The sequence below is a fragment of the Micromonospora sp. CPCC 205561 genome, from assembly GCF_036906775.1.
GTDB lineage: Bacteria > Actinomycetota > Actinomycetes > Mycobacteriales > Micromonosporaceae > Micromonospora.
Genome location: NZ_JBAKHV010000001.1, coordinates 56,783 through 172,125 on the forward strand (window position 1 = coordinate 56,783; position 115,343 = coordinate 172,125).

The 115,343-nt window shown below is 74.1% G+C and carries 100 protein-coding genes, 1 tRNA gene and 1 pseudogene (2 of these 102 running past the window's edge); 65 read left to right on the top strand and 37 right to left on the bottom strand.

The window, feature by feature from the left end:
• The 4 genes from V6V16_RS00260 to V6V16_RS00275 all read left to right on the top strand — a co-directional run.
• A protein-coding gene (locus V6V16_RS00260) for a M50 family metallopeptidase (RefSeq protein WP_334558353.1) crosses the window boundary here: on the top strand, positions 1-70 show its end. It extends 674 nt beyond the left edge of the window; 70 of the gene's 744 nt are visible here — the last part of the coding sequence; the start codon falls outside the window, past its left edge; it ends in the stop codon at positions 68-70.
• Between the two features lie 17 nt (positions 71-87).
• On the top strand, positions 88-1,071 hold the full coding sequence (locus V6V16_RS00265; protein WP_334558354.1) for a ketopantoate reductase family protein: 984 nt from the start codon (positions 88-90) through the stop codon (positions 1,069-1,071).
• Between the two features lie 61 nt (positions 1,072-1,132).
• Positions 1,133-1,633, top strand: coding sequence for a SigE family RNA polymerase sigma factor (locus tag V6V16_RS00270; protein WP_334558356.1), 501 nt, complete (start codon positions 1,133-1,135; stop codon positions 1,631-1,633).
• Entirely contained in the window at positions 1,626-2,528 is a 903-nt protein-coding gene (locus V6V16_RS00275) for a hypothetical protein (RefSeq protein WP_334558357.1), read from the top strand. The genes V6V16_RS00270 and V6V16_RS00275 overlap by 8 nt, the downstream gene beginning before the upstream one ends.
• A 117-nt stretch (positions 2,529-2,645) precedes the next feature.
• On the opposite strand, the gene V6V16_RS00280 is transcribed toward V6V16_RS00275, so the two are convergent.
• Positions 2,646-4,229, bottom strand: coding sequence for an acyl-CoA carboxylase subunit beta (locus V6V16_RS00280; RefSeq protein WP_334558359.1), 1,584 nt, complete (start codon positions 4,227-4,229; stop codon positions 2,646-2,648).
• 103 nt (positions 4,230-4,332) lie between these two features.
• Here V6V16_RS00280 and V6V16_RS00285 point away from each other — a divergent pair, with 103 nt between their 5' ends.
• Positions 4,333-5,208 (top strand): biotin--[acetyl-CoA-carboxylase] ligase, encoded by an 876-nt coding sequence (locus tag V6V16_RS00285; RefSeq protein WP_334558361.1) that lies wholly within the window; start codon positions 4,333-4,335, stop codon positions 5,206-5,208.
• 251 nt (positions 5,209-5,459) lie between these two features.
• Complete coding sequence (locus tag V6V16_RS00290) at positions 5,460-6,032, top strand: PH domain-containing protein (protein WP_334558364.1); 573 nt, start codon at positions 5,460-5,462, stop codon at positions 6,030-6,032.
• Between the two features lie 218 nt (positions 6,033-6,250).
• On the opposite strand, the gene V6V16_RS00295 is transcribed toward V6V16_RS00290, so the two are convergent.
• Positions 6,251-6,991 carry a GtrA family protein gene (locus V6V16_RS00295; protein WP_334558367.1) on the bottom strand — a complete coding sequence of 247 codons (741 nt, stop codon included), beginning with the start codon at positions 6,989-6,991 and terminating at the stop codon, positions 6,251-6,253.
• Between the two features lie 62 nt (positions 6,992-7,053).
• Positions 7,054-7,599, bottom strand: a complete 546-nt coding sequence (locus tag V6V16_RS00300) for a GtrA family protein (protein ID WP_334558369.1) — start codon at positions 7,597-7,599, stop codon at positions 7,054-7,056.
• Between the two features lie 380 nt (positions 7,600-7,979).
• Here V6V16_RS00300 and V6V16_RS00305 point away from each other — a divergent pair, with 380 nt between their 5' ends.
• From V6V16_RS00305 to V6V16_RS00320, 4 genes are all read left to right on the top strand, one after another.
• The gene (locus V6V16_RS00305; protein WP_334558371.1) at positions 7,980-9,821 is read left to right on the top strand and encodes a phosphoenolpyruvate carboxykinase (GTP); all 1,842 of its coding nucleotides are present in this window, start codon (positions 7,980-7,982) and stop codon (positions 9,819-9,821) included.
• 43 nt (positions 9,822-9,864) lie between these two features.
• Positions 9,865-10,740, top strand: coding sequence for a hypothetical protein (locus V6V16_RS00310; RefSeq protein WP_334558373.1), 876 nt, complete (start codon positions 9,865-9,867; stop codon positions 10,738-10,740).
• Between the two features lie 61 nt (positions 10,741-10,801).
• Positions 10,802-11,965, top strand: a complete 1,164-nt coding sequence (locus V6V16_RS00315; protein WP_442934010.1) for a geranylgeranyl reductase family protein — start codon at positions 10,802-10,804, stop codon at positions 11,963-11,965.
• Between the two features lie 31 nt (positions 11,966-11,996).
• Complete coding sequence (locus tag V6V16_RS00320) at positions 11,997-12,767, top strand: isoprenyl transferase (RefSeq protein ID WP_334558377.1); 771 nt, start codon at positions 11,997-11,999, stop codon at positions 12,765-12,767.
• A gap of 152 nt (positions 12,768-12,919) precedes the next feature.
• Here the strand turns inward: V6V16_RS00320 and otsB are convergent, their stop codons facing one another.
• The 3 genes from otsB to V6V16_RS00335 all read right to left on the bottom strand — a co-directional run bounded on the left by otsB (position 12,920) and on the right by V6V16_RS00335 (position 14,802).
• Complete coding sequence (gene otsB, locus V6V16_RS00325; RefSeq protein WP_334558379.1) at positions 12,920-13,744, bottom strand: trehalose-phosphatase; 825 nt, start codon at positions 13,742-13,744, stop codon at positions 12,920-12,922.
• Between the two features lie 101 nt (positions 13,745-13,845).
• The gene (locus V6V16_RS00330) at positions 13,846-14,199 is read right to left on the bottom strand and encodes a hypothetical protein (RefSeq protein WP_334558381.1); all 354 of its coding nucleotides are present in this window, start codon (positions 14,197-14,199) and stop codon (positions 13,846-13,848) included.
• Positions 14,200-14,361: 162 nt separating this feature from the next.
• Positions 14,362-14,802 (bottom strand): XRE family transcriptional regulator, encoded by a 441-nt coding sequence (locus tag V6V16_RS00335; RefSeq protein ID WP_334558382.1) that lies wholly within the window; start codon positions 14,800-14,802, stop codon positions 14,362-14,364.
• A gap of 264 nt (positions 14,803-15,066) precedes the next feature.
• Here V6V16_RS00335 and V6V16_RS00340 point away from each other — a divergent pair, with 264 nt between their 5' ends.
• From V6V16_RS00340 to V6V16_RS00365, 6 genes are all read left to right on the top strand, one after another.
• Complete coding sequence (locus tag V6V16_RS00340) at positions 15,067-15,411, top strand: hypothetical protein (protein WP_334558383.1); 345 nt, start codon at positions 15,067-15,069, stop codon at positions 15,409-15,411.
• Between the two features lie 28 nt (positions 15,412-15,439).
• A complete protein-coding gene (locus tag V6V16_RS00345; protein ID WP_334558384.1) occupies positions 15,440-15,778 on the top strand; it encodes a hypothetical protein in 339 nt (112 codons plus the stop codon).
• 394 nt (positions 15,779-16,172) lie between these two features.
• Positions 16,173-17,588: a PhoH family protein gene (locus V6V16_RS00350; RefSeq protein WP_334558385.1), complete on the top strand. Its 1,416-nt coding sequence runs from the start codon at positions 16,173-16,175 to the stop codon at positions 17,586-17,588.
• Positions 17,589-17,864: 276 nt separating this feature from the next.
• Positions 17,865-18,563, top strand: a complete 699-nt coding sequence (locus tag V6V16_RS00355) for a lytic transglycosylase domain-containing protein (protein ID WP_334558386.1) — start codon at positions 17,865-17,867, stop codon at positions 18,561-18,563.
• Between the two features lie 111 nt (positions 18,564-18,674).
• Positions 18,675-19,328, top strand: coding sequence for a rhomboid family intramembrane serine protease (locus V6V16_RS00360; RefSeq protein WP_334558388.1), 654 nt, complete (start codon positions 18,675-18,677; stop codon positions 19,326-19,328).
• Positions 19,329-19,466: 138 nt separating this feature from the next.
• Complete coding sequence (locus tag V6V16_RS00365; protein WP_334558390.1) at positions 19,467-20,435, top strand: NAD(P)/FAD-dependent oxidoreductase; 969 nt, start codon at positions 19,467-19,469, stop codon at positions 20,433-20,435.
• A gap of 101 nt (positions 20,436-20,536) precedes the next feature.
• On the opposite strand, the gene V6V16_RS00370 is transcribed toward V6V16_RS00365, so the two are convergent.
• Positions 20,537-21,496, bottom strand: coding sequence for a DMT family transporter (locus tag V6V16_RS00370; protein ID WP_334558987.1), 960 nt, complete (start codon positions 21,494-21,496; stop codon positions 20,537-20,539).
• 14 nt (positions 21,497-21,510) lie between these two features.
• Positions 21,511-22,542, bottom strand: a complete 1,032-nt coding sequence (glpX, locus tag V6V16_RS00375) for a class II fructose-bisphosphatase (RefSeq protein ID WP_334558393.1) — start codon at positions 22,540-22,542, stop codon at positions 21,511-21,513.
• Positions 22,543-22,694: 152 nt separating this feature from the next.
• Between glpX and V6V16_RS00380 the strand changes: the two genes are divergently transcribed.
• Together V6V16_RS00380 and V6V16_RS00385 are read left to right on the top strand one after the other, a co-directional pair.
• Positions 22,695-23,402, top strand: coding sequence for a DUF4245 domain-containing protein (locus V6V16_RS00380; RefSeq protein WP_334558394.1), 708 nt, complete (start codon positions 22,695-22,697; stop codon positions 23,400-23,402).
• Between the two features lie 285 nt (positions 23,403-23,687).
• Positions 23,688-24,542: a hypothetical protein gene (locus V6V16_RS00385; RefSeq protein ID WP_334558395.1), complete on the top strand. Its 855-nt coding sequence runs from the start codon at positions 23,688-23,690 to the stop codon at positions 24,540-24,542.
• Positions 24,543-24,899: 357 nt separating this feature from the next.
• Here the strand turns inward: V6V16_RS00385 and V6V16_RS00390 are convergent, their stop codons facing one another.
• On the bottom strand, positions 24,900-25,112 hold the full coding sequence (locus V6V16_RS00390; protein WP_334558989.1) for an exodeoxyribonuclease VII small subunit: 213 nt from the start codon (positions 25,110-25,112) through the stop codon (positions 24,900-24,902).
• A gap of 37 nt (positions 25,113-25,149) precedes the next feature.
• Entirely contained in the window at positions 25,150-26,370 is a 1,221-nt protein-coding gene (gene xseA / locus V6V16_RS00395) for an exodeoxyribonuclease VII large subunit (RefSeq protein WP_334558397.1), read from the bottom strand.
• Positions 26,371-26,653: 283 nt separating this feature from the next.
• Here xseA and V6V16_RS00400 point away from each other — a divergent pair, with 283 nt between their 5' ends.
• Together V6V16_RS00400 and V6V16_RS00405 are read left to right on the top strand one after the other, a co-directional pair.
• On the top strand, positions 26,654-27,643 hold the full coding sequence (locus V6V16_RS00400) for a 4-hydroxy-3-methylbut-2-enyl diphosphate reductase (protein WP_334558398.1): 990 nt from the start codon (positions 26,654-26,656) through the stop codon (positions 27,641-27,643).
• Between the two features lie 41 nt (positions 27,644-27,684).
• On the top strand, positions 27,685-28,134 hold the full coding sequence (locus V6V16_RS00405; RefSeq protein ID WP_334558399.1) for a hypothetical protein: 450 nt from the start codon (positions 27,685-27,687) through the stop codon (positions 28,132-28,134).
• 80 nt (positions 28,135-28,214) lie between these two features.
• On the opposite strand, the gene V6V16_RS00410 is transcribed toward V6V16_RS00405, so the two are convergent.
• Complete coding sequence (locus tag V6V16_RS00410) at positions 28,215-31,484, bottom strand: S8 family serine peptidase (protein ID WP_334558401.1); 3,270 nt, start codon at positions 31,482-31,484, stop codon at positions 28,215-28,217.
• 161 nt (positions 31,485-31,645) lie between these two features.
• On the bottom strand, positions 31,646-32,824 hold the full coding sequence (locus V6V16_RS00415; protein ID WP_334558403.1) for a DNA recombination protein RmuC: 1,179 nt from the start codon (positions 32,822-32,824) through the stop codon (positions 31,646-31,648).
• A gap of 192 nt (positions 32,825-33,016) precedes the next feature.
• Between V6V16_RS00415 and V6V16_RS00420 the strand changes: the two genes are divergently transcribed.
• The gene (locus tag V6V16_RS00420; RefSeq protein WP_334558404.1) at positions 33,017-34,180 is read left to right on the top strand and encodes a hypothetical protein; all 1,164 of its coding nucleotides are present in this window, start codon (positions 33,017-33,019) and stop codon (positions 34,178-34,180) included.
• A 151-nt stretch (positions 34,181-34,331) separates the two neighbouring features.
• On the top strand, positions 34,332-35,102 hold the full coding sequence (locus V6V16_RS00425) for a hypothetical protein (protein ID WP_334558406.1): 771 nt from the start codon (positions 34,332-34,334) through the stop codon (positions 35,100-35,102).
• A 66-nt stretch (positions 35,103-35,168) separates the two neighbouring features.
• Here V6V16_RS00425 and ppc read toward each other — a convergent pair whose 3' ends face one another.
• Together ppc and V6V16_RS00435 are read right to left on the bottom strand one after the other, a co-directional pair.
• Positions 35,169-37,955 (bottom strand): phosphoenolpyruvate carboxylase, encoded by a 2,787-nt coding sequence (gene ppc / locus V6V16_RS00430; protein ID WP_334558408.1) that lies wholly within the window; start codon positions 37,953-37,955, stop codon positions 35,169-35,171.
• Positions 37,956-38,084: 129 nt separating this feature from the next.
• On the bottom strand, positions 38,085-39,140 hold the full coding sequence (locus tag V6V16_RS00435) for a hypothetical protein (RefSeq protein ID WP_334558409.1): 1,056 nt from the start codon (positions 39,138-39,140) through the stop codon (positions 38,085-38,087).
• Between the two features lie 219 nt (positions 39,141-39,359).
• Between V6V16_RS00435 and V6V16_RS00440 the strand changes: the two genes are divergently transcribed.
• The gene (locus V6V16_RS00440; RefSeq protein WP_334558410.1) at positions 39,360-40,397 is read left to right on the top strand and encodes a S66 family peptidase; all 1,038 of its coding nucleotides are present in this window, start codon (positions 39,360-39,362) and stop codon (positions 40,395-40,397) included.
• A 154-nt stretch (positions 40,398-40,551) separates the two neighbouring features.
• Here the strand turns inward: V6V16_RS00440 and V6V16_RS00445 are convergent, their stop codons facing one another.
• The 3 genes from V6V16_RS00445 to V6V16_RS00455 all read right to left on the bottom strand — a co-directional run bounded on the left by V6V16_RS00445 (position 40,552) and on the right by V6V16_RS00455 (position 44,205).
• A complete protein-coding gene (locus tag V6V16_RS00445) occupies positions 40,552-41,373 on the bottom strand; it encodes an endonuclease domain-containing protein (RefSeq protein WP_334558411.1) in 822 nt (273 codons plus the stop codon).
• 378 nt (positions 41,374-41,751) lie between these two features.
• Entirely contained in the window at positions 41,752-42,672 is a 921-nt protein-coding gene (locus V6V16_RS00450) for a cyclase family protein (RefSeq protein WP_334558412.1), read from the bottom strand.
• A 633-nt stretch (positions 42,673-43,305) separates the two neighbouring features.
• On the bottom strand, positions 43,306-44,205 hold the full coding sequence (locus tag V6V16_RS00455; RefSeq protein ID WP_334558413.1) for a helix-turn-helix domain-containing protein: 900 nt from the start codon (positions 44,203-44,205) through the stop codon (positions 43,306-43,308).
• A 149-nt stretch (positions 44,206-44,354) separates the two neighbouring features.
• Between V6V16_RS00455 and mfd the strand changes: the two genes are divergently transcribed.
• The 4 genes from mfd to V6V16_RS00475 all read left to right on the top strand — a co-directional run bounded on the left by mfd (position 44,355) and on the right by V6V16_RS00475 (position 51,487).
• On the top strand, positions 44,355-47,996 hold the full coding sequence (mfd, locus tag V6V16_RS00460) for a transcription-repair coupling factor (RefSeq protein WP_334558414.1): 3,642 nt from the start codon (positions 44,355-44,357) through the stop codon (positions 47,994-47,996).
• Between the two features lie 104 nt (positions 47,997-48,100).
• On the top strand, positions 48,101-48,871 hold the full coding sequence (locus V6V16_RS00465; protein WP_334558417.1) for a hypothetical protein: 771 nt from the start codon (positions 48,101-48,103) through the stop codon (positions 48,869-48,871).
• A gap of 2 nt (positions 48,872-48,873) precedes the next feature.
• Positions 48,874-49,845, top strand: a complete 972-nt coding sequence (locus tag V6V16_RS00470) for a nucleoside triphosphate pyrophosphohydrolase (RefSeq protein WP_334558418.1) — start codon at positions 48,874-48,876, stop codon at positions 49,843-49,845.
• A gap of 22 nt (positions 49,846-49,867) precedes the next feature.
• Complete coding sequence (locus tag V6V16_RS00475; RefSeq protein ID WP_334558419.1) at positions 49,868-51,487, top strand: DUF885 domain-containing protein; 1,620 nt, start codon at positions 49,868-49,870, stop codon at positions 51,485-51,487.
• Between the two features lie 92 nt (positions 51,488-51,579).
• Here V6V16_RS00475 and V6V16_RS00480 read toward each other — a convergent pair whose 3' ends face one another.
• Positions 51,580-52,272 (bottom strand): hypothetical protein, encoded by a 693-nt coding sequence (locus tag V6V16_RS00480; RefSeq protein ID WP_334558421.1) that lies wholly within the window; start codon positions 52,270-52,272, stop codon positions 51,580-51,582.
• A 233-nt stretch (positions 52,273-52,505) separates the two neighbouring features.
• Between V6V16_RS00480 and eno the strand changes: the two genes are divergently transcribed.
• The 4 genes from eno to V6V16_RS00500 are packed head-to-tail and all read left to right on the top strand — an operon-like array spanning position 52,506 to position 55,591.
• Entirely contained in the window at positions 52,506-53,789 is a 1,284-nt protein-coding gene (gene eno / locus V6V16_RS00485) for a phosphopyruvate hydratase (protein ID WP_334558423.1), read from the top strand.
• Positions 53,790-53,824: 35 nt separating this feature from the next.
• On the top strand, positions 53,825-54,463 hold the full coding sequence (locus V6V16_RS00490; RefSeq protein ID WP_334558990.1) for an FtsB family cell division protein: 639 nt from the start codon (positions 53,825-53,827) through the stop codon (positions 54,461-54,463).
• Between the two features lie 34 nt (positions 54,464-54,497).
• The gene (locus V6V16_RS00495; protein WP_334558425.1) at positions 54,498-55,055 is read left to right on the top strand and encodes a DUF501 domain-containing protein; all 558 of its coding nucleotides are present in this window, start codon (positions 54,498-54,500) and stop codon (positions 55,053-55,055) included.
• A 2-nt stretch (positions 55,056-55,057) separates the two neighbouring features.
• Positions 55,058-55,591: an amino-acid N-acetyltransferase gene (locus tag V6V16_RS00500; RefSeq protein WP_334558427.1), complete on the top strand. Its 534-nt coding sequence runs from the start codon at positions 55,058-55,060 to the stop codon at positions 55,589-55,591.
• Positions 55,592-55,638: 47 nt separating this feature from the next.
• On the opposite strand, the gene V6V16_RS00505 is transcribed toward V6V16_RS00500, so the two are convergent.
• Entirely contained in the window at positions 55,639-56,538 is a 900-nt protein-coding gene (locus V6V16_RS00505; protein WP_334558429.1) for an alpha/beta hydrolase family esterase, read from the bottom strand.
• A gap of 94 nt (positions 56,539-56,632) precedes the next feature.
• On the opposite strand from V6V16_RS00505, the gene V6V16_RS00510 reads away from it, so the two are divergent.
• The 14 genes from V6V16_RS00510 to V6V16_RS00575 all read left to right on the top strand — a co-directional run bounded on the left by V6V16_RS00510 (position 56,633) and on the right by V6V16_RS00575 (position 68,980).
• Positions 56,633-57,631 carry an ArsR/SmtB family transcription factor gene (locus V6V16_RS00510; protein WP_334558430.1) on the top strand — a complete coding sequence of 333 codons (999 nt, stop codon included), beginning with the start codon at positions 56,633-56,635 and terminating at the stop codon, positions 57,629-57,631.
• A 27-nt stretch (positions 57,632-57,658) separates the two neighbouring features.
• On the top strand, positions 57,659-58,597 hold the full coding sequence (locus V6V16_RS00515) for a Ppx/GppA phosphatase family protein (RefSeq protein ID WP_334558991.1): 939 nt from the start codon (positions 57,659-57,661) through the stop codon (positions 58,595-58,597).
• A 94-nt stretch (positions 58,598-58,691) separates the two neighbouring features.
• Positions 58,692-59,480: a hypothetical protein gene (locus tag V6V16_RS00520; RefSeq protein WP_334558432.1), complete on the top strand. Its 789-nt coding sequence runs from the start codon at positions 58,692-58,694 to the stop codon at positions 59,478-59,480.
• Between the two features lie 69 nt (positions 59,481-59,549).
• Positions 59,550-59,882 carry a PadR family transcriptional regulator gene (locus V6V16_RS00525; RefSeq protein WP_334558434.1) on the top strand — a complete coding sequence of 111 codons (333 nt, stop codon included), beginning with the start codon at positions 59,550-59,552 and terminating at the stop codon, positions 59,880-59,882.
• A complete protein-coding gene (locus V6V16_RS00530; protein ID WP_334558436.1) occupies positions 59,879-60,886 on the top strand; it encodes an HAAS signaling domain-containing protein in 1,008 nt (335 codons plus the stop codon). Before V6V16_RS00525 ends, V6V16_RS00530 begins: the two co-directional genes overlap by 4 nt.
• A gap of 115 nt (positions 60,887-61,001) precedes the next feature.
• On the top strand, positions 61,002-61,484 hold the full coding sequence (locus tag V6V16_RS00535; RefSeq protein WP_334558437.1) for an LppU/SCO3897 family protein: 483 nt from the start codon (positions 61,002-61,004) through the stop codon (positions 61,482-61,484).
• Between the two features lie 205 nt (positions 61,485-61,689).
• The gene (locus V6V16_RS00540; protein ID WP_334558439.1) at positions 61,690-62,376 is read left to right on the top strand and encodes a dienelactone hydrolase family protein; all 687 of its coding nucleotides are present in this window, start codon (positions 61,690-61,692) and stop codon (positions 62,374-62,376) included.
• A gap of 19 nt (positions 62,377-62,395) precedes the next feature.
• On the top strand, positions 62,396-63,109 hold the full coding sequence (locus V6V16_RS00545; protein ID WP_334558992.1) for a uracil-DNA glycosylase: 714 nt from the start codon (positions 62,396-62,398) through the stop codon (positions 63,107-63,109).
• Positions 63,110-63,187: 78 nt separating this feature from the next.
• Positions 63,188-63,931 (top strand): DUF4129 domain-containing protein, encoded by a 744-nt coding sequence (locus tag V6V16_RS00550; RefSeq protein ID WP_334558441.1) that lies wholly within the window; start codon positions 63,188-63,190, stop codon positions 63,929-63,931.
• Entirely contained in the window at positions 63,928-64,512 is a 585-nt protein-coding gene (locus tag V6V16_RS00555) for a hypothetical protein (RefSeq protein ID WP_334558443.1), read from the top strand. The genes V6V16_RS00550 and V6V16_RS00555 overlap by 4 nt, the downstream gene beginning before the upstream one ends.
• Complete coding sequence (locus V6V16_RS00560) at positions 64,512-65,519, top strand: AAA family ATPase (protein WP_334558445.1); 1,008 nt, start codon at positions 64,512-64,514, stop codon at positions 65,517-65,519. Before V6V16_RS00555 ends, V6V16_RS00560 begins: the two co-directional genes overlap by 1 nt.
• A 14-nt stretch (positions 65,520-65,533) precedes the next feature.
• Positions 65,534-66,928, top strand: a complete 1,395-nt coding sequence (locus V6V16_RS00565; protein WP_442934011.1) for a DUF58 domain-containing protein — start codon at positions 65,534-65,536, stop codon at positions 66,926-66,928.
• Between the two features lie 55 nt (positions 66,929-66,983).
• A complete protein-coding gene (locus tag V6V16_RS00570; RefSeq protein ID WP_334558448.1) occupies positions 66,984-67,544 on the top strand; it encodes a hypothetical protein in 561 nt (186 codons plus the stop codon).
• 104 nt (positions 67,545-67,648) lie between these two features.
• Positions 67,649-68,980: an NAD(P)/FAD-dependent oxidoreductase gene (locus tag V6V16_RS00575; protein ID WP_334558449.1), complete on the top strand. Its 1,332-nt coding sequence runs from the start codon at positions 67,649-67,651 to the stop codon at positions 68,978-68,980.
• 150 nt (positions 68,981-69,130) lie between these two features.
• Here V6V16_RS00575 and V6V16_RS00580 read toward each other — a convergent pair whose 3' ends face one another.
• Positions 69,131-70,963 (bottom strand): hypothetical protein, encoded by a 1,833-nt coding sequence (locus V6V16_RS00580; RefSeq protein WP_334558450.1) that lies wholly within the window; start codon positions 70,961-70,963, stop codon positions 69,131-69,133.
• A 102-nt stretch (positions 70,964-71,065) separates the two neighbouring features.
• Here V6V16_RS00580 and V6V16_RS00585 point away from each other — a divergent pair.
• From V6V16_RS00585 to V6V16_RS00600, 4 genes are all read left to right on the top strand, one after another.
• Positions 71,066-71,146, top strand: a tRNA-Leu gene (locus V6V16_RS00585).
• 111 nt (positions 71,147-71,257) lie between these two features.
• On the top strand, positions 71,258-72,073 hold the full coding sequence (locus V6V16_RS00590) for a Bax inhibitor-1/YccA family protein (protein WP_334558452.1): 816 nt from the start codon (positions 71,258-71,260) through the stop codon (positions 72,071-72,073).
• Positions 72,074-72,225: 152 nt separating this feature from the next.
• The gene (locus V6V16_RS00595; RefSeq protein WP_334558453.1) at positions 72,226-72,984 is read left to right on the top strand and encodes a Bax inhibitor-1/YccA family protein; all 759 of its coding nucleotides are present in this window, start codon (positions 72,226-72,228) and stop codon (positions 72,982-72,984) included.
• A gap of 26 nt (positions 72,985-73,010) precedes the next feature.
• Entirely contained in the window at positions 73,011-73,331 is a 321-nt protein-coding gene (locus V6V16_RS00600) for a hypothetical protein (protein WP_334558454.1), read from the top strand.
• Between the two features lie 61 nt (positions 73,332-73,392).
• Here V6V16_RS00600 and V6V16_RS00605 read toward each other — a convergent pair whose 3' ends face one another.
• The 3 genes and pseudogenes from V6V16_RS00605 to V6V16_RS00615 all read right to left on the bottom strand — a co-directional run.
• A complete protein-coding gene (locus V6V16_RS00605; protein WP_334558455.1) occupies positions 73,393-74,655 on the bottom strand; it encodes an acetyl-CoA C-acetyltransferase in 1,263 nt (420 codons plus the stop codon).
• Between the two features lie 82 nt (positions 74,656-74,737).
• Positions 74,738-75,541: an SGNH/GDSL hydrolase family protein gene (locus tag V6V16_RS00610; RefSeq protein ID WP_334558456.1), complete on the bottom strand. Its 804-nt coding sequence runs from the start codon at positions 75,539-75,541 to the stop codon at positions 74,738-74,740.
• A pseudogene (locus V6V16_RS00615) lies at positions 75,530-76,590 on the bottom strand (SGNH/GDSL hydrolase family protein); the annotation flags it as partial. The gene V6V16_RS00610 and the pseudogene V6V16_RS00615, both read right to left, overlap by 12 nt.
• A gap of 147 nt (positions 76,591-76,737) precedes the next feature.
• On the opposite strand from V6V16_RS00615, the gene V6V16_RS00620 reads away from it, so the two are divergent.
• Both V6V16_RS00620 and V6V16_RS00625 read left to right on the top strand, forming a co-directional pair.
• Positions 76,738-77,094 carry a YkvA family protein gene (locus tag V6V16_RS00620; protein ID WP_334558460.1) on the top strand — a complete coding sequence of 119 codons (357 nt, stop codon included), beginning with the start codon at positions 76,738-76,740 and terminating at the stop codon, positions 77,092-77,094.
• A 77-nt stretch (positions 77,095-77,171) separates the two neighbouring features.
• The gene (locus V6V16_RS00625) at positions 77,172-78,542 is read left to right on the top strand and encodes a cystathionine beta-synthase (RefSeq protein ID WP_334558461.1); all 1,371 of its coding nucleotides are present in this window, start codon (positions 77,172-77,174) and stop codon (positions 78,540-78,542) included.
• 98 nt (positions 78,543-78,640) lie between these two features.
• Here the strand turns inward: V6V16_RS00625 and V6V16_RS00630 are convergent, their stop codons facing one another.
• From V6V16_RS00630 to V6V16_RS00660, 7 genes are all read right to left on the bottom strand, one after another.
• Positions 78,641-79,150 carry a GNAT family N-acetyltransferase gene (locus V6V16_RS00630; RefSeq protein WP_334558462.1) on the bottom strand — a complete coding sequence of 170 codons (510 nt, stop codon included), beginning with the start codon at positions 79,148-79,150 and terminating at the stop codon, positions 78,641-78,643.
• Positions 79,147-80,076, bottom strand: coding sequence for a ribonuclease Z (locus V6V16_RS00635; RefSeq protein WP_334558463.1), 930 nt, complete (start codon positions 80,074-80,076; stop codon positions 79,147-79,149). The genes V6V16_RS00630 and V6V16_RS00635 overlap by 4 nt, the downstream gene beginning before the upstream one ends.
• 345 nt (positions 80,077-80,421) lie before the next feature.
• Positions 80,422-81,606, bottom strand: coding sequence for an osmoprotectant NAGGN system M42 family peptidase (locus tag V6V16_RS00640; protein WP_334558465.1), 1,185 nt, complete (start codon positions 81,604-81,606; stop codon positions 80,422-80,424).
• Positions 81,603-83,417: an N-acetylglutaminylglutamine synthetase gene (ngg, locus tag V6V16_RS00645; RefSeq protein ID WP_334558467.1), complete on the bottom strand. Its 1,815-nt coding sequence runs from the start codon at positions 83,415-83,417 to the stop codon at positions 81,603-81,605. The genes V6V16_RS00640 and ngg overlap by 4 nt, the downstream gene beginning before the upstream one ends.
• 2 nt (positions 83,418-83,419) lie before the next feature.
• Positions 83,420-85,204, bottom strand: a complete 1,785-nt coding sequence (locus V6V16_RS00650; RefSeq protein WP_334558468.1) for an N-acetylglutaminylglutamine amidotransferase — start codon at positions 85,202-85,204, stop codon at positions 83,420-83,422.
• Positions 85,205-85,422: 218 nt separating this feature from the next.
• Entirely contained in the window at positions 85,423-86,085 is a 663-nt protein-coding gene (msrA, locus tag V6V16_RS00655) for a peptide-methionine (S)-S-oxide reductase MsrA (protein ID WP_334558469.1), read from the bottom strand.
• A gap of 541 nt (positions 86,086-86,626) precedes the next feature.
• Positions 86,627-87,037 carry an HIT family protein gene (locus tag V6V16_RS00660; protein WP_334558470.1) on the bottom strand — a complete coding sequence of 137 codons (411 nt, stop codon included), beginning with the start codon at positions 87,035-87,037 and terminating at the stop codon, positions 86,627-86,629.
• A gap of 99 nt (positions 87,038-87,136) precedes the next feature.
• Between V6V16_RS00660 and V6V16_RS00665 the strand changes: the two genes are divergently transcribed.
• From V6V16_RS00665 to ilvA, 3 genes are read left to right on the top strand one after another with little or no spacing between them, the layout of a single operon-like run.
• The gene (locus V6V16_RS00665) at positions 87,137-88,279 is read left to right on the top strand and encodes a cystathionine gamma-synthase (protein WP_334558472.1); all 1,143 of its coding nucleotides are present in this window, start codon (positions 87,137-87,139) and stop codon (positions 88,277-88,279) included.
• A 16-nt stretch (positions 88,280-88,295) separates the two neighbouring features.
• On the top strand, positions 88,296-89,693 hold the full coding sequence (locus tag V6V16_RS00670; protein WP_334558473.1) for an amidase: 1,398 nt from the start codon (positions 88,296-88,298) through the stop codon (positions 89,691-89,693).
• Positions 89,694-89,744: 51 nt separating this feature from the next.
• Positions 89,745-90,965 carry a threonine ammonia-lyase gene (ilvA, locus tag V6V16_RS00675; protein ID WP_334558474.1) on the top strand — a complete coding sequence of 407 codons (1,221 nt, stop codon included), beginning with the start codon at positions 89,745-89,747 and terminating at the stop codon, positions 90,963-90,965.
• A gap of 58 nt (positions 90,966-91,023) precedes the next feature.
• Here ilvA and greA read toward each other — a convergent pair whose 3' ends face one another.
• Positions 91,024-91,521 carry a transcription elongation factor GreA gene (greA, locus tag V6V16_RS00680; protein WP_334558475.1) on the bottom strand — a complete coding sequence of 166 codons (498 nt, stop codon included), beginning with the start codon at positions 91,519-91,521 and terminating at the stop codon, positions 91,024-91,026.
• A 216-nt stretch (positions 91,522-91,737) separates the two neighbouring features.
• The gene (locus V6V16_RS00685; RefSeq protein WP_334558476.1) at positions 91,738-92,169 is read right to left on the bottom strand and encodes a DUF4307 domain-containing protein; all 432 of its coding nucleotides are present in this window, start codon (positions 92,167-92,169) and stop codon (positions 91,738-91,740) included.
• A 190-nt stretch (positions 92,170-92,359) separates the two neighbouring features.
• On the opposite strand from V6V16_RS00685, the gene mca reads away from it, so the two are divergent.
• The 6 genes from mca to purE all read left to right on the top strand — a co-directional run bounded on the left by mca (position 92,360) and on the right by purE (position 100,167).
• A complete protein-coding gene (gene mca / locus V6V16_RS00690; protein ID WP_334558478.1) occupies positions 92,360-93,241 on the top strand; it encodes a mycothiol conjugate amidase Mca in 882 nt (293 codons plus the stop codon).
• A gap of 48 nt (positions 93,242-93,289) precedes the next feature.
• On the top strand, positions 93,290-93,583 hold the full coding sequence (locus tag V6V16_RS00695; protein WP_334558480.1) for a hypothetical protein: 294 nt from the start codon (positions 93,290-93,292) through the stop codon (positions 93,581-93,583).
• Positions 93,584-93,761: 178 nt separating this feature from the next.
• On the top strand, positions 93,762-96,293 hold the full coding sequence (locus V6V16_RS00700) for a putative bifunctional diguanylate cyclase/phosphodiesterase (RefSeq protein WP_334558482.1): 2,532 nt from the start codon (positions 93,762-93,764) through the stop codon (positions 96,291-96,293).
• A gap of 75 nt (positions 96,294-96,368) precedes the next feature.
• Positions 96,369-98,363 (top strand): thioredoxin domain-containing protein, encoded by a 1,995-nt coding sequence (locus V6V16_RS00705; RefSeq protein ID WP_334558485.1) that lies wholly within the window; start codon positions 96,369-96,371, stop codon positions 98,361-98,363.
• A 77-nt stretch (positions 98,364-98,440) separates the two neighbouring features.
• On the top strand, positions 98,441-99,622 hold the full coding sequence (locus tag V6V16_RS00710) for a 5-(carboxyamino)imidazole ribonucleotide synthase (protein ID WP_334558487.1): 1,182 nt from the start codon (positions 98,441-98,443) through the stop codon (positions 99,620-99,622).
• A gap of 53 nt (positions 99,623-99,675) precedes the next feature.
• A complete protein-coding gene (gene purE, locus V6V16_RS00715) occupies positions 99,676-100,167 on the top strand; it encodes a 5-(carboxyamino)imidazole ribonucleotide mutase (RefSeq protein ID WP_334558489.1) in 492 nt (163 codons plus the stop codon).
• 586 nt (positions 100,168-100,753) lie between these two features.
• On the opposite strand, the gene V6V16_RS00720 is transcribed toward purE, so the two are convergent.
• Both V6V16_RS00720 and V6V16_RS00725 read right to left on the bottom strand, forming a co-directional pair.
• Positions 100,754-105,658, bottom strand: a complete 4,905-nt coding sequence (locus tag V6V16_RS00720) for an SCO7613 C-terminal domain-containing membrane protein (RefSeq protein WP_334558491.1) — start codon at positions 105,656-105,658, stop codon at positions 100,754-100,756.
• A gap of 163 nt (positions 105,659-105,821) precedes the next feature.
• The gene (locus V6V16_RS00725) at positions 105,822-107,249 is read right to left on the bottom strand and encodes a UDP-glucose dehydrogenase family protein (protein WP_334558492.1); all 1,428 of its coding nucleotides are present in this window, start codon (positions 107,247-107,249) and stop codon (positions 105,822-105,824) included.
• 248 nt (positions 107,250-107,497) lie between these two features.
• On the opposite strand from V6V16_RS00725, the gene V6V16_RS00730 reads away from it, so the two are divergent.
• Positions 107,498-108,661, top strand: a complete 1,164-nt coding sequence (locus V6V16_RS00730) for an acyl-CoA dehydrogenase family protein (protein WP_334558493.1) — start codon at positions 107,498-107,500, stop codon at positions 108,659-108,661.
• Between the two features lie 73 nt (positions 108,662-108,734).
• Here V6V16_RS00730 and V6V16_RS00735 read toward each other — a convergent pair whose 3' ends face one another.
• Positions 108,735-109,391, bottom strand: a complete 657-nt coding sequence (locus tag V6V16_RS00735; protein WP_334558495.1) for a hypothetical protein — start codon at positions 109,389-109,391, stop codon at positions 108,735-108,737.
• A gap of 23 nt (positions 109,392-109,414) precedes the next feature.
• Here V6V16_RS00735 and V6V16_RS00740 point away from each other — a divergent pair, with 23 nt between their 5' ends.
• The gene (locus V6V16_RS00740; protein ID WP_334558497.1) at positions 109,415-109,933 is read left to right on the top strand and encodes an acyl-CoA thioesterase; all 519 of its coding nucleotides are present in this window, start codon (positions 109,415-109,417) and stop codon (positions 109,931-109,933) included.
• 188 nt (positions 109,934-110,121) lie between these two features.
• A complete protein-coding gene (locus V6V16_RS00745; RefSeq protein ID WP_334558499.1) occupies positions 110,122-112,095 on the top strand; it encodes an acetoacetate--CoA ligase in 1,974 nt (657 codons plus the stop codon).
• A 109-nt stretch (positions 112,096-112,204) separates the two neighbouring features.
• On the opposite strand, the gene heR is transcribed toward V6V16_RS00745, so the two are convergent.
• Positions 112,205-112,972 carry a heliorhodopsin HeR gene (gene heR, locus V6V16_RS00750; RefSeq protein ID WP_334558501.1) on the bottom strand — a complete coding sequence of 256 codons (768 nt, stop codon included), beginning with the start codon at positions 112,970-112,972 and terminating at the stop codon, positions 112,205-112,207.
• Positions 112,973-113,082: 110 nt separating this feature from the next.
• Positions 113,083-113,772: a TIGR03089 family protein gene (locus V6V16_RS00755; RefSeq protein WP_334558503.1), complete on the bottom strand. Its 690-nt coding sequence runs from the start codon at positions 113,770-113,772 to the stop codon at positions 113,083-113,085.
• Positions 113,773-113,923: 151 nt separating this feature from the next.
• On the opposite strand from V6V16_RS00755, the gene V6V16_RS00760 reads away from it, so the two are divergent.
• Positions 113,924-115,069, top strand: a complete 1,146-nt coding sequence (locus V6V16_RS00760) for a glycosyltransferase family 4 protein (RefSeq protein ID WP_334558505.1) — start codon at positions 113,924-113,926, stop codon at positions 115,067-115,069.
• 62 nt (positions 115,070-115,131) lie between these two features.
• Positions 115,132-115,343 carry the beginning of a mannose-1-phosphate guanylyltransferase gene (locus V6V16_RS00765; RefSeq protein ID WP_334558506.1) on the top strand. It continues 880 nt past the right edge of the window, so 212 of the gene's 1,092 nt are visible here — the first part of the coding sequence; it begins with the start codon at positions 115,132-115,134; its stop codon lies beyond the right edge, outside the window.

Consider the following 115,343-nt stretch of genomic DNA (forward strand, 5'->3'; position numbering starts at 1 on the left):
GGTCGCCCTCGGCGCCGGCGCGCTGCTGCTCGCCGGCCCGATCCTCACCGAGGCCGGCCTGACACCCTGAGCGGGCAGAATGGGCCCGTGCGATACGTGATCATCGGAGCCGGCGCGGTCGGCGGCACCATCGGCGTACGGCTGGGGCGGGCCGGCCGCGACGTGACGCTGGTGGCCCGCGGCGCGCACCTGGACGCGATCCGGCGGCGGGGCCTGACCCTGCGGCAGCCCGACGGCGCAACGACCTGGCGTGGGCCGGCCGTCGACGGGCCGGGCGACCGCCCGCTGCCCGAGGACACAGTCCTGGTGCTCACCGTCAAGTCGCAGGACACCGGCACGGCGCTGGCGGCGTGGGCGGACGCGCCGGTGGCCGGTGGCGGTACGGCGGCCGAGCGGCTGCCGCTCTTCACCGCGCAGAACGGGGTGGCCAACGAGCGCGCCGCCCTGCGCCTCTTCGCCGACGTGCACGGTGTCTGCGTCTGGCTGCCCGCCACCCACCTGGAGCCGGGCGTGGTGGTGGCCAACGGACACCCGCACCCCGGCATGCTGCACCTCGGCCGCCACCTGGCCGGATCGGACGCCACCGACGAGGCCGTCGCCGCCGACCTCACCGCCGCCGGTTTCGTCGCCCCGGTACGCGCCGACGTGGCGCGCTGGAAGTACGGCAAGCTGCTGGCCAACCTCGGCAACGGCCTCCAGGCGCTGCTCGGCCGGGACGTCCCCGACGACCTGCGGCAGCGGGTCCGGGCCGAGGGGGTCGCCGTGCTCGCCGCGGCCGGCATCGCGCACACCACCCCCGAGGAGGAGAAGGCCGAACGGGGCGACCTCGTCGACCACCGGCCGGTCGACGGCGAGGAGCGGGCCGGCGGCTCCACCTGGCAGAGCCTGGCGCGGGGCGCGGGCTCCGCCGAGGCCGACCACCTCAACGGCGAGATCGTGCTGCTGGGCCGGCTGCACGGCGTACCGACCCCGGCGAACGCCGCCGTCCAGGTCGCGGTGCGCCGCGCACTGCGCGGGCGGGTCCCGGCCGGCGGGTTCGACGCGACCGAGCTGGCGAAATTGGTCGGCTGAGCGGGCAACCGGCGGCACCGCCGGGCGCGTGTCCCCTGCGACCGTCACGGGGAGGTAGCAGGTGCCGGACGTCGACGGATTCGACGAGTTCTACCGGGGTAGCCGGCAACGGCTGCTCGGCTTCGTCTACGCGCTCACCGGCGACCTCGCCGAGGCGCAGGACGCCGTGCAGGAGGCGTACATCCGGGCCTGGCAGCGCTGGTCGACGGTGAGCGCGTACGAGGAACCGGAGGCGTGGGTGCGGGTGGTGGCCAGCCGGATCGCGGTCAGCCGGTGGCGCAGCCTGCGCAGCCGGGCCCGCGCCTACCTGCGGCACGGCGGCAGCGACAGCGTGCCCGGACCGGACACCGCCACCGTCGAGGTGGTCGCCGCCCTGCGCCGGCTGCCCGAGGAACAGCGGACCGCGATCGCCCTCTACTACCTGGTCGGGATGCCGGTCGCCGAGGTGGCCCGGCAGACGGCCGCCCCGGTGGGCACGGTCAAGGCCAGACTCTCCCGGGGGCGCGCCGCGCTCGCCGGGCTGCTCGCCGTCTCTGACCTCGAGGAGGCCGCCGATGCGTGACGAGACGACATTCGTCGAACAGGTGCACCGGGAGCTGCGCGACGTCCGCTGGCCGGAGCCGGCGGAGATCCGCGCCCGCGCCCGCCGGCGCAGCATGCGTACGTCGGTGCTGGCGGCCGCCGCGGTGCTCGCCGTGGCGTCGGGCTCCGCGTACGCGGTGACCGGGCGCTCGGGGCCGCCGGCACCTCCGACCGCCGCCACCGCCGGGTCACCTGGGACCGCTGGGCGGACCGAGATCCCGCAGGAGGCCCTGCTCACCCCCGCCGACGTGCCCCTGAGGAGCGGCGTGCAGCTCGGCGAGGCGGGTCTGGTGGAACCGGTCCGGGTCGACCCCGTGCTGGAGTCCTGCGGCCGCGAGCGCGGCGTGCCGTCGCAGGCGCCCACCTCCCGCTACTCGCGGTCCCAGACGCTGCTCCGCGCCCCGGTGGACCCGACGACGCGCGGCCCGGCGATCACCCAGGACGTCTACCGTCTCGACCCGGGCCAGGGCCGGCTGGTCTTCGGCATGGTCGGGCTGCTGCTCAACGCCTGTGCCGAGTGGCAGGTCAACGGGTCAACGCTGCTGGACGGTCGTCCTGCGGCGACAGTCGCCACGCACCGGTGGGAAACGCCGGCCAGCGGCTTCGCCGGCGACCAGTCCGTGATGCTGCGCCACGTGTCGCTGGCCCCCCGTGCCCGGGGCAGCGGCAGGGCGGTGGCCCCGGACCCGCCGGTCGAGGTCACCCTGGTCGTGCGGGTCGGCGACCTGGTCACGGTGGTCGCGACCGGCCCGGGCGCCCTGGAGGACAGCGTCGACGGCGCCCGTCCCGGCCGTGGCCTGAGTCACGCCGACCTGGAGGCGTTGGCCGCCACCGCGGCCCGCCGGATGTGCCCGTGGGCCAATCCGGGCTGCTGACCGGCTCGTGACCCGGGCGACTCGACGCGACGTCGGGGAAGCGGTGTTCCCCAGCGGCCGAGCGGGCGACACCTCCGCGAGGTGGCCCCGCCCGGCCCCGGGCGCCGGTGGGTGGGCTCAGAGCGGGATGTTGCCGTGCTTCTTCGGGGGCAGCGTCTCGCGCTTGGTGCGCAGCACCCGCAGCGCGCGGACGATCTGGGTGCGCGTCTCGTGCGGCGGGATGACGCTGTCCACGTAGCCCCGCTCCGCCGCGACGTACGGGTTGGCGAGGGTGTCCTCGTACTCGGCGATCTTCTCGGCCCGCACGGCGGCCGGGTCCTCGGCGGCGGCCAGCTCGGCGCGGTAGAGGATGTTCACCGCGCCCTGCGCGCCCATCACCGCGATCTGCGCGGTCGGCCAGGCGAAGTTCAGGTCCGCGCCCAGGTGCTTGGAGCCCATCACGTCGTACGCCCCGCCGTACGCCTTGCGGGTGATGACGGTGACCTTCGGGACGGTGGCCTCGGCGTACGCGTAGAGCAGCTTGGCGCCCCGGCGGATGATGCCGTCCCACTCCTGGCCGGTGCCGGGCAGGAAACCGGGAACGTCCACGAAGGTCAGCACCGGGACGTTGAACGCGTCGCAGGTGCGCACGAACCGGGCGGCCTTCTCCGACGCGGCGATGTCCAGGGTGCCGGCGAAGTGCATCGGCTGGTTGGCGACCACGCCGACCGGCCGGCCCTCGACCCGGCCGTAGCCGACCACGATGTTCTGCGCGTAGAGCGGCTGGACCTCCAGGAACTCCCCGTCGTCGAGGACATGCTCGATCACCCGGTGCATGTCGTACGGCTGGTTCGCCGAGTCGGGGATCAGCGTGTCCAGCTCCCGGTCGGACTCGGTCACGTCGAGGTCGGCCGGCGCCTCGAAGACCAACGGCTCGTCCAGGTTGTTCGACGGCAGGTACGACAGCAGCGCCTTGACGTAGTCGATCGCGTCCTGCTCGTCCGTGGCGAGGTAGTGCGCGTTGCCGCTGCGCGCGTTGTGGGTACGCGCACCGCCCAGCTCCTCCATCCCCACGTCCTCGCCGGTGACCGTCTTGATGACGTCCGGGCCGGTGATGAACATGTGCGAGGTCTGGTCGACCATCACGGTGAAGTCGGTGACGGCCGGGGAGTAGACGGCGCCGCCGGCGCACGGACCCATGATCAGGGAGATCTGCGGGATCACCCCGCTGGCCCGGACGTTGCGGAAGAAGATCTCGCCGTAGAGGCCGAGCGAGGTGACGCCCTCCTGGATGCGGGCGCCGCCGGAGTCGTTGATGCCGACGACCGGGCAGCCGATCTTCATGGCCAGCTCCATCACCTTGACGATCTTCCCGCCGAAGACCTCGCCCAGGGAGCCGCCGAAGACCGTGAAGTCCTGGGCGAAGACGCAGACCTGCCGGCCGTCGATGGTGCCGTAGCCGGTGATGACACCGTCGCCGTACGGGCGGGACCGGTCCAGGCCGAAGTTGGTGGACCGGTGCCGTGCCAGCTCGTCCAGCTCGACGAAGGAGCCCTCGTCGAGCAGCAGCTCGATCCGCTCCCGGGCGGTCTTCTTGCCCCTCGCGTGCTGCTTCTCGACCGCGCGCGCGGATCCGGCGTGCACCGCCTCGTCGACCCGTCGCTCCAGGTCGGCCAGCTTGCCCGCGGTGCTGTGGATGTTGATCCCGGTCTCGGTAGTCACCCTGGGAATATAACGATGGTTCAGGTCGCCGCCGCTGTGCAGTTCGCCTCAGCGGACCGCGAGGCCCCGGACGGGCCGGGCGGGCCCGCCGTAGGCTGACGGGATGCCGGGCTCGCCGTACACCGATCTGGACCGCCCGCCGCTGTCGGCGGCGCGGCTGCGGCGCGCGCTGGTCGCCCCGCACGGACCGTGGGCCCGCCTGGAGCTGCGCGCGCAGACCGGCTCGACCAACGCCGACGTCGCCGAGGCGGCCCGGGGCGGCGAGCCGGAGGGCCTGGTGGTGGTCGCGGAGCAGCAGACCGCCGGGCGCGGCCGGCGCGGCCGCACCTGGCAGTCGCCGGCCCGGGCCGGCATCGCCACCAGCGTGCTGCTCCGGCCGGGGGAGGCCGTCGCCGACCGCGGCTGGCCGTCGGCGCCCCAGACGGGGTACGGCTGGCTGCCGCTGCTCGCCGGCGTGGCCCTGGTCGAGGCGGTGACCCGGCTGGCCGAGCTGGACGCGGGCCTGAAGTGGCCGAACGACCTGCTCGTGGACGACGCGAAGGTTGCCGGCATCCTCGCCGAGACGGTGCCGGGGCCCGGGCCGACCGCCCCGCCCGCGGTCGTCCTCGGCATCGGCCTCAACGTGACCCTCCGGGCGGACGAGCTGCCCGAGAACCCGACAGGGCTGCCGGCCACCTCACTGCAACTGGCCGGCGCGGCGGCCACCGACCGTGATCCGCTGCTGCGGGCGCTGCTGCGCGCGCTCGCCGAGTGGTACGCCCGGTGGCGCGCGGCCGGCGGGGACGCCGTCGCCAGCGGCCTGCGCGACGCCTACCTGGCGGCCTGCGCGACGATCGGCCGCCAGGTACGCGTGCTCCTGCCCGGCGGCGACGAGCTGACCGGCACCGCGACCGGCGTCGACCCCGACGGCCGCCTCCTGCTCACCACCCCCACCGGCCCCCGCTCCCTCCCCGCCGGCGACGTCCTCCACCTCCGCTAACCCCCGCCCCCGCCCCCGCCCCCGCCCCACGGCCCCACGCGATCTTGCAGTTGTCGCCCGGGCAAAGGGGGCGGAAGCTGCGGTGCCGGGGCGGAAAGTGCAAGATCGCGGGGACGGGGACGGGCGGGGACAGGCGGGGACGGGGACGGGGACGGGCGGGGACGGGGCGGGGGCGGGGTGCCGCGCGGCTGATGTCGCGGCGACGGGCGAGCGGTTACGGTCAGCGCGTCCGTTTCTACGAGGAGGTTGCCGTGGCGTTCCCCGAGGACGTGCTCACCGAGGACGAGCACGTCGTGCTGCACCTGCACCCGCACTGGAGGGCCCTGATCCGGCCGGTCGCGGTGCTCGTGCTCGCCGTCGCGGCGGTGGTGGCCGGTGTGGTCCTGCTGCCGTCCGGCGGAGGCGGCTCGATCGCGCTCGCCGTCCTCGGCGGCCTGGCCCTGATCGCGGTGCTGTGGCTGGCGCTCTGGCCGTTCCTGGTCTGGCGGAGCACCCACTACCTCTTCACCAACGAGCGGGTGCTGCTCCAGCAGGGGGTGCTCTCGCGTGACCGGCGGGACATCCCGCTGACCCGGATCAACGACCACGCGATGAACCAGCGGGTCGTCGAGCGTCTGCTCGGCTGCGGCACGCTGACCATCGAGTCCGCCGGCGAACGCGGCCAGTCCGTCCTGCGCGACGTGCCGGGCGTCGGTCAGGTCCAGACCAGGCTCTACGAGCTGGTGGAGGCCCACCACGACAAGCACTCGCTCGGCGACACCGAGATGCGCGACATCCTGGCGGACATGCACGAGGGCAAGCCGCTGCGGGACCCGAGCGCCTGAGCCCGCCCGCCGCTCCCGGCGGCCAGCGACGCGCGGCTGCGCGACGCGGTGGCCGGCAGCGACGGACGAGGAACCACCGCACCTCTATCGGGTCCGCCGACGCGCGCTCGACCCCGTGGCGGCCCGGCAGCGACGCGGCGCTGGACGACGCGGGAGGCGGTGGCCGGCAGCCACGGGCGCGGCGCTCGACCGCGTGGTGGCCGGCAGCGACGCGGCGGTCAGCGACGCGGCGGGCGCCGGGTGCTGGCCTGTAGTTCGGCGGCCAGTTCCGCTTCGAGTTCCCGGTCGAGGGAGGCGCCGCCGAGGCCCGCGGCGTCGAGCGGGGCGGGACGCCCCTGGGCCGGGGCTCCGGGGCCGGCCGCCGGCGCGGCGGCGGTGCCGGGGGCGCGGCGTTCGGTGCCCGGCGGTGGCTCGGACTCCTCCAGCTCGGAGATCGACTCGGCCAGCTCGGCCACCGGGTCCATCTCGGCCATCGTGTCCCACTCGTCGCGCGGGATGCTGTGCCAGGTCTCGGCGGCGTGCGCGGGCGCCGGTTGAAAGACGAACGTCCGGTAGGACCAGAACCGGAAGAGCGTCGCGAGCAGCACGCCGCCTGTCTTGGCCACGTTGAGGGCCAGCAGGCTGGTCATGCCCAACCCGTACTTGGCGGCGGCCAGGACGCCCAACTCGATCAGGAGCCCGGCACCGTTGAACAGGAAGAACAGGACGTATTCGCGTCTCATCGCCGATTTTGGGCGATCGCGGTACGTCCAGTGACGATTCATCAGATAAGACGTGATCGTCGCCACAATGGTCGCGATGACCGTCGCCTTCAGTTGACCGTCGACGAAAACGGTCAGTGCGAGCGCATTGAACACGGCGTAATTGATGACTGTGTTGACGCCGCCGACGATCCCGAATTTGAGCGCCTCGTGGATGAACTTCTGCCAGCGCTCAGGCAGCAGACGGACAAGACGCATGCGGGACACCTTAAGGCAGTGGGCGGGGCCGGCGGGCCCCGGCCGGACGAGTGGGCGGTGGGTCACGCCCGGTGATCTCGGTCGGGCTTCTCTTCCGGAACGGTCGGAGTTCCCGCTTCCACGAAGACGAACCGCCGGTAGGACCAGAATCGGAACAGCGTCCCGAGCCCCGTCCCGACGACGAAGCTGGCGATGTTGTCGGCCAGCGGGGTCTGGAAGACCCCCGGCCAGACGCTGCCCAGGCCGTAGCGGCTGATCGCCAGGCAGGCCACGGCGATCCCCAGGCCGACGCCGTTGAAGAAGAAGAACAGCGCGTACTCGCGGGCCGGGTTGGAGCGCTTGCGGTGTCGCCACGTCCAGAACCGGTTGCCGACGAAGGCGACGCTCGCCGCGATCACCGTGGAGATGGTCTTCGCGGTGACCTGTTCGACGCCCCGCACGCTCGTCAGGTAGTTGAAGAGCGCGAAGTCGATCAGAAAGGCGATGCCGCCCACGGTGGCGAACTTGCTCAGCTCGCGGACGAGGTGGCCGAAACGGTCCACCAGCGAGTGGATCAGACCCGGGCGGGTCTGCCGGGAGCCTGGCTCCCCGGTCGTCGTCGCGGCCACGACGCGAGCCTACCGGCTGCGGTCACCCGGCACGGGTAGCAACGACGAGCCGCCCGGCGGGTGTGCGCCTGTGGACAGAGCGTAGCTACCCGGGGCGGCCCGCCGGGAGGATTCGCGTGATCTCCGACGGCGTCGCCGTCGGGGGCCGGTGAGCTTTCCCCACAGGATTTGCGTGAAACTGCGCGTGAAAGCGGGTATCAGCTCGTGATGCCGCAGCGTGGCCGCACCTTGTGCAGTTCTTCACAACCAGTCCCACTGACTGGCGACGTCACCCGGTTTACGCTGAGGCCAATCCCAGGTTTCCACGAAGGCGACGCATAGCGCCGTCAAGACTCGTGCATCCCATAGATCGGTCAGCGTCGACCACAAGGAGATGTGTCATGGTTGCTCCGGCTACCGTTCGGGGTATCGATCAGGCCCCGACGTCCCACCCCAAACTGCTCGCCTGGGTCCGTGAGGTCGCTGAACTGACCACCCCCGACCGTGTCGTCTGGGTGGACGGGTCCGACGAGGAGTGGCGTCGCCTCACCGACGAGCTGGTCGAGGCCGGCACCCTGATCCGCCTGAACCCGGAGAAGAAGCCCAACTCGTTCTACGCCCGCACCGACCCGACCGATGTCGCCCGGGTCGAGGAGCGCACCTTCATCTGCTCCGTCGACGAGGCGGACGCCGGCCCCACCAACAACTGGATGGCCCCGGCCGAGATGAAGCGGACGATGACGGAGCTCTACCGCGGCTGCATGCGCGGACGCACCATGTACGTCATCCCGTTCTGCATGGGGCCGGTCGAGGCCGAGAGCCCCATGTTCGGCGTCGAGATCACCGACAGCCCGTACGTGGTCGCCTCCATGCGCATCATGACGCGGATGGGCACCGACGTCCTGGCGGCCATGGGCGACGACGCGAACTTCGTCCACGCGCTGCACTCCATCGGCGCCCCGCTCGCCCCCGGCCAGCAGGACGTGGCGTGGCCCTGCAACGAGACGAAGTACATCTCGCACTTCCCCGAGACCCGGGAGATCTGGTCCTTCGGCTCGGGCTACGGCGGCAACTCCCTGCTCGGCAAGAAGTGCTACTCGCTGCGGATCGCCAGCGTGATGGGGCGGGACGAGGGCTGGCTCGCCGAGCACATGCTGATCCTCAAGATCACCTCGCCCGAGGGCAAGGTCTACCACATCGCTGGCGCCTTCCCGTCAGCCTGCGGCAAGACCAACCTCGCCATGCTGGAGCCGACCATCCCCGGCTGGAAGGTCGAGACCATCGGCGACGACATCGCCTGGATGCGCTTCGGCCCCGACGGGCGCCTCTACGCGGTCAACCCGGAGTACGGCCTCTTCGGGGTCGCGCCGGGCACCGACTGGAAGACCAACGCCAACGCGATGCGGACGCTGGACCGCGGCAACTCCGTCTTCACCAACGTGGCCCTGACCGACGACGGGGACGTCTGGTGGGAGGGCATGGGCGAGCCGCCGGCGCACCTGGTCGACTGGAAGGGCAACGACTGGACGCCGGAGAGCGACAGCCTCTCCTCGCACGCGAACAGCCGCTTCTGCACCCCGATCACGCAGTGCCCCATCCTCGCCGAGGACTACTACGACCCGAACGGCGTGCCGATCGACGCGATCCTCTTCGGCGGTCGTCGCCGCGACACCATCCCGCTGGTCACCGAGGCCCGCGACTGGGTGCACGGCGTCTACATGGGCGCGACGCTCTCCTCCGAGACGACCGCCGCCGCCTCCGGCGCGGTGGGCGTCGTCCGTCGTGACCCGATGGCGATGCTGCCGTTCATCGGCTACCACGCCGGCGACTACTTCCGGCACTGGATCGAGATGGGCAAGGGCGCCGACGGCGACGAGTCCAAGCTGCCGAAGATCTACTACGTCAACTGGTTCCGCAAGGACCCGGAGGGCAGCTTCCTCTGGCCGGGCTTCGGCGAGAACTCCCGGGTGCTCAAGTGGGTCGTCGAGCGGATCGAGGGGCGCGCCGAGGCGGTGGAGACCCCGGTCGGCATGGTCCCCGCCCAGGACGCGCTCGACGTCGAGGGCCTGGACATGACCCCGGAGGACGTCCGGATCGCGCTCAAGGTCGACCCGGAGGAGTGGCGCAAGGAGCTCCCGCTGGTCACCGAGTGGTTCGAGAAATTCGGCGACAAGCTGCCCGGCGTGCTCTGGGCCGAGCTGGACGCGCTGCGCGCCCGGCTCGACGCGACGCCGCAGCGCTGAGGACAGGTGTGAGCGACGCCCGCACCGGGCAACATCGGATCTCATGAGGACGGCCGCCGCGACCGAGGTCCGGCGGCCGTCCGCCGTCCGGGCGCTGACCACGTTGCTCGCGCTGACCGCGGCGGCCACCGTCGTGGTCGAGCTGCTCAACTGGTGGTACGCCCCGGAGCAGGGCTTCGGGCTGGCGGTGCGTACCGGTTGGGCGATGCTGCGGACGCTCGGCTTCCTGCTGCTGATCGGGCACGTGCGCCGGGGCCGGACGGTGGCCCGGCCGTTCGGGCTGATCCTCGCGGTGACCACGGTCTTCGCGGTCGGCCGGTTGATCGTGCCCCGGCAGGGGGTGCCGCCGCTGCCCGGCCTGCTGGGGTTCGCCCTGCTCACCGCGCTCTGCGCCGCCGTGGTGTGGTTGCTGTACCGCTCGCCGGCGGTCGCCGGGCACCTGGTGCGCCACCGGCCCCGCCTCGTCATCGACCGGCAGGGCGTCTCCTGGCGGGAGACCCCGCCCCGGCGGCCGGAGGTCAACGGTTGGCTGCTCACGAGCCGGGTCGCCGCGTTCACCTACAGCCCGCTGATGCTCGTCCCGGCGCTGGTCGCCGGGGGTGCCGTGCTGGACGACCGGCTGGCCGCCGTGCCCGCCGTGCTGTTCTGGTTCGCCGCCGGGATCGCGACCAGCTACGCGGTGCTCTTCTGCACCGCCTTCCTCATGCGCGGCAAGGCCTGGGCGCGCACGCTGCTGGTGGTGGTCACCGCGGTCGTACTCGCCGTCGACCTGCCGCTGTGCTGGTGGCTGCTCGGCGCGGACGGGCTGGTCCGCGACGGCGGTCCGCTGCTCGCCGCCGCCGCGTTGACGCTCTACGGACTGTGGCGCGCCGTCCGCGCCGACGCGACCGAGGTGGAGGCCCGCTCGCCGAGAAGCTGACCGACGTGCCGGTGGGGTGTCCGCGCGCCGGGCCCCCGCGGCGGCAGGATGGCCGGGAGGGCTGGCCGAGGGAGGCGACGCGGTGGGCGACGAGTTCGACGTGGTGGTGGTCGGGGCCGGTCCGGCCGGGTCGGCCGCGGCGCTGGCGGCCCGGCGGGCCGGGGCGAGCGTGCTGCTGCTGGACCGGTCCGACTTTCCCCGGGACAAGCCGTGCGGGGACGGCATCGCCGCGCACGCGTTGGACGTCCTCGACGAGCTGGGGGTGCCCGGTGCGGTGGCCGGGCACGCGCCGCTGCCGGCGCTGCGACTGGTCGCCCCGGGCGGCGGCACCGTGGCCCGGGCGCTGCCCCGCCCGGCGTACACCGTGCCCCGGTCGGTCTTCGACGCCCGGCTGGTGGCGGCGGCGGTCGCGGCCGGCGCGCGGCTGCGCCGGCACACGGTGCGCCGGCTGGAGGTCCGGACCGACCGGGTGGTGCTCGACGGCGGGCTGGCGGCGCGGGCGGTGGTCGGCGCGGACGGCGCCGGGTCCGTCGTCCGGCGGGCGCTGGGACACCGGCCGAATCCCGACCGCCACCTGGCGCTCGCCATCCGGGGGTACGCCCCCGCGCTGCCCGGCCCGCCCGAACAGCTCATCGTCACCTCGGCGCCGCGCTGGCCGGCGTACGCCTGGTCGTTCCCGATCGGTGACGGCCGGGCGAACGTCGGGTACGGGGAGGTGCTGCGGGGCGAGCCGCTGACCCGGACGCACCTGGTCGACCGGCTCGGCGCGCTGCTCCCCGGCACCGACCCGGCGTCGGTCACCGACCTACGGGCCCACCACCTGCCGCTGTCGACGCACCGTCCCGATCCCGGGCACGACCGGGTGCTGCTCGCCGGGGACGCGCTCTCCCTGATCAACCCGTTCACCGGCGAGGGCATCTTCTACGCCCTGCTCTCCGGCGCGCTCGCCGGCGCGGCGGCGGCCGGCGCACCCGAACAGGCCGCCCGGCGGTACGCGGGAGCGCTGCGCCGCCGACTCGGCACCCACCTGCGGCACAGCTCGTTCGCCGCGTGGCTGGGACGCCGACGGCGGGTGGTCGACGCGGCGGTCCGCGCGGCGGGCCGGGACGAGCGGGTCTACCGGTCGGTGGTCGAGCTGGGACTGGGCGACGGCCGGCTGGACGTCCGCACCCTGGGCATGATCGGCCTCGGTCTGTCGGCGTGGGAGCGCCCTCCGAGGCGATGAATCGCCGGCCATGTCGCTACGCTGCAGGGTGATGACTCTGCGGGACCTGATCTACTCGGTGTACGAGCGCCGCCTCACGGCGAAGCTCGCGGGCAAGCCGGTGCCCCGGCACGTCGGCGTGATGTGTGACGGCAACCGCAGGTGGGCCCGGGAGATGGGCTTCGTCGACCCGAACGACGGGCACCGGGTCGGCGCTGCCAAGATCAAGCACGTGCTGGGCTGGTGCGACCAGGCCGGCATCGGGCACGTCACGCTCTACCTCCTGGCCACGGACAACCTGCGCCGGCCGGCCAGGGAACTCGACCCGCTGCTACAGATCATCGAGGATCTGGTGGTCGAGCTGGCCGAGGAGGGCAATCCCTGGCGGCTGCGCATGGTCGGGGCGCTCGACCTGCTCCCGGCCTCGACCGCCGCCGCGCTCAAGGCCGCCGAGGAACGCACCCGGGACCGCAGCGGCGGGGCCGAGGTCAACATCGCGGTGGGCTACGGCGGCCGGCGGGAGATCACCGACGCGGTGCGCTCGCTGCTGCTGGAGCACGCGGCCTCCGGCGGCACCCTGGAGGAACTCGCCGAGGTGCTGGACGTCGAGCACATCGCCGAGCACCTCTACACCCGTGGCCAGCCCGACCCCGACCTGGTGATCCGTACCAGCGGCGAGCAGCGCCTCTCCGGCTTCATGCTGTGGCAGTCGGCGCACTCGGAGTTCTACTTCTGCGAACTCAACTGGCCGGACTTCCGGCACATCGACTTCCTGCGCGCCCTACGCTCGTACGCCAACCGCCAGCGCCGCTACGGCGCCTGACCCCCCGCCGGGCCCGCGGGGCCTTCGCGATCCTGCAGTTTGTGCCCCGGCCGTGCCCGTTCTGCCCGTTGCGTCCGGGCCGAGAGTGCAAGATCGACGGCGACGGCGACGGCGACGGCGGGCGGGCGGTGGGGGCGGGTAGCGGGGGCGGGTCAGGTCAGGTGGTGGGTGGCGTTGGTGAGGAAGTCGCCCAGGGCGGCCGGGGAGTCCAGGGTCAGGTCGGCGGCCTCCGCGACCTCGCGGCCGGTCTCGGGGTTGGCGACGGCGACGCAGAAGCCGAAGAAGTGCGGATCGGCCGCGGCCCGGGCGCGCAGCGCGGCGAACGCCTTGATGTCGGAGACGTCGTCCCCGAAGTACCAGGCGCCCTCGGCGTCGCGGACGATCTCGTCGATCACCATGCCCTTGTCGCGGTCGACCGGGGGCTTGAGTTCCAGCACCATCCGCCCGGCCTGGACCCTGAGCCCGAGCCGCTCGGCCTGGTCCCGGCCCCACCGCTCCACCGTCGCGCCCAGGGGCGGCGCGGTGCGCCAGTGCAGGGCCACGGAGAGCCGCTTGTATTCCACCAGCGTGCCCTCGGGCAGTTCGGCCCGGGCCAGTTCGGCCAGCTCGGCCATGGTGGGCACCCAGGGCAGGGCCGCCGGCTCCGTGACGGTTTCACCGCCGGAGTGGCTGTGCTCCAGGCCGTAGAGGCCGTAGAGGTCGACGCCGGAGAGGCCGCCGAGGTGGTCGCGGAGGAACTCGACCGGGCGCGCGGAGACGATCGCGACCCGCCGTACGACCGGCGCGAGCGCCTCGATCGCGGCCAGCACCTTCGGTGCGGGGCGGACGGCGGTGGGATCGTCGTCGACCGGCGCCAGGGTGCCGTCGAAGTCGAAGAAGAGCACGGTCCCGGCCGACCGCCCGGCGGTCGTCCGCCAGGCCTGGTCGGCGTCCAACGGGATCCTCGGCTGCTGGTTGCCCAGATTCAACGGCGGCACGCGCGACAGCGTACCCCGGGCGGGGCGGGTCATTCCCCGGCCGAGAGGTGGCCTCCGGCCGGCACGTCGGGAGCGCGGTCGGCGCGGAGCGGGCCCGGCGGTCAGCGTTCGGCGGCTCCCCGTCCCCGCCGGCCGAACGGCACGACGGACGCATCCTGGCCGTGGTTGAGCAGGTAGCCCTCGACGAATCCGGTGTTGCGGTCGCCGGTGCGGTCCTCGATCTCCTGGAGCCTGCCGACCAGGAAGTCGGCCAGTGCGCTGACCCGGTCGTCGAGCCGGTGGTGCAGCTCGGCGACCACGGCCAGGATCACCGCGGTGCCGGCGCAGGTGAGCGCGAGGAGGTTGACGAGCATGGGAAGCTGCCCGCCGTTGACCGCTAGGGTCACCACGTTTCCGGTCACGCCCAGTGTCAGCGACACGGTGGCGATGACGACTGCCATCCACTTCAGGGTCATGGACAGACCCCTCCTTCTGTCCCGCAGGGCTGGGTTCGGCCTTGTCCCGTCCCCCCGCCGACGACGAGCCCAAGCAGTACGAGTACGGACGCTAGCGCGCCCGTTCCGGCCCCGGAGCGAAACGAATGAGTCTGACCTGCTGTTCTTTCGCCATCTGAGGAACTACCCGGCCTGTTTCCCTCGTTTTCGGACATCAACCGGCAGGGTGGGGCGGTATGCGAGATATCTGATGGTTTCCCGGATGTGGAACTTCTCCGCGTCCGAGACATCGGGATCGACGAGTCGACGCAGCAAAGCCTCCACGTCCGGGTCCATCGGCGGGGCGGTCGGGGCGCTGCGCGGGGCGGTCGTCCGCTCCCAGCCCAGCGCGGCGAAGGCGGTCGCGGGGCTGAGGCCGAGGCCCTCGCAGAACGCCACGACGCGCTCGGCCTCCGGGTCGCTGGCCCAGTCGCCCCGCACCCAGCGGTTGATGGTCTGCCGGGAGACGCCGGTGCGGCGGGAAACCTCGGTTCCGCTCCAGGCCCGGGTGGCCCGGGCCTCGTCGAGGGCCCTGCGGACGAAGGTGGCGAAGGCGATCTTCCGTGCGTTGGCCGTCTCGGTCACCCGGTGACGGTACGACCAGCCGGCCACCGATGCGCGTCCTGGCACGCTGTTGTCACGCTGACGTGACGTGTTCGTCGAGGTGCCGGTAAACGGTCCGGCACCGCTTCTGAGGGGTGTCACCTGGGCATGATAGATGCCCGTAGAGGTCGCGGTAATCGGACGATAAGCTGATACTGTCACGTCCATGGGACAATCTACGGTGTGTCTCGTGCATGAGACGATTGGTGCTCAGGTGCGTCACGTCCCCGGCGCGAGGGGGGTGTGGTGACCGAGCTAGCCACCCGTACGCAGGCCTTCGGCCTGATCGCGGAGGGGGTGGCCGCGGGCCTGAGCGCGCCGTGGCGGCTCTACCTCGCCCGCGGCTGCCGTTACCTGTCGCTCAGCGTCGGGGACCGCGCCGAGTGGGACGCCTGGCGTACCCATCTCGGCTGTCCCGAGCTCAGCGTCCGGGTGTACGAGTCCGGCGGCGAGATCCGCCGCTCCTCGGTGGCCGAGGTCCTCCTGGACGGCTGCCGGATCAGCGTCGAGCTGGTCGAGGAGGTGAGCACGGACGACCTGGACCGGCTGCTGGTCGCCGAGCCCGCCCCGACCGAGCCGGAGGAGCGATGAGCCGGCAGCCGCGGGGCGGAGCCGCCGAATGAGCCCCTTCCTCGCCGTCTTCCTCGTGCTCGTCCTCGGCGCCACGAGCTACGCGGCCGGCCGGCTGCACGGTCAGCTCAGCTACCGGATCGGCTACCGGTTCGGCTACCGCCAGGGCTACTTCGACGGCGACCGGGGGGCCTGGAACCGGCGCCGCCGCGACGCCCAGGCGGCGATCGCCTCCGCGCTGGCCGGTCCGGCGCCCGTCGCCACCACCCGGGCCGCCGGCGCGGTGGGCCGGGCGGGCACCACCTACACCGGCTCGTCGTTCGCCGCGCCGGCCGCCCCGGTCGCCGGGCGGCACCCGACCGGGACCCTGGTCCGCCGGAGCGGTTGACCCCGGTCGACGGGGAGCCCGAGACCCCGTCGACCGGCCGCCAGACGCGGTGCGTCGTCCGCGGCGGACACGCACCGTCGGGGCCACGTCAGACCGGTGACGGTGGTCCCGCCGGCCGGGATGCGCGCAGGGGGCATGCATCCCGGCCGGTTCCGCCGCGTTCGGGCCCGGCCGCCGACCCGTTCACCGGCCGGTCACCGGTGATCCACGATCGCCCTCTAGCCCGCGGGGTCCGACGCCGCTAGCGTCTAGGCATGGCACGGGGTTCTCCCGGGCCAGCCGGTCCGCCCGGATCTGCGACCTCGCGCACGGGGTTCCGCATCCGACCCCGTGTCCCCGGGCACCGGAGGAGGCGGAACACGGGTGGCGGGTGCCCATCCGTCGGAGCAGGCCTGTGACGACTCGCCGTACGCCCGCCGGTGCCGACCAGACCCCGGCCGCGACTGCCACGACCCGCCGCGCCACCCGGAGCCGCCGCAGCGCGTCCGACGCTCCGGTCGGCACCGAGGAGCCCCGACCAGCGGGCCAGGCATTCGTCCTGGACACCTCGGTGCTCCTGTCCGACCCGGCGGCCTTCCACCGCTTCGCCGAGCACGAGGTGGTCCTGCCCCTCGTGGTCATCTCCGAGCTGGAGGGCAAGCGGCACCACCCGGAGCTGGGCTGGTTCGCCCGGCAGTCCCTGCGGATGCTGGACGAGCTGCGGGTCCGGCACGGGCGGCTGGACCGTCCGGTGCCCGCGAACGACTCCGGCGGCACGCTGCGGGTGGAGCTCAACCACTCCGACGACGGTGTGCTGCCGCCGGGCTTCCGTACCGACTCCAACGACGCCCGGATCCTCTCCGTCGCGCTGAACCTCGCGGCCGAGGGGCGGGAGGTGACGCTGGTCAGCAAGGACATGCCGCTGCGGGTCAAGGCCGCCTCGGTGGGCCTGCGGGCCGACGAGTACCGGCACGGCCAGGCCAGCGATCCCACCTGGACCGGGATGGCCGAGCTGGAGCTGGCCGAGGAGCAGATCGGGCGGCTCTACGCCGGCGAGGCGCTCGACCTGGACGCCGCCGCCGGGCTGCCCTGTCACACCGGCCTGGTGCTGCACTCGGGTCGGGGTTCGGCGCTCGGCCGGGTGCTGCCGGACAAGACGGTACGGCTGGTCCGCGGCGACCGGGAGGCGTTCGGGCTGCACGGCCGCTCGGCCGAGCAGCGGATCGCGCTCGACCTGCTGCTGGACGAGTCGGTCGGGATCGTCTCGCTGGGCGGGCGGGCCGGCACCGGCAAGTCGGCGCTGGCCCTCTGTGCCGGGCTGGAGGCGGTCATGGAGCGCCGCCGGCACAAGAAGGTCGTGGTCTTCCGCCCGCTCTACGCGGTGGGCGGCCAGGAACTGGGCTACCTGCCCGGTTCGGAGTCGGAGAAGATGTCGCCCTGGGCGCAGGCGGTCTTCGACACCCTCGGCGCGGTGGTGCACGAGAACGTGCTGGACGAGGTCACCTCGCGGGGCCTGCTGGAGGTGCTGCCGCTGACGCACATCCGGGGGCGCAGCCTGCACGACGCCTTCGTCATCGTCGACGAGGCGCAGTCGCTGGAGCGCGGGGTGCTGCTGACGGTGCTCTCCCGGATCGGGCAGGGCTCCCGGGTGGTGCTCACCCACGACGTGGCCCAGCGGGACAATCTCCGCGTCGGACGGCACGACGGGGTGACCGCGGTGATCGAGGCGCTCAAGGGCCACCCGCTCTTCGCCCACGTCACCCTCAGCCGTTCCGAGCGTTCGCCGATCGCGGCGATGGTCACGGATCTTCTGGAGGACATCCCGCATTGATGGGGGATATGTAGCCATTTGCCCGCATTCTAGATGTGGTGCAGATCACTATTTGGCGTCTTGGTTTCCCATCGGCCTCACCGTGCGCGATGGTGTCCCACGAGCGCCCACGTACCGAGAAGATCGTTGGTGATCGTTCGTCACAGGACGCGCCAGCATCCACTCGGGTGCGTCGGCTACGACCGGCACCGGGTCGGGGCGCTCGCGGCGAGGACCGCACCCCACCCGGGGTGTCGCCCCGCGCCGCGTCCTTGCACCCGACGAAGGGACCACTTCGTGAGTCGGCTGTGGAGCCGGTTCGGCGCCCGTACGGCCGCTGTCGCGCTGCTCTCCGTGGGCGTCGCTGGCGGCGTCTACCTGGGCGAAGACCGAGAGACCCAGCAGCAGGGCCTGACCGCTCAGGTCTCGGCCGCCGTCGAGCAGGCCGAGTTCGAGTACCAGCGTGAGCGGCAGGCCGCCCACCAGGTCCAGTCCGCGCAGCAGCGAGCCGCCGAGTACCAGGCGAAGCTGCGGGCCGCCGCCGCGGCCAAGGAGGCCGCCAGGCGGGCCCGCGAGGCCGAGGCCGCCGCCGCGTCGCGGAAGAAGGCCCGCGAGGCCGCCGCCAAGGCCGCCGCCGAGAAGGCCACCGAGAGCAAGCCGTACGCGGGGCCCATCCCGGCGTCCTGCTCCGAGTACGGCGGCAACCGCAAGATCGGCTGCGCGCTCATGGTGAAGGCGGGCTTCGGGATGGACCAGTTCCCGTGCCTGAACAAGCTCTGGGACAAGGAGAGCGGCTGGAACCACAAGGCGCAGAACCCGTCCTCCGGGGCGTACGGCATCCCGCAGGCGCTGCCCGGCAGCAAGATGGGCTCCGTCGCCGACGACTGGCGGACCAACCCGACGACCCAGATCAAGTGGGGCCTCGGCTACATCGAGGGCCGCTACGGCACGCCCTGCTCCGCCTGGGCGAAGTCGCAGAGCTCGGGCTGGTACTAGATCGACCTTCGACGGCGGGGTGTGTGGGCGTCCACACACCCCGCCGTCGTCGTCGGGTACGGATCGCCGCAGAAGTGGCGGCTCGGCTCCTCACCTGATAGCTCTTGACGGGTGACCCTGCTCCCGGGAAGCGGCGACCCGCACCGATTCGGCACCGAGGCGTTCTACGCCGCCCTCGGCCGGGCCTTCGTCGCCATGTGCGCGGTGGTGCCGTTCCTCTTCCTCATCGAGGCCCTCGACCAGGGGCTCGCGGTCGGTCTCGACGCCACGGCCGGGATCATCCCGAAGCGCATCGACGGGCTCGACGGTGTCTTCTTCTCGCCGTTCCTGCACCACGGCTTCGACCACCTCTACAGCAACAGCATCCCGCTGATCCTGCTCGGCACCTTCGTCCTCGCCGCCGGCGCCCGCCGCTTCCTCTGGTCGACGCTCGTCATCATCCTGGTCAGCGGGCTGGGGGTGTGGTTCACCGGCTCCTCGACCTCCGTGGTGGTGGGCGCGAGCGGCGTGATCTTCGGCTACCTCGGCATCCTGCTCACCCGGGGCATCGTCGAGCGGAGCTGGTGGAACTTCGCGGTCTTCCTGCTGGTCGGCCTCCTCTACGGCTGGCAGCTGGTCGGCATCCTCCCCACCGACGAACGGATCTCCTGGCAGGGGCACCTGTTCGGGCTGCTCGGCGGGGTCGTCGCCGCGGTCATCTTCCGGCGCCGGCGCGGTGACCTCGGCGGGCCGTACCGCTCGGAGTCCACCCTCACCATGCCCTGAGCCGGCCGGGTGGCCGGTGCGCCGCCGACGCGCCGGTGCCGTGCGGATCTGGTGGGACGTCCTTGCCCGGACGCGCCGCCGGTCCTACCGTCGAAATCAGCACGCGTTGATCCGTGAGCGGAAAGCGACGGTACGCCCATGCGCGAGGTCGATGTCGCGGTGATCGGGGCCGGCCCCACCGGGCTGTTCGCGGCGTACTACGCCGGGTTCCGCGGGCTCTCCGTCGCGGTCGTCGACGCGCTGCCCGAGCCCGGCGGCCAGATCACCGCCATGTACCCGGAGAAGTTGATCCACGACGTGGCCGGCTTTCCGGCCGTCCGCGGGCGGGACCTGGTGGCCAACCTCGTCGCCCAGGCGGCGCCCTTCGACCCGTGCTACCTCCTCGGCACCCGCGCCGAGAAGCTCTCCCACGTCGACGGCCGGCCGGTGCTCGGTCTCGCCGGGGGCGAGCAGCTCGGCTGCGGCGCGGTGATAGTCACCGGCGGGCTGGGCAGCTTCACGCCCCGGCCGCTGCCGGTGGCGGAGCAGTTCGTCGGCACCGGGATCGTCTACTTCGTACCGCAGCCGGCCGAGCTGGCCGACCGGGACGTGCTCATCGTCGGCGGCGGCGACTCCGCCTTCGACTGGGCGCTGACGCTCCAGCCGCTGGCCCGCTCGGTGACGGTGGTGCACCGGCGGGAGAAGTTCCGGGCGCACGCGGGCACCGTCGCCCGGGTGCTGGGGCTGCCCGTCCGCGTGATCGTGAACGCCGAGGTGACCGGGCTGTACGGGGAGGGCGCGGTCACCGGCGCCGAGATCACCGTACGTGGCGGCGCGGCCGAGCTGCTGCCGGTGGACACGGTGGTGGCCGCCCTCGGCTTCACCGCCGACCTCGGCCCGCTGGCCGAGTGGGGCCTGCGGCTGGACCGCCGGCACATCCTGGTCGACAGCGCGATGGCGACCAACCTGCCCCGGGTCTTCGCGGCGGGCGACATCACCGAATACCCCGGCAAGGTGCGGCTGATCGCGACCGGCTTCGGCGAGGCCGCCACGGCGGTCAACAACGCGGCCGTGGCGATCGACCCGAGCGCGCACCTCTTCCCCGGCCACTCGTCCGACGGCACCTGACGCGCCGCTAACGTGGCCCGCGCTCGCCGGGCCGGCCCGCGCGCCGCCGGTCGCGGCGCTGTGCCGTCGCGCCCCGGCCGGGGCGACCGGTGGGGCGGGGGTCAGCGCCCGGTTCGGGGCGGCGGCGCGAGGGCCGCGACGAGGACCGCGACCATGGTCAGCGCCGCACCGAGCAGGGTGACGGGGCCCGGGCGGGAGGCCGCCGTGGGCAGCAGCAGGTCCAGCAGTACGGCGCCGACGATCTGCCCGGCGATCGTGGCCAGGCCGAGCAGCAGCACGCCGGTGAACCGGACGATCGCGGCGGCGATCGCGATGAAGACGATCCCGATCGGCCCGCCCAGGTAGAGCCACGGCTCCCTCGGCGCGCCGCCAGCCGGCCAGCCTCGCGACGCGACGTCGACGGCGAAGGCGACCAGCAGGACCACCGTGCCGACGGAGAAGTTGACCAGGGTGGCGGTCAGCGCACTGCCGGAGGCCATCCGCACCCGGCCGTTGACGGCCTGCTGCCAGGCGATGGCCACCCCGGCGAACATCGGCAGCAGCGCCAGCCCGAGGGCGCCCGGATCGCCGAGCCGGTCACCGACGGCCAGCAGGACCGCGACCACGGTCAGCGCCGCGCCGGCCAGCCGCTGGCCGGTCACCGGCTGGGGGCCGCCCGGGCCGACCCCGGCCCGGTCCACGGCCAGGCTGCTGCCGGACTGGCCGGCCACCACCGCGACCGTGAAGATCGCCACGCCGAGGGTGCCGATCGTCAGCCCCTGGGCGGCGACCAGGAACGCCCCGCACACGCCGCCGAGGCACTGCCACGGCCGCAGCGTGCCGTCGGCGAGCGCGCCGCGCAGGGCGGACAGTCCCCGCCGCCCGGCCGGGGTGGCGGGGACCAGCACCAGCAGCACCAGCAGGCCCGACCCGAAGGAGACCACCGCGGCGGCGATCCCGTCGGCCAGGCGTACGCCCAGCTCGCCGTTGATCCGGGACTGCACGGCCACGGCGACGCCCGAGGCGGTCGCCAGGCCCACGCCGGTGATCCGGCGGGCCGCCGACGGGGTCGGCGGGGCCATCGTCCCGGCGGCGTTCACTCCTGCTCGGCCAGGGGACGCCCGTCGAAGTCGACCGCCGAGTAGAGGGCCAGCTTCTCCAGCCGGTGGTACGAGTCGATGACCCGGATCGTGCCACTCTTCGAGCGCATCACGATTGACTGCGTGTACGCCCCGCCGGAGCGGTAGCGGACGCCGCGCAGCAGGTCGCCCGAGGTGACGCCGGTCGCCACGAAGAAGCAGTTGTCGCCGGTGACGAGTTCGTCGGTGGTGAGCACCCGGTCCAGGTCGTGCCCGGCGGCGAGTGCCTTCTCCCGCTCCTCGGCGTCGCGCGGCCAGAGCTTGGCCTGCATCGCCCCGCCCATGCACTTCAGCGCGCAGGCGGAGATGATCCCCTCGGGGGTGCCGCCGATGCCCATCAGCACGTCGACGTCGGACTCGCCCCGGGCCGCCGCGATGGAGCCGGCGATGTCGCCGTCGGAGATGAACCGGATGCCCGCGCCGGCCCGGCGGATCTGCGTGACCAGGTCGTCGTGGCGGCTGCGGTCCAGTACGCAGACCGTCACCTCGGAGAGGTCGGTGCCCTTGACCTTGGCGATCCGGCGCAGGTTCTCGGCCACCCCGGCGTTGATGTCCACCACGTCGGCGTAGGCCGGGCCGACGGCGAGCTTCTCCATGTAGAACACGGCGCTCGGGTCGAACATCGCTCCCCGCTCGGAGACGGCGAGCACCGCCAGCGCGTTCGGCATGCCCTTGCTCATCAGCGTGGTGCCGTCGACCGGGTCGACCGCGACGTCCACCTCCGGACCGGTGCCGTCGCCGACCTCCTCCCCGTTGAAGAGCATCGGCGCGTTGTCCTTCTCGCCCTCGCCGATCACCACCACGCCCCGCATGGGGATCGAGTTGATCAGCTTGCGCATCGCGTCGACGGCGGCTCCGTCGCCGCCCTCCTTGTCGCCCCGGCCGACCCAGCGCCCGGCGGCCATCGCCGCGGCCTCGGTGACCCGGACCAGGTCGAGGGCGAGGTTGCGGTCGAGATCCTGCGGGATCCGGGTCCTGGTGTTCGTCATGACGGCTCCTCCTCGCGACGTTGCGGGGCGGCAGGGTGCGGCGTCGCCGCTGCCGGCTTTGTCGCTGATCCTCACACGATGGCTCACCCGGCGTCGGGTCGGGGCGGTGATGGCACCGATACGGCCGGTCGGGCGGCTGCGAAGATGGCGGGGTGGAACCCGCACAGCCTGCCGATCGCGTACCCGCCGACCCGACCCCGCCGGACGGCCAGCCGCCGCTGGTCTCCTCCGCCGCCGTACCGGAGGGGGAACCGGCGCTGGTCGAACCCGCCGGCGCGCCCCGCACGGCCCCGTCCGACGACGCGGCCGGGACGGGCGAGCGGCCCGCGCCCGTGCCGGCGGCCGACACCCGCAAGTCGGAGCGGTCGCCGAAGGACATGGCGATCTCGCTGCTCGTGCTGCTGATCCCGATCGCCCTCCTGTTCGCCTTCCACCGGGGATTCCTCGGCGGCGACCAGCCGGTCACCGTCGACCCCGCGCCCGCCGTCGAGTCGGCGCGGGCCGCCAACGCCTTCCCCGTCAGCGAGCCGGCGGAGCTGGGCGACGCCTGGCGTACGGTCAGCGCGAACTTCCAGACCGCAGAGGGCGGTTCGACCCTGCGCCTCGGCTATCTCACCCCGGAGGGGCGGGGCGCCCAGTTGGTGCAGAGCAGCGTGCCGCCGGAGCGGCTGCTGCCGACCGAGCTGACCGCCGAGGGGCGGCCGCAGGGGCAGACCGAACTGGGCGGGCGCACCTGGCAGCGGTACACGGCCCGGGGCAACGAACAGGCGTTGGTCCTGCTCGAACCCGACCGGACGGTGATCGTGGTCGGCGACGCCCGGGACAACGAACTGCGGCATCTGGCCGGGGCGATCCGGTAGCAGCCGCGAGGGCTCTGAGCGGGCTTACGGGCTGCTCGGCCGGGCCGCTCGACCGTGCGGCGGGGCGGCCTCGGCCGTCCCGTTCGCGCTTTCCGGGGTCACCCGGGAGGGGCAACCGGACAACACGGTGATTGTGCGACGCGGCGACAGGGAACAGGAGAGGAGCGGACCCGACCGGACGCTCCGGCAACCGGACCCCCGGGTTCGCGCGGCGCGGCCGAGGTGGCCCGCCGCCGGCTTCCGGCCGCCGCCAGGTGCGTCGGGTGACCCACGTGGGAGACACGTATGACTGTTCGACGCCTGAGCGCGGGCCTCGTGGCCGCCGCGCTGTTCACTCCCGGTCTGGCCGCCTGCAACGCCACCGGCACCCCGACGGCGGGCTCGTCCGGCACACCGAGCATCTCGGCGTCCGGTGCGCCCGCGGCCTCCGGCGCAGCCTCCCCGGGCTCCGGGGACGCCAAGCAGGCGCTGCTGGCCTCCACCCGCGAGATCAGCAACGGCAACTTCCGCTTCACCATGTCCGGCGTCGGCTCCACGGCGGAGGGACGGGTGCACGAGCCCACCCAGAGCGCCGAGATGCGGGTGACGATCGGCAAGCCGACCGACGACCTGTTCATGAAGCTCGACCTCGTGCACTACAAGCCGGACAGCTGGGTGAAGGTCGAGCTGGGCGGCACGACCGCCAAGAGCGTGCCGGGCGTGCAGAAGCTGAACCTCGGCAAGTACCAGCACCTGGACCAGACCCGCATCAAGGGCAACCGCAACCTCGGCTTCGACTTCGACAAGGTCGACCCCGCCGGCAGCGAGGTGCTGACGCAGGGCATCACGGAGGTGCGTCAGACGGGTGACGGCACGTACGCCGGCACCATTGACGTGTCGAAGGCCGCGCAGGCGGGGTCGGTGGACCCAACGGTCATCACGGCCCTCGGCGCGCAGGCCAAGTCGGTGCCGTTCACCGCGAAGCTCGACCCGCAGGGTCGGCTCAGCGAGATGCTCATCCAGATCCCGGCCGTCGGCCAGACGAAGGCCCAGGACATCAAGATCACCTACTCGGACTACGGCAGCGCCACCGCGGCGCAGAAGCCGCCGGCGGACCAGGTGGTCGAGGCGCCGGCCGAGCTCTACAACCTGTTCAACTGACCCGATCCCCGGGCACGTCGGGCACAGCGGTCGTGGTGGGTGGCGGACGGCGCGAGGCGCTCCGTGCCACCCACCACGAGCCGTGCTCGCCGAGCGGGGCCACTCCTGCGTGCCCCACGGGACGCGCCCCACCCGGCCGGTGACCGGCGGCGACGCCCCGGCGTCGTCGCCGGTTCGCGCATGCCGACCTGGCGCGGGCGGTCCAGCCGAGGGCCCGGGGGTCCCGCCGGGGCTCTACCGGCCCGGTCGGCCGGTCCCGCCGGGGCACGCCGGCCCCGTCGGCCGGTCCCGCCGGGGCACGCCGGCCCCGCCGCGGCACACCGGTGCGGCGCGGGCCGTGCCGGCGCGACGGCAGCGTCAGGAGGGCGCTTCCTGGCGGGCGGCGTCGATACGGGCGCGGGCGCCGTCGAGCCAGCGCTGGCAGATCTCGGCGAGCTTCTCGCCGCGCTCCCAGAGCGCCAGCGACTCCTCCAGGGTGGTGCCGCCGGCCTCCAGCCGCTCGACCACCGAGGCCAGCTCGGCGCGGGCCTGCTCGTAGCTGAGCCGCTCGTCCTTCTTCTCGTCAGTCATCGCTGCCATCCCACCACATCGTGATCCCCGTTCCCGCTCAGCCGTCGACCGTGGCGGCCAGCTCGCCGTCGGCGAGCCGCACGCGGAGCGGGTCGCCCCTGCCGACCTCGGACGCGGCACGTACGACGTGGCCGTCGCCGCGCTGGACGATCGCGTAGCCCCGGTCGAGGGTGGCGGCGGGGGAGAGGGCACGCAGCCGGGCCAGGGTGTGCCGCAGGTCGTCGTCGGCGGCGGTGAGCCGGTGGTCGAGGCAGCGCCCGGCCCGCTGCCGGAGCCCGGTCAGGTCGGTGACCCGCTGGTCGACCATGACCTGCGGGCGGGCCAGCACCGGCCGGGAGCGCAGCCCGTCGAGCCGGTGCGACTCGCGGTCGACCAGGTGGCGCACCGCGCGTTCGAGGCGGTGCCGGGCCTGCCGGATGAGGCGCACCTCCTCCGCGAGATCCGGTACCACGCGCTTGGCGGCGTCGGTCGGCGTCGAGGCCCGCAGGTCGGCGACGTAGTCGACCAGTGGGGTGTCGGTCTCGTGGCCGATCGCGCTGACCACCGGCGTGCGGCAGGCGAAGACGGCCCGGCAGAGCGCCTCGTCGGAGAAGGGGAGCAGGTCCTCGATGCCGCCCCCGCCCCGGGCGATGATGATCACGTCGATCGTCGGGTCGGCGTCGAGCACCTTGAGCGCGTCGACGATCTGCGGGACCGCGCCCGGGCCCTGCACCGCCACGTTGACGGTGCGGAACTCGACCGCCGGCCAGCGCCGGCGGGCGTTGGTGAGCACGTCCCGCTCGGCGGCCGAGGCGCGGCCCGTGATCAGCCCGATCCGGGTGGGCAGGAACGGTGGCCGGCGCTTGCGCGCCCGGTCGAAGAGCCCCTCGGCGGCCAGCAGCTTCTTGAGCTTCTCCAGCCGGGCCAGCAGCTCGCCCAGGCCGACCTGCCGGATCTCGTCGGCACGCAGGCTGAGCGTGCCCCGGGCGGCGTAGAACTCGGGCTTGGCGTGCAGCACCACCCGGGCGCCCTCGCGCAGCTCCGGCGCGCCCACGTCGAGGACGTCGCGGTTGGTGGTGACGGTCAGGCTCAGGTCGGCCGACGGGTCGCGCAGGGTGAGGAAGACGGTGCTGGCACCCGGCCGCCGGCTGATCTGCGCCACCTGGCCGTCCACCCAGACCCAGCCCAGCCGGGCGATCCAGGCGCCGACCTTCTGGCTGACCACGCGGACCGGCCACGGCTCGTCGGACGTGCTCCGGCCCACCTCGCCTGTGCTCACCCGCCCACCCTACGGGCCACCCCGGACAGGCCCGCGTGGCCTCGGGCCTCGCCGGGGGACGGCGGCCGGCGTACCGCAGGCGGCCCCGCGGCCGGGCCTCGGCGGCCCGGGCGAGGGCGGGTGCCCCGACGAGACGGACCTCCTGCGGGCGGGCGGCGCGGACCCGGGGCCCGTACCGGTGGCCGTGCGCGCTGCCGGTGCGCCCCTTCTGCCCGGCTGCGGTCCGCGTCGCGGTGGCGGTCGTGGCCCGTGTCGCCTTCACGGCGGCACGTACGATGGGTGGGTGACTCAGGCTGAAGCGACGTCCCGGACCGGCAAGCGCGTGCTCCTGGCCAAGCCGCGCGGCTACTGCGCGGGCGTGGACCGTGCGGTGCAGACCGTGGAGGAGGCGCTCAAGCTCTACGGCGCCCCGATCTACGTGCGCAAGCAGATCGTGCACAACAAGCACGTCGTGCAGACCCTGGAGGCACAGGGCGCGATCTTCGTGGAGGAGAACGAGGAGGTGCCGGAGGGGGCCACCGTCATCTTCTCCGCGCACGGGGTCGCCCCGGAGGTCTACGAGCAGGCCCGCGACCGCTCGCTGCGGGCGATCGACGCGACCTGCCCGCTGGTCACCAAGGTGCACCAGGAGGCGAAGCGGTTCGCCGCGGAGGACTACGACATCCTGCTGATCGGCCACGAGGGGCACGAGGAGGTCATCGGCACCTCCGGCGAGGCCCCCGAGCACATCCAGCTCGTGGACGGCCCGGAGGACGCGGACCGGATCACCGTCCGTGACCCGAACAAGGTCGTCTGGCTCTCCCAGACCACCCTCTCGGTCGACGAGACGCTGGAGACGGTGGCCCGGCTCAAGAAGCGGCTGCCGATGCTCCAGTCGCCGCCCAGCGACGACATCTGCTACGCCACCTCCAACCGGCAGCACGTGGTCAAGGAGATCGCGCCCGAGTGTGACGTGATGATCGTCGTCGGCTCGACCAACTCCTCCAACTCCGTACGCCTGGTCGAGGTCGCCCTGGACGCCGGGGCGCGCGCCGGGCACCTCGTCGACTTCGCCCACGAGATCGAGGACGCCTGGCTGGAGGGGGCGGGCACGGTCGGGCTGACCTCGGGCGCCAGCGTCCCCGACGAACTGGTCCAGGAGGTGCTCGCCCACCTCGCCGCGCGCGGCTTCACCGACGTCGACGAGGTGGTGACCGCCAACGAGCGGCTGACCTTCTCGCTGCCGCAGGAGCTGAAGCGGGACATGAAGGCCGCTGCGGCGGCCCGCGGCTGACCGACGGAACGACGCGCGCTCCGGCTGCGTCAGACCAGGGTATGAGGACCTTTCGGCTCGCCCTCTCCGCGCTGGCCGTCTGCGTGGCGCTGAGCGCCTGCGGCGGCCGGGACGGTGTCGGCGACACCCCCACCCCGACCCCGACGGGAGCCCAGCCGGTGACCAGCCCGCCCAGCCCGGATCCGAGCGTCCCGCCGACCCCCGGCGATCCCGTCGACCCGACCGGCCCCGCCCTGCCCCCGCCGACGAAGGGCTCCGGCGGACCGCCGACGAGCGCGCCACCGGCGGGCGGCACCACGCTGACCGGGACGATCACCTCCGGCGTGGAGCCCAACTGCCTGCTGCTCGACAACTACCTGCTGGTCGGCGGCCCGCGGCACCTGCTCAAGGCGGGCACCAAGGTGACGGTCACCGGTCGCGTCCAGCGGGACCTGCTCACCACCTGCCAGCAGGGCACGCCCTTCCTGGTCGAGACCGCCCGCCGCGGCTGATCCCGCCCGCGACGGGCCGAAACGGGCGGAGCCCGCCCCCGGGTGGGGGCGGGCTCCGGTGTTTCCGGTGCGGGGACGGGTCAGTTCACGGCGCCGATGGAGACGGCGCCGCGGCCGACGACCGCGCCCTCGGTGGTGACCACGGACAGCTCACCGTAGAGCGCCCGACCGGCCACCGGGGTGGACTGGGCGGTCACCGTGCCGGTGAGGGTGGCGGTGGCGCCGTGCGCCAGGTTGAGCGGGGTGGCGGGCGCCGAGAGGGTGCCCAGCGCCGCCGCGGAGAACGAGTCCTGGTAGTCGTAGGCGGTGCTGCCACCGGCCCCGTCCACCGCGTACCCCTCGACGACCACCCGGTAGGTGCCGGCCGCCGGGTTGGTGATGGTCACGGCCTCCTCCGAGTCGCCGTCAGCGGCCCGGCCGACCTCCGTGGCACCACGGAAGACGTAGAGGTCGAGGTCGGCGGCGGCGCTGGCCGGGTTGCCGATCCGGGCGGTGAAGCGGGTCGCGCCCGCCGGCACCTCCACGGTGTACTCCTGCGACGCGCCCTCGGCGATGGTGGGCCGCTCCGCGTGGACGCTGGAGAGCGGGCCGCCCTGGCCGGTCACCGCGACCGGGCCGAAGGTGTTGGTCAGCGACCAGGTCACCGGGGTCGCCGTGCCGGCGGTGACCGACGGCAGCTCGACCACGGCCGGCTCGACCGCGACACCCTGCACCCGCGCCGTGAGCTGGAACGGGTTGTTCAGCGACGGCGAGGTCCGACGGGACTCCACCTCGATCTCCCAGACCCCGGCGATCGGGTTCTGGTAGTCGCGCTCCTGCGGCTTGCAGGCGCTGGCGTCGGAGAAGTTGGTGTAGCAGGCCAGGCTGGAGGTGCTCTCCACCGGGACGCCGTACGGGTTGAAGGCGATGAACCGGGTCTGCGAACCGGTGGCGATGCCGGAGAGGTTCACCTGGAGGGCGCCCGTGCCCGGCGGCACCGTCACGAAGTACGACGTGAAGCTGTTCCGGTCGACCGAGCCCTCCGCCGAGAAGGAGAAGTTCGGCTTCTTCACGTCGTTCGAGGCGACGACGACGGTGGAGACCTCGAAGTCGATCACCGAGGTGGCCGGGTCGTCGATCGTCATGATCGCGCCGTGCGCGCCGGCGGCGGCGGGCTTGGCGGTGACCGTGACGGTGACGGTCCTGTTCAGCGGGAGCGAGACGGTCTTCGGCGCCTTGAAGGTGCCGTCGTTGCCGCGCAGACCCACGTTGTGCTTCAGGGTGCCGGCCGGCCCGCTGGTGCGGGTGAGCTTGACCTGGTAGCTCTTCGACTGGCCGATCCGCTGCCCGCCCTCGGCGGAGGCACAGCGGTTGTAGAGGCCGGTGCCCCGGTTCGGGGTGCCCAGCTGACCGGAGAGGACGGTGCAGACCGCCGCCTCGGAGGTGTAGGAACGCGTCTCCACGCCCTTGCGGAGCAGCTTCCACGCGCCCGGCACGTCGAACATGCCGTAGCCCTGGGCGTACGTCGGGACGTCCTGGATCGGCTTCGCCGACGAGTAGATCGCCCGGCGCAGCGCGGCCGGGGTGACGCCCTTGTCGGTCGCCTTGGCGGCCGACAGCAGCAGCGCGGCGGCGCCGGCGGCCTGCGGGGAGGCCATCGAGGTGCCGTTCAGCATCGCGTAGCCCGGGGGCAGCGGGTAGCCGGCCTCGGGGGCCGGGTTGCCGAGCTGCCAGGTCGGGGCGGTGGAGATGGCCGAGCCGGGCGCGGCGATGTTCGGCTTGACGCCGCCGTCCTCGCGCGGGCCGCGGGAGGAGAAGTTGAACAGCGCGTTCTTCTTCCGCACCACGGAACCGTAGTTGGCCAGCCAGGTGTCCTTGCTGATGCTCGCCGCGACGCTGACCACGTTGGCGGCCACGGACGGGTCGCCGATGGTGTTCAGGCCCGGGCCGGAGTTGCCGGCCGAGATGAACATCTGCACGCCGTAGGTGGTGATCAGGTTGTTGTAGAGCTCGGCGCGGGCGTTGTTGCCGTCGTTCAGCGCCGGCAGACCACCGATCGACATGTTGATGACGTCGACCTTGCGGTTGATCACCAGGTCGGCCATGCCGGTGGTGAGGGCGGCGTAGGTGCAGCCGCCACCCCACGAGCAGGCACGCGCGGAGACCAGCTTCGCGCCCGGCGCGGCGCCGTCGAAGGCGCCGTTGCCCAGCATGTCGTTGGCGGCGGTGATGCCGGCGACGTGGGTGCCGTGGGTGCTCTCGACGATGCCGATGTTGACGTAGTCCACCAGGCCGGGACCGCCGATGGAGGTCGTGTCCACGTCTTCGCGGTACTCGACCACGAACGGGATCCGCTCGGCGACGGGCGTCGCCGGGTTGTCGGTGCCGAAGTGGCCGACGTCGAACTTCTCCTTGTACGGCCGCATCACGGCGTCGTCGGTGAAGTTGTTGTTCTGGTTGGTGTCGACCCAGATGTTGTGGCTGGCCGGGTCGTAGAGGATGCCGAACGTGTCGGTCCGGTCCCCGTCGCGGTTGACGTCACCGGCCGGGTCGCTGGCGGCGGTGATCGACTCGGCGAACCGGTTGAACCGGTAGGTGCCGGCCGGGGCCGTCCAGGTCGCGCCGCCGGAGGTGAACGTCGGGCCGGTCACCTCGGTCAGCATCGGACGCCAGGTGGCGTCCTCGAACGGGTCCGTCGCGGTGACCCAGTCGACGATCTTGCGCTCGCCGGTGGTGGTCTTCTGGAGCGCCGGGTGACCGAGGTCCACGCCGGAGTCCATGATGCCGATGGTGACGCCGCGCCCGTCCCACTGGGGGTTCTTGGCGACGAAGTCGACCGCGCCGATCTCGTTCGTCGGCATGTAGGGGTTGTCGGCCGGGGTGTCGGCCCCGGGGCCGGGCAGGGTGGCGGCCTGCCGCGCCGCCTTCTTGCCGGAGGGGGCGACCTCGGGCGTCGGGTCGGGCAGCTGGATGGTCTCGTCCAGGTCCACGGCGGAGACGCCGGGCAGCGTGGCCGCCTTCACCACCTTGGAGGTGGGGACCTTGGCCAGGACGTAGCCGATGCTGTCGTACCGCTCGGTGACGGCGGCACCGAGCGCCTTGAGCTCGGCGGCGACGTCCTTCGCCTCGCCCTTCTCGGTGGCCACGATCAGCGTGACGGTGGGGGCCTTCTTCGCCTCCGCCTCGGCGAGCAGCTTGGCGTCGTGCGAGCCCAGGGCCTCCACGGGGGTGGCCTGGGACGCGTCGGGTGCGGCGGCGGGTGCGGCGCTCGCGGTGGCGACACCGCCCGCCACGGTCACGGCGCTGGCCGCCACGACCGACGCGAAGAGCGCGGCGGAAGTCCGCCGGCTCAGGTTTCGGGGTTTGCTCACGTTCTCTTTCCTCCAGAGAACAGGGCCCTCAGATGCAGGGCACGCGTGACCGAATCCTTCGCGCCTCCGCTGGTCACTGTCACTACCGACGAGTTCGTTGTGACCACTTCGTGATACGGGCCGATGTGGGTTGTCACATCGGCGACAGCAGGTATCGGTCGTCAGTCCAGTGTCGACCGGCCGGTCGGTGCCCCGGGGTCGGCGGTTGCGAGCAGTTCCGGTGCCTGCGGCTGACGCGGCGCCAGCTCGACCTGTGCCGGCGCGGCCAGCTCCTGGTCGGAGACGCCCAGCTCGGCGAGCTTGCGCGCGCTGACCAGCACGCGCGACTCCAGCGACCCGACGGCCCGGTTGTACGCCGTCACCGCGCCGCCGAGCGACGCGCCGAGCTTGCCGACGTGGTCGCCCAGGGTGGACAGCCGCCCGTAGAGCTCCCGGGCCAGCGAGTGCACCGCCACCGCGTTGCGCGCCAACGCCTCCTGACGCCACGAGTAGGCGACGGTACGCAGCAGCGCGACCAGGGTGGCCGGCGTCGCCAGCACCACGTCGCGGGCGAACGCGTGCTCCAGCAGCGTCGGGTCGCGCTGCAACGCGACGTCGAGGAACGGGTCGGCGGGCACGAACAGCACGACGAACTCCGGCGTGCTGTCGAACGCCGCCCAGTACGACTTCGCGGCCAACGCGTCCACGTGGGCGCGCAGGTGCTTGGCGTGCGCGTCGAGATGCGTGTCGCGGCCCCGCTCGTCGCGGGCCTCCATCGCCGTCAGGTACGCGTCGAAGGGCGCCTTCGCATCCACCACCACCGACCGGCCGCCGTGCAGCCGGACCACCAGGTCGGGACGGACTCCCTGGTGGTCGGTGGCGGCGGTGACCTGCTCGTCGAAGTCGCAGTGCTCCAGCATGCCCGCCGCCTCGACGATGCGGCGCAGCTGGTGCTCGCCCCAGCGGCCCCGCACCTGGGGCGCACGCAGCGCCGCCACCAGCTGCTTGGTCTCGGTGCGCAGCTCGCCCGAGACCGTGCTCATGGCGCGGACCTGCTCACGCAGTTCGGCGTACGCGTCGATCCGGTCGTGCTCCAGCTCGGCGACGCGCTGCTCGTAGCGGCGCAGGGCGTCGTGCAGCGGGGCGACGGCGCGGGCCACCGCCTCCTGGGACTGGGCGGTGGCCTCGTAGCTCAGCGCCCGCATGGACTGCTCAAGCCGCCCCTCTCCCTCCCGGGTGGCCCGCAGCGTCGCGTCCAGCCGCGCGATCTCGGTCGCGGAGCGGGTGCGGGCCGCGTACCAGCCCACCGCGCCCCCGGCGGCGAGGCAGACGATCACCACGGCCAGCGTCGAGAAGTCCACCCCCGGAGCTTGCCAGACGGGGGCGGAGCGCGCCCCCGCGGCGCGTCGGCCGGTCCGCGTCGCGCCGGCTATGTCGCTGATGGACGTTTCCGCCGATCGTGCCGAGCGGCGTCGTGACGCCCGGTCGTTCCGGGGCAGACAGGCCCCGGGTTCATGGCCCAGAGTGACGTCACAGCCTCGGAGGGAGACGACATGGGTGGCCGGCAGCGTTCCGCACGGATCCGGGCGGCCGTCGCGGCGGCGGCGACGGCGGTCCTCGTCGCCGGCCTCCCCGGGCCGGGCGTGGCGGCCGCCGCACCGCCGGGCGGCGTGCCCGGCTGGCGGGACCTCGGGACCCTGGGCGGCGCCTGGAGCGTCCCGGTGGGGCTCACCGACGCGGGGCTCGTGCTCGGCGACAGCCAGACCGCGGCCGGCCGGGTGCACGCGTTCGTGTGGCGAGCCGGGGTGCTGACCGACCTCGGCACGCTCGGCACGGACAGCCACGCCGCCGCCGTCAACGAGCGGGGCGTGGTGGTCGGCACCACCGTACTGGCCGACGGGCTGACCCGCCCGTTCCGCTGGCACGACGGTGTCCTGGCCGACCTCGCCTCGGTCCGCGGGCCGTCCTCCGCGGTCGGTGTCAACGAGCGGGGCGAGGTGATCGGCACCAGACACACCGACACCAGCGGCCAGTACGGCCAGGGATTCCGCTGGCGGGACGGGGTCAGCACCGACCTGCCCGGGCGGGGCGGCGACACCGTCCCGGTGGCGATCAACGACCGGGGTGACGTCGTCGGCTTCGCGAACAGCGCGGACGGGACCGTCACCGAGGCGGCGCTGTGGCGCGGCGGCACGCTGGTCCGGCTCGCCCCGCCCGGCAGCTCGGCGAGCATGGCGACCGGCGTCAACGACCGGGGCCAGGTGGTCGGCACCATGCGCGACGGCGCCGGGTGGCGCGCGTTCCTGTGGCACGACGGCGTCTTCACCGACCTCGGCACCCTCGGCGGCGCCGACAGCTACCCGGTGGGCGTCAACGGTCGTGGGCAGGTCGCCGGCAGCGCGCAGAACCCGACGGACATGCGCGCCGTGCGGTGGCACCGTGGCGTCGTCACCGACCTCGGCACCCTGGGCGGCTCGTACAGCCAGGCGACGGACATCAACGACGCGGGCACCGTGGTCGGCGAGGCGACGGCCGCCGACGGCACCAGACACGGCGTGCTCTGGGCCCGGGGCCGCAGCGTCGACCTCGGCCCGCTGGACATCGGCGTCTCCGGCGGCCGGGTGCAGCTCGTCAACGACCGGGGGCTCGTCGCCGGCCAGCTGGCGACCACCGGTGGCGACGTGCACGCGGTCGTGTGGCAGGTGGGGCGCCGGTAGCGTGCGGCAAGTGCCGGCCGTGTGACGTCCGGCACCCCGAAGGTGCCGACGGCCACCCGCTCGTCGGCGGGCAGGCGCGCGGGGTGTCCGTGCCCCGCACCGCCGGTCGGCGGCAAGCGTAGGACCCACCCGGCGTGGGTACGGTCGGAGCATGGAACTTCTGCTCGTGGCGGTCCTGGTCCTGCTGCTGGTGGGTGCCCTCGTCTGGTGGCGGCGGGAGCGCGCCGCCCGCGAGGCCCGGAGCCTGGCCGACGTGCGGGCCGACGCCCAGCGCTGGTACGAGCGCCTCGGCGGCCAGGTCATGAACCTGCACGGCGACGACCCGGCCGTGCGTCAGGCGCTGGTCGACGCCGGGGAGCGCTACAACGCCGCCGGCAGCCAGCTGGAGCAGGCACGGACCGTCGAGCAGTACCGCCTGGCGCGGGAGACCGCGCTGGAGGGGCTGACCTACGCGCGGGCGGCACGGGTGGCGCTCGGCATCGACCCCGGCCCCGAGCTGCCCCCGCTGGCGGCGGCGCAGGGCGCGGGGCAGCTCACCCGGGAGCGCCAGGTCGACGTGCAGGGGCAGACCTTCAGGGCCGGGCCGCAGCCCGGCCGGGACACCCCCTACTACTACCCGGGCGGGCGCTACCAGGGCCGGCCGGTGCCGGCGGGCTGGTACTCCACCCCGTGGTGGAAGACCGCGCTGGGCGCCGGCGCGGGCGTGCTCGGCGGTGTGCTGATCGCCGACGCGCTCTTCTCGCCCGGCTTCGCCGACCCGGGCTACGGCTACGACGCCGGCTACCAGGAGGGCTTCGGCGACGCCTCCGGCTACGGCGACCAGGGCGGCGAGGCCGGCGGAGAGCTCGGCGGCGGCGACGTCGGGGGCGGCGACTTCGGGGGCGACTTCGGGGGCGGGGATTTCGGGGGCGGGGACTGGTGACACCGCCGCCACCGGAAGGGCCCCTCGCCGGGCGGTAAGCGTCGGCGAGCGGCCCTTCCGTACTCCTCAGCCCGTGTTGCGCATGCCGGCGGCGATGCCGTTGACCGTGGTCAGCAGCGCCCGCTCCAGCGCGGTGCCGTCGCTCGGTGCCCGCCGGCCGCCCGGCGCGGTCGCCACCGCCCGGCCCGCCGCCCCGGACTCCCGGTACTGGCGCAGCAGGGCCACCTGGAGGTGGTGCAGCGGCTCCAGGTAGGTGTCGCGCACGGCCAGGGTGCGCTGGAGCACCGGGGAGTTCTCCAACAGGGCGGGGGAGGAGGTCACCGCCAGCACCTCCTGCTTGGTCAGCTCGTACTCCTGCTCGATCTGGTGGAAGATCGGGTGCAGCTTCCTGGGTACCAGCGTCTCGACGTAGCGGCGGGCGATGCTCAGGTCGGTCTTGGTGAGCATCATCTCCACGTTCGACAGGAACGTGCGGAAGAAGTGCCAGTTGCGGTGCATCTCGGCCAGCACGTCCTCCAGCCCCGCCTCCCGGGCGGCGGCCAGGCCGGAACCGACCCCGAACCAGCCGGGCACGATCTGCCGGGTCTGGGTCCAGCCGAACACCCACGGGATGGCCCGCAGCCCCGCGAGCCCGGCCCCCGTATTCGGCCGCTTCGCCGGGCGGGAGCCGATGTTCAGCGCGCCGAGTAGTTCCGTCGGCGTCGACGCCCAGAAGTACGCGGGCAGGTCCGGGTCCTCGACCAGCGACCGGTACGACCGGAAGGCCGAGTCGGAGACCAGCTCCATCGCGGCGTCCCAACGCTCCAGCAGCTCGGCGGGTTGCCGGGGCGCGGTGTGCAGCAGCGTGGCCTGGAGCACCGCGGCCAGGGTCAGCTCCAGGTTCTCCCGGGCCAGCGACGGCAGGGTGTACTTGTCGGAGATGACCTCGCCCTGCTCGGTGACCTTGATCGCGCCGTCCAGCGTGCCGTACGGCTGCGCCAGGATCGCCTCGTGCGTCGGCCCGCCGCCGCGCCCCACCGTGCCGCCGCGGCCGTGGAAGAGCCGCAGGTGTACGCCGTGCCGGGCGGCCACGTCGCGCAGGGCGCGTTGGGCCCGGTGGATCGACCACTGGCTGGTGGTGATGCCGGCCTCCTTGTTGGAGTCGGAGTAGCCCAGCATCACCTCCTGCACGTCGCCGCGCGCCGCCACCAGCGCCCGGTACGCGGGCAGCGAGAGCAGCTCGTCGAGGAGCTCCCCGCCCGAGTTCAGCTCGGCGGGGGTCTCCAGCAGCGGCACGAAGCCGATCCGGGAACGGCCGCTGTGCACGTCGACCAGGCCGGCCTCGCGCGCCAGCACCACCGCGGCGAGCACGTCGTCGACGCCGAGCGTCATCGAGACGATGTAGGACTCGATGACCTCGTTGCCGAACCGGTCCTGTGCCTCGCGGATGGTGCCGAAGACGTCGAACGTCTTGCGCGCGCCCTCGGTCAAGGGGGTGTCCAGGGTGGAGAGCGGCCGGCGGCCGGCCAGCTCGTCGGCGAGCAGCTTCGTCCGCTCCAGCCGGGTCAGCGACGGGTAGTCGGAGACCTCGCCGACGGCCGCGTAGAGCTGGGTGAGCACCACGTGGTGCGCCTCGGCGTGCTCCCGGACGTCCAGGGTCGCCAGGTGCAGCCCGAACGCGGAGACCGTACGGATGGTGGAGGCGAGCCGACCCACGGCGGTGAGTTGGCCCGAGTTGCGGGCCAGCGAGGCGCGCAGCAGCTCCAGGTCGGCGATCAGCTCGGCCGAGCCGCGGTAGTCCCGGCCGGGCACGTGCGCGGTGCCCTGGCGCAGCCGCTGCCGGGTGTTGGCCAGCTTGGCCTTCACGCAGCGGGCCTTGAGTCGGTAGGGCTCCTCGGCGTTGACCCGGCGGAACCGGGGCGCCACCTCGGGCAGCGCGTCCAGGTCGGCGGCGAGGCTGGCGGAGAGGTCGAGCGACACCCCGCGCAGCCGCCGGGAGACCGACACCTCGTTGATCAGGTGGTCCATCGCCTTCTCGGTGGCCGCGATGCCGTGCTCGTGCTGGATGGTCAGCACGTCGCGGGTCACCGTCGGGGTGACGAACGGGTTGCCGTCGCGGTCGCCGCCGATCCAGGTGCCGAAGGTGAGCGGCCGGGCGGTCGGGGAGGTCTCCACGCCGAGGGCGCGCAGCGTGTCGGCGAGGTCGTCGAGGACCTGCGGGGCGGCCTCGGCGTACAGGTCGCGCAGGTAGTAGATGGCGTTGCGCGCCTCGTCGGTCGGGTCCGGCCGGTCCAGCCGCAGCTCGTCGGTCTGCCACATCAGGTCGAGCAGCTCGGCGAGGCGGCGGTTGGCCGGGCCCTCGTCGCTGGCGCCGTAGAGGATCGCGTTGGCGGTCTCGGTGTCCAGCTCGTCGGCGATGGCGCGCAGCTTGGACAGGATCGACCGGCGGGCCGCCTCGGTCGGGTGGGCGGTGAAGACGGGCCGCACCGCCAGCCGTCGGGCCGCCGCGGCGATCTCCTCGGCCGGCACCCCGCGCTCGGCGATCATCTTGGCCGCCTGGTCTAGCCAGCCGCCCTGGACCGCCCGGCGACGGCGCAGCTCCCGGGCCCGGTGCACCTGTTCGGTGATGTTGGCCAGGTGGAAGTAGGTGGAGAAGGCGCGGGCCAGCTTGGTGCCGGTGGTGACGTCGAGGCCGGCGAGGCGCTGCGCGGCGGCGGGGGCGTCGGAACGGACCTGCGCGCGGATCTCCTCGACGAGGTCGAGCAGCGGCGGGCCCTCCTGGCGGGCGAGGGTCTGCCCCAGCAGCGTGCCGAGGCGGCGGATGTCGGCCCGTAGTGCGGCGTCGGGGCCGTCGTGGTCGTGCTGGTCGGTCACGATGCGCTCCTCACGAGAGTACGAAGGACAGCGCTGTCCGACTCCCTGGATGGTATCCGCGCGCCCCGGCGGTAAGGAGGGGGACCCTTGCGATCGCCCGCGGCAGGGACCGGCGCCCGTCCCGGCACGTCACCCGGCGGCGGGCCCGTTCGTGCTGGTGGCGGCGGGTGCGGTGCGCCGGGCGCCGCGCCTGCGGGCGTGGAACAGCGTGGCGCTGAGCACACCCGCCACGCCCAGGACCGTCCAGATGGTGAGCCCCGCCACCGGCCAGCCGGTCGACCGCCGGTCGAAGTAGACGACGGATTCGATCAGGTCGGTGACGAGCCCCGGCACGTTCCACCGGTGCATGCCGCGCAGCCAGGTGGGGAGGAACTCGGGGGCGTAGATGCCGCCGGAACTGGGGTTGCCGAGCACCACCAGCAGCAGCATCACCAGCCCGGTCCCGAACAGCCCCAGCCAGCCCTGCGCCGCCGAGGCGATCATCGCCGCCGCGAACACCGCCAGTGCCCCGGTCGCGCCGACGCCCAGCAGGTCGTGGTCCCAGACGTCCAGGGCGGGTCCCACCACGACGGCGCCGACGGCCCCGAGCACCAGGCTGTACGCGGCGAGCGCGGCGATCCGCAGGCCGGCGCGGCGGAGACCGCGCGGGGCGGTGCCGTTACCCAGGCCGAGGACGGTGGCGGCGAGGTACCCGCCCAGCACGTGCCCGACGGCCAGGTAGAACGGCACGAGCCCGCGCGGGTCGGTCGACGCCACCGGCACCTCGTCGGTGACCCGCAGCGGCATCTCCGCCTGCCGCGCGGCGGTGCCGAGCACCCGGACGACGACGTCGGTGGCGGCCGGGGCGGCGGCGCTGGCGGTGGTCAGCACGAATCCGCCCTCGGCGTTGGTGGTGAGCACCCCGTACACCTCACGGCCGAGCAGGCCGTCGTCGGCGGCGGCGGGGTCGCCGTAGTCGACCGCTTCCAGGGTGTCGGTCTGGTTCCGTACGGCATCGAGGAGGGCCTGCGCCTTCTGGTCGCCGCGCACGACCCCGACGGGGACGTCCCGGGGCGTGGGCCGGTGCAGCGCGCCGACGTAGGCGGCGATGAACGCGGTGGCGAGCACCAGGGTGCCGAGCAGCAGCGCGGCGGTGCGCGGCAGCCGGTCGCCCATCTCCCGCTCCACGCCGCTCTCCTGCTCCACGCCGCCAGCCTAGGGCGACCCTGCCCGGTACGTACCGTTTCTCGCCCGGCGTCCCCGCGTCCCTGCGTCCGCGCGGCGTCCCCGCGTCGCGGCCGTCCGGCGTCGTCGCGGCCGGGCGTTCCGGCGGTCCGACGTCGCGGTGGCCCGGCCGCCCGTCCGGCCGTCCGGCCTCCCGGCCGATGGGGTAAAACCGCTGGAGCCGGTCGGTAGCGTCCGGTCATGACGCCGAACTATCCCCCGAAACCCCGACCGGGAGACCGGGTCGCGGTCGTGTCGCCCTCCGCCGGCCTGCCCGCCCTCTTCCCCCACGTGTACGAGCTGGGACTGCGCCGGCTGCGCGAGGAGTTCGGCCTGGAGCCGGTCGAGTACCCGACCACCCGCGTCCTGGACGCCGACCCGCGGGACCGGGCACGGGACCTCACCGCCGCCTTCGCCGACCCGACGGTCACCGCCGTCCTCGCCACGGTGGGCGGGGACGACCTGATCACGGTCACCCCGCACCTGGACGACGCCGTACTGCGCGCCAACCCGAAGCCGTACTTCGGCTACTCCGACAACACCAACGTCCTGAACCACCTGTACCGGCTGGGCGTCGTGGCGTACCACGGCGGGTCGGTGCTGGTGCACCTCGGCCGGCCGGGCCGGCCGCACCCGCTGACCTTCGACTCCTTGCGCGCGGCCCTCTTCACCTCCGGCTGGTACGACCTGGCCCCCGCTCCGCAGTGGGGCGACCGCCCGGGCGACTGGCGCGACCCGGCGACGCTGGCCGACGAGCCCGAGATGCTCCCGGGCGAGGGCTGGCGTTGGCAGGGGCCGTCCCGGGTGGTCGAGGGACGCACCTGGGGCGGCAACCTGGAGATCCTGCACTGGCTGCTGGCGGCCGACCGGGTGCCCACCGCCCGGGAACTGGCCGGGTCGGTGCTGATGGTCGAGACCTCGGAGGAGCTTCCCTCGGCCACCGAGGTCTTCCGGATCCTGCGCAACATGGGGGAGCGGGGGCTGCTGGCCGGCTTCCCGGCGGTCCTCGTCGGCCGGGCGAAGGCCTGGGACTTCGAGCGGCCGCACACCCCCGTCGAGCGGCGCGACTGGGCCGACGCGCAGCGCGACGCGGTCACCCGGGCGCTCGCCGCCTACCGCCCCGACGCGGTGGTGGTCTTCGACGTCGACCTCGGCCACACCGACCCGCAGCTGATCGTCCCGTACGGCGGCGAGGTCCGGGTCGACGCCGTCGCCCGCCGCGTCTCGGTGCGCTACTGACCGCCGCCTCCCACCTCGCCTGCCTCGCTCGCGCGAGCGCCCGTGGCCTCCCGGCGGCGACACCGCGCGAGCGACCCGGTGATCAGGACGTCATGGACGTTACCCGGCCGTTTTAGCGTTCATGGCGTCCTGATCACCGGAGGTTGGGCCGTGGTCAGTTGCGGCGTTCGTCGATCGCGTCGGTGACCAGGCGGACAATCCGAGCGGGGTGTCGCAGTATGTCGTCCGCCGTGAAGCGCAGCACCAGCCAGCCCGCCGCGCGTAGTGCGTTGAGCCGGGCCACGTCGCGCTGGAAGTGGCTGCGCTCCCGGTGGTGATCTCCCTCGTACTCGATGGCGATCCGCCACCGGGGGTAGGCGAGGTCGACGCGGCCGAGGAAGACGCGTCCTCGCTGCGCGTGGGAGCCATACACGTCATGCTGCGCGGTCAGGGCTGGCAGACCGGCGTCGTGCAGGACGAGCCGGACCCGGGTCTCCATCGGGGACTCGGTCAGCGGCTCCGCCAGTGTGAGCACCTCGCGCAGTTGGGCGGTGCCGGGCCAGCCGCTGTGCGTGTCCAGGTAGCCGCCCAACGCGGCGAGCTTGAGCACCCGCCGATGCAGCAGCGCATCCACGGCGACCAGCGCGTCTGCCCGAGGCAACTGCCGTCCGAGGTCGAAGGCCGTACGGACGCCGGTGGTCACCGGCAGGCCGGCTAACCGGGTGATCTCCTGGGCGGCGAGCGACCGTTGGTCGACCGACACACGTTCGGTGGAGCGACGGCGGGCCGCACCCGGCAGCGTGACGAAGACCGGGCTCGCGCGCGGGAGGAGGTCCACGCCCCACAGAAATGCCGCGCTGAGACCGCTGATGGCGGCCCCCGCCGGCAGGGTCAGGGCAACGGCGTCGCACCACATCCGGTGGTCGTCCTCACGATAACCGTCGAGGTGGACGTAGACGTCGGGCAGCAGCCGGCGCCAGGACGGCCCACGAAGCATCCGCCACGTGACCAGGCCAGCGGCGACGGCACGACTGCCGGAGAACGGGAGGAATGCCAAACCTCTGGGAATGCGTGGCGCCCGTGGCATACAGACAGCCTGCCGCTACGGCCGGTAACGCGCTGCCCCGAAGTCGGCGCCACCTCCCCGCGGTCCCGGCGCGTGCGGGTGGCGGCTCCGGCGGTAGCGACGCCTTGCGGCAGCGGCGGGGTACGGGTCGCGGCCATGCCATCTCCGTGTCGCCAGCCGGAGCACCGGCCAGCGCCCGACGGCCAGCGCCGGTCGGTCAGCCCCGACGACCTGGCGTCTGGTACCCCTGGCGTCGGGTGGCATGGAAGCCTGCTGACCTGGCGCCCGCTGGCTTGGCGGCGGCGCCCATCAGGCGGCGTCGAGCACGGCGAACGCCCGGACGGGGAAGGTGCCCATGCCGGCCACCTTCGGCGGGGCGGCGGTGAACCGGAAGCCGGTCGGCGGCAGCGCGTCCAGCCCGGTCAGGTGCTCCACGATCGGGACGCCGGCGGCCAGCAGGGTGCTGTGCGCGGGGCGCTCGCCGGCCGCCGCCGGACTCATGTCGTCGATGTTGATCGAGTCGATGCCGACCAGGGCGGCGCCCGCGTCGACCAGTGCCCGGGCGCCGTCCCCGGTGAGGTAGGGCGCCTCCGGCGACGCGTACCGGTCGCTGTTGAAGTGCGCCGACCAACCGGTGTGCAGCAGCACCGCGCACCCGGCGACGTCGTACGGCGCCAGCAGCAGCCGGTCCACCGCGCGGGTGCCGGCCGGCACCCGGACCACGACGCCCGGCAGGTCGGCGAGGCGCTCCAGCGGGGTACCGGCGAGGTCGGCACCCTCGGCGTAGCGGTGGGCGGGCGTGTCCACGTACGTGCCGGTGTTGGCGATCATGTCGATGCGCGCCACCTGGAACTCGGTGCCCGAGGCGTAGTTGGCCCGGGACGCCTCGCGGGTCAGCCACTCGGTGATCCGCGGCGCCGGCCAGCCCGGCAGGGTGGTCATTCCGTCGACGACCACGTGGCTCAGCTCCACCAACCGGCGCCGGGTCGTGCCGTCCGGGCCGCCGGCCACGCCCCGGCCGCCCTTGTGCGGCTCCTCGACGATCGTCTTGCCGGTGATCCTGACCTCGGCCACCATCAGCAGCCCGAGGTGCCGGACGAGGAGCGCCGCCAGCTCGTCGTCGTCGATGTCGCGGCCGGGGATGTCCAGCCGGAACCCGTCCGTCCGCAACCCGCCGCCGTTGGCGAAGGTGACCTCCGCGTCGAACTGTGCCCGCCACTGGTTGCCCATGCGCGCAGCCGATCACGGCCGGCCGTCCCCGTCAAGATCCTTCCCGGCCGCCCCGACCCGTACCCGCCGCTGGCCGACCTCGTGGACCGTGCCGTGTCCGCCATCCCCCGGCCGGGCGGTGTCCGCGTCTCCGCCGGGCCGTGTCCGCCTCGCCGCGCCGCGCCGTGCCCGCGATCACGTGGCTCGGCCGTGCCCGCGACCCCTCACCGGGCCGTGCCCGCCGCCCCCGGCCGGGCGCTGCCCCCGGCCGGGCGCCGCGCCCGCCGGCGGTGCCCTACAGGGATGTACGGCGCCGCCGGCGGGTGGCGACGGCAGGTCACGTCGCCGGGGCCGCAGCCGGGACGGAGCTGCGGGCCTCCCCGAACAGGTCCGCGCACCCCGGCCGCCGCTTCGGCGGCTCGATCCCGGCTGGCAGGTTCCATCCTCGGTCGCCGGGCGGCCCGCGTCTTGAACATCGATGCTCGATTGGCCGCCGGAGCGCGAGGTGTGGCCGACGCCGACGCGGCCAGCGTCGATCAGCCGTTCGGCGCCGGTCTGAGCGGGGTGGCGGGCGTGGTCCAGGGTCGGCACCATGGCTGGCTTCCTGCCGTGGCCCTCTGGCCGACCCCGTCGGGCTGGTCCGGTGCGGGTGGTTCAGTCCGCCCGGCCGTGGGTGAGCAGCCGGCGCAGGCGGGCCGGCGGGTGGCCGACGTGCTCCCGGAGCACACGGGTGAGGTGCGCCTGGTCGGCGAAGCCGTGCTCCGCCGCCACGACGCGCAACGGCCGCCCGTCCGCCTCGGCGAGGGTGTCCAGCACTGCCTGGACCCGTAGCCGGTTGCGGTAGGCGGTGAGGCTGCTGCCGGTGACCCGCTGGAACACCCGGCTCAGGTGGTGTGGTGAGGCGCCCACCTCCCGCGCCACCTGGTCGAGCGTGAGGGAGAAGTCGCGGGCCATGAGCACCTCCCGGGCCCGGTCGGCGAGGCGACGGTGGGCGGCCGCGGTGGCGGGGCGTCGGCCGACGACGTGTCCCAGGTCCGCCTCCGGCGGCTCGGCCCGGGCGTTGACGAAGCCGAGCACCCTGCCGAGGAAGCGGTGCAGCCGCTCCGCCATCTCGAACGGGTCCAGCCCTCGCCGGAACTCCGTGACGAGCATCCGGTGTGCCAGGTCGAGTGGCGCGTCCGAGGTGCCGTCCCAGCCGGTGGTCGCCAGCCAGCGCGCTGCGTCCCGGTGTTCGGCGAGGACCGTCGGCTCGATCTCCAGGGACGTGAACGTGTCGCGACCAAGCGGGTGGGACACCTGCATCTCGTCGCCCGGCCGGGTGAGCAGCAGCGAGGTGGCGTCCGAGAACGTCGTACGACCGTTGATGCGCCGTCGGTAGGCGCCCGACCAACCGAGATCGACCCTGTAACGCAGCAGGACCGTCGGCGCCGTCCAGCCGCGGCTCTCGACGCCGCAGCGCACCGTGGAGATCGAGATCCCCGCCGGGTGGCCCAGCACCCGCTGGCGGCAGGATCCGGTCGTCCGGCGTGGGTCGCTGCCGACTTCCCCGGGCATCAGTCCTCCCCCTCGGTCGACCGTCGCGGATCGTCGCCGATACAACGTACGCGGGGGTGTCTCGTCGGGCCGGAGAGATAGTGTCGACCAGGACCCCCCGCCCGACCGGGCGAGGGGTGATCGTCGTGTCGTCCGCTGGAAGTGATCACATGCTCACCGGTCTGTTCTCCGCCGCCCTGGCCGACCCCGGGCTGGCCCGGGCACGTGACCTGGCGCGCTCCGGTGCCGCGCAGGTCGACGGCCTCGACATCACCGCGCCGGCCGCGCTGCGCCCGTTCGCGGTCGCCGCGGTCGCGGCCGACCGGGCCGGCGACGGCGGGGGCGCCGGCCGTCCGGTGCTCGCCGTGACGGCCACCACGAGGGAGGCCGACGACCTGGCCGCGGCGCTGGGCAGCCTGCTCCCGCCCGAGCAGGTGACGGTCTTCCCGTCCTGGGAGACGCTGCCGCACGAGCGCCTGTCGCCCCGCTCCGACACCGTGGGCCGGCGGCTCGCCGTGCTGCGCCGGCTGGCGCATCCGGGGTCGGCCGACGCGCACGGGCGCACCGGCCCCCTGCGGGTGGTCGTGGCACCCGTCCGGTCGGTGCTGCAACCGCAGCTCAAGGGCCTCGGCGACCTGGAGCCGGTGCAGCTCGCCGCCCGGCAGGAGGCCGACCTGGAGGAGGTCGCCCGCCGGCTGACCGACATGGCGTACGCGCGGGTCGACCTGGTCACCAAGCGGGGCGAGTTCGCCGTGCGCGGCGGCATCCTGGACGTCTTCCCGCCCACCGACGAGCACCCGTCCCGGGTCGAGTTCTGGGGCGACGAGGTGGAGGAGATCCGCACCTTCGCCGTCGCCGACCAGCGCACCATCGAGCAGGTCCCCGGGCTCTGGGCGCCGCCGTGCCGGGAGCTGCTGCTCACCCCGTCGGTGCGCCGGCGGGCCGCCGCCCTCGCCGGGGAGCACCCGGAGCTGGCCGAGATCCTCGACAAGCTGGCCGAGGGCATCCCGGTGGAGGGGATGGAGTCGCTCGCCCCGGCGCTGATCGGCGCCGACTCGATGGAGCTGCTGCTGGACGCCATGCCGGCCGGCACACACGTGCTGCTCTGCGACCCGGAGCGGATCCGCACCCGGGCGCACGACCTGGTGCGTACCTCGGACGAGTTCCTCCAGGCGAGCTGGGCCGCCGCGGCCGTCGGCGGCCAGGCCCCGGTCGACCTCGGCGCCGCCGCCTTCCGCACCCTGGGCGACGTCCGCGCCGCCGCCGCGAAGCTGCGCCAGCCCTGGTGGACGCTGTCGCCGTTCGGGCTGGCGGAGGCGGAGGCCGCCCCGGCGCGGCAGCCCTGGGAGGACGCGCCGGAGGCGGCCGACGTCACCCCCGACGACGCGATCGCGGTGACCCTGGCCGCCCAGCCGGCCCCGCTCTACCACGGCGAGACCGCCCGGGTGGTCGACGACCTGAAGCGCTGGGTCGGCGAGGGCTGGTCGGTCGCGCTGGTCTTCGAGGGGCACGGTCCCGCCCAGCGGGCCGTCGAGGTGCTCCGCGACGCCGGCCTCGGCGCGCGGCTGACCGAGGAGGTCCCGACCGCGCCCGGCTCCGGCGAGGTGCTGGTCACCTGCGGCGGCCTGACCGGCGGGTTCGTCGACGAGGCGTCCCGTTTCGCGCTGCTCACCGGCAACGACGTCACCGGCGGGCGGGGCACCTCCACCCGCGACATGCGCAGGATGCCCAGCCGGCGGCGCAACACCATCGACCCGCTGGAGCTGAAGGCCGGCGACCACGTCGTGCACGAGCAGCACGGCATCGGCCGCTACGTCGAGCTGGTGCAGCGCACCGTCAACGGCGCCTCCCGGGAGTACCTGGTCATCGAGTACGCCGCGAGCAAGCGCGGCCAGCCCGGCGACCGGCTCTTCGTCCCCACCGACCAGCTCGACCAGCTCTCCCGCTACGTCGGCGGCGAGCAGCCCACCCTGCACAAGATGGGCGGCTCGGACTGGCAGAAGTCCAAGGCCCGGGCCCGCAAGGCGGTCCGCGAGATCGCCGCGCAGCTCATCCAGCTCTACGCCGCCCGCAAGGCGTCGAAGGGGCACAACTTCGGCCCTGACACGCCGTGGCAGCGGGAGCTGGAGGACGCCTTCCCGTGGCAGGAGACGCCGGACCAGCTCGCCGCCATCGAGGAGGTCAAGCGGGACATGGAGCAGACCGTCCCGATGGACCGGCTGATCTGTGGCGACGTCGGCTACGGCAAGACCGAGATCGCGGTCCGGGCGGCGTTCAAGGCGGTGCAGGACGGCAAGCAGGTCGCGGTGCTGGTCCCCACCACGCTGCTGGTGCAGCAGCACTACAACACGTTCGCCGAGCGGATGAGCCAGTTCCCGGTGACCATCAAGCAGCTCTCCCGCTTCCAGACGCCGAAGGAGGCCGAGCGGACCCTGGAGATGGCCGCCGAGGGCACCGCCGACATCGTCATCGGCACCCACCGGCTGCTCCAGGCGGCGACCCGGTTCAAGTCGCTCGGCCTGGTCATCGTCGACGAGGAGCAGCGCTTCGGCGTCGAGCACAAGGAGCACCTCAAGACGATGCGCGCCTCGGTCGACGTGCTGAGCATGTCGGCCACCCCGATCCCGCGCACCCTGGAGATGGCGATCACCGGCATCCGGGAGATGTCCACCATCGCCACCCCGCCCGAGGAGCGGCACCCTGTGCTCACCTTCGTCGGCGCGCACGACGACCGGCAGGTGGCCGCCTCCATCCACCGCGAGCTGCTCCGCGACGGGCAGGTCTTCTACCTGCACAACCGGGTCGAGTCGATCGACCGGACGGCCCGCAAGCTCCGCGAGCTGGTGCCCGAGGCGCGGGTCGCGGTGGCGCACGGCCAGATGGGCGAGGAGGCCCTGGAGAAGGTCATGGTCGGCTTCTGGGAGAAGGAGTTCGACGTACTGGTCTGCACCACGATCGTGGAGTCCGGCATCGACATCCCGAACGCCAACACGCTGATCGTGGAGCGGGCCGACCTGCTCGGCCTGGCCCAGCTGCACCAGATCCGCGGCCGCGTCGGCCGGGGCCGGGAGCGGGCGTACGCGTACTTCCTCTACCCGCCGGAGAAGCCGCTCACCGAGCACGCCCACGAGCGGCTGGCCACCATCGCCCAGCACACCGAGCTGGGCGCGGGCATGTACGTGGCGATGAAGGACCTGGAGATCCGGGGCGCCGGCAACCTGCTCGGCGGCGAGCAGTCCGGGCACATCGAGGGCGTCGGCTTCGACCTGTACGTGCGGATGGTCGGCGAGGCGGTCTCCGCGTTCAAGGGCGAGCGGCCCGAGGAGGAGACCGAGGTCAAGGTCGACCTGCCGGTCGACGCGCACCTGCCGCACGACTACGTCGGCGTGGAACGGCTGCGCCTGGAGATGTACCGCAAGCTCGCCGAGGCCCGCGACGAGGAGCGGCTGCGCGAGGTGGTCGCCGAGATGACCGACCGCTACGGCGAGCCGCCGGCCCCGGTGCAGAACCTGGTCGCGGTGGCCCGGTTCCGCCTGCGGGCCCGCCGCTACGGCCTGACCGACGTCTCCATGCAGGGCAAGCACATCCGGTTCGGCCCGCTGCCGCTGCCCGACTCGAAGCAGCTGCGGCTCAAGCGCTACCACCCGGACTCGGTCTACAAGCAGGCGCTCGACCAGGTCAGCGTGCCCCGGCCGAGCACCCGGCGGATGGGCGGCGAGCCGCTGCGCGACCAGGCACTGCTGGAGTGGTGCGCGCAGCTCCTCTCCGACGTCCTGGGCGAACCGGCGGTGGCGGGGGCCTCCGCGAGGTGAGCGCCGGGCGGCGAATGCGCGGCGGGGCGGACCCCGTGGCGCGGGGACGGGAGAGCGGTGGGCGGCGTCGCCCTGGCCCGGGGCGGCATGAGAGAGTGACCGTCATGCGTGCTCGCCGTCTTGTCGCCGTCGCCAGCGTGGCGCTCGGCCTCGTCGCCCTCTCCGGTTGCCGTGCCGAGCCCGGTGTCGCCGCCTACGTCGGCGACCTGCGGATCACCGAGGATGCCGTCACCGGGGTCGTCGACGACCTGCGGGCGAAGAACCCGACGCCGACCGGGCAGCCGGAGGCGCCCGACGGGCGGCCTCCCGCACCGGCGCCGCAGCTCCCCGGCCGCGGCCAGGTCGTCAGCGTGCTGGTGCTGGCCGAGGTCTGCGAGCGGGTCTCCGCCGAGAAGAACTACCAGCCGCGCGGGCAGGTGGCGCCGGAGCAGCTCGCCCAGCAGTTCGGCCTGTCACCCGACAGCGGCTACGTGCGTCAGGTCGCCGCGCTCTACACCTGCCTCTCGGGGATGCCGACCGGGGCGCCGGCCCAGCCGACCGCGCAGGAGCTGGCGGACGTGGTGGCGGCCGGCCGCAAGGCGGGTGCCATCCCGGCCGACGTGACCGACGAGGCGGCCGCCGGCCAGCTCGACGGCGAGCAGTTGCGCGCCGCGCTGGCCACCCGCAAGTCGCTGGCCGAGGTGGTCGCCGCGTACGACGTGACGGTCAACCCCCGCTACCGGCCGCTGGAGTTCCCGGTGCTGAGCTTCTCCGGCGACGCGCCGGCGGTGAGCGTGCCCTTGGGCGAGGCCGGCTCCGACGCGGTCACCGACGTCTCCACCCCCGACCCGCTGCCCACCGCCCCGCCCCAGGCCGCCGGCGGGACCGACAGCTGAGCATGCCGGCCCGGATCGTCCTGCTCGTCACCTCGCCCCGGCTGCCGGCAGGGTTGCTGACCGCCGCCGCCTGGGACGTCGTACGCCGGCATCCGGTGCTGGCCGGGGCGGAGAGCGAGCTGACGACCGCGCTCCGCGTCGCGGGCGCCGAGGTCACGGTGGTCGACGGCCGGGCGACGGAGGCGCTGCTCGACGGCGCGGCCCGGCACGGCGCCGTGGTGTGGCTGGCCGGCCCGGCGGGCGACGAGTCGCTGGCCCGGGAGCTGGGGCTGCGGCTGGCCCGCGAGCCCGGCCTGGCCGAGCTGGAGCTGATGTACGGCTCCTGGGACCCGCCGGGCGCCCGGCTGCTCGACGCGGTGGCGGTGATGGACCGGCTGGCCTCGCCGGGCGGCGATCCGTGGAAGCGGGCGCAGACCCACCGCAGCCTGGCCGGCTTCCTGATCGAGGAGTGCTACGAGGCGTACGACGCGATCAGCGCCGGGGACACCGACGCGCTGCGCGAGGAGCTGGGCGACGTGCTGCTCCAGGTGGTGCTGCACGCCCGCCTCGCGGAGGAGCTGCCCGAGGGGGAGCGGTGGAGCGTCGACGACGTGGCCGCCGGGCTGGTCGACAAGATGGTCCGGCGCAATCCGCACGTCTTCGCCGACGCCGAGGCGGGCACGCTGGAGGAGATCGAGGCCAGCTGGGAGAGGATCAAGCGGGCCGAGAAGGCGCGTGACTCGGTGCTGGACGGCATCGCGCTGAGCCAGCCCGCCCTCGCCCTGGCCGCCAAGATCCTGGAACGCGCCGGGCGGGTCGGCCTCGCCGTACCGCCGCCGCTCGTCGGATCCGAGGCGGACCCGGAGGCGAGGCTCGGCTCAGGCCTGCTCGCCACGGTCGCGGCGGCCCGCGAGGCGGACCTGGATCCGGAGGCGGCCCTGCGCCGCGCCGCCCTGGCCTACGCGGACGCGGTCCGCGCCGCCGAGAAGGCCTGAGCCGACCCGGTAGGGTCGGCGGGTGGAATCGTTTGTGCCGCTCGCGGAGCGGATCGTCGACGCGCTGCTGGAGAGCCGACCGGGGCTCGCGACCACCACCGGCGACCACCGGTTCGACGACCGGCTGCCGGACCTCTCCGCCGAGGCGGTCGCGGCCGACCAGGCGATGCTGAGGGACGCCGCGGACGCGCTCGCGGAGCTCGACCCGGACGCCCTGGACGTCGAGCAGCGCGTCGACCACGCGCTGCTCACCTCGTTCGTGGACCGGGAGCTGTTCGAGTCCGGCGACATCCGCGCCCACGAGTGGGACCCGCTGCGGCACAACCCCGGCCCGCTGCTGCACGCGCTGCTCGCCCGCCCGTACGCGCCGGTCGAGGTCCGGCTGACCAGCCTGTCGGGCCGGCTCGCCGCCGTACCGGACGCGCTGGCGACCGCGCGCGCGACGCTGCGCGACATGCCGCGGATCCACACCGAGACGGCGGTCGGGCAGTTCACCGGCACGGCCGCGCTGATCCGCGACGAGGTGCCCGCGCTGCTCGCCCGGGCCCCCGCCCTGCACGACCGGGTCGAGCCGGCCGCCACCGCGGCGATCGCCGCGCTGGAGGAGTTCGTCGCGTGGCTGCGTCAGGGGCTGGCCGCCGACGGCGGCCCGGGGCGGGACCCGCGGCTGGGCCGCCGTCGCTGGGAGGCGCGGCTCTGGCACACCCTCGACACCGAGCTGGGGGCCGCCGAGATCCAGCGTCGGGCCTGGGCCAACCTGGACCGGGTCGGCGAGGAGATCCGCGCGGCGGCCGTCGAGCTGGTCGGCGGCCCGGCCGACGACGAGACCGTACGCCGGGCGCTGGACCTGTTGGCCGCCGAGCACCCGGACGACCACACCATCGTGGAGCTCGCCTCGGTCACGCTGGACGAGGCGACCGACTTCGTGCGCGCCCACGACCTGGTCACGCTGGTCGACGACCCGTGCGTGATCCAGGAGATGCCCCAGTTCGCCCGGGGCGTGGCGGTCGCCTACTGCGACTCGCCCGGCCCACTGGAGACGGCGGACGTGCCGACGTTCTACTGCATCGCGCCCACCCCGGCGGAGTGGCCCGCGCACCGGGTCGACTCCTTCTACCGGGAGTACAACGACCACATGATCCGCAACCTGACCGTGCACGAGGCGATGCCGGGGCACTTCCTCCAGCTCGCCCACGCCCGCCGGCACGTCGGCCCCACCCGGGTACGCGCGCTGACCGAGTCGGGGCCCTTCATCGAGGGCTGGGCGGTCTACACGGAGGAGCTGATGGCCGGCCTCGGCTTCGGCGGCCTGCCGGTGCGGTTGCAGCAGCTCAAGATGCAGCTCCGGATGACCATCAACGCGCTGCTGGACCAGCTCGTGCACTGCGAGGAGCTGCCGGAGGCCGAGGCGATGGCGCTGATGACCGGGCGGGGCTTCCAGGAGGAGGGCGAGGCGGCCGGCAAGTGGCGGCGCGCGCTGCTCACCTCGACGCAGCTCTCCACGTACTTCGTCGGCTACAGCGAGGTGGCGGCGATCGCCGCCGCCCGCCCGGCCGACGTGCCGGTACGCGACTGGCACGACGCGATGCTCGCCCACGACTGTCCGCCCCCGCGCCACCTGCGCACCCTGCTCGGCGTCTGAGGGCACCCGCCGGCAGCCCGGAGCGGCCGGGCGCGGTGCTCCGGGGCCGGGCGTCGCGCCCGTCGCCGGGTGGGTCGCGCGTGCCGGGCCGGTCAGGAGCTGGCCGGGCGGCGGTCCACCACGCCGGCGTCGGGCGGGAGGTCGAAGGCTGTGCCGTCGACGGTCTCCCGGTAGCGGTTCAGCGTCAGCTCGACCTGCCTGCCGTCGATCCTCCCGGTGAAGCGGCCGAGCGCCCCCTCGGTGGTCACGCAGGCGGTGAAGTCCTCGGCGGAGCGCTTCACGTCGACGCAGGTGGCGTGGCGCCCGGCGAGGGTGGTGTCGCTCTGGGCGATGACGGCGTCCGGGTCCAGCGCGGCGGCCGTCAGCAGCCCCACCACGACCGGCGGCGTGACCAGGCCCCGCTGCTTGGCCTCGGCGAACAAGGTCACCGTGGGCTTCGCGTTGGCCGCGGGCGGGGCCTCCAGGGTGCAGGACGCGCGGCCCGCGGCGGTCTCGCAGCGGGCCGTCGCCTCCGGCGTGACCGTGAGCTTGCCGCCGGGCCAGGTGTACGCGGAGCGAACCGGGTCCTGGGTCTGGGCGATGCTGGCGCTCTGCCCGCCGGGGAGCTGGTAGTCGGCGGAGTAGGTCAGCTCCAGCGCCCCGTCGAGCCGGGCGGCCAGGTCGTTCACCAGATCGGACCGGCCGATCGCCCGGCCGGCGTCGTCGAGGGTCTGGCAACCGGTCACCGTGAGCGACGCGATGACCGACACGGCGAGCATGCGGAGGGTGGTCGAGGCGGCGGGCATGGCGCCCAGCCTCGCCGATGGGGTCAACCGCGCGCAAACCCGTTGTCGGTTGAGGCACGAGAATCCGGGAATGTCCCCGTAAAGCATCGCCCGGAGACACGTTCCGGGTGGGGCTCGCGGACGACCGGACCGCCCGCGTCCGAGCGCCGCCCGATACGCTGCGTTCAACATCTGCCTCAGCCGCACCGTCGCGGCCCACACCGGACCGGAACACACAAACGAGGAGCGACTCAGTGGCAACCATCGAGGGAATCGTCGCGCGGGAGATTCTGGACTCGCGGGGCAACCCGACCGTCGAGGTCGAGGTCGGGCTCGACGACGGCACGATCGCCCGGGCGGCGGTGCCCTCCGGCGCCTCCACGGGCGCCTTCGAGGCGATCGAACTGCGCGACGGTGACGCCGACCGCTACCAGGGCAAGGGCGTCGAGAAGGCGGTCTCGAACATCGAGGACAAGATCGTCGACGAGCTGGTCGGCTACGAGGCCAGCGAGCAGCGGCTGATCGACCAGAAGATGCTCGACATCGACGGCACCGACAGCAAGTCCGAGCTGGGGGCGAACGCCATCCTCGGCGTCTCCCTGGCCGTGGCCAAGGCGGCGGCCGGCAGCGCCGAGCTGAGCCTCTTCCGCTACCTCGGCGGCCCGAACGCGCACCTGCTGCCCGTGCCGATGATGAACATCCTCAACGGCGGCGCGCACGCCGACTCCAACGTGGACGTCCAGGAGTTCATGGTCGCGCCGATCGGCGCGCCCAGCTTCCGCGAGGCGCTGCGCTCCGGCGCGGAGGTCTACCACGCGCTCAAGTCGGTGCTGAAGAAGAAGGGCCTCTCCACCGGCCTCGGCGACGAGGGCGGCTTCGCGCCGAACCTGCCCACCAACGCCGCCGCCCTGGACCTGATCGCCGAGGCGGTCGAGAAGGCCGGCTACCGGCTCGGCACCGACATCGTCTTCGCGCTCGACGTGGCGGCCACCGAGTTCTTCGACAACGGCACCTACACCTTCGAGGGTGCCGCGAAGACCGCCGACGAGATGAGCAGCTACTACACCAAGCTCGCCGGCGACTACCCGATCGTGTCGATCGAGGACCCGCTGGCCGAGGACGACTGGGCCGGCTGGCAGGCGCTGACCGCCTCGGTCGGCGACCGCATCCAGATCGTCGGCGACGACCTCTTCGTCACCAACCCGCAGCGGATCGCCCGGGGCATCGCCGAGCGTGCCGCCAACGCGGTGCTGGTCAAGGTCAACCAGATCGGTTCGCTGACCGAGACCCTGGACGCGGTGGACCTCGCCCACCGGGCCGGCTTCCGCTGCATGATGAGCCACCGCTCCGGCGAGACCGAGGACACCACCATCGCCGACCTGGCGGTGGCCACGGGCTGCGGCCAGATCAAGACCGGTGCCCCGGCCCGCTCGGACCGGGTCGCGAAGTACAACCAGCTCCTGCGGATCGAGGAGGAGCTGGGCGACGCGGCGCGGTACGCCGGGGCGGGCGCCTTCCCGCGCTACCGTTCCGCCTGAGACTCGCGAGGCCTCGGGGGAGGGGTGTGACGACGATGCAGCAGCGGCGCACACCGGGTGGTCAGCGTCCCACCCGGCGGCCGGGTCACTCCGGTCGCCCGGGCGGGGCCCGGGGCGCCCGGGCGACCGTCCGCGAGGGCGGCGTCCGCGCCGAGTCGCGGGCCACCGCCGGTCGCGCGCCGGGGGCGTCCCGGGGCGCCGAGGGCGTACGCTCCGCGAGCCGGCCCGCCGCGGCCCGTCGTACGGCCGCCGGCACCGTCAAGCGGCTCTCCGCACCCCGCTCCCGGGGCCTCACCGGGCGCGCCACCGTGCTCTTCGCGGTGCTGATCGCGCTCGCCCTGGCCTACACCTACCCGGTGCGGGTCTACCTCGACCAGCAGGCCGACATCGAGCGGATGGAGGCGGCCCAGGCCGCCCAGCGCAGGGCGATCGAGGAGCTCTCCGAGCGGGCGGCCAAGTGGCAGGACAAGGAATACATCAAGATCAAGGCCAGGGAGCGGTTCTTCATGGGCCCGCCCGGCGAGACGCTGCTGGTGGTGCTCTCCGACCCGGAGGGCGCCGCCCGGGACGCCGGTTCGTCGGCCACGCCGTCGACGCCCGTCACGCGCGATCCCTGGTACGACACCCTCTGGTCGAGCGTGCGGGCCGCCAACGGCGAGCAGCCCGGCCGGTGAGCACCACCCGGACACCGAACGAGAGATGGGCACCGTGACTGTCGTACCACCGCAGGAGCCGGCGGCGGACTCCGTACCCCTGCCGCGGCGCGAACCGGCCACCGAGGCCGACCTGGCCGCGGTGGCCGCGCAGCTCGGGCGCCCGCCCAGGGGCACCCGGGCCGTCGCCCACCGCTGCCCCTGCGGCCTGCCCGACGTGGTGGAGACGACCCCGCGCCTGGCCGACGGCACCCCCTTCCCGACCCTGTTCTACCTGACCTGCCCCCGGGCGACGGCGGCGTGCAGCCGGCTGGAGTCGGCGGGGTTGATGCGGGAGATGGCCGACCGGTTGGCCGCCGACCCCGAGCTGGCCGCGCGCTACCGGGCCGCGCACGAGGACTACCTGGCCCGCCGGGACGCCATCGGCGAGGTGCCGGAGATCGCCGGCATCTCCGCCGGAGGGATGCCCGGCCGGGTGAAGTGCCTGCACGTGCACCTCGGGCACGCGCTGGGGGCCGGGCCGGGGGTGAATCCGCTCGGCGACGAGACGCTCGCGCTGGTGGAGAAGTGGTGGGCGGCGGGGCCCTGCGTCGACGTGCCGGCGGCCGAGTGACCATGGCGGGGGCGGACGGCGGCGCGGCGGGGGCCGACGAGATCGTGGTGCGCCGGGCCCGCACCTCCGACGTGCGCGGCATCCGGCGGCTGGTCGACACCTACACCGACGACCGGCGGCTGCTCAGCAAGGCCACCGTCACCCTCTACGAGGACGTGCAGGAGTTCCGGGTCGCGGTCCGTGCGGACGGCACCGTGGTCGGCTGCGGGGCGCTGCACGTCATGTGGGAGGACCTGGCCGAGATCCGTACGGTGGCCGTCGACCCGTCCTGCCGGGGCCACAAGATCGGCCACCGGATCGTCACCGAGCTGGTCGACGCCGCCCGCGAGCTGGGCGTGGCCCGGGTCTTCGTGCTCACCTTCGAGACCCGGTTCTTCGGCTCGTTCGGCTTCACCGAGATCGACGGCGCGCCGGTGCCGCAACCGGTCTACGAGCAGCTGCTGCGCTCCTACGACGAGGGCGTCGCCGAGTTCCTGGACCTGGAGCGCGTCAAGCCGAACACCCTCGGCAACACCCGGATGCTGCTGCGTCTCTGACCGGGCGGCGCCGGGTGGTCCTCCCGTCCCGGGCCCGCGCCCGACGCTCAGCCGCGGCGCGGGTGGGCGGCGAAGAAGTCCCAGACGAGCTCGCTGGCGACGAGACCCGCGTCGGGGTCGGCGAGCTCGCCGGCCGGCGCCCCGGGCCACGAGTGCCCCATGTCGGGCAGGGTGTAGACGGTGACGTCGCTGCCGTCGCCGCACCGCGCGTCGGTCCGGGTGACCCGCGCCGCGCCCGCCGGCGGCCTGCCGGGCGCCGGTACGCAGCGGAGCCGCCGCTGCCAGGTTCGTACGCCCTCGGCGAAGACCTCGGCGTAGCGGTCCTGCCCGCCGATGAACGTGATCACCGAGACCGGCCGCCGGGGCACGTAGGTCTCGGGGGCCGTCCGGGGGCCGCTGTAGCCGCCGCTTACCACGCCGATCGCCGCGAAGAGCCCCTCGGCCTCGACGGCGGCGCGGAAGCTCATGTCCCCACCGTTGGAGATCCCCGCGAGGTAGACCCGGTCCGGGTCGGCCCGCCACGTCCGCACGAGGTGGGCGGTGAGTTCCCGGAGGAAGCCCACGTCGTCGGCCGTGCCGCAGCAGATCAGCGCGTTGAAGCCGCCGTTACGCCCGTCCGGGTACGCGACCAGGAAGTTCTCCCGGTCGGCCACGGCGTCCAGCCCCGCCGTCTCCCGCAGCCGCGCGCCGCTGCCGGGATAGAAGTGCAGGGCGATCACCAGCGCGGTGGGCCGCGCGGGGTCGTAGCCGGGCGGGGCGTGCAGCAGGTAGCCCCGGTCGGTCCCGCCGTGCGGCAGGGTGAGCCGGTGGTCGCCGGCGGCGGGGCGTTCGACGGCCCCCGAAGGCGACGGAGCCGGCGTCGCGCGGGGCTGACCCCGGTCCCCGCCGCACGCCGTGGCGACGACGGCGAGGACCAGCCCCGTCAGCACCGATACCGTCCGTCGCACGCCCCGCCCCCTCCGTGACCCGGCTCCACACTGGATGGCCCGGCCCGCCGGGGCAACCCTTTCGGTCCAGGCCGAAGGGAGGCAGGCTGCTGGCATGCTCCGTCTCCACCTGGGTCCGGCGGACCTGTGCCGGGTCCGTTTCGCCGACCGCCTGCACCCGGTCGGCACGGCGCTGCTGGCCTGTCAGGCGCTGCACGACGCGGAGACGGCCCTGATGGCGCCGGGACCCGCGGCGGACGCGGCGGCGGCGACGGGCCCGGTCCGCTCCGCCGCCTCCGTGCTGCGGCACCTGCTGCCCGCGCGGGGCCGCCTGCCGGACTTCCTCACCCCGCTGGACGGCCTGGAGTCGGTCGCCGCCGGCCTGGAGGCGATCCGGGCCGTCCCCGTCGGGCGCGTGCGGGCGGAGGTCGCCGCCGCGTACGCCCGGCTGCCCGGAACCCCGCTGCGCCGGCGGTTCGCCGAGGCCGACGGGGAGGCGATGGGCCTTTTCGGCCGGGCCCTGGGCACCTGGCACGACGCGGTGCTCGGGCCGCACTGGGCCGACCTGACGGACGCCCACCGGCACCACGTCGCCGGGGCGTCGGCGCACCTCGCCGCGCACGGCCTGGACGGGCTGCTGAACGCGCTGCATCCGGCGATCCGCTGGGAGGCGTCGACGCTGACGCTGACGGTGCGGACGTGGTGGAGCGCCTCGCTCTCCGGCACCGGTCACGGCCTGCTCCTGCTGCCCTCGCCGCTGGCCGGGCCGCAGCCCCGGGTGCTGGTGGAGCCCGACCGGCCGGTGCTGCTGGTCTATCCCGCGCCGATGCCCCGCCGGGTCGCGGCCGGCGCCCCCGATCCGCTCGGTCGCCTGCTCGGGGCGACCCGCGCGGCGGTGCTGCGCCGGCTCGGCGGCCCCGGCCGGCACACCACCACGGCACTCGGCCAGGCCGTCGGGATCAGCGTCTCCTCGGCGTCCGAGCACGCGGGGGCGCTGCGGGCGGCCGGGCTGGTCAGCAGCGTCCGGGAGGGCGGCGCGGTGCTGCACCGGCTGACGCCGCTCGGCGCCGGACTGCTCGGTGGCGGCGACGACCGGCCGACCGGCGGCACCTGACGTAGGGTTGCTGCCGTGACGACGCGTGTGGCCGCCATCGACTGCGGGACCAACTCGATCCGACTTCTGGTCGCCGACCTGCCCGACGCCTCGGCGGGTCCGCAGGCGCCGCTGGTCGACCTGAGCCGGCGGATGGAGATCGTCCGCCTCGGCCAGGGCGTCGACAAGACGGGGCGGCTCGCCCCGGAGGCGATCGAGCGCACCCGGGTGGCGCTGGCCGCCTACGCCACCGAGATCGAGAAGCTGGGCGCGGAGCGGGTCCGGATGTGCGCCACGTCGGCGTCGCGGGACGCCTCCAACGCCGCCGAGTTCCGCGAGATGGTCGAGCGGACCCTCGGGGTCGCGCCCGAGGTGGTGACCGGCGACGAGGAGGCCCGGCTCTCCTTCACCGGCGCGGTGCGCGGGCTGCCCGCCGACGCGCGGGAGCCGTACCTGGTCGTCGACATCGGCGGCGGCTCGACCGAGTTCGTCGTCGGCACCCGCGCGGGCGGCGTCGAGGCGGCCGTCTCGATGGACATCGGCTGCGTCCGGATGACCGAGCGGCACCTGCACGGCGACCCGCCGGGCCTCGACGAGGTCGCCGCCGCGCAGGCCGACATCGCGGTCGCGGTGGACCGGGCGCTGGAGGCGGTACCGGGCCGGCAGGCGGCCACGCTGGTCGGGCTCGCCGGGTCGGTCACCACCGTGGTCGCGATCGCCCAGGGCCTCCAGGAGTACGACCCGGACCGCATCCACCACGCCCGGGTGTCCCGTGACGCGGTGGCCGACGTGACCGCCGACCTGCTCGGCAAGAGCCGGGAGCGGCGGCTGGCGATCCCGGTGATGCACCCGGGCCGGGCGGACGTGATCGGGGCCGGCGCCCTGGTGCTCCGGGTGATCATGGAGCGGGCGGGGATGGACTCGCTGGTCGCCTCCGAGCACGACATCCTCGACGGCATCGCCTGGAGCCTCGCCCTGCCGGCGTGACCGGAACCCGCTGGTCACCGGCTCGCCGCTGCCGGCCGCGGGGCGGCGCAAGCCCGGGGGAGGCTGCCTTCGACGGCGCCGGTATGTTTCCGCCGTGCTCGTCGATCCCGCTCAGCTGTTGCCCCGTCCGGTGCTGTGCGTGCTCGGCGTCGGCCTGGACTTCGAGGCCGTGGGCAGGATCGCGGCCGAAGCGGGACGTGCGGCCGGCTTCACGCTCGACGACGAGTACTCCGAGCAGGAGCACGACCCGCGGATGTCCGACGCGTTCGAGGCGAGCCTGGCCGGGGCCAGCTTCACCGACGCCGATCGGGAGGCGGTGGAGGCGCACGACAGCGTCGCGTACGTGCTGTCCCGGCCCCTGCGGGCGTTCGCGATGCCACCGGAGTTGCTGCGGCCGACGTTGCTGGGGGTCTCGCGCGCGGCGCTGGCCGTGTCGGCCGCGCTCCTGCGCGCCGGGGCCACCGCGGTGAAGAACGAGAGCAGCGGTGTCGCGCACGGTCGGGACCGGTGGCTCTGCCTGGCCGACGAGGCGGCCGCCGCGACGACAGGCGCTGAGCTGGCCGGCGTGCTGTACCGCGCCTCGGTCAAGCGACCGATCCGCGCCGGCGGGTCGCTGTACAGCTGCGGGATGCACCTGCTCGGGGCGCCCGACGTGGAACTTCCGGCCACCGCCGGCGGGGTCGAGGAGCGGGTCGCACTGATGGACACGCTGGCGCTGTACCTCCTGACCGACGAGCGGGCGGCGGAGATGGCCGACGGCGAAGGGTTCCGCCGCACCGTCGACTCCCCGCGTTGGCTGCTGGAGCACCGCCCGGACGACCGCCACGAGACCGACGACCTCTTCCACAATCCGCTCGGCTACTGGCGCCTGACACCCGCCTGAACCGGAGTCCCAGGGGCGCCCGGCGTTCTTCTTTGACGCTATTGCGCATTGCACACTAGTCTGCAATGCGTGGACACCACACAACTGCTGAAGGGCGTGCTGGATCTCGCCGTCCTCGCCGTGCTCCGGGAGGAGGACGGCTACGGCTACGACATCCTGCGCCGGCTGCGCGACGCCGGGTTGCAGGAGGTCGGCGACGCCTCGGTCTACGGCACGCTGCGCCGGCTCTACGCCGCCGGCCTGCTGACCACCTACGTCGTGCCGAGCGAGTCCGGCCCGCACCGCAAGTACTACTCCCTCAACGCCGCCGGCCGGGACCAGTTGACCCGCTCCGGCAAACTCTGGCGCTCGTTCGCCACCACCATGGACGCACTGCTCGACGATCGGGGGATGGCGGCATGACCGTCATGGGGCAGGAGATCGCGGACTACGCCGCACGGGTCCGGGCCGCGCTGGCCGACCTGCCGCCGGCAGAGCGCGACGAGTTGACCGAGGATCTGCCGGAGCACCTCGCCGAGGTCGCCGCCGAGACCGGCGGCACGCTGGTCGAGCGGCTCGGCGAGCCCGAGGCGTACGCGGCCGAGCTGCGCGCCGCCGCACGCGTCGGTGCCGTGGCCGGCGGTCGCCGCCTGGACCGTCGCCTCGGCGCCGCCGCCGACCGGCTCCGCGCGCGGGCACACCGTTGGGACGTGCAACTCGGACCACCCCTCGGGTACGCCACCGCCAGCGAGTTCCTCCGGCTGCTGCGGCCGGCGTGGTGGGTGCTGCGCGGCTACCTGGCCGCCATGCTCGTCACGGTCGTCACGACCGGCGACACGTTCGGCGTGCTGCCCGAGCTCAACGGCAGCACGCTGGCCGGCCTGGTGCTGCTCGCCGGCAGCGTGCTCGCCTCGATCTGGCTCGGCCACCACACGCCGGGCCTGACCCGGCCCAAGCGGCGGGTGCTGAACGTCGGCACGGCGGTGCTGGTGATCTTCGGGTTGGTCGGCCTTGCGGACATGAACGACCGCGTCGGCGGCGGGGACTTCGGCTACGAGCAGACCTCCGTCGACGGCCGCTACGACCACATCCGGGACGTCTTCGTCTACGACCGCGAGGGGCGGCTGGTGGAGAACGCCCGGCTCTTCGACCAGAACGGCGACCCGATCCGGCTCGGCCACCCGACCTGCCTGGGGGAGATGTACGCGAACGGGACCGGCAACCCGCTGCTGTTCACGTATCCGTACTGCCCGCAGCAGGCGCCGTTCGCGCCCCGCGCGCCGATCGGCTCCCAGCCCTGGACGGGCGTGCCGCCGTTGCCGGCACCCACCAGTTCGGACGGACCCGCCGAGCCCGCGCCCGCCCCGAGCGGGACGCCCGCGCCGACGGGTACGCCGACCGCCGCCCCCGCGCCGAGCCGGACGTGAGGGATATTGCGATGAAGCTGGGAAATAGCTGAACGTATGAGGCTCGCGGGGCAACGGCTGTCGTTCCCGGTCGCTACGGTGTCGTCTGCTCATTCACCCCCCGGAAGGAACTCGCGTGTCAGAGCAGGTCGCACCGCCCCCCGCGCCGGACGCCGCCCAGTACCCCTCGGCCGTCCAGACGCCGCCCCCGGCGGAGCCCAAGGCCGAGAAGTCCGGTTCCAAGAAGCTGCTCGGCATCGTGGGCGCGATCGTCGTGTTCCTGGTCGTCGCGGGCCTCAAGTTCGGCGTCGGCACGGCCATCGGCAACTTCTTGAACAAGGACGAGACCGCCGAGGCCAAGGCCGGCGACTGCATCGCCGAGCTGCCCGAGGTGACCGGCACCAAGGAGGAGAAGGTCGACGGCGCGAAGGTCGTCGAGTGCACCTCCACCGACGCCGTCTACAACGTGGTCGGCCGCGTCGACGGGCAGACCCAGGCGCAGGCCCGCTCCGGCGAGGCGTGCGGGCAGTACCTCAAGGAGGACCAGGAGGGCTACGTCTTCTACAGCATCGAGCCGGGCAAGACGGGCTACCTGCTCTGCCTCACCAAGAAGGCCTGAACCCCCGGCACCACAGCACCGCCGTCGGCGGCGCGGACGACGTCCGCGCCGCCGACGGCGTCTCCGGCTTCCGGTTCCGCGGTGAACAGGAGGTGAATGCCACTGCTTCGCCGTCTTCCCGGAGCGCTTCGTGCGTGGCAGGCTACCGACACGTAGCAACACTGTGCGATTAGCCAACGATGACTGACCGCTAGGAGGACGGCCGATGGGCGAGATGGTGAGCTACCGCGGCAACGGAGGGACGGGCGAGGGGTATCTCGCGATACCCTCCGGCGGTGCGACCAGCCCTGCGGTCATCGTCATCCAGGACTGGTGGGGGCTGGTGCCGCACGTACGGGCGGTCGTGGACCGCTTCGCCGAGGCAGGTTTCGTCGCCCTCGCCCCGGACTTCCGCCACGGCGGCCCGGCCAGCAAGCCGAGCGAGCCCCGGCAGATGCTGAACAGCGCGCAGATGGACGAGGCGGCGGCGGACATCGCCGGCGCGGCGGAATACCTCGCCGGGCGGCCCGAGGTCGCCGGCAAGGTGGGCTGCGCGGGCTTCTGCGCCGGGGCGAGCCTGGCCCTCTGGGCGGCGACCCGGTCCGAGCGGATCGTCGCCACCGCCGCCTTCTACCCCCGGCTGCCGTGGGACGGGATGCGCCCCGAGTGGCCCGACTACGCGGGCAAGGCGGCACTCATCCACTGCTCCGAAGAGGACGGCACCTCCGCCGCCGACGGCGTACGCACCGTCCGCCGCGCCATCGAGACCTCCGGCGGCACCTGCCAGACCTACGACTACCCCGGCACCTCGCACGCCTTCTTCAACGAGGACCGGCCGGAGAACTTCGACCAGCGCGCCGCCGCCACCGCCTGGGCCCGCACCCTCGAACTCTTCCGGGCCAAGCTTGGCTGAGCCGCGTACCCCCGGCGAGGTGGTCGCCCGCGCGGCGCGGGCGACCGACCTGGCCGACCTCGACGCCGCCGTCGGCGACTGCTTCGCCTGCCCCCGCCTCGTCGAGTGGCGGGAGGAGGTGGCCCGGACGCGCCGGGCGGCCTTCCGCGACCAGGAGTACTGGGGCCGTCCCGTGCCCGGGCTCGGCGCCGCCGACGCGCGCATCGCCATCCTCGGCCTGGCCCCCGCCGCGCACGGCGGCAACCGCACCGGCCGGATCTTCACCGGCGACCGCTCCGGCGACGTGCTCTTCGCCGCGCTGCACCGCGCGGGCCTGGCCAACCAGCCGACCAGCGTCGCCGCCGACGACGGGCTGACCGTGCGCGACCTGCGCGTCTTCTCCGCCGTGCGGTGCGCGCCGCCGGACAACAAGCCCACCCCGGTCGAGCGGGACACCTGCGCGCCGTGGCTGCACCGCGAGGTCGAGCTGGTCCGGCCCACCCTGCGCGTCGTGGTCGCGCTGGGTGCCTTCGCGTGGGCCTCGTGGTGGCCGGTGCTGCGTCAGGTGTACGGCGTGCGCCCGCCCAGCCCGCGACCGGCGTTCGGTCATGGGGCACACTGGTCCGGCACGGGTGCGCCGCAACTGCTCGGCTGCTATCACGTCAGCCAGCAGAACACCTTCACGGGGCGGCTGACCCCGGGGATGCTGGACGACGTTTTCGCCCGGGCGAAGCAACTGGCCGGGGTGGACTGAGGCGCGGGGGCGGTGGCGATGACGGACGGAACGCGTCGGCCCGTGCGGCCCGCCCCGGTGGCCCGGAGGTAGCCCTCGATGGAACTCAGCGTCCTGCGCAGGTGGTGGCCGGTCGCGGCGGTGGTGCTGCTGCTGGCCGTCGCCGCGCTGTCGTCCGCCCACTCGTCCATCGGCGCGAGCCGGGTCCCGCCCGCGGCCGACAACATCCCCTACGTGCCGGAGTATCCGACCGCCGAGCCGGCCGCCTCGATCCCCGTCGAGCCGCGCGACACCGGCGAGGCCACCCAGGCGCGGCTCCCGCGCTGGGTCGGCACGGTCGTCGTCGCTCTGCTCGGGCTGGCCCTGCTCGTCGTGTTCGGCTATCTCACCTGGACGCTGGTCCGAGGCGCCATGCGGCGCACCACCCGGGCGCTGCCCGCCCGACGGCCCCGGCCCACCCCCGAGGGCACGGCCCGCGAGGTGGCCGCCGCCCTCGACGCCAGCCTGGAGGAGCTGGACGACCAGGACACCGACCCCCGGACGGCGGTCATCGCCTGCTGGGTGCGGCTGGAGCAGGCCGCGGCCGGGGCCGGGGTGCCCCGACTGGCCGGCGACACCCCCACCGACCTGGTCACCCGCCTGCTCCGGGGCGACCCGGCGGCGGGGGTGCCGGCGATCGCCAGCGCCGACGTGCTGGCCGAGTTCGCGCACGTCTACCGGGAGGCCCGGTACGCCACCCGCCCGGTCGGCGAGCGCACCCGCGACCAGGCCCGCGCGGCGCTGCGCCGGCTGCGCGGCGAGCTGACCGCCGTGGTGGCCGACGGGTCGGAGGTGCCGGGTTGAGCAGCACCAGCATCGACGACCTGCTCACCACCGAGGAGGAGCGGCCCCGGCGGGACGAGCCGCTGCGGCGCGGCCGGGTCGGGCAGGTGCTGCGTGCCCTGGCCGGCATCGCGGCGGTGGTGGTCGTGCTGGTCGCGGGGCTGCGCGCGGTCGGCCTGCGGGTGCCGCTGCTGATCCTGGTGGCCGGGGTGGTCGCGCTCTTCGCGGTGCGCCGGATCGTCGCCGCGCTGGCGCCCTCGCCGCTCCCGGCCAACTCCCGGCCCGGCGTCCCGCCCGTCGACGACGGCACCTGGAACTGGGGCGCCCGGGACGCGCTGCGCACCGCGATCAACGGCTGGGAATGGCCCCTGGACTGGTCGGCCAGCCGGCCCGATCGCTTCACCGAGGTGGTCCTGCCCCGGCTCGGCGAACTGGCCGACGAGCGGCTGCGCCAGCGGCACGGCGTGACCCGCGAGTCGGATCCGGCCCGGGCCCGGGCCCTGCTGGGTGACCGACTGTGGACGTTCCTGGAGACCCCGCCTCGCCGCACCCCGTCGCCGCGCGACCTCGCGGCGATCGTCGCCGAACTGGAGAAACTGTGATGAACGACGTGGACCGGACGATGCCCGCCGTCGAGGTCGGCCACCTCGCCCGGTCGGTGCTGGAGGCGGTCGGCCAGGTCGTGGTCGGCAAGCGGGACGCGCTGGAGCTGGTCCTCGCCGGGATCCTGGCCGGCGGGCACGTGCTGCTGGAGGACTTGCCGGGCCTCGGCAAGACGCTCACCGCGCGGTCCTTCGCGCAGGCGCTCGGGCTCGACTTCCGCCGGCTCCAGTTCACCCCCGACCTGCTGCCGGCCGACGTGACCGGCTCGTTCCTCTACGACCAGCGCAGCGGCGAGTTCGCGTTCCGGGCCGGCCCGGTCTTCACCAACCTGCTCCTCGCCGACGAGATCAACCGGACGCCGCCGAAGACCCAGTCGGCCCTGCTGGAGGCGATGCAGGAGAAGCAGGTCTCGGTGGAGGGCGTGACGTACAAGCTGGACGAGCCGTTCCACGTGCTGGCCACCGCCAACCCCATCGAGTACGAGGGCACCTACCCGCTGCCCGAGGCGCAGTTGGACCGGTTCCTGCTCCGGGTCTCCTTCGGCTATCCGGAGGCCGACGAGGAGTGGGAGGTGCTGCGCCGGCGGATGGCCCGTCGCCGCGAGGAGGCGGAGATCAAGCCGGTGGTCGACGCCGAGACCCTGCGCGCCATGCAGGCCGCGCTGGAGGACGTGGTGGTGGAGGACTCCATCGGCCGCTACATCGTCGCGCTCACCGCCGCCACCCGCGAGCACCCGTCGGTGCTGGTCGGCGCGTCGCCGCGCGGCTCGCTGGCGCTGCTGCTGCTGTCCCGGGTACGCGCCGTCATGGCCGGCCGCGACTACGTGGTGCCGGAGGACGTCAAGGAGGTCGCGGTCCCCGCCCTGGCCCACCGGATCACGCTGCGCCCGGAGATGTGGCTGCGCCGCGTCGACCCGTCCTTCGTGGTCGGCGAGGTGCTGGAGGCGACGCCGGCGCCCGCCAGCGGCGCCCTGCCCAGCTACGCCGCCGGCCGGCCCGGGCACTGATGGCCGCGCCCCCCGTGCCGCCCCGTGCCGCCCCGCCGGGGCCGGAGCCCGCGACCGGCTGGGTGCCCACCGGGGCGCTCGGCCGGGCGGTGCTCCTCACCGGGCTGCTGCTGATCGCGGGGGTGCTGCTCGGCCGCGTCGACCTGGTGGTGCTGGCCGCCCCCTTCGCGATCGGCACCGCGTACGCGCTGCGCCGCAGGCCGACCGCCCTGCCCCAGGTCTGGATCTCCGCCGACGAGGGGCACCTGGTCGAGGGCGGCGAGCTGACCGGCACGGTCACCGTCGGCAACCCGGACGTGCTCGACTACGACGTGGCGGTGGTCCGCAGCCGGGTCTCGCCGTGGCTGCGGGTGGAACGGGTCACGATCGCCGGGGCGACCGCCGCCTCCGGCGCGGGTTCGGCCGGCGCGCCCGGCGTCGCCGACCGGCCGTTCGTGACCGCCGTCCCGGCGGCCGAGGCGGTGGACCTGGAGCTGACCGGCACGGCGCTGCGCTGGGGGCGGCACCCGATCGGCCCGGCCGGGGCCAGGGTCGCCGCCGCGCAGGGGCTGCTGGTCTCCCGGGCGGTCATCACCGAGCCGTCCCGGCTGCGGGTCTACCCGAGGACCGAGCCGTTCGACGCGGTCGAGGCGATGCCCCGGGCCGCCGGCCTGGTCGGCGCGCACCACTCGCGCCGGCCCGGCGAGGGCGGCGAGCTGGCCGGCGTACGGATCTTCGCGCCGGGGGACCGGCTGCGCCGGATCGACTGGCGGGTCTCGCTGCGCGCCCGGCAGCTGCACGTGGCGGCCACCCTCTCCGACCGCGACGCCGAGGTGGTGGTGCTGCTCGACGTGCTCGCCGAGGCGGGCCGCTCGGGCGGCGTGTCCGGTGCCGCGTCCGTGCTGGACACCACGGTCCGGGCCGCCGCCGCGATCGCCGAGCACTACCTGCACCGCGGCGACCGGGTCTCGATGCTCGAGTACGGCCCCGCCGCGCGGCGGCTGCGCCCGGCCACCGGCCGCCGGCAGTACCTCACCGTGCTGGAGTGGCTGCTGGAGGTGCGGGCCGAGTCCTCCCCGCACGAGCCGTACGACCAGGTCTTCGGCCCGCAGGTGCTGTCGGCCGACGCGCTGGTGGTGGTCCTCACCCCGCTGCTCGACGAGCGGTCGGCGCAGATGCTGGCCCGGCTGGCCCGCTCCGGGCGGTTCGTGGTCGCGGTGGACACCCTGCCGGCGGATCTCGCCCCGCCGAAGGACCGGGGCTGGGCCGAGGTGGCGTACCGGCTGTGGCGACTGGACCGGGACACGATGATCGGCCAGCTGCGGGAGCACGGCGTGCCGGTGGTGCGCTGGGCCGGCGCGGGCAGCCTCGACCAGGTGCTGCGGGACGTGGCCCGGCTGGCGACCGCCCCGAGGGTGAACAACCGGTGAGTGTGCGGAACGCAGCGCAGCGGAGTACCGCGGTCGCGAACGGAGGCGGAGACCGGTGAGCGCGGTCCTGGAACGGGTCAGGGCGCTGCGGCACTCCGCCGCCCGGATCAGCCTGACGCCGTTGCTGGTGCGCGCCGGCATCTTCCTCACCGTGCTGGTCGGTCTCGTGCTGGCGTACCCGTCCGAGGTGCTCCTCGGCCAGCCGCTGCTCGCCCTCGTGGCGGTGGCGGTACTGCCGGCCGTCGGGCCGCGCCGGGTCTGGCCGACCTTCGCGGCGCTGGTCACGGTCGGCGGGTGGTTGGTCGCCACCGACGGGTACGGCCGGCCGATCGCGCTCTGGCGGCTGCTCGCCGTGGCGGCGGTGCTCTACCTCAGCCACACCCTCTGCGCGCTGGCCGCCGTGCTGCCGTACGACGCGGTCGTCGACCCGGACCTGATCGTGCGCTGGCTGGCGCGCGCCGGCGCGGTGCTGCTGGCCACCTTCGTCCTCGGTGTCCTGCTGGTCGAGGTCGCGGCGCTCGGAGGTGATGCCGGCCACCAGGCGGCGACGGTGGTCGGTCTGCTCGTGGCGGTGGCGGTGGCGGCGTTGCTGGGGTGGCTGCTGCGTCGCAGGTGACGGCCCTTCGCTGTGGAAGTCGTGCAGCTCACAGGGGTTGTGCTCCGTCACAGAGAAGGGGCGCGGACGGGATTAGCCGTGGTGCGCGGGGAAAGATAGATGACGTGAACCCGAAGCGGATCCTTGTGGTGGGTGCCGGGCACGTCGGTCTCTACGCGGCCCTGCGCCTGTCGAAGAAGCTCAGCTCCCGTGAGGCTGAGATCGTCGTGGTGGACCCTCAGCCGCACATGACCTACCAGCCGTTCCTGCCCGAGGCGGCGGCGGGCAACATCTCGCCCCGGCACTCCGTGGTGCCGCTGCGGCGCGAGTTGCGCCGGTGCAAGGTGGTGGCGGGCGCGGTGACGCGGATCGACCACGACCGCAAGACCGCCGTGGTGCAGCCGATCAGCGGCCCGACCCGGGAGATCCCGTACGACCACGTGGTCGTCGCCCCGGGTTCGGTCTCCCGGACGCTGCCCATCCCCGGCCTGCACGAGCACGGCATCGGTTTCAAGACCATCGGCGAGGCCATCTACCTGCGCAACCACGTGCTGGACCGGCTCGACGTGGCAGCCGCCACGCCGGACCCGGTCGTGCGCCGCTCGGCGCTGACCTTCACCTTCGTCGGCGGCGGGTACGCCGGCATCGAGGCGCTCGCCGAGATGGAGGACATGGCCCGGGACGCGCTGAAGTACTACCCGGAGCTGAAGCCGGAGGACATGCGCTGGGTGCTGGTCGAGGCGACCCAGCGGGTGCTGCCCGAGGTCGACCGGGACATGGGCGCCTACACGGTGCAGCAGCTGCTCAAGCGGAACATGGACATCCGGCTGGACACCCGCCTGGAGTCCTGCCTCGACGGGGTCGTGAAGCTCTCCGACGGCGACACCTTCCGTTCCGACACCATCGTCTGGACGGCCGGCGTGAAGCCGTCGCCGATGCTCGACGCGACGGACTTCCCCCGCGACGAGCGGCGGCGGGTCACCTGCCTGCCCACCCTCCAGGTGGTCGACGGCGACCGGGTGGTCGAGGGCGCCTGGAGCGCCGGTGACTGCGCGGCGGTGCCGGACCTGACCAAGGAGCCCGGCAACTACTGCTCGCCCAGCGCCCAGCACGCGGTCCGCCAGGCCGCCCGGATGGCCGACAACATCGTCAACGTCGTCCGCGGGCGGGAGCCGGTGGAGTACAAGCACAAGCACGCCGGCAGCGTCGCCAGCCTCGGCCTGCACAAGGGCGTGGCCCAGGTCTACGGGATCAAGATGACCGGCTGGCCGGCCTGGTTCATGCACCGGACGTACCACATGAGCCGGATCCCGTCGTTCAACCGCAAGGTCCGGGTCGTGGTGGACTGGACGCTGGCGTTCTTCCTCAAGCGCGAGGTGGTCGCGCTGGGTCAGCTGCACGACCCCCGTGAGGAGTTCGCCGAGGCGTCGCAGCCCGTCGGCGCCGGCAGGATCTGACCGAACCGGGCGAAGGGCCCCTCCGCCTCGGCGGAGGGGCCCTTCGCCGTGCGGGCACCGGGCGTCGCCCCGGCCTGGACCGTCCGGACCGCCGGCCCGGTCCGGCCCTGGTGCGGGCGGGCCCGAACGCCCCGGGCGCACCCGGCCCGGTCAGACCCGCCAGATCCAGGCGTCGGCGATCCGGGTGGCCGGGCCGTAGAGCTGCTCCAGCGTGCCGCGCAGCCGGTCGGCGTGCGGGGTGTCGACCGCCAGCGCCACGCAGGAGGCGCCCCAGAAGTCGGCGTCCTCGGCGGCCTGCCGGCGCTGTTCGTCCCCGACGACCGGTTGGCCGCCCCGCCGGCCGACCTCCGCCAGCAGCGCCGACGTGGGCTGCTGGAAGGTGCCCATCGCCGCCGTGCCGTTGCGGCCGTACGGCCCGATGAAGAAGCCCTCCGGCATGCCGAACGCCGCGTCGGCGGCGGTCGCCCAGCGCATCGGCCAGGGCTCCTTGGGGGTGGCGAGCGGCACCGGCACCAGCACCCCGCCCGGCTCGACGCACTGTCGCCAGTGGCCGCCGGTGATGAACTCCGGCAGCGGCGGACGCTCGGCGGTGGGCAGCGGGGTGGGCAGCAGCGGCAGCAGCGCCACGGCGACCGCCGCGGGCACCAGCCGGCGGGCCCGGCCGGTGCCGCTCAGCGCCCGGTCGACCGCCAGCACCAGCAGCGTGGCGATCAGCGGGAGCACCGCGAGGGCGAAGCGCATCGGCAGCGCACCGTCCACCACGGGCAGCCCCGAGAGCAGGGCGTACGGGCCCGGCACGGCGGTGCGTTCGCCGTCGAGCACCACCCGGGGCCCGAGCGACAGGGCTCCCATTGCCAGCGCGCCGGCCACGCACGCGACGACCAGCGGACGACGGCCCAGCCACAGCGCGCAGGCGACGGCCGCCAGCAGCAGGGGCAGCCCGAGGAAGGTGTTGTACTCGGCCGGGCCCGTGGTCAGCCGGGCGGCCTCCTCGCCGCCCGCGACCGAGAGCGGCGACACCGCCCACCAGCTGCGCAGGTCCGCCGAGAAGTAGTGCGCGCTGAACATCCCGTCGGCGACGCCCTGCGGGCCGGCGAACTGGAACCAGAGCGGCCAGGCCAGTACGAGCAGGGCCAGCCCGGTGGCCAGCGACATCCCGGCGGCGAAGCCGGGCAGGGCGCGGCGGGCCCGGCTCCGGTCCGCCGCCGCGTAGCTGACGGCCATCACCAGCAGCGTGACCGCGCAGAGGAAGAGCACCTCCTCGCCGACGAAGACCTGGGTCGTGACCGCCGCCGCCAGACCCACGGCGGAGCTGACCAGCCGCCGCCGGTCCGGCCCGTGGTCGCTGCCCGCCGGGTCGGCGGCGCGCAGCAGGCGGACCACCAGCCAGACGATCACCGGCACCAGCCACTGCGCGGTCATGTGCAGGTGGCTGTTGGTCTGCGAGACCATGCCCGGGCCGAAACCGCAGAGCGCCGCCCCGAGCGCCGCGGCGACCCGGCGGGCGCGCAGCACCCGGGTGTACAGCAGGTACCAGGCGACCGCCGTGCCGGCCAGGTTCGCCGCCGCCAGCAGGGCGAAGGTGACCGGCGCGCCGAAGAACAGGGAGACCGGGGCGAGGAGCACCCCGAGCGCGATGACCGTGGTGTTGGTCATCAGGTTGACCCCGTCCGGGGCGTTGAGCCGCTCGGTGAGCAGACCGAAGTCACCGAGCAGCGCCCGGGAGTCGACGGCGAGGAACCACTCGTAGAGGGCCTGGTCCTCCGGGTTCAGCGCCAGGACCCGGGCCGCCGGGTCGGGCCAGAGCCCGTGGGTGAGCCAGCCGGCCAGGGCCAGGAAGAGCAGCGCGACGGCGGCGTCCGCCCGGTGCCGGGCGGCGGCGGCCAGCACGCCGGCCGGCCAGCGCCGGCGGGGCAGCCGGTCGGCGGCGAGGACAGCCTGGTCAGGGGCGGCGTCGGGGGCCGTGGGGGCTGCGCTGCTCACGGTCTCGACCCTAGTGCGACCCGGGCGCCGGGGTACGCCGGGTCGCCGCCGAACCGCTACCGTGGCACTGGACCGCGCGTGCCGACCCGCGCGGGGTCACCCGCCCGGGTGGTGGAACGGCAGACACGGCCGCCTTAAAAGCGGCTGCCGCAAGGCGTGCGGGTTCGACCCCCGCCCCGGGCACCCCGCACTCTCAGCTTCCGCTCAGCTTGGCGATCTCCACGGAGCTGCCCTGGGCGTTTACTCTTGAGAGTGCACGTTCACGTGCAACGACCCCCTGAGGGAGGCCTGACAGTGAAGACTTCGAACCCGGTGCTCGCCCGGCTCGGCCAGGCGGCCGAGCGGGAGCGCTCCGCCGGGTACGCCCCGGCCGGGCCGTACGGACAGCCCGGTTATCCCCAGCAGTACCCGACGGCGGCCGGCTACCCGGCGGCCCCGCCGACCGTCAACACCATGTCGATCGACGACGTGGTGGTCAAGACCGTCACGCTCCTCGGCATCCTCGGCGTCTCCGCCGCGGCCGCCTGGGTGCTGGTGCCCGACGCGCTGCTCGGCGCGGCCTGGATCGGCGCGGCGGTGGTCGGCCTGGTCCTCGGCCTGGTCATCTCGTTCTCCCGGATGGCGAACCCGGCGCTGGTCGTCGCGTACGCCGTCGTCGAGGGCGTCTTCGTCGGCATGGTCAGCAAGTTCTTCAACTCGCTCTACGACGGCATCGTGGTCCAGGCGGTGACCGCCACGTTCGGTGTCTTCTTCGTGATGGCGATGCTCTACAAGGCGAAGGTCATCCGGGCGACCCCGAAGTTCGTCAAGGGCATGATCGCCGTGATGGCGGGTCTCTTCGCCGTCATGCTGATCAACCTCGTGTTCGCGCTCTTCGGCGTGAACACCGGCCTGCGCGACGGCAGCCCGCTGGCGATCGGGTTCAGCCTGGTCTGCATCGTGGTCGCCTCGCTGAGCTTCGTGCTCAGCTTCAAGGAGGTCGAGGACGGCGTCCGGATGGGCCTGCCCCAGCGCTACTCCTGGGTCGCCGCCTTCGGCATCCTGGTCAGCCTGGTCTGGCTCTACATCGAGATCCTGCGCCTGCTGAGCTACTTCCAGGGCGACGACTGACGTCGCCCGCCCGTCCGACCGGCGCCCGCCCCCGCACCCGCGGGGGCGGGCGCCGTCGTTTCCGGGCCGCGCCGGTCCCGGTGTTTCCCGCCGCCGCCGACCCGTCGGCGGGCAGAGTGACCTGCGTGGGGTACGGCGGCGGAGGAGGCGAGGTGCGCAGCGGCAACCCGGTGCTGAACCGGCTCGACGAGACCCGCCGGGTGGAGCGCCGGGTGCTGGGCGTCGGCGGGACGGAGGCGATGACCGTCGACGACGTGGTGCTCCGTACGGTCGGGCTGCTGCTGCTCACCGGGGTCACCGGCGCGGTGGCCTGGGTGGCCGTACCGCCGGTGGCATGGCTCCCCGCGGCGCTGGCCGGCACCGCGCTGGCCGGGATCGCGCTGGCTGTGGTGATCTCCTGGCGGGGCGTCACCAACCCGCTGCCGATGGTCGGCTACGCCCTGCTCCAAGGGCTGCTGCTCGGCGTCGCCAGCCGGGCCTTCGAGCTGGTCCACCCGGGCGTCGTCGTCCAGGCGGTGACGGGGACGTTCGGGGTCTTCCTCGGCATGGCGCTGTTGTACCGGGCCCGAATCGTCCGGGCGACGCCCCGGCTGGCCCGGCTGGTCGTCGGCACGCTGTTCGGGATCGTCGCGCTCAGCGTCGTCAACCTCGTGGTCTACCTGGTGTCCGGGCGGCAGGGGCTGGAGGTGTACCGCCCGACCGGCGGGGTGGGCTGGCTGCCGTACGTCTTCTCGGCGGTCGCGATCGTCGCCGGCGCGCTGAGCTTCATCCTCGACTTCGACCTGGTGGAGCGCTCCGTACGCGACGGCCTGCCCCGCCGCTACGCCTGGCTCTGCGCCTTCGGGCTGCTGACCGGGCTGGTCTTCCTCTACTGGCAGCTCCTGCGCCTGCTCGGCTACCTGCGCCGCTGATCCCGCGTTTCCGTAGACTCGGCGCGGTGAGCGCAGCGGAGCTGGACCGGGCGGTGACGTCGCTGGTCCGTCAGGTCGGGCACTGGCAGCAGCCGCGCTGGGCGGCCCCGGCCGCCGGCGGCAACGTCTCCCGCGCGGATCTCGTGCACCGGCTGGTGCAGGAGGTCGCCAACCTGGCCGCGGACGCGGAGGGCGGGCCGCGACGGGCGGTGCCCCGCCTCGACAACGACCTGGCGCTGCCCGACCAGCTCCGGGTGGTGGCCGCCGACCTGGTCGCCGCCGGCCCGCCGCCCGAGGTGCTGGCGCGGGCCGCCGCCGAGGTGGCGGCGACCCGCGGGGCGCTCTAGCCCGATCCGCGCGCCGGGCGGGGCTCCGGCCCGGCGGCCGGCCCCGCTCGGACCAGCGCGTTCAGCTCAGGCGCTCGACGACCATGGCCATGCCCTGGCCGCCGCCGACGCACATGGTCTCCAGGCCGATCGTCTTGTCGTGCCAGTCGAGGGCGTTGAGCAGGGTGCCGGTGATCCGGGCGCCGGTCATGCCGAACGGGTGCCCGACGGCGATCGCGCCGCCCATCACGTTCAGCTTCTCCAGCGGGATGTCGAGCTGCCGGTACGAGGGAATCACCTGCGCGGCGAACGCCTCGTTGATCTCCACCAGGTCGACGTCGTCGATGGTCATCCCGGCCCGCCCGAGCGCCTGCCGGGTGGCGTCGACCGGGCCGAGACCCATGATCTCCGGCGAGAGGGCGGTCACGCCGGTGGAGACGATCCGGGCCAGCGGGGTGATGCCGAGGTCCCTCGCCCGCTGGGCGCTCATGATCACCACGGCGGCGGCGCCGTCGTTGAGCGGGCAGCAGTTGCCGGCGGTGACCCGGCCGTCCGGGCGGAACACCGGCTTCAGACCGGAGACCCCCTCCAGGGTGACCCCGGCGCGCGGGCCGTCGTCGGTGCTGACCACGGTGCCGTCCGGCGTGGTCACCGGGGTGATCTCCCGGGCCCAGAAGCCGTCGGCGATCGCCTTCTCGGCGAGGTTCTGGCTGCGTACGCCGAACTCGTCCATGTCGGCGCGGGAGACGTCGTACACCTGGGCCAGGTTCTCGGCCGTCTGCCCCATGCTCAGGTAGATGTCCGGCAGTTCGCCGGCCTCGCGCGGATCGGTCCAGACCGGGGCACCGCCGTCGGCGCGCACCTTCGAGCGTTCGGCCGCCGCCGCGAAGCGCGGGTTCTCCCAGCCGCCGCCGACCAGCGCCTGCGCCTGCGGCGGCAGCCCGTCGGAGCTGCCCCGGGCGTACCGGGAGACGATCTCCACGCCCGCGGAGACGAACACGTCGCCCTCGCCGGCCCGGATCGCGTGCATCGCCATCCGGGTGGTCTGGAGGGAGGAGGCGCAGTAGCGGGTGAGCGTCGCGCCGGGCAGCGTGTCCAGGCCCATCAGGGTGGCGACCACCCGGGCCATGTTGAAGCCCTGTTCGCCGCCGGGCAGGCCGCATCCCAGGTAGAGGTCGTCGATCTCGGTCGGGTCGAGCTGGGGAACCTTGTCCAGGGCGGCGCGCACGATGGTCGCGGCGAGGTCGTCCGGACGGACGTCGCGCAGGGACCCCTTGTGCGCCCGGCCGATGGGGGAGCGGGCGGTGGCGACGATGACGGCGTCGCGGGACGACTCGGTCGGCATGAGCCCACGTTAACTCGCCGGTAACTTCGGACGGAAGCTGCCCGCCGGACGGGAAATGTCACCCCGCACCGGCGGCCGGCGGTCAGTGCCGGGAGGCGACCGCGGCCGCCGCCGCGACGGCGGGCAGCAGGGCGTGCGCCCAGACGCGGTAGCCATCGGCCGAGGGGTGGTAGCCGTCGTGGCAGAGCGTCCCGGCGTCGGCCCGGAACACCGGGCCGGTCTCGGTGGCCAGGTCGACCACCGTGCCGCCGGCGTCGAGCACCGCCGCCGTCTGGGCCCGGGCCACCCGCCGCCCGGACCAGCCGACGACGTGTCGCAGCGGCGGGGCGATCGCGCGTACGGCGCCGAGGTCGGGGCAGGTGCCGACGACGACCTCCACCCGGGCCTCGCGCAGCCGGTGCACGGCGGCCCCGAGGTAGGCGGCGGCCTCCGCCGGGCGCCGCATGGCGGTGGCGTCGTTGGCGCCGATCAGGATCACCGCCACGTCGGGACGCTCGCCCAGCAGCGCCCGGGCGACCTGGGTGGCCAGGTCCGTCGAGCGCGAGCCGGAGACCCCGACGCTGGACAGCTGCACCCGTCGGCCGCTCGGGCCCTCGGCGAGCAGGTTGGCCAACTGCCCGCCGATGGTCTCGTCGAGGCGTCCCACCCCGACGCCGAGCGCGGACGAGTCACCGAGCAGCACCAGCCGCAGCGGTGGCGCGCCGGCGCGCCCGACCGTGGCCCGCAGGGCCAGCGCGAGTTCCGGCTGGGCGTAGCGCCGGTGCCGGGCGGCGAACGCCTGACCGGCGAGGACGGCGGCGCCGCCGACCGTGCCGGCGATCAGGCTGAGTGTCGCCGCCCGACCCAGTCTGTTGGCGAGCCCCGAGGGGATGAAGCGCTCGCTCATGCCAGTCCCTCCAGTGTGGGTGAGTCGGCGGCGGAGCCGGGCTGCGGCACCGCGCCGACACCGAAGAAGGCCCGTCGGCGCAACTGCGCCCACCGGCCGGCGGGGCCGCGCTCGCGCCCCCTGACCCGGGTGCCGCTGACCTCGGTGCCCGCGTTGCGGGCCGCCTCGTGGGCGGCTCGCGGCAGCGACCGTACGCCCTCGCCCCGGGCCAGCTCCGGGCGGCGTTCCTGGGTCCCGCCGAGCGCGGACAGCACGGTCGGCAGCAGCGCGGCGGCGGCCATCGCGTAGCCCTCCGCCGAGGGGTGGAACCGGTCCCAGCCGAACATCCGGGTCGGTTCCGCGGCGAACCGGGGCCCGAGCAGGTCGCCGAGGGAGACCGTCCAGCCGCCGGCCTCGACCACGGCCACCGTCTGGGCGGCGGCGAGCTGCCGGCTCCAGCGCCGGGCCAGCCAGCGCAGCGGCGGCTGGATCGGCTGGATCGCGCCCAGGTCGGGGCAGGTGCCGACGACCACCTCGCAGCCGGCGGCGCGCAGCGTGCGGACCGCCTCGACCAGGTAGCGCACCGCCAGGGCGAACGGCGCGCGGTTGGTGACGTCGTTGCCGCCGATCAGGATCACCGCCACGTCGGGCCGGCACTCCAGCGCCGCCTCCACCTGGTGCCGCAGCACCGCCGAGATCGCGCCCACCACCGCGAAGCGGTGCAGCCGGACGGGGCGTTGCAGGCGGCGGGAAAGGCCGGTGGCGAGCAGGGCGCCGAGCGTCTCCCGGCGGCGGTGCACGCCGTAGCCGGCGGCCGACGAGTCGCCCAGCACCACCATGGTGACCGGTGGGCCGGGCAGCTTCGCGCCGTAGACCCCGTCGATGCGGGGCGGCGGCGCCTCGGCCATCGGGATCGTCCGCCGGGCCTGCCGGGCCTGCCCGAGGAGCACGCCGCCCGTCGCCACCACGGCCGCCGCCGTGGCGCCCGTGCCGATCGCCGCCACACGGGCGATCTGCCGGGCGCGCTGCCAGCGCGGACCGGTCGGGACGGCGGAACCAGCGACCCCCATACAGCGACATTATCGCGCCGGCACGACACGCCGCTGTCGTCGAGTGGGCTCACGGGTGCCTGGAAGGTGCCGGCGTTGGGTATCCGTACGGATGAACGGGGGACGGTTGCGCCGGCGCGTCACCCTGGCACTGGAGAGGGGCCGAACATGGGGAAGACATTGAAGCGGAGCGCGGCGTTCAGCGCGCTGGCCCGGGCGCTCGCGGCCGGGGCGCGGGGCGGGCCGTCGATCGGGGCGCGGCTGGCCGCACTGCCCCGGATGATCCGGGCGACCACCCGCGGCGAGTACGACGGCGGCCTGCGGCTGGCCCTGATGACCGCGGCGACGGCGTACATCGTCTCGCCGATCGACCTGGTCCCCGAGATCCCGCTGGCCATCTTCGGGCTCGCGGACGACGCGGTCATGGTGACCTGGCTGGCCGGCAGCGTGCTCGCCGAGACCGAGCGGTTCCTGGAGTGGGAGGCGCGTCGCGCCTCCGTGATCCCCGGGCACGTGGCGCCCTGAACCCACGTACCCTGGGGCGTCGAGAAGACGTCTGCCCGGCCGCCGCCGGCGGCGCCGGAGGAGAAGGGCACAACGAGGTGCGGTACTACGACAACGTCGTCGAGATGATCGGCAACACCCCGCTGGTACGGCTGCGCAACGTCACGGCCGGTATCCAGGCCACCGTCCTGGCGAAGGTGGAGTACCTCAACCCGGGCGGCTCGGTGAAGGACCGGATCGCGCTGCGGATGGTGGAGGACGCGGAGAAGGCGGGCCTCCTCCAGCCCGGCGGCACGATCGTCGAGCCGACGAGCGGCAACACCGGCGTCGGCCTGGCGCTGGTGGCGCAGCTGCGCGGCTACAGGTGCGTCTTCGTCTGCCCCGACAAGGTCAGCCAGGACAAGCAGGACGTGCTGCGCGCGTACGGCGCGGAGGTGGTGGTCTGCCCGACCGCCGTCGCGCCGGAGGACCCGCGCTCCTACTACAACGTCTCCGACCGGCTGGCCCGGGAGATCCCCGGGGCCTGGAAGCCCAACCAGTACAGCAACCCGGCCAACCCGCGCTCGCACTACGAAACCACCGGTCCCGAGCTGTGGGAGCAGACCGGGGGCGAGATCACCCACTTCGTGACGGGCGTCGGCACCGGCGGCACCATCTCCGGCATCGGGCGCTACCTGAAGGAGGCCTCGGAGGGGCGGGTGAGGGTCGTCGGCGCCGACCCGGAGGGCTCGGTCTACTCCGGCGGCACCGGCCGTCCCTACCTCGTCGAGGGCGTCGGCGAGGACTTCTGGCCGGAGACCTACGACCGGGGTGTCGCCGACGAGATCATCGAGGTCTCCGACAAGGCGTCCTTCGAGATGACCCGGCGGCTGGCCCGCGAGGAGGGGCTGCTGGTCGGCGGCTCCTGCGGGATGGCCGTGGTGGCCGCCCTGGAGGTGGCCCGCAAGGCCGGCCCGGACGACGTGGTCGTGGTGCTGCTGCCGGACAGCGGCAAGGGCTACCTGTCCAAGATCTTCAACGACACCTGGATGGCCCGCTACGGCTTCCTGGACAACTCGGGCACCGAGCCGACCGTCGCCGACGCGCTGGCCGGCAAGCCGGGCGGCCTGCCCGAGCTGGTGCACGTGCACCCCACCGAGACGGTCCGCGACGCGATCGACTACATGCGCGAGTACGGCGTCTCGCAGCTGCCGGTGCTCAAGGCCGAGCCTCCCGTGGTGACCGGCGAGGTGGCCGGCTCGATCGCCGAGAAGGACCTGCTCGACGCGCTCTTCACCGGCCAGGCGCACCTGCACGACACCATCGAGCGGCACATGGCCGATCCGCTGCCGATGATCGGCGGCGGGCAGCCGGTGAGCGAGGCGGTCGGCCTGCTGGAGAAGTCCGACGCCGCGCTGGTGCTGGTCGACGGCAAGCCCAAGGGCGTCCTCACCCGGCAGGATCTGCTGGCCCACCTCGGCGCACGCTGACAGGCACGGGGCATCCGCACGAGGGCCCTCTCCCCGGCCGGGGAGAGGGCCCTCGCCGTGCGTGCCCTGCCCGCGCCGGACGGCGGGCACGTCGGCGCTCAGAGCCGGCGGGCGTACCGGAGCTGGGGCACGACCACCGGGCCGACGTGTTCGTCGCGTTCGGTGCCGGTGGAGGCCCAGCCGCCGCGCTCGTAGAAGCGGCGGGCGTGCGCGTTGTCCCGCAGCACCCACAGCGTCGCGCGGGACCAGCCGCGTGCCCGCATGGCGTCCAGCGCGTCGACCATCAGCTCACGGCCGGTGCCCCGGCCGCGTTCGGCGGGTTCGAGGTGGATGGCGTTGAGCAGGCCGGTCGCCGGGTCGCCCTCGTCGTCCGGGCCGAGGTAGCTGAACCCGACCAGCCGGCCGTCGCGCTCGACCACGGTCATCCGGTGCTCGTCGCGCTCCCACGTCCACCGCTCGGTCCAGTAGGCGCCCATCGCCTCGGGCGTCGGGTCGGCCAGCGCCTCCGCCGGCAGGAAGGCCGCGTAGGCGGCGACCCGGGAACGCTGGTGCAGCGCGCCCACCGCCATCAGATCGTCGACGGTGGCGGGACGCAGGGTGACCGTCACCCGCCCGAGGCTACCCGCCGGGGCGGGACCTGCACGGTCGCCAGGTCCTCGGCGATCACCAGGTCGCCGTCGAAGTGCGCGCGGGCCTCGTCGGCGAAACGGCCCGCGTCGGCGTAGCGCTGGGAGAAGTGGGTGAGCACGAGCCGGCGTACGCCCGACTCGGCCGCCACCCGCGCGGCCTGGCCCGCCGTGAGGTGGCCGACGTCGGCGGCCAACGCGGCCTCCGAGTCGAGGAACGTCGACTCGATGACCAGCAGGTCGGCGTGCTCGGCGAGGGCGTACACCCCGTCGCAGAGCCCGGTGTCCATCACGAAGGCGAACCGCTGCCCGGGCCTCGGCACGCTCACCTCCTCGCGGGTGACGCGGCGCCCGTCGAGGTCGAGGTGGCCGACGCGGATCAGCTCCCCGACGGCCGGCCCGGCGATGCCGTACGCGGCCAGCCGCTCCGGCAGCATCCGGCAGCCGTCCGGCTCGACCAGCCGGTAGCCGTACGTCTCGACGGGGTGCCGCAGCCGGCGGGCCTCCAGCGTGCCGACGCCCAGGGTGATCCGCTGCCCGTCGGCCTCGACGGGCTCGACACGCAGCTCGGCGGTCTCGTGGAAGCTGGAGGCGTGCCGCAGGCGCGCGAAGTACTCGGCGCCGCCGGCCGGGAAGTGCACCGCCACCGGGTGCGGCACCCGGTCCAGCGAGAGCCGCTGGATGGTGCCGGGCAGGCCGAGGCAGTGGTCGCCGTGGAAGTGGGTGACGCAGATCCGGGTCAGGTCGGTGGCGGTGACGGTGGTGTGCAGGAGCTGCCGCTGGCTGCCCTCGCCGGGGTCGAAGAGGATCACCTCGTCGTCCCAGCGCAGAACGTACCCGTTGTGGTTGCGTCGCCGGGTGGGGGCCTGGCTGGCCGTCCCGAGCACCACCAGCTCGCGCATCGACACGGCGTCCTCCGGCTGATCCGGCCACCCGGCCTGCGAAAAGGGTCGACCCCCGGGGCTTCCGCGCTCGCGCGCGGGCCGGCTGGACTGGGCCGGCACCCCGGGGGTCGGGTGGCTGTCGTGGTTTCGCCGCACCGCTGCCACACGGTCTCGACGATGGTGCTGTGCCCGCCTCGCGGCGGACGAGTTTACTGTCGAGGACAGCGGCTAGCGGACAGCCACCTCACGAGTCCGATTGCTATACAAGTCTGGACCACCTCCTTTCCCGTGTACGGCCACGTTATCGAGCGACGGCGACCTCCGGCAACGGATTTCGATCACACGGTCCCCGGGAATATCCGGCGGGCGTCAGAGGGCCTCGGCGATGCCGATCGGGCCCTCGCGGGGGCCCTCCTCGTTGGCGGGCTGCACGGCCAGCGAGGGGAAGTCGGCCAGGTCGCCCTCCGGCTCGGCGTCCCACTCGGGGAAGACCAGATCGCTCTGGAGGTAGAGGCAGAGCAGCTGGGTGAGCTGGCGCAGCCCGTCGAGGTGGGTGCGCTCGTGCCCGTGGGTGGCGTCCACGCCGAAGCCGAGCAGCGCCACCCGGGCGTGCGCCCCGGCCTCCACGGCCGCCGCCACGTCCGACCGGTAGTACTCGAAGACGTCGCGTACCAGCTCCACCCCGTGCTCGGCGGCGATCGAGGCCAGGTTGCGGGTCAGGTGGTAGTCGAACGGGCCCACGCCGTCGCCCATCGCCAGCGTGGCCGCGTCCTCGCGGGACTGCTGGCCGGGCGCCACCACCGCCGCGTCCACCGACACGATCTCCGCCACGTCGGGGTCGAGCCCGTGCGAGGCGCCGTGCCCGATCTCCTCGGTCACGGTGACTAGCAGGTGCGCGGTGACCGCCGGGCGTACGCCGGCGTCGACCATCGCCTTGAGCGCGGTGAGGACGGCGGCCACGCCGGCCTTGTCGTCGAGGTGCCGGGACTTGACGTACCCCGAGGGGGTGATCGTCGGGTTCGGCAGGAACGCCACGAAGTCGCCCGCGTCGATGCCGAGGGCGCGCAGCCCGGCGATGTCCTCGACCGGCTCGTCGACCCGGACCTCGACGTGCTGCCAGCCGACGCCCTGGAGGTCCACGTCGTCGTTGTAGCGGTGGCCGCTGGCCTTGAGCGGCAGCACCTGGCCGGTGATCACCCGCTCCAGGTCGTCGGTGAAGATCCGCACGTGCGCGCCCTCGGCGAACCGGGCGCTGTGCGTACCGATCGTCTTCAGCTCCAGCCGGCCGTTCTCCTTCAGCCGCTTCACCATGCCGCCGATGGTGTCGGTGTGCACCACGATCGCCCGGTCGGCGCCCGTGGAGCGGGGGCCGGGCAGGCAGGCGCTGAGCGCGCCGCGCCGGGTCAGCGTGGAGGGGATGCCGAGCGCGGAGAGCCGCTCGCCGACGTACTGCTGCACGTGGTCCGTACGCCCCGACGGGCTCGGGATCTCCAGCAGCTCCAGCAGCACCTGGCGCAGGTAGTCCAGGTCGATCTCCAGGGGCCTCGGGCTCACGCGGCACCTCCCGGGCCGGCCGGGGTCCAGAGCCGCTGCGGCGCCCGGGTGCCGGGGAAGAGCAGGTCCACGAAGCGCTCGGCGGTCGGCTGCGGCTCGTGGTTGGCCAGGCCGGGCCGCTCGTTGGCTTCGATGAACACGTGCTCCGGCCGGTCCGGGGCGCCGACCAGCAGGTCCAGCCCGGTGACGGGGATGTCGAGCGCCCGGCTGGCCGCCACGCACGCCTCGGCGATCGCCGGGTGCAGCTCGGCGGTGACGTCGTGGATGGTGCCGCCGGTGTGCAGGTTCGCGGTCCGGCGTACGGCCAGCACCTGCCCCTCGGGCAGCACGTCGTGCAGCTCGTGGCCGGCCTCGGCGAGCACGTCGCGGGTCATGTCGTCGAGCGGGATCCGGGACTCGCCACCGGTGGCGGCGGCCCGGCGACGGCTCTGCCGCTCGATCAGCTCGGCGATGTCGTGCACCCCGTCGCCGGTGATCGAGGCGGGGCGCCGGAGCGCGGCGGCCACCACCTCGTGGTCGATGACGACGACGCGCAGGTCCTCGCCGGCGCGCATCTCCTCGATCAGCACGTCGGGGCAGAACCGGGCGGCCAGCTCGACGGCGGCGGCCAGCGCCTCGGGAGTCCGAACGCCCACCGTGATGCCGTTGCCCTGCTCGCCCCGGGCCGGCTTCACCACCACCCGGCCGACCTCGGCGAGGAAGGCGGTGTCGCCGTCGCCACCGGTGGCGGTCCGGCCGCGCGGTACGGAGAGCCCCGCCTCGGCGAGGATCCGCCGGGTGACCCGCTTGTCGTCGCAGCGGCTCATCGCCACCGCGGAGGTCAGCTCCGACAGCGACTCGCGGGTCAGCACGGTCCGCCCGCCGTTGCTCAGCCGCAGCTCGCCCCAGGCCGGGTCGGTGACCTCCACCCGGATGCCGCGCCGCATCGCCTCGTCGGCGACGATCCTGGCGTACGGGTTGAGCTCGTCGTACCCCTCGGGCGTGGCGGGCAGGAAGAGCCGCTCGTTGATCGGGTTCTTCCGCTTCACGCAGAGCGTCGACGTCCGGTAGAAGCCGAGCCGCTCGTAGAGGCGGATCGCCCCGGCGTTCTCGGCGAGCACCGACAGGTCCACGTACGCCCGGCCCCGCTCCACCAGCCGGGCGGCCAGCGCGGTGATCAGCGCCTGGCCGGTCCCGGGTGGCGCGGTGTTGAAGTCGACGGTGAGGCACCACAGGCTGGCGCCGTTCTCCGGGTCGTCGAAGACCGCCACGTGGTCGACACCGGTGATGGTGCCGACGATCCCGCCGGCGGCGTCCTCGGCGACCAGGTGCAGGAACCGGTCGGTGTGCGCGTTGGCCACGAGCACGTCGACTCCGGCGGTGACCATGCCGTTGCGGGCGTATATCCGGTTCACGGCGTCCGCGTCCGCGGCGTCGGCCAGCGGGCGGACGGCCAGCCCCGGCACGTCGCCGTCACCGGTCGGCCGATCGCCGCCGAGCGGCAGCCGGTAGGTCAGCGACGGGTCGATGAAGAGCTCGTCGGGGAGCCGGGACACCAGCACGTGCGGGTCGCGCAGGTAGATGCAGATGTCCCGGGAGCCGGCGGCCTCGGAGCGCAGCACGGCGGCGACGGCGCCCTGGTCGGCGAAGGTCTGCCCGAAGACGAGCCGCCCCCAGCCGCAGTCCAGCACCACGTCGGTGTCGCCCTCGCGGGACGGGGGCTCCGGCGCGCCCGGGGCCATCGGGTCGCCGCCGGGGCCGACCGGCTCCCGTCGGCGGTGGTCGCGGAAGCGGCCGGGCCGGACGGGGCCGGTCGCCAGGGTGTCGGTCACGGTCAGTCGATCCCGTGGCTCTGGAGCCACATTTCCAGGAGTCCGAGTTGCCACAGCTTGTTTCCGTTCAACGGGGTCAGTTCGGCGTTCGGGTCGGCGAGCAGGGCGTCGACGTAGTCGGTGCGGAAGAGGTCGCGGCGGCGGGCCTCGGGCGCGCAGAGCGCGTCGCGTACCCGGTCGAGGAGCTTGCCCTCCAGGTGGGTGAGGCCGGGCACGGGGAAGTAGCCCTTCGGCCGGTCGATCACCTCGTTCGGCAGCACCCGTCGGCCGATCTCCTTGAGCACCCCCTTGCCGCCCTGCGCCAGCTTGAGCTCCGGCGGGCAGCTCGCGGCGAGCTCGACGAACTCGTGGTCGAGGAACGGCACCCGGGCCTCCAGCCCGTGCGCCATCGTCATGTTGTCCACCCGCTTCACCGGATCGTCGGTCAGCATCACCTGCGTGTCGAGCCGCAGGCCGGCGTCGACCGCGGTCTCGGCGCCGGCCCGGCCGAGGTGCGCGGCCACGAACTCCCGCGCCGGGTCGCCGTCGGTCAGCCAGGCCGGGTTCAGCACCCGGGCCAGCCCGGCCGCGTCGCGGTCGAAGAAGGCCCCGGCGTACGTGTCGAGCGCCCGGTCCCGGTCGACGCGGGCCAGCGGCGGGTACCAGTGGTAGCCGCCGAGGATCTCGTCCGCGCCCTGGCCGGACTGGACCACCTTGACGTGCTGTGCCACCACCTCGCTGAGCAGGTAGAACGCCACGCAGTCGTGGCTGACCATCGGCTCGGACATCGCGGCGACGGCCGCCTCCAGCGGCGGCACCAGGTCGGCGGCGGCCACCCGGATCTGGTGGTGGTCGGTGTCGAACGTCTTCGCGACGAGGTCCGAGTAGCGGAACTCGTCGCCCTCCCGGCCGCCCACCGCGTCGAAGCCGATGGAGAAGGTGGAGAGCCCGCGCTGGCCCTCGCCGGCCAGCAGGGCGACCACCAGGCTGGAGTCCAGGCCGCCGGAGAGCAGCACGCCGACCGGCACGTCGGCGACCATCCGCCGGCGTACGGCGGTGGTCAGCGACTCCAGCAGCGCGTCCTGCCAGTCCTTCTCGGACCAGCCGGCCCGCTCGGCGGAGCGGGTGAAGGCCGGGTCCCAGTAGACCCGCTCGGAGACGCGCCCGTCGGCCTCGTAGACCCGTACGGTCGCCGGGGGCAGCTTGGTGACCCCGCGCAGGATGGTGCGCGGCGGCGGCACGATGCTGTGGAAGCTCAGGTAGTGCGCGAGCGCGACCGGGTCGATGCCCGTGTCGATCCCGCCCCCGGCCAGCAGCGCGGGCAGGGTGCTGGCGAAGCGCACCGCGCCGGGCGTCTCGGCCAGGTAGAGCGGCTTGATGCCGAGTCGGTCCCGGGCCAGCACCAGCCGACCGGTGTCCCGCTCGCTGATCGCCACGGCGAACATGCCGACCAGATGGTCGACGAAGTCCAGCCCCCACTCCGCGTACGCCTTGAGCACCACCTCGCTGTCGCCCGAGGAGAAGAACCGGTGGCCCCTGGCCTGGAGCTCCGCGCGCAGCTCGCGGTAGTTGTAGACGCACCCGTTGAAGACGCCGGTCAAGCCAGCCCCGGGATCGACCAGCGGTTGTCCGCTCGCGGCGGAGAGGTCGATGATCTTCAGGCGCCGGTGTCCGAGGGCCGTCGGGCCCTGGGCCCAGACGCCGCTGTCGTCGGGCCCTCGGTCGCTCATGGTGGCCGCCATGCGCTCCACCGCCGACACGTCGGCGCGTGAGCCGTCACGGCGGAACTCTCCCGCAAGTCCGCACATGCGAGGCAATGTTGCCAGAGGCGAGCGGGATTCGCCCGTTGAGCTGATGCCGCTGAAGCCGGGCGGTTGCTATCATGCGCGCCACGCGCCCGGGGTCCCCGATCTCGACGCCTTTCCCGCCCCGCCCCGGCGGGGTGCCCGAATCGGATCGGGCCCGCGGTGTGACAAACACCGCAGACCCGATCGCGACCGTCGTCGCCGTGGTCGTCGTCGCCGGCTCAGCCGGACGTGCGGGCGACGCCCACCGGGCAGCTCAGCCCGTTCGGGCCGTGGTTGCAGTACCCGTTCGGGTTCTTCGTCGGCGCCAGGTACTGCTGGTGGTGGTCCTCCGCGAAGTAGTACTCGCCGAGGCGCTCGATCTCCGTGGTGATCTCGCCCTTGCCGGCACGCGCCACGATCGGCGCGAACGCGTCCCGCGACGCCTGCGCGGTGGCGACCTGCTCGTCGGTGGTTGCGTAGATCGCCGACCGGTACTGGGTGCCCACGTCGTTGCCCTGGCGCATGCCCTGGGTCGGGTCGTGGTTCTCCCAGAAGACCTTCAGCAGGTCCTCGTAGCTGATCGTGGCGGGGTCGTAGACCACCTGGACCACCTCGGCGTGCCCCGTCATGCCCGAGCACACCTCCTCGTACGTCGGGTTCGGCGTGATGCCACCCGCGTAGCCGGCCGACGTGGTGAACACGCCCGGCAGGGTCCAGAACAGCCGCTCGGCGCCCCAGAAACAGCCCATGCCGAACACTGCCACCCGCGAGCCCTCCGGGAACGGACCCTTGAGCGGGGTGCCCAGCACCTCGTGCCGGTCGGCGATCGGCATGGCGATCAGGCGACCCGGCAGGGCCTGGTCGGGGGTGGGCAGTTCGGCCTTCTTGTGGCGCAGGAACACGGTGGGACTCCTCTCGTACCTCTCCCAGCGTGCAACACCGCCGGGCCCGCCTTCCTTACCCGCTCCACCCCCACTCAGGCGACGTCCGGCCGCCCGCCTCGAACCAAGCGCGCCGAGCGGGTCAGCCCGTCACGCGACTGCCACGCTGGGTGACACTGGTCGCGCCCCAGGCGTTCCTCGCTCGACCGCTTTGCTCTGCAGCCACATAAGCACCGGTGACCGACGGTGACGGTCCACGTCGAGGCGAGCAAAGCCGGACCCGACGTCGGCGCAGCTCAGGCCGGTGGTGCGGTTGTGGCTGCAGAGCAAAGCGAGCAAGGGAGGCTTGCCGACGCTGGCACCTGCGATCACGCACCGTCATCATGCGCGCCGTCACTCTCCGTCGCCGTCGTGAGGGTCGGCCGTCCTGAGCCGTGAGGGTCGGCCGTCCTGAGTCGGGTGGGCGCGCCGGCGCGCGCCGTGTCGCTTGCCGCGGCTCCGCGAGCGTGCGGGCGGTCGGTCGGCCGGCCGGCCGGCCGGCGAAGGCCGGCGACGCTCGGCGTCACCGGGCCGCGGAGACCCGGGCGGCGTAGGACTCGGCCTCGGCGTCGTCGGCGTAGCGGGTGCGGGGCCAGAAGAAGCCGCGCAGCCCGTCGCCCTTCGTCCGGGGCACCACGTGGGTGTGCAGGTGCGGGACGGACTGGGACACCCGGTTGTTCATCGCCACGAAGGTGCCGCCGGCCCCCAGGCCGGCCTCCACGGCCACCGCGAGCCGGCGTACCAGGCCGAAGTAGCCGGCCAGCGCCTCGGCCGGCAGGTCGGCCAGGGTGACCAGGTGGGCGCGCGGCACCACCAGCACGTGCCCCTTGAAGACCGGCCGGGTGTCGAGGAACGCCACCCCCTCCGGCTCGTCGGCGACCCGGAACGCCGGGACCTCGCCCGCCACGATCCCGCAGAACACGCACCCGCTCACCCCGGCAGGGTAATGCCACTCCCCGGCCGCCGTCGGAGGGCCGCGCCGTCGCGCGGGTTGTCCCGCCGCCCCCTCGCGCGGGCGGCTAGCCTCACGGGAATGAGTCACGGCTTCGAGACGCTCGCCATCCACGCCGGTCAGGACCCCGAGGCCCGCACCGGCGCGGTGATCCCACCGATCTACCAGACCAGCACCTACGCCCAGGACGCCGTCGGCGCGCCCCGCCTGGGCTACGAATACAGCCGTTCCGGCAACCCCACCCGCGACGCGCTCCAGGAGTGCCTCGCCGCGCTGGAGGGCGGCCAGGTCGGTCTGGCCTTCGCCAGCGGCCTCGCCGCCGAGGACGCCCTGCTGCGTACCGTCTGCAAGCCGGGCGACCACGTGGTGATCCCCGACGACGCGTACGGCGGCACGTACCGGCTCTTCGCCCGGGTCGCCCAGCGCTGGGGACTGGACTTCACCCCGGCCAAGGTCTCCGACCCGGACGCGATCCGGGCCGCCGTCGAGCCGGGTCGGACCCGGGTCGTCTGGGTGGAGACGCCCACCAACCCGCTGCTCGGCATCGCCGACATCGCGGCACTGGCCGGCGTCGCGCACGACGCGGGTGCCCTGCTGGTCGTCGACAACACCTTCGCCTCGCCGTACCTCCAGCAGCCGATCGCGTACGGCGCGGACGTCGTGGTCCACTCCACCACCAAGTACATCGGCGGCCACTCCGACGTGGTCGGTGGCGCGCTGGTCACGGCCGACGCCGGGCTGGGCGAGGAGTTGCGCTACCACCAGAACGCGATGGGCGCGATCAACGGCCCCTTCGACGCGTGGCTGACCCTGCGCGGGATCAAGACGCTGGGCGTACGCATGGACCGGCACTGCGACAACGCCGAGCGGATCGCGGCCTACCTCGACGGGCACGCCAAGGTCGGTCAGGTCATCTACCCGGGGCTGCCCAGCCACCCGGGCCACGAGGTGGCGGCGAAGCAGATGCACCGGTTCGGTGGGATGATCTCGTTCCGGGCCGCAGGTGGCGAGGAGCACGCCGTCGAGGTCTGCAACCGGGCCAAGCTCTTCGTGCTCGCCGAGTCCCTCGGCGGCGTGGAGTCCCTGATCGAACACCCGGGGCGGATGACACACGCAAGTGCTGCCGGCTCGCCGCTTGAAGTTCCCGGCGATCTCGTGCGACTGTCTGTCGGCATCGAGACGGTCGACGACCTGCTCGCCGATCTGGAGCAGGCGCTGGGCTGACCGCTGGTGAGGGAGGGTGGCCGTGCAGGACATCATGCCGACCTGGGTGGGGGCGACCGCCAAGCAGATCGCCCGGGGCGTACGTCGCGGCGACGTCACGGCCACCCAGGTCGTCGCGGACCACCTCGACCACATCGCCCGGGTCGACGCCGACCTCGCCGCGTTCCGCACGGTACGCGGCGGGGAGGCGATCACCGAGGCCGAGAAGGTCGACGAGCAGGAGGACCTGGCCAACCTGCCGCTGGCCGGGGTGCCGGTGGCGGTCAAGGAGAACACCCCCGTGGCGGGGCTGCCCACCTGGAACGGGTCGGCCGCGGTGCGTACGCCGGTCGCCGAGGCCGACCACGAGGTGGTCCGCCGGCTGCGCGGCGCCGGCGCGGTGATCCTCGGGGTGACCCGGATGCCGGAGCTCGGCCTCTGGGGCATCACCGACGACGAGACCGCCGTCACCCGCAATCCCTGGGACCTCCGGCGGACCCCCGGCGGCTCCTCCGGCGGCGCCGCAGCCGCGGTCGCGGCCGGCCTGGTGCCGATCGCGCACGGCAACGACGGCCTCGGCTCGATCCGCATCCCGGCGGCCTGCTGCGGCCTGGTCGGGCTCAAGCCGGGCCGGGGCGTGGTCCCGTGCCAGCTCGGCGCGGAGGACTGGTTCGGCCTCACCGAGCACGGCATGCTGACCAGCACGGTCGCCGACGCGGCGGTCGGCTTCTCGGTGCTGGCGGGTCGCCGCCCGGAGAAACTGGTGCCGCCGCAGCGGCTGCGGGTGGGCGTCTCGCTCCGCTCGCCGGTGCGGGGCGTGCACGCCGACGCGCCCAACCGGGACGCGGTGGCCGCCGCCGGTCGGCTGCTCGCCGGCGCGGGGCACGACACCGTGCCGGCCGATCCGGTGTACCCCACCGCGCTGGGCCTCCAGGGCATCGCCACCTGGCTCGCCGCGGCGGCGGCCGACGTCCGTGCCGCCGGGCTGGACCGGCGCGGCCTCCAGCGGCGCAGCCGCCGGCACGTCGCCCTCGGCGAGTGGGCGCAGCGGCGCGGGTACGTCCGGGAGGCCGACCGGGCCGCCTGGCGCGAGCGCTCGATCGGCTTCTTCGCCGACCACTCGGTCGACCTGCTGCTCACCCCGGCCCTGGCCACCGCGCCGCCGGAGGCCGACGGCTGGTCCGGTCGGTCCTGGCGGGCCAACATGCTGGCCAACATCCGGTACGCCCCGTTCGCCGCGCCGTGGAACATCGCCGGCCTGCCCGCGTTGGTGGTGCCGGTCGGCCGCCGCCCCGACGGCCTGCCGGTCGCCGTGCAGCTGATCGGCCCGCCCGGCAGCGAACTGCTGCTGCTCGGCGTCGCCGGCCAGTTCGAGCTCCAGGCACCCTGGGCCCGCCACGCCCCCAGCTACCCCCGCATACCCGCCGCCGTCTGAGAGGTGGCGTGCGCGCGTCGGCGCGGGGGGCGGGGGTGGCACGATCAGGGCATGACGGAACTGGTCGGTCTCGCCGACGTACGGGCCGCGCGGGAACTGCTCGCGGGCGTCGTCCGGACCACCCCGCTGGAGCCCTCCCGGCCGCTCAGCGCGGCGCTGGGCGGGCCGACGTGGCTCAAGTGCGAGAACCTGCAACGCGCCGGCTCCTACAAGGTGCGCGGCGCGTACGTGCGGATCTCCCGGCTCTCGGCGGCGGAGCGGGCCGACGGCGTGGTGGCGGCGAGCGCCGGCAACCACGCCCAGGGCGTGGCGCTCGCCGCCGGCCTGCTGGGCACGCACGCCACGGTCTTCATGCCGGTGAACGCGCCGCTGCCGAAGGTGGCCGCCACCAAGGGGTACGGCGCCCAGATCGAGCTGGTCGGCAACACCGTGGACGAGTCCCTGGTCGCGGCGCACAGCTACGCCGAGCGGACCGGCGCGACGCTGATCCACCCGTTCGACCACCGGGACGTGATCGCCGGCCAGGGCACGGTGGCCCTGGAGATCCTCGAACAGTGCCCCGAGGTTCGGACGATCATCACCGGCGTGGGCGGTGGCGGGCTGGTGTCCGGCATGGCGGTGGCGGCCAAGGCGCTTCGGCCCGACGTGCGGATCATCGGCGTGCAGGCGGCCGGCGCGGCGGCCTTCCCGCCCTCCCTGGTGGCCGGCGAGCCGGTGCGCCTCCCGGCGTTCGGCACCATCGCGGACGGCATCGCGGTCGGCCGGCCGGGAGAGATCACCTTCACCCACGTCCGCAAGCTGGTGGACGAGATCGTCACGGTCTCCGAGGAGGACATCTCCCGGGCGCTGCTGATGCTGCTGGAGCGGGGCAAGCAGGTGGTCGAGCCGGCCGGCGCCGTGGGCGTGGCCGCGCTGCTGGCGGGCATCGTCGAGGTGCAGGCGCCGGTCGTGGCGGTGCTCTCCGGCGGCAACATCGACCCCCTGCTGATGCTCCGGGTGATCGAGCACGGGCTCGCTGCCGCCGGGCGCTACCTGCGGGTGACCGTGCGCTGCTCGGACCGCCCCGGTCAGCTCGCGTCGCTGCTCGGCGAGATCGCCGAGCACCGGGCGAACGTGGTGGACGTGGAGCACCAGCGGGCCAATCCGCATCTGCGCCTGGGTGAGGTGGAGGTGGCGCTCTCGGTGGAGACGCGTGGCGTCGAGCACTCCGACACGCTGATCAGCGCCTTGCGGGCCAGCGGCTACCAGGTGGTCTTCGCCGGCGAGGCGTGACACCCGTGGGTGTCACGCCTCGCCGGGTCGCTCGTCGCCGCCCGACGGGCGGCGCGGGTCAGCCGGAGAACGGGCTGAAGCTGACCACGGTCACCTTGATGTCGGCCCCGCTCGGGGCCGTGTAGGTGCAGGTCTGGCCGGCCCGGCCACCCAGGATCGCCTGGCCCAGCGCCGACTCGGGGCTGTAGACCGTCAGCTCGGTGGTGGACGCGATCTCCCGCGAGCCCAGCAGGAACGTCTCGGTGTCGTCCTTGTCGTCGTCGAAGAAGATCGTCACGACCATGCCGGGCGACACCACGTCGGCGGCGGGCGCCGCACCCACCTTGGCGGTGCGGAGCAGCTCCTTGAGGTAGAGGATCCGCCCCTCGGCCTTGCCCTGCTCCTCGCGGGCGGCATGGTAGCCACCGTTCTCCCGCAGGTCGCCCTCCTCGCGCCGGGCGTTGATCTCGGCGGCGATGACCGGCCGGTTGGCGATCAGCTCGTCGAGCTCCCCCTGGAGCCGGTCGAATGCGTCCTGGGACAGCCAGGTGGCGGGCGCCTCGTTGCCAGTGGACACAGGCGTTCTCCTCAGTTGTGCGTGCTGGCTGACAGGTGAAACTCCAAGTTACCAGTGCGGTACGACACGGGGTGTGCGCGAGCGTCGGCGCTGCCGCCGTTCCCGGGCCGCCGGAAGGGGTGCCGGCGAAGGGACGGGTCCGCGTCGTGGCTGCTCAGACCGCGCGTCGCCGGCTCCGGTCGGTGGCCCGCCCGCTCCGGCCGGGCGGGTGGACGCTCAGGCCGGCCGGCAGCGCACCACCTCGCCGATGAAGGGTCGCGCCGTGGTGGTCAGCCGGTGCTGCGCGGTGACCTGCCGCTGGCCGGGTGGGGCGGTCACCGTCACCTGCTCGCGGGTCAGCTCGGCGCCGTCGCGGTCGCGGGCGCGCAGCAGGCAGACCGCCGACCCGCCCGCGGGCACGGTGACCCGGAAGTCGACCAGCACCTGGCTGTCGGTGATCCCGCCGTAGGTGATCACCTCGGCGTCGTAGTTCGGGTCGCCGTACTGCCGGTAGAGCCGCACCGCGACCAGGGTCATGACCGCGAGCAGAGCGATCACCAGGAGCGCGGTGAGCAGCGGTCGGCGCCGCCCGGCCTCCCGGCGGCGGCCGTACCGCCCCGGCGGGAAGGTCGGCGCGCGCGGCGGAAGTGTGGCGGGCGTCTCGGTCACCAGCGGGTATCTCCTGGCCTCGTTGTCGGCGGCATCGGCAAGAATGGCAGGGTTCCATCCTCCCAGCCCGTCCCTCGTCAAATATGACAGGTCGGCACCGGCGGGTTCCGGCGCGGGGGAGGATTCCGGCAGGTCAGCCGGGCGGTCCCGCGGGGGGTCCGCCGGCCGGCAGAGACGAGGAGCGCCGACGTTGGCAGAGCAACTGCGACTGATGGCCGTCCACGCACACCCCGACGACGAGTCGAGCAAGGGTGCCGCGACCATGGCGAAGTACGTCGCCGAGGGCGTGGACGTCCTGGTGGTGACGTGCACCGGCGGCGAGCGCGGCAGCGTGCTCAACCCGAAGATGGACCGGCCGGACGTGTGGGCCAACATCGCCGAGGTCCGCCGGGCGGAGATGGACGCCGCCCGGGCGATCCTCGGCGTCGAGCAGGCGTGGCTCGGCTTCGTCGACTCCGGCCTGCCCGAGGGCGACCCGCTGCCCCCGCTGCCCGAGGGCTGCTTCGCCCTCCAGGACGTCGAGGTGGCCGCCGGCCCGCTGGTGCGGCTGATGCGCCAGTTCCGTCCGCACGTCGTCACCACGTACGACGAGGAGGGCGGCTACCCGCACCCGGACCACATCATGACCCACAGGGTCAGCGTGGCCGCGTTCGAGGCCGCCGGCGACCCGGAGCGCTATCCGGAGCTGGGCGAGCCGTGGCAGCCGCTGAAGCTCTACTACGACATCGGCTTCTCCAAGGGCAAGATCATGGCGCTGCACGAGGGGCTGCTCGCCGCCGGTATGACTTCGCCCTACGAAGAGTGGATCAAGCGCTGGGAGGACCGCCCCGACAAGGGCCCCCGGATCACCACCCGGGTGGAGTGCGCCGACTACTTCCCGGTCCGCGACGACGCGCTGCGCGCCCACGCCACCCAGATCGACCCGGACGGCTTCTGGTTCCAGGTGCCGATGGAGATGCAGCGGCGGGCCTGGCCGACGGAGGACTTCGAGCTGGTCCGCTCGCTGGTCGACAGCCCGCTGCCCGAGTCGGACCTCTTCGCCGGGGTGCGCGAGACGGCCCATGCCGGCTGATCCGGCCGAGGGCTACCCTGGTCACCAACCGCACACCGGAGGAACGCCATGCTGACCGCCGCACAGGTGCTCGCCCAGAACAACTTCGGGGACACCCGCTCGGGTGGGCTGGCCGGGCCGATGGGCCTCTTCCTCATCCTCGTCCTGGCGACCGCCACCGTACTGCTGATCCGCAACATGAACTCCCGGCTGCGTCGGCTGCCCGACCGGTTCCCCCAGCAGGGCCCGTCGGACGCCCCCGGCCGGGCGGAGGCGGCAGTCGTCGATCCGACAGACGGTACTCCGGCGCACGATTCGCACACCGCCGCTCCCACCGGGCGCGAGCAGCGTCGCAACGGGTAATACGCGCATGATTCACGTCGAACCCGGTCGCCGCCCCCTGTTGCGGCCACCGGGTTTGCCTTAGCCTCTCGCCGGGGGACCAAGAGTTCCCGAGCCGTGCGCGGGAGGGGGCGCCGATGACCACCACACCAGCGGCGGCCCGTCGCACCCGCGGTCGGCCCGCCGGCGGAGGGAATCGGTGACCTCCGGCAGGGCCGGCGAGTCACCCGACCGGCTCGAATCCCGTGCCACCTCCGTACGGCTGCTCCTGCTCACGGCCGCCGTCGCGCTGACCGCCCTGGTCGCCGCCGCGCTGGGGTGGTTGGCCCCGGCCCGCCTCCCCGCCGACGACCCGCTCGGCGGGCCCGCCCGCTTCGGCCTCGCCGTCGCGGTGGTCGCCGTCGCCCAGCTGGCCCGCCTACGGTTCCGCAGCGCCGCCGGAATGGTGAGCATCACCTGGGGCGAGGCGGCGCTGATCATCTGCCTCTACCTGACGCCCGCCGGCTGGCTCCCCTCCGCCACGCTGCTCGGCGTCGGTCTCGCCTGGTCGGCCATGTCGCTGCTCGGTGACCGGCGCCCGGTGTCGGAGGTCGTACGGATCACGGCCTCGCTCACCGCCGCCACCGCGCTGGCCGTCTCGGTCACCACCGCGCTCGGTCACCCGCTGCTGACGCCGCCGACCCCGGCGCTCGCCCTGGCCGTGCTCGCCGGATCGGTCACCTACCTGCTCGCCACCGCCTGGCTCGGCGGCGCCACCCTGGCGCTTCGGCACGGCATCGCCGTCGCGCCGCCGCTGCTCGCCGCGCTGCGGGGCAAGCTGTTGATGTTCGTCGGCAACGTCGCCGTCGGCCTGGTCGTGGTGGCGCTGCTGGAGCTGGACGCGCGCTGGCTGCTGCTGCTCCCGCCGCCGCTCTGGCTGCTCCAGCAGACCTACCGCCACCGGCTCCGCGCCGACCAGGAGCACCGCAGCTGGCGGGCCTTCGCGGAGGCCACCGCCGCGCTCAACCAGCTCGACGAGCGGGGCGTCGCCACCGCCGCGGTGAGCGGCGCGCTGACCCTGTTCAACGCCGAGCTCGTCGACGTCGACGTGGCCCGCGGCGACGGCCGGTGGCGGCGCTACCGGGGCGACCCCGGCGGTCAGCTGGTCGACCGTGAGGTCGCGCCGCCCGGCCGGGCCGAGCCCGAGGAGCACGAGCTGGCGCGGGCCCTGGCCGTGGGGACCGCCCGGGTGGGCGAGCTGCGGGTCAGGTTCCCGCGTTCCGCGCCGCCCAACGCCCGGGAGCGCGACGCGGTGGCCGCGTTCGGCGACGCCCTCGCCGCCGCGCTGCACGATGCCGCGACCCACCGGGAGCTGCGGCTGGTCACCGCCCGTTCGTCGTACGAGGCGGTGCACGACCAGCTCACCGGGCTGGCGAACCGCTCCGCCATGCTCGGCAAGGGCGACCAGGCGCTGCGCCAGCTCGCCCACGACCACCCGGTGGCGCTGCTGCTGCTCGACATCGACCAGTTCAAGGAGGTCAACGACACCCTCGGACACGCCGCCGGCGACCAGCTGCTGCGACTGACCGCCAACCGGCTCGGTGCCCTCGCCCGCTCCGGTGACCTGCTCGCCCGGCTCGGCGGTGACGAGTTCGCGCTTCTGCTGACGTCGGTCCCGGTGCTCGGGGACCGGGCGGCCCCGATGGCGTACGCGCTGCGGCAGGCCCGCGAGATCGCCGAGCGGCTCGCCGCCCCGACCGAGGTGGCCGGGGTGCGGATGTCCGTCGAGGTCTCCGTCGGGGTGGTGGTGGCCGACGCCGGCACCGCCGACCTGACGGAGCTGCTGCGCCGGGCCGACATCGCCATGTACCAGGCCAAGGAGGGCGGCGGCAGCGTCGCCGCGTACGACGCCACCAGGGACGCCGCGAGCACCGACCAGCTGGCCCTGCTGGCCGAGCTGCGGGAGGCGCTGAAGACCGACGACCAACTCGTGCTGGCGTTGCAGCCGGCGGTCGACCTGGCCACCGGCGCCCCGACCGGGGTGGAGGCGCTGATCCGCTGGCGGCACCCGCGCCGCGGCTGGCTGGGGCCGCACGACTTCATCCGCCCCGTGGAGAACAGCGAGCAGCTCGGCACCTTCACCCGCTACGTGCTGGACAAGGCGCTCGCCGTCGCCGCCGGCTGGACCAGGGACGGGCTCGACGTGCCGATCTCGGTCAACCTCTCGGCACGCAGCCTGCTCGACCCCCGCCTGCCCGCCGAGATCGCCGACGCGCTGCGGCGGCACCAGATGCCGCCGGACCGGCTGGTCCTGGAGATCACCGAGACGGTGGTGATGAGCGAGCTGGAGGTCATCGACGAGGTGCTCGCCACGCTGCGGTCGATGGGCGTGCAGCTGGCGGTGGACGACTTCGGCACCGGGTTCTCCTCGCTGACGTTCCTCACCCGGATCGCGGTGGACGAGCTGAAGGTGGACCGTTCCTTCGTGATCCGGATGGCCGACTCCCCGGAGGCGGCGGCGATCGTGCGGACCACCGTCGGGCTCGCCCACGAGCTGGGGCTGCGGGTGGTGGCCGAGGGGGTGGAGACCGCCGAGCAGCGCACCGCCCTGGCCGAGCTGGGCTGTACGGCCGCCCAGGGCTACCACTTCTTCAAGCCCATGCCGGCCGACAAGATCGGGGCGGTGCTGAGCACCCTGCTCGACGAGGCCCGCCCGAACGTCTTCCCGCTGCGCGCCGACGGCGCCTCCTGACCGGGCGGGGGCTCCGGGGGGAGGGGCGGCGCCGGAGCCCCGGCGGGCGGGTCGGCGGCTGGTTATGGTCGTCGGGTGAACCGACTCGCTGACGCCACGAGCCCGTACCTGCTCCAGCACGCCGATAACCCGGTCGACTGGTGGCCCTGGTGCGACGAGGCGTTCGCCGAGGCGAGGCGGCGGGACGTGCCGGTGCTCATCTCGGTCGGCTACGCCGCCTGCCACTGGTGCCACGTGATGGCCCACGAGTCGTTCGAGCACGAGCAGGTCGGCGCCCTGGTCAACGACGACTTCGTGGCCATCAAGGTGGACCGCGAGGAGCGCCCCGACGTCGACGCCGTCTACATGACCGCCACCCAGGCGATGACCGGGCAGGGCGGCTGGCCGATGACGGTCTTCGCCACCCCGGACGGCACCCCGTTCTTCTGCGGCACGTACTTCCCCCGGCCCAACTTCGTCCGGCTGCTCGAATCGGTCGCCGCGGCCTGGCGCGACCAGCGCGACGCCGTGATCCAGCAGGGCGCCGCGGTGGTCGAGGCGATCGGCGGCGCCCAGGCCGTCGGCGGGCCCACCGCGCCGCTGGACGCCGCGCTGCTCGACGCCGCGGCCGACCAGCTCGCCAGGGAGTACGACGACACGAACGGCGGCTTCGGCGACGCGCCGAAGTTCCCGCCGCACATGAACCTGCTCTTCCTGCTCCGGCACCACCAGCGCACCGGCTCCCCGCGGAGCCTGGAGATCGTCCGGCACACCTGCGAGGCGATGGCCCGGGGCGGCATCTACGACCAGCTCGCCGGCGGCTTCGCCCGTTACTCCGTCGACGGGCACTGGACCGTGCCGCACTTCGAGAAGATGCTCTACGACAACGCGCTGCTGCTGCGGACGTACACCCAGCTCTGGCGGCTGACCGGGGACCCCGTCGCCGCCCGGGTCGCCGCCGAGACGGCCGCCTTCCTGATCGACGACCTGGGCACCCCCGAGGGCGGCCTGGCCTCCGCCCTCGACGCGGACACCGAGGGCGTGGAAGGGCTCACCTACTCCTGGACGCCGGCCCAGCTCGTCGAGGCGCTGGGGGAGGAGGACGGCCGCTTCGCCGCCGACCTCTTCGCGGTCACCGCGCAGGGCACCTTCGAGCACGGCACGAGCGTGCTGCGGCTGGCCCGGGACGTGGACGACGTCGCGCCTGAGGTGGCCGCCCGCTGGCAGCGCGTACGGGCCCGGCTGCGCGAGGTCCGCGACACCCGTCCCCAGCCGGCCCGCGACGACAAGGTGGTCGCCTCCTGGAACGGGCTGGCGGTGACCGCGCTGGTCGAGCACTCCGCGCTCACCGGCGACCCGGTCACCGCGGCGGCGGCCGTACGCATCGGCGAGGTGCTCGCCGAACGGCACGTCGTGGACGGGCGGCTGCGCCGGGTCTCCCGAGCCGGCGTGGTGGGCGAGCCGGCGGGCGTGCTGGAGGACCACGGCTGCGTGGCCGAGGCGTTCTGCGCCCTGCACCAGCTCACCGGCGAGGGGCGCTGGCTGGAGTCGGCCGGCCGGCTGCTCGACGTCGCGCTGGAGCGCTTCGCCGCCCCCGGAGGTGGCTTCTACGACACCGCCGACGACGCCGAGCGGCTGGTCACCCGCCCCGCCGACCCGACCGACAACGCCACCCCGTCCGGGCGCTCGTCGATCGTCGCGGCGCTGGTGACGTACTCGGCGCTGACCGGGGAGACCCGCTACCGGGAGGCCGCCGAGGCGGCCCTGTCGACCGTGGCGCCGATCGTCGGCCGGCACGCCCGCTTCACCGGCTACGCGGCCGCCGTCGGGGAGGCGCTGCTCTCCGGGCCGTACGAGATCGCGGTGGTCACCGACGACCCGACCGGGGAGCCGCTGGTCGCGGCGGCACACCGGCACGCCCCGCCCGGCGCCGTGATCGTGGCGGGTCCTTCCGGCCGGCCCGGGGTGCCACTGCTCGCCGACCGGCCGCTGGTCGACGGGCGGCCCACCGCGTACGCCTGCCGGGGTTTCGTCTGCGAGCGGCCGGTGACGGCGGTGGACGACCTGGTCGGCCAGCTCGCCCGGCGCTGAGGCGCACGGCTGCGCCCGTGTGCGATCGGCCATCCGGCGGCGCAGGTGACGGGGCGTCCCGATAGGCTGGCGCCGCTATGGATTCCCGTACCGGTCTGCCCGTTGTCGGCATGGTGGGTGGTGGCCAGCTGGCCCGGATGACCCACCAGTCCGCGATCGCCCTCGGCCAGTCGCTGCGCGTGCTGGCGCTGGCCCCCGACGACGGCGCGGCGCTGGTCGCCGCCGACGTGCAGTACGGCGACCACACCGATCTCGCCGCGCTGCGCGCCTTCGCCAAGGCCTGCGACGTGGTGACCTTCGACCACGAGCACGTCCCGACCGAGCACATCCGGACGCTGGCCGCCGAGGGCGTGAAGCTCTACCCTCCGGCCGACGCGCTGCTGCACGCGCAGGACAAGCGCGTCATGCGGGAGCGGCTGGGCGAGCTGGGCGCGCCGAACCCGGCCTGGCGGCCCGTGGCGGAGCCCGCCGACGTGGTGACCTTCGGCGAGGAGCACGGCTGGCCGGTGGTGCTCAAGGCGGCCCGGGGCGGCTACGACGGCCGGGGCGTCTGGCTGGTCGACGACGCCGCGCAGGGCGACGAGCTGGCGACGACCCTGCTCGCCGGCGGCACCCGGCTGATCGTCGAGGAACGCGTGCCGCTGCGTCGGGAGTTGGCGGTGCAGGTGGCCCGCTCGCCGTTCGGGCAGGTCGCCGCGTACCCGGTGGTCGAGACCGTGCAGCGCGACGGCATCTGCGTGGAGGTGCTCGCCCCCGCGCCGGGCCTGCCGGAGGAACTGGCGGTCGCCGCGCAGCAACTCGCCATCGACCTGGCCACCGCGCTCGGCGTGGTGGGCCTGCTCGCGGTGGAGCTGTTCGAGGTCGCCGACCCGGCAGCGCCCCCCGGCAGCCGGATCGTGGTGAACGAGCTGGCGATGCGGCCGCACAACTCCGGGCACTGGACGATCGAGGGTGCGCGGACGTCGCAGTTCGAGCAGCACCTGCGGGCGGTGCTCGACTACCCGATGGGGGACGCCTCGCTGACCGCCCCCGTGGTGGTGATGGCGAACGTGCTGGGCGGCGAGCCGGGCGGGATGTCGATCGACGAGCGGCTGCACCATCTCTTCGCGGCCGAGCCGGGCGCCAAGGTGCACCTCTACGGCAAGCAGGTGCGGCCGGGGCGCAAGATCGGGCACGTGACGGTGCTCGGCGACGACCTGGAGGACGTACGGGCCCGGGCCGCGCGGGCGGCCCGCTGGCTGCGCGAGGGGCACCAGTGAGCGCGAGAAGTGAGCTTGCGGGCCCCGCAGTCGCGAACGAGAGGCGGACACCGGTGAGCGTCGTTGGGCTGATCATGGGCAGCGACTCGGACTGGCCGACGATGAAGGCCGCCGCCGAGGCGCTGGACGAGTTCGAGGTGCCGTACGAGGTCGAGGTGGTCTCGGCGCACCGTACCCCGATCAAGATGATCGACTACGGCCGCGCCGCGGCCGACCGAGGGCTGAGGGTCATCATCGCGGGGGCCGGTGGCGCCGCGGCGCTCCCCGGGATGGTCGCCTCGGTCACGCCGTTGCCCGTGATCGGCGTCCCGGTGCCGTTGAAGCACCTGGACGGGATGGACTCGCTCCTCTCCATCGTGCAGATGCCGGCGGGCGTGCCGGTGGCCACCGTATCGATCGGCAACGCCCGCAACGCCGGGCTGCTCGCGGTCCGCATCCTGGCCGCCGCCGACCGGGTACTGCTCGACCGCATGGCCGCCTACCAGGCCGACCTCGAGCAGTTGGTCGCCGAGAAGGACGCGGCCCTGCGCGCCTCCCTGGCCTGATCTCCGCGCCTTACACCGCCCGGCCCTGGCCCCGCTTCCCCTCCGCCTGCGCCGGCAAGGGCTGATTCCGCCGGCCGGGCGCCCGGCTGCCGAGGGAGAGGAGTGGCCGGGTGGTTCCTTGACCGCTGCCCGGCGTGCGCCGCGCTCGACACTCATCGCTGTCAGTGACGGGACGCTGATGTTGCTCAGCGTCACCGAGGGCGGCTCGGAGAAACCTCGCCCCGCCGCCCCTTTGCTCTGCAGCCATCCACGCACCGGTGAGTTGAGCTGGACGTTTCTCCGATGAGTCTCAGCCGAGGCCGTCATTGTCTCTGACGCATGGTGACTGTTGCGTCGGTGGCTGCAGAGCAAAGGAGACAGGTGGGTGGTGGTCGCGCCGCGCCGGTCACCACCGTCTGTAGTCGCTGGGTCGGCGTTGCTGCGGCCCTGCCGTCGCCAGGGGCATCGGGGGCCGGCCGTGCCGCGCCCGCAGGCGGTGGCACCTGCCCTCGACCGCCCGCGTCCGACCACGAGACGTTGCGCCCTGTCGGTCCGGGACTTCCTGGCCACCGTCCGAGCCCGGCCTGCGCGGGGCGGCCCGCCGGTGTCAGCGCATGCCGCGCAGGGCCGTCTGGAGGCGTTCCTGGGCGCGGCGGCGGCGCTCGTTGCTCGCGCCGAGCACCAACAGCAGGATGCCGACCGGGATCAGGGCCAGCCACGGCCCGAGGCTGAACAGCGCGTGTACCGCCGTGATCGCGGTGACGGCCGCACCGATGATCACCGGTGCCTGCTGTTGGCTCATCGAGCCGAAGACGAGCACCGCGACGGCGCCGAGCAGCAGCAGCACCTGGCGCAGGGCGCTGGAGTCGGTGGCCAGCACGATCGCCAGGGTCGGCACGAAGGCGGCGATCAGCGCCGGCCCGTACGCGACCCAGCTGCTCAGGTCGGGCCGGCGCCGCAGCTCCAGCACGCCGACGAGCAGCGCGAGCGCCGCGAAGGGCAGCGTGTAGGCCTCCGGCAGCGCCACGTCGGCGACGCGCATCAGGATCCACCAGGCGGTGATCTCGCAGACCACCACGGCCCAGACCAGGATGCGTCGTTCCACGGGACGACGCCGCGGTCGGGTCGCCGCCACGCCGAGGACGGCACCCCATCCGGCCAGCAGCGCGGCGATGTGCCGGGGCGAGTCGAAGGCCAACGCCAGGGCGATGAGGGCGGCGGCGTACCCGCTCCACTCGACCGTGGCCGCCTCCCGCTGGGCCTCGGGACGACGCAGCCGGGGCAGGGTCGCGGCGAACACCTGCAGGGCCGCGCCGACCGCGAGTACGCCGAACGCGGACCAGACGGCCGCGAGGCCGGCCACGAGTCCGGCGGTGAGCACGAAGAGCTGCGCCATCAGCGAGGCGAAGAGCCAACCCAGGATGCGCGCCCGCTGGGTGGTGCCGAAGAGCGCGGCCACGGCGCCGACGCCGACCCCGCCGCCGAGCGTGAACAGGGTCAGCTCCCGGGTGGCGAGACCGCCGACCAGGCCCGCGCTTCCGGCGGCCAGCCCGATGGCGAAGACGAGCACCCGGGTCAGCCGCAGGGAGCGGGCCCGCTCCGCGAGCGGCGGAGGCGGGGTGAGCGCCAGACCCAGCATCGAGATGGTGAACACGGCGAGCGCGGCCAGGGTGCCGGCCGGCCAGCCGTTGCCGAGCGACACCGGCGTGATCAGCAGGGTCACGGCGGCGCCCGGCAGCACCACCGGCACGGCCCGGGAGCGCCGACCGCCGCTGAAGCCGGTGGCGGCCAGCGCGGCGGTCGCGGTGAGCAGCAGCGCGGTCAGCACGTGGGTCGCGTCGACCGCGTCCGGGGGCGGGGTGAGCAGCTCCGGCGGTGGACCCTGCCAGACCCGGCCGAGGCTGCGGTGCGGGTCGACCAGGGCGACGACCAGGGACGGCGCGACCGAGAGCAGCGCCAGGACGGTGGGCAGCGCGGCGGCGGCGATCGCACCGGCGGCAGGGCTTACCCGCCAGCGCCGCTGCGTCTCGTCGCCCGGCAGCCGTCGCAGTGCCCCGTCGAGCAGCACCGCCCAGCGCCGTACCGGCTGGGCGGCTCCGATCGGTGGCTCGGTGGCTCCCCGGACCAGCTCGGCCAGCACCCCGAGCAGGGCCGCGGCGGCGGCGTAGACACCGACGGGCAGGCCGGTGGGGACGGCTGCCAGGGCGCTCACCGTGGCGCCGCCGGCCACCGCCGCGCTCGTCCAGGGCAGGTACTGCGGGATTCGCCGCCGCGCGGCGGCCACCGCCGCCAGGCCCAGGCTCGACGCGGCCAACGCGGCGGTCAGCACCACCTCCGGTGTGTGGTGGAACTCGGCCGCCAGCGCCGCGACGGCGCCGGGGAAGGCGAGCAGGGCCGCGCCGGCCGCCGCGCCACCGATCTGCGCCAGGTGCGGCGGCATCCCCTCGGTCTCGACGTCCTCCACCAGGGGCGCGGCCAGCGACCGGGCCAGCGCCGCCACCACGACGCCGATCAGCGCGATACTCCCGAGCGCCAGCGCGGTGGTCCACGGCCGGACCAGGCCCGCCCCCGCCGCGTGCAGGGCGACCACACCGGCCACGACCGCGCGGGAGAGCCCGGCGCGGGGGTCGACCGCGGCCACGGCGGCCATGCCGAAGACGGTGGCGACCATGCCGCCGACGAGGACGGGCGACCACCACGGCAGGTCGAACGCGGCCGGCGCGCCGATCGTGGCGAGCACGGCCGCCGCGCCCGACACGTCGTACTTCCAGGGCGGCGGCAGCAGGACCGCGGCGGCGACGCCGAGCAGGGCGAGCGCGACCGGCGCCTGCCACGTCGAGCCACCGGTCGGCCCGGCCGGCCAGCCGGTCAGGTCGCCGGCCCAGATCGCCCCCGGGGTCGCGAGCACCCCCAGCCCGCCCCGCAGCGCGCTCCAGCCGGCCAGCAGCCCGATCAGCACGCCGCCGGCGGCGATGCCGAGGATCGGCCCGCGTCGCCAGTCCTCCGGCATCGCCCGGGCGCCCACGGCCACCACCAGCACCAGCCCGGCGGCGACGGCGAGCTGCCCGCCGGGGGCGAGCACGGCCGCGATCCGGGCCAGGGTGGCGATCAGGGCGGCCGTCACCGCCGCGGCGGCCAGGTCGGAGCCGTCCAGGTTCAGGTCGGCGCGCCGGCCGGCGTCGATGGGACCGGCGAAGACCACCATCGCGGCGGCGACCAGCAGCAGCCCACCGACCCAGGCGTCGGCCGCGGTGGCGCCGGGGGCCCCGAAGGCGGCGGCGGTGACCGTGATCGCGCCGAGGGCGGTGCCCGCCGCCAGCGGTGTCGGAATGTGCCGCTGGGAGACCTGCACGATGGCGGCGTAGCCGAGGGTGGCGCAGACCGCCAGGAAGCTGGCGGCCAGCACCGGGACGGTGACCTCGCGCAGGCTCGCCGGGGTCGGCGTCGGATCGGTCGGCACGGTGGCGGCCACGAAGGCGGCCACCGCGCCGGGCAGCGCGAACGCGGCACCGCCGGCGGCCCAGGCCGAGACGGCGTCGGCCGCCGCCGGGGCGAGCCGCATCCGGGGCGCCACGGCGACGAGGACCCCGGCGGCGAAGAGGGTGAGCAGGACCGCGGCGGTCAGCGCCGGCCGGGCCAGGGCGGCGCCCGCGCCGAACAGGCCGACACCGGCGGCGGCCGCGGCGTGCGCCAACGCCGCCCGTTCGGTCCGGGCGGAGAGCCCGACGACCCCGATGCCGACCGCCGTCAGCACCATCGGCCAGGGCGCCACCGCCCAGCCGAGGCCGAACGACGCCGGTACGGCGAGCGCGGTCAGCGCCGCGCCGACCACCGCGAACTCCCGGCGGATCTCGGGCGGCAGGGCCAGCACCGCGGCCACGGTCAGCAGGAACGCGCTCGCGGCGAGCTGCCAGGCGGCCGGCCCCACCGCTGCCGACAGCTCCGCCGGGTAGCGGTCGAGGTCGGCCGCCCAGGCCGGCAGCGCGGCGCGGACGGGGGCGACGCCGGCACGCAGGGCGCCCCCGGCGACCACCACCCCGCTGACCGTGAGCGCCACCGCCGAGGCGAGCTGCGGCCCGCGGCGGGCCGCCTCCGGGACCGCCCGGACGGCCAGCCCGGTGAGCGTGATGACCGCCGCGATCAGCAGCAGCGCCCGCCCCGGGAACGCCACCGAGGCGATCCGGCTCAGCGTGCCGATCACGGCGAGGGTGAAGATCCCGGCGCCCAGGTCGGGCAGCGGCGGCCGGCGCAGCGCCAGCGTCCCGGCCAGCCCCGTGGCGGCGGCCAGCAGCAGCGTCAGCCCCGCCCCGGTCGCGGCCGGCACGGTGCCCGCGCCCAGCAGGGCCGAGACGGCGTACGCGAGCGCCACGGCGACCGCCACCCCGTGCAGCACCCAGGTCAGCTCGCGCAGCACCGGCACCGGTCGTACGGCGGGAGCCCTCTCCTGCGCCGGCAGGGCGCCGTCGAGCACTTCGCCGGCCTCCTCCGGCGCTCCCTCCGGCCGACCGTCGGGGCGGCGCTGAAGGGGGGCCGCCGGGGTGGCCGAGGGCTCGGGCAGGTCCCGACGGACCGGCCGTTCCAGGGTGACCGGAGAGCGTGCCAGCCAGAGGTCGAGCACGGCGACCGCCGTCAGCACCAGCGCCCAGCCGCCGGGCCCGGAGATCAGGTCGTACGCGAGCAGCGGCAGCACGGGCTGGGCGGCCAGCACGGTCGCGAACCGGGGCGTGCGCAGCCCCGTCCAGCCCGCGTAGCCGAAGGAGACACCGGCGGTGACGGCGAAGATGACCCCGGCGAAGACCGCGCCCGAGGCGCCGCCGTTGCCGATCCGGTCGACCGCCCAGAGCGCGTAGCCGGCGAGCGGTAGCAGGAGCAGGCCGACGGCGGAGATGGTCTCGGCGGTCGAGGTGAGCCCCCGCCGGGCCAGCACCGGCGGGGCGAGCAGCATCAGCACGGTCGCGATCAGCAGGACGCCCAGCCGGGCCAGCGCGTCCATGGAGCTGGTGGCCACCGCGGCGAAGACCACGGCGGCGACCCCGAGCAGCAGTGCGCCGAGCCCGAGGGGGATGTTCTGCACCTCGCGGGAGGATGCTTCCGGCGGGTGCTCGGGATCGTCGGCGTCGAGCCAGGAGGCGGTCGTCCGCGGGGGCGGGGGTGGGTCGTCCGGGCCGGCCGGGGCGCCCTGACGGGGCACCCGGGGCGGGGCTCCGGTGGCGGCCGTGGGCGGTCGGCGGCCCGGCCGGCGGCGCAGCACCCGGCGCGGGCGGGTGGCCTGCTTGACGCGTTCCTCACCGGCGTGCGCGAGGATGTCGCGCTGGAAGAGCGCGGCCTGCATCTTGGCGGCGATCTGCCGCTGCTCGCTGGCGATGGCGGCCTCGCGGGCCTTCATCTCCGCGATGGACCGCTCGATCTCCGCCAGGTGCTCGAGCCACTGTGGCTGGTGCGCACCGCAGTGCGGGCAGCTGACGGCCGGTTTGATCTCCCGGCCGCACGAGGAGCACTGAAAGCTCGCCACGACATTCCTCCACCCGCACTGTGGACTCCCACCCTGGCAGCATGCCCAATGTGCGCGCGGATTTCGACAGTTGTCGGCGGGTCCGGGGCAAAGATCGTCCACGCGGACGGCGAACGGCCGGTCGCGGAGCGTGCTCCACGACCGGCCGCCGGCCCCTCGATCGTCAGGGGCGACCCATGCCCCGGTACTCCCAGCCGGCCTGCGTCCACAGTGCCGAGTCCAGGCAGTTGCGCCCGTCGACCACCTTGCGGCCGGCGGCCAGCTCGCCCAGGGCCACCGGGTCGGCGTTGCGGAAGTCGGCCCACTCGGTGAGTACGCAGACCAGGTCCGCGCCGGTCACGGCCTCGTTGATGCCGGGCTCGTAGACCAGTTCGGGGGCCACCGCGCGGGCCCGTTCCATGCCCTGCGGGTCGTAGACGTGCACGTCGGCGCCGGCCTTGCGCAGCAGCGCGGCTACGGCGAGCGCCGGCGCGTCGCGTACGTCGTCGGTGTTGGGTTTGAAGGTCGCGCCGAGCACGGCGACGCGGGTGCCGGAGAGGTCCGGCCCGGCCGGCCCGGACCGGCGGCCGAGCAGCTCGGCGGCGAGCTGGACCACCCGGGTCCGGCGGCGCATGTTGATCAGATCGACCTCGTGCAGGAAGCGCAGCGCCTCTCCCGCGCCGAGTTCCTGGGCGCGGGCCTGGAACGCCCGGATGTCCTTGGGTAGGCAGGCGCCGCCGAAGCCGAGCCCGGCCTGGAGGAAGCGGTTGCCGATGCGCGGGTCCAGGCCGATGGCCCGGGCGAGGTGGGTGACGTCGCCGCCGGAGGCCTCGCAGACCTCGGCCATCGCGTTGATGAAGGAGATCTTGGTGGCCAGGAAGGCGTTGGCGGCGACCTTGACCAGCTCGGCGGTGGCGAAGTCGGTGACCACCAGGGGCACCTCGCGGTCCTCGGTGGCGGCCAGGTCGAAGACGCCCTTGTGGGCGGCGTAGAGCATGCCGTTGGCCCACTCGCTCTTGACGCCGACCACGATCCGGTTGGGCCGCAGCACGTCGTCGACGGCGAAGCCCTCCTGGAGGAACTCCGGGCTCCACGCCACCTCGACGCCCAGGTCGGCGGGGGTGTGCTTGCTGACCAGCTGCTCCACCCACTCGGCGGTGCCGACGGGCACGGTCGACTTGCCGACGATCAACGCCTTGCGGGCCAGGTGCTGGGCCAGGCTGGTGACCGACGCCTCGACGTACGACAGGTCGGCGCCCATCCCGTCGGCGCGCTGGGGCGTGCCGACGCAGATGAAGTGCACGTCGCCGAACTCGGCGACCTCGGCCATGTCCGTGCTGAACCGCAGCCGTCCGGCGGCCAGGTTGCGCTTGAGCAGCTCGTCCAGGCCGGGCTCGTGGATCGGCACCTCGCCGGCGTTCAGCATGGCGATCTTGTCCGCGTCGACGTCGAAGCCGAGGACCTCGTAGCCCAGCTCCGCGTAGCAGATGGCGTACGTCGCACCGAGGTAGCCGGTGCCCAGGAAGGTGACCCGCGGCCGCTGGGCGCCCGAGGGGGGCGTCACCGCGGCGATGGCGGGCACCGGCTGGGTGTTCGGGTACGGGATCGTCACGCCTGTCTTCTCCGCTCGCGCTGGCGCCGCGTCGTCGCGTCGCGTTCTGCTGCGGCGCCTGGGCGGGCACCGGACGGACTCTACGTCGGTCTGTTCCATCATCGCCGGGCGGCGTCGGCGCTCGTCACGTCAGAGGCTACGCGGCGGTAACATCACCTGAACCGGGGTCGCTATCCTTCAGTCTGCGCCGTCGGCGGTCAGGAGACGCTACAGACTGCGCATGATAGCGGTGAAGGGGAGGGGCCGACATGGCCGCAGAGCAGTCGTTCGACGTCTACCGGTTGCCCGAGGAGCACGAGGCGATCCGGGAGGCGGTCCGTGAGGTCTGTGCGGCCAAGGTGGCGCCGCACGCCGCCGAGGCCGACGAGACCGGTGAGTTCCCGAAGGCGTCCTACGACGCGTTGCGGGCCGCCGACTTCCACGCCCCGCACGTCCCCGTCGAGTACGGCGGCGCGGGCGCGGACGCCCTGGCCACGGCCATCGTGATCGAGGAGGTGGCGCGGGCCTGCGCCGCGTCCTCGCTGATCCCGGCGGTCAACAAGCTCGGCACCATGCCGCTGCTGCTGGCCGGCTCCGAGGAGCTCAAGCGCCGCTACCTGACCCCGGTCGCGGCGGGCGAGGCGATGTTCTCGTACTGCCTCTCCGAGCCGGAGGCCGGCAGTGACGCCGCGTCGATGACCACCCGCGCGGTGCGTGACGGTGATCACTGGGTGCTCAACGGCGTGAAGCGCTGGATCACCAACGCCGGGGTCTCGGAGTACTACACCGTCTTCGCGGTGACCGACCCGTCGGCCCGGTCGCGAGGCATCTCGGCCTTCGTCGTCGAGAAGTCCGACGCCGGGGTCAGCTTCGGCGCACCGGAGAAGAAGCTCGGCGTCAAGGGCTCGCCGACCCGCGAGGTCTACCTGGACAACGTCCGCATCCCCGCCGACCGCATGATCGGCGCCGAGGGCACCGGCTTCGGCACCGCGATGAAGACCCTGGACCACACCCGGGTGACCATCGCCGCGCAGGCCGTCGGCATCGCCCAGGGCGCGCTCGACTACGCCAAGGGGTACGTCCAGGAGCGCAAGCAGTTCGGCAAGGCGGTCGCCGAGTTCCAGGGCGTCCAGTTCATGCTCGCCGACATGGGGATGAAGCTGGAGGCGGCCCGGCAGCTGACGTACGCGGCGGCCGGCAAGTCCGAGCGTGGCGACGCCGACCTGACCTACTTCGGCGCGGCGGCCAAGTGCTTCGCCTCGGACGCGGCCATGGAGATCACCACCGACGCGGTGCAGCTGCTCGGCGGCTACGGCTACACCCGGGACTACCCGGTCGAGCGGATGATGCGGGACGCCAAGATCACCCAGATCTACGAGGGCACCAACCAGGTGCAGCGCATCGTGATGGCCCGTCAGCTGCTCAAGGGCTGACCGGCGGTCCGTCAGCCGCCCGGCGGGGCTGAACGGTTCGACGGGCGGGCCGGTCGTCCGGCCCGCCCGGTCCTCACCTGATCCCGGTCGTGTCCTCGGGCCGGTTGGTGCCGCGCGGCGGCGCGGACCACGGCGACTCGCCACCGGTGCGGCGCGGCAGCGGCTCGGTCGGGGTCGGGTCCGGGTAGCCGAGGCTCGGCGGGGCGGTGTCCCGGTCCGTCGGCTCCGGCGGCGGCCAGTCGGTCAGCGTGAAGTCGTTCCGCTCCGGTCCCTCGGCGGGCGCCGGTACCGGCTCGGCCACCGGTCGGGGCCACCGCCGCCAGCGCTGCCCGCTGAACGTGGCCATGACCAGCAGCAGTCCGAGCAGGAAGAGCGTGCCGTTCTCCACGGGCGCGTGCAGCGGCAGGGGGTCGCCGAACACCTTCCAGCCGTCCGGGATGCGGTCCCGCACCTCGAAGGGCGCGACGAACATCCCCACGTACGGGGCGGCGAGCAGCAGCCCGGCCACGAGCGGGCCGAGCGGCGAGGTGCGCAGCGTGCCGAGCAGGCCGAGCAGGACCCCGCCGACGGCGAGGTAGACGGCGGGCTCGATGATGTTCGCCGAGTTGAACCTGCCGATCTCGACCCAGCGGTCGACGGTGCCCGCCGACCCGTCCTGCCCGAGGGTGACCAGCACCCACGTGACGGGCGCCACCACCAACCCCGCGAGGAAGCTCCAGAGATGTCGCATCCGCGCACCGTACCGTTTCCGACATGACCGAGCACCCCTCCACCGCGCCGGCCGGCAAGCCGACCTCGTACTCCCGGGTCACCCTGAGCCGCATCATGACGGCGGTCGACGTCAACCTCTACGGCACGGTGCACGGCGGGGTGCTCATGAAGTTCATCGACGACGTGGCGGGGGCGGCGGCCGCCCGGCACAGCGGCGGCACGGCGGTCACCGCCGCCATCGACGAGATCGTCTTCGCCGAGGCGGTCCGGGTCGGGGATCTGGTGCACGCGCACGCCCAGGTGAACTGGACCGGGCAGACCTCGATGGAGGTCGGGGTCCGGGTGGTGGCCGAGCGCTGGGACTCGGCCGAGGACGAGCCGGTCCGGGTCGCCACCGCGTACCTGGTCTTCGTGGGCGTCGACGTCGGCGGCACGCCACGGGCGGTCCGGCCGGTGCTGCCGGAGGCCCCGGACGACGAACGCCGGTTCCGGGAGGCGGAGATCCGCCGGGCCCACCGGCTGGCCCGCCGCCGCGCCATCCAGGCCCACCGCGCCGGCTGACGCCCCCTGCGCGGGGCGCCCGCGGAGACCCTCTCCTCGCCCGGCCCACACAGGGTGGGGGTGGCGCATGTGGGTTCCGCACGTGCGCCGGCGGAGGTCGGGTGCGGAGAATGGCGCTCTGAGGTAGGGCAAGATGGCGCCACGGCCCATTTCACAGTGTCGTGCGGGGCCAGGGGGAGGGTGGAACAGTGGGTGACGTGCTGTGGACGCCGCCGGCGGACGTACGCGAGCGGTCCCGGATCGGCAGCTACCTGCGCTGGCTGCGCGAGCAGCGGGGGTTGGACTTCGCTGACTACGACGAGCTGTGGCGCTGGTCGGTCACCGACCTGGACGCGTTCTGGCGGTCGCTCTGGGACCACTTCGAGGTGGTCGCGCACACCCCGCCGACCGCCACGCTGACCGACCGGGGAATGCCCGGGACCCGCTGGTTCCCCGGCGCCACCCTGAACTACGCCGAGAACGTGCTGCGGATGCCGGGCCGGGCCGACGGCGACCCGGTGGTGCTCGCGTACGGCCAGACCCGGGCGCCGGTCACCCTGACCGCCGCCGGGCTGCGCGAGCAGGTCCGCCGGGTGGCCGCCGGGCTGCGCCGGCTCGGCGTGGCCCCCGGCGACCGGGTGGCCGCCTACGCGCCCAACATCCCCGAGACGTACGTGCTGCTGCTCGCCACCAGCAGCCTGGGGGCCGTCTTCTCCTCCTGCGCGCCGGAGTTCGGCACCCGCAGCGTGACCGACCGCTGGCAGCAGATCGAACCGAAGGTGCTGGTCGCCGTCGACGGCTACCGCTACGGCGAGAAGCCGGTGGACCGGCGCGCCGAGGTGGCCGCGATCCGGGCCGCCCTGCCCTCGCTGCGACACACGGTCGGCATCGCCTACCTGGACCCGGCCGGGCCGCCGCCCGAGGGCGCGCTGGCCTGGACGGAGCTGGCCGCCGAGACCGACGAGCCGCTGGCCTTCACCCCGGTCGCGTTCGACCACCCGCTCTACGTGCTCTACTCCTCCGGCACCACGGGCCTGCCCAAGCCGATCGTGCACGGGCACGGGGGCATCCTGCTGGAACACCTGAAGATGCTGGCCCTGCACCACGACCTGGGCCCGGCGGACCGCTTCTTCTGGTTCACCACCACCGGCTGGATGATGTGGAACTTCCTGGTCTCCGGCCCGGCCGTCGGCGCGGCGATCGTGCTCTTCGACGGCAACCCGGGCCACCCCGACCTGGGTGCGCTCTGGTGGCTGGCCGAGGAGACCGGCACCACGTACTTCGGCACCTCCGCGCCGTTCCTGCTGGCCTGCCGCAAGGCCGGGCTGGTGCCGAAGGAGATCGCCGACCTCTCCGCGCTGCGCGGGGTCGGCTCGACCGGCGCGCCGCTGCCCGCCGAGGGCTTCACCTGGGTGTACGAGACGGTCGGCGACCGCCTCCAGCTCCAGTCGCTCTCCGGCGGCACGGACGTCTGCACCGGCTTCGTCGGCGGGGTGCCGCTGCTGCCCGTGCACGCCGGCGAGATCACCTGCCGGGCGCTCGGCGCCAAGGTGGAGGCCCGCTCGGCCGACGGCACCCCGGTCGTCGGCGAGCTGGGCGAGCTGGTGATCACCGAGCCGATGCCGAGCATGCCGGTGGGCTTCTGGAACGACCCGGACGGCACCCGGTACCGGGAGGCGTACTTCGACCTCTACCCGGGCGTCTGGCGGCACGGCGACTGGATCACGGTCAACGACCGGGGCGGCTGCGTGATCACGGGCCGCTCCGACGCCACGCTCAACCGCGGCGGCGTACGGCTCGGCACCGCCGAGTTCTACTCGGTGGTCGAGGGGCTCGACGAGGTCGTCGACTCGGTGGTCGTGCACCTGGAGGACGACGAGGGCGGCGCCGGTGAGCTGCTGCTGTTCGTGGTGCTCGCCGACGGCCTGGAGTTGGACGACGCGATGCGGAAGAAGATCTGCCGCGAGCTGCGTACCGCGCTGTCGCCCCGGCACGTCCCGGACGAGATCCACCAGGTCCGCGCCGTCCCGCGCACCCTCTCGGCCAAGAAGCTGGAGGTCCCGGTCAAGAAGATCCTCACCGGCACCCCGGTCGACTCGGCGGCGGCCCGGGGCGCCCTGGCCAACCCGGAGTCCCTGGCCGCCTTCGCCACCCTCGCCGAACGCCGGACCCCCCGCCCCTGACGGACGCCGCGTGTGGCGGTGCTGTCCGTACGGCGGCGAGCTGCCGAGCTCGGCCGGCGCGATCATCCCGCTCCGGCCGAGCGGCGGGCGGCCACGGCGAGGACAGACCTCAGCTGCGCAGCACGTTGGCGTAGATGAGCCAGGCCAGCGCGGATTTGGCCACGAGACTGAGCAGGATGTACGAGACCTCGCCGTAGCGGTAGTCCCGCCATCGACCACGCTGGGCGTACTGCAGCGCCATGTTGAGTGCGAAACTCGTGAAGAGAAGGAACTGGATGACGATGATCGCCCAGACGAAGCCGGGAATCTCCGGCGGCTGCGCGACGTAGACGGCGATCGCCAGCCAGGGGGCCAGGCCGACCAGCGAACCGAACCAGAAGGCGCTCCAGTCGGCGCGTCCCGGCACCTGTTGCCGCTCCATCAGCAGGCCGAAGAGGATCATCGCGGTGTTCGCCGCGAAGATCCCGATGACCGCCGCGAGATCGCGGATCCCCACGAACAGCCCGATGAGGACGATCATGAGCGAGGCGCTGACCGAGTACTCGATCCAGCGGGCGTAGTTGGTCCGGCGGTCCAGGTTGCGCGCGTACCAGCGGTGCACGCCCGGGGCAGCGGTGACGAGATGGTCGAGCGCGGCGAGGAGCAGGAAGACCGCCACCGCCGGGCCGATGGCGAGTCGGAAGGCCACCTCCGGGAGCGTGGCGTCGCGCAGCGTCGTCGGGTCGGCCGTCAGGTACGACGCGGTGATCGGCAGGGACAGGTCGTTGCTGGCCGCCCACATCCAAATGCCCTCGACGGCCAGGATCAGACCGACGAGGACGTTGAACCCGCGCAGCCGCCGGTAGCGGTCGCGGCCTGCCGCCGTTGGGCGTCCCATGTGCGCCACCCTAGACCCCAGATGCCTGTTTGTTGCAGTATGGGGGCTCTGTCCCCGTCCGGCCGCCGGCCCGGGGCCGTTCTCCGAGTCGAGGTGCCCGGGACAGCGGGTCAGGGCAGCGGGCGGGTCACGCGTTCCGAGGCGGCGCGGGACAGTAGGCGGGCAGGGTCGGTGTTGGCGCAGAGGACCGTGGTGGCACCGGCTGCCAGCGGGGCGAGCAGCCAGTCGACCGGGTCGGGGTACGTCCCGGTGTCGATCAGGACCCGGTCCCCGGGCACGACGCCCAGTTCCGTCGCGCGGGCGGTCGCGCGGCCCAGCAGCTCCGTCTCGCCAGGGTCCCCGGTGGCGTACGGGCTGAAGTGGTCGCCGTGGGCGCGCACCTCGGAGACGTAGTCGGCGAAGCCCGGCGGCACCTGACGCATCGGCAGGGCGAACGGGTCGAGGGCGAGGACGTAGCGCTCGCCCGCCGACCAGGCCTCCGCCTCGGCGAGCCGCGTCGCGGCGACGAAGAGCACGTCCACGTCGCCCGGCGTGTCGGCGACGGTGAGCCCGGCCGACCAGCAGCCGAGCAGCACCGCGGCGGTCTGCCAGTGCGGTGGCAGCAACACGCCGGCGACGTCACCGGGACCGGCGCCCACCTCGTCGACGAGCAGGTTGGCCGTCTTGGCCACCCAGTTCGCCAGGGTCGCTCCGGAGAGCTCGGTGCGTTCGCCGGTGGCGTCGTCGTACCAGGTCAGCAGCGGTCGGGTCGGGTCGGTCGCGATCGCGTCGGCGAAGACCCGGGCAATGTTCTCAGCCATCGGCGCGAACGATACGCCCCTGTCGGCCGTACTCGATGACAGCGACAAGTCGGCGTACCGTCGGGTCGCAGTCAGCGTCGGCGCCGGGCTCCGGCGTAGGCTTGCCCGGAGTGTTGTTCCCCACAGACCCGCCAGTACAAGGAGTTGCCCCGTGACCGCCGGTCGCCCGCCCCGCGTGCTCATCGACGCCACGAGTGTCCCCGCCGACCGTGGCGGCGTCGGTCGATACGTCGACGGCCTGCTCGGCGCCCTCGGCAAGGTGTGCGGGTCGGGGGTGGAACTGGCCGTCGTCAGCCTCCGCACCGACCTGGAGCGCTACACCCGGATGCTGCCCGGCGCGGAGATCATCCCCGCCCCGGCCGCCGTCGCGCACCGCCCCGCCCGGCTCGCCTGGGAGCAGACCGGCCTGCCGCTGCTCGCCCAGCAGGTCGGCGCGCAGGTGCTGCACTCGCCCTTCTACACGTGCCCGCTGCGGGCCGGTTGTCCGGTGACGGTGACCGTGCACGACGCGACGTTCTTCACCGAACCGGAGCACTACGACAAGTCGCGGCGGACGTTCTTCCGCAGTGCGATCAAGACCTCGCTGCGCCGCGCCGCCCGGGTGATCGTGCCGAGCAAGGCCACCCGGGACGAGCTGATCCGGCTCCTCGACGCCGACCCGACCCGGATCGACGTGGCCTACCACGGCGTCGACCACACCGCCTTCCACGCGCCCGGCGAGGAGGAGAAGGCCCGGGTCCGGGCCCGGCTGGGGCTGGGCGGCACCAACTACATCGCCTTCCTCGGGGCCAAGGAGCCGCGCAAGAACGTGCCGAACCTGATCCGCGGCTGGGCCCGCGCGGTGGCCGACCGCGAGGAGCCGCCGGCCCTGGTGATCGCCGGCGGCCAGGGGCACGACGACGACATCGACCGCGCGGTGGCGGAGGTCCCGTCGCACCTGCGGCTGCTCCGCCCGGGCTACCTCCGCTACGCGGACCTGCCCGGCTTCCTCGGCGGGGCGCTGGTGGCCGCCTATCCGTCCTACGGGGAGGGTTTCGGCCTGCCGATCCTGGAGGCGATGGCGTGCGCCGCGCCGGTGCTCACCACGCCCCGGCTGTCGCTTCCCGAGGTGGGCGGCGACGCCGTCGCGTACACCAGCGAGGCCCCCGACCAGATCGCCACCGACCTGGCCGCGCTGCTCGACGACGAACAGCGGCGGTTGTCCCTGGCCAAGGCCGGTTTCGACCGGGCCAAGGAGTTCACCTGGGAGTCCAGCGCCGAGGTGCACATCGCGGCCTGGAGCCGGGCGCGGTCCTGACCGGCCCGGCCGCCGGGGGCGAGAATGCGTCCCCGGCCAGACGAATCGGGCATGATGTGCGGGTGATCTACGCCGTCGTACCGGCGGGTGGCAGTGGCACGAGGTTGTGGCCGCTGTCCCGTGCCGGCCACCCCAAGTTCCTCCACCCGTTGACCGGCTCGGCCGCCTCGCTGCTCCAGGCGACGGTCGAGCGGCTGGGCCCGCTGACCACCCCGGAGCACACGCTGGTGGTCACCGGGACAGCGCACGTGGCGGCGGTCGCCCGCCAGCTCGC

Bases quoted from the DNA above. Each gene is read 5' to 3' on its own strand.
- V6V16_RS00275 (WP_334558357.1), top strand. From the start codon at position 1,626: ATGCGTGACGAGACGACATTCGTCGAACAGGTGCACCGGGAGCTGCGC.
- V6V16_RS00285 (WP_334558361.1), top strand. From the start codon at position 4,333: ATGCCGGGCTCGCCGTACACCGATCTGGACCGCCCGCCGCTGTCGGCG.
- V6V16_RS00295 (WP_334558367.1), bottom strand. From the start codon at position 6,991: ATGCGTCTTGTCCGTCTGCTGCCTGAGCGCTGGCAGAAGTTCATCCAC.
- V6V16_RS00305 (WP_334558371.1), top strand. From the start codon at position 7,980: ATGGTTGCTCCGGCTACCGTTCGGGGTATCGATCAGGCCCCGACGTCC.
- V6V16_RS00310 (WP_334558373.1), top strand. From the start codon at position 9,865: ATGAGGACGGCCGCCGCGACCGAGGTCCGGCGGCCGTCCGCCGTCCGG.
- V6V16_RS00320 (WP_334558377.1), top strand. From the start codon at position 11,997: ATGACTCTGCGGGACCTGATCTACTCGGTGTACGAGCGCCGCCTCACG.
- V6V16_RS00330 (WP_334558381.1), bottom strand. From the start codon at position 14,199: ATGACCCTGAAGTGGATGGCAGTCGTCATCGCCACCGTGTCGCTGACA.
- V6V16_RS00345 (WP_334558384.1), top strand. From the start codon at position 15,440: ATGAGCCCCTTCCTCGCCGTCTTCCTCGTGCTCGTCCTCGGCGCCACG.
- V6V16_RS00365 (WP_334558390.1), top strand. From the start codon at position 19,467: ATGCGCGAGGTCGATGTCGCGGTGATCGGGGCCGGCCCCACCGGGCTG.
- V6V16_RS00370 (WP_334558987.1), bottom strand. From the start codon at position 21,496: ATGGCCCCGCCGACCCCGTCGGCGGCCCGCCGGATCACCGGCGTGGGC.
- glpX (WP_334558393.1), bottom strand. From the start codon at position 22,542: ATGACGAACACCAGGACCCGGATCCCGCAGGATCTCGACCGCAACCTC.
- V6V16_RS00385 (WP_334558395.1), top strand. From the start codon at position 23,688: ATGACTGTTCGACGCCTGAGCGCGGGCCTCGTGGCCGCCGCGCTGTTC.
- V6V16_RS00390 (WP_334558989.1), bottom strand. From the start codon at position 25,112: ATGACTGACGAGAAGAAGGACGAGCGGCTCAGCTACGAGCAGGCCCGC.
- V6V16_RS00405 (WP_334558399.1), top strand. From the start codon at position 27,685: ATGAGGACCTTTCGGCTCGCCCTCTCCGCGCTGGCCGTCTGCGTGGCG.
- V6V16_RS00420 (WP_334558404.1), top strand. From the start codon at position 33,017: ATGGGTGGCCGGCAGCGTTCCGCACGGATCCGGGCGGCCGTCGCGGCG.
- V6V16_RS00425 (WP_334558406.1), top strand. From the start codon at position 34,332: ATGGAACTTCTGCTCGTGGCGGTCCTGGTCCTGCTGCTGGTGGGTGCC.
- V6V16_RS00440 (WP_334558410.1), top strand. From the start codon at position 39,360: ATGACGCCGAACTATCCCCCGAAACCCCGACCGGGAGACCGGGTCGCG.
- V6V16_RS00445 (WP_334558411.1), bottom strand. From the start codon at position 41,373: ATGCTTCGTGGGCCGTCCTGGCGCCGGCTGCTGCCCGACGTCTACGTC.
- V6V16_RS00450 (WP_334558412.1), bottom strand. From the start codon at position 42,672: ATGGGCAACCAGTGGCGGGCACAGTTCGACGCGGAGGTCACCTTCGCC.
- V6V16_RS00455 (WP_334558413.1), bottom strand. From the start codon at position 44,205: ATGCCCGGGGAAGTCGGCAGCGACCCACGCCGGACGACCGGATCCTGC.
- mfd (WP_334558414.1), top strand. From the start codon at position 44,355: ATGCTCACCGGTCTGTTCTCCGCCGCCCTGGCCGACCCCGGGCTGGCC.
- V6V16_RS00465 (WP_334558417.1), top strand. From the start codon at position 48,101: ATGCGTGCTCGCCGTCTTGTCGCCGTCGCCAGCGTGGCGCTCGGCCTC.
- V6V16_RS00470 (WP_334558418.1), top strand. From the start codon at position 48,874: ATGCCGGCCCGGATCGTCCTGCTCGTCACCTCGCCCCGGCTGCCGGCA.
- V6V16_RS00480 (WP_334558421.1), bottom strand. From the start codon at position 52,272: ATGCCCGCCGCCTCGACCACCCTCCGCATGCTCGCCGTGTCGGTCATC.
- V6V16_RS00490 (WP_334558990.1), top strand. From the start codon at position 53,825: ATGCAGCAGCGGCGCACACCGGGTGGTCAGCGTCCCACCCGGCGGCCG.
- V6V16_RS00500 (WP_334558427.1), top strand. From the start codon at position 55,058: ATGGCGGGGGCGGACGGCGGCGCGGCGGGGGCCGACGAGATCGTGGTG.
- V6V16_RS00510 (WP_334558430.1), top strand. From the start codon at position 56,633: ATGCTCCGTCTCCACCTGGGTCCGGCGGACCTGTGCCGGGTCCGTTTC.
- V6V16_RS00530 (WP_334558436.1), top strand. From the start codon at position 59,879: ATGACCGTCATGGGGCAGGAGATCGCGGACTACGCCGCACGGGTCCGG.
- V6V16_RS00540 (WP_334558439.1), top strand. From the start codon at position 61,690: ATGGGCGAGATGGTGAGCTACCGCGGCAACGGAGGGACGGGCGAGGGG.
- V6V16_RS00550 (WP_334558441.1), top strand. From the start codon at position 63,188: ATGGAACTCAGCGTCCTGCGCAGGTGGTGGCCGGTCGCGGCGGTGGTG.
- V6V16_RS00560 (WP_334558445.1), top strand. From the start codon at position 64,512: ATGAACGACGTGGACCGGACGATGCCCGCCGTCGAGGTCGGCCACCTC.
- V6V16_RS00605 (WP_334558455.1), bottom strand. From the start codon at position 74,655: ATGCCGACCGAGTCGTCCCGCGACGCCGTCATCGTCGCCACCGCCCGC.
- V6V16_RS00610 (WP_334558456.1), bottom strand. From the start codon at position 75,541: ATGAGCGAGCGCTTCATCCCCTCGGGGCTCGCCAACAGACTGGGTCGG.
- V6V16_RS00620 (WP_334558460.1), top strand. From the start codon at position 76,738: ATGGGGAAGACATTGAAGCGGAGCGCGGCGTTCAGCGCGCTGGCCCGG.
- V6V16_RS00650 (WP_334558468.1), bottom strand. From the start codon at position 85,204: ATGTGCGGACTTGCGGGAGAGTTCCGCCGTGACGGCTCACGCGCCGAC.
- V6V16_RS00665 (WP_334558472.1), top strand. From the start codon at position 87,137: ATGAGTCACGGCTTCGAGACGCTCGCCATCCACGCCGGTCAGGACCCC.
- ilvA (WP_334558474.1), top strand. From the start codon at position 89,745: ATGACGGAACTGGTCGGTCTCGCCGACGTACGGGCCGCGCGGGAACTG.
- V6V16_RS00695 (WP_334558480.1), top strand. From the start codon at position 93,290: ATGCTGACCGCCGCACAGGTGCTCGCCCAGAACAACTTCGGGGACACC.
- V6V16_RS00710 (WP_334558487.1), top strand. From the start codon at position 98,441: ATGGATTCCCGTACCGGTCTGCCCGTTGTCGGCATGGTGGGTGGTGGC.
- V6V16_RS00730 (WP_334558493.1), top strand. From the start codon at position 107,498: ATGGCCGCAGAGCAGTCGTTCGACGTCTACCGGTTGCCCGAGGAGCAC.
- V6V16_RS00735 (WP_334558495.1), bottom strand. From the start codon at position 109,391: ATGCGACATCTCTGGAGCTTCCTCGCGGGGTTGGTGGTGGCGCCCGTC.
- V6V16_RS00740 (WP_334558497.1), top strand. From the start codon at position 109,415: ATGACCGAGCACCCCTCCACCGCGCCGGCCGGCAAGCCGACCTCGTAC.
- heR (WP_334558501.1), bottom strand. From the start codon at position 112,972: ATGGGACGCCCAACGGCGGCAGGCCGCGACCGCTACCGGCGGCTGCGC.
- V6V16_RS00755 (WP_334558503.1), bottom strand. From the start codon at position 113,772: ATGGCTGAGAACATTGCCCGGGTCTTCGCCGACGCGATCGCGACCGAC.